Source organism: Parahoeflea olei (assembly GCF_001703635.1).
GTDB lineage: Bacteria > Pseudomonadota > Alphaproteobacteria > Rhizobiales > Rhizobiaceae > Hoeflea > Hoeflea olei.
In genome coordinates this window covers 1-115,343 of the sequence record NZ_LQZT01000023.1, presented here as the reverse complement: position 1 = coordinate 115,343, position 115,343 = coordinate 1, and the positions used below count along the sequence as shown (strand labels likewise).

The 115,343-nt window shown below is 65.5% G+C and carries 93 protein-coding genes, 1 tRNA gene and 1 riboswitch (1 of these 95 running past the window's edge); of the genes, 46 read left to right on the top strand and 48 right to left on the bottom strand.

The window, feature by feature from the left end; all coding sequences use genetic code 11:
- On the bottom strand, positions 1-1,275 hold the 5' portion of the coding sequence (locus tag AWJ14_RS13425; protein WP_066180605.1) for an ABC transporter substrate-binding protein. Its footprint begins 285 nt before the window's first position; 1,275 of the gene's 1,560 nt are visible here — the first part of the coding sequence; the start codon lies at positions 1,273-1,275; its stop codon lies off the left edge, out of view.
- Positions 1,276-1,422: 147 nt separating this feature from the next.
- Between AWJ14_RS13425 and AWJ14_RS13420 the strand changes: the two genes are divergently transcribed.
- Complete coding sequence (locus AWJ14_RS13420; protein ID WP_066180041.1) at positions 1,423-2,670, top strand: Zn-dependent hydrolase; 1,248 nt, start codon at positions 1,423-1,425, stop codon at positions 2,668-2,670.
- A 10-nt stretch (positions 2,671-2,680) separates the two neighbouring features.
- Here the strand turns inward: AWJ14_RS13420 and AWJ14_RS13415 are convergent, their stop codons facing one another.
- The 9 genes from AWJ14_RS13415 to AWJ14_RS13375 all read right to left on the bottom strand — a co-directional run bounded on the left by AWJ14_RS13415 (position 2,681) and on the right by AWJ14_RS13375 (position 14,021).
- Positions 2,681-3,844: an osmoprotectant NAGGN system M42 family peptidase gene (locus AWJ14_RS13415; protein ID WP_066180039.1), complete on the bottom strand. Its 1,164-nt coding sequence runs from the start codon at positions 3,842-3,844 to the stop codon at positions 2,681-2,683.
- On the bottom strand, positions 3,844-5,676 hold the full coding sequence (gene ngg, locus AWJ14_RS13410; RefSeq protein WP_083220254.1) for an N-acetylglutaminylglutamine synthetase: 1,833 nt from the start codon (positions 5,674-5,676) through the stop codon (positions 3,844-3,846). The genes AWJ14_RS13415 and ngg overlap by 1 nt, the downstream gene beginning before the upstream one ends.
- Positions 5,677-5,683: 7 nt before the next feature.
- Positions 5,684-7,459, bottom strand: a complete 1,776-nt coding sequence (locus AWJ14_RS13405) for an N-acetylglutaminylglutamine amidotransferase (protein ID WP_066180037.1) — start codon at positions 7,457-7,459, stop codon at positions 5,684-5,686.
- Positions 7,460-7,756: 297 nt separating this feature from the next.
- Positions 7,757-8,104 (bottom strand): RidA family protein, encoded by a 348-nt coding sequence (locus AWJ14_RS13400; RefSeq protein WP_066180035.1) that lies wholly within the window; start codon positions 8,102-8,104, stop codon positions 7,757-7,759.
- Positions 8,097-9,227, bottom strand: coding sequence for an NAD(P)/FAD-dependent oxidoreductase (locus AWJ14_RS13395; RefSeq protein ID WP_066180032.1), 1,131 nt, complete (start codon positions 9,225-9,227; stop codon positions 8,097-8,099). Before AWJ14_RS13395 ends, AWJ14_RS13400 begins: the two co-directional genes overlap by 8 nt.
- A gap of 136 nt (positions 9,228-9,363) precedes the next feature.
- Positions 9,364-9,849: a GNAT family N-acetyltransferase gene (locus AWJ14_RS13390; RefSeq protein ID WP_066180029.1), complete on the bottom strand. Its 486-nt coding sequence runs from the start codon at positions 9,847-9,849 to the stop codon at positions 9,364-9,366.
- A gap of 44 nt (positions 9,850-9,893) precedes the next feature.
- Positions 9,894-11,798 (bottom strand): polysaccharide biosynthesis protein, encoded by a 1,905-nt coding sequence (locus AWJ14_RS13385; protein WP_066180026.1) that lies wholly within the window; start codon positions 11,796-11,798, stop codon positions 9,894-9,896.
- A gap of 543 nt (positions 11,799-12,341) precedes the next feature.
- Positions 12,342-13,181 (bottom strand): fumarylacetoacetate hydrolase family protein, encoded by an 840-nt coding sequence (locus AWJ14_RS13380; protein WP_066180023.1) that lies wholly within the window; start codon positions 13,179-13,181, stop codon positions 12,342-12,344.
- 105 nt (positions 13,182-13,286) lie between these two features.
- The gene (locus AWJ14_RS13375; protein WP_066180020.1) at positions 13,287-14,021 is read right to left on the bottom strand and encodes an SDR family oxidoreductase; all 735 of its coding nucleotides are present in this window, start codon (positions 14,019-14,021) and stop codon (positions 13,287-13,289) included.
- Between the two features lie 419 nt (positions 14,022-14,440).
- On the opposite strand from AWJ14_RS13375, the gene AWJ14_RS13370 reads away from it, so the two are divergent.
- The 3 genes from AWJ14_RS13370 to AWJ14_RS13360 are packed head-to-tail and all read left to right on the top strand — an operon-like array spanning position 14,441 to position 15,656.
- Positions 14,441-14,983 (top strand): invasion associated locus B family protein, encoded by a 543-nt coding sequence (locus AWJ14_RS13370; RefSeq protein WP_066180015.1) that lies wholly within the window; start codon positions 14,441-14,443, stop codon positions 14,981-14,983.
- A gap of 5 nt (positions 14,984-14,988) precedes the next feature.
- Positions 14,989-15,366 carry a hypothetical protein gene (locus tag AWJ14_RS13365; RefSeq protein ID WP_066180010.1) on the top strand — a complete coding sequence of 126 codons (378 nt, stop codon included), beginning with the start codon at positions 14,989-14,991 and terminating at the stop codon, positions 15,364-15,366.
- 2 nt (positions 15,367-15,368) lie between these two features.
- Complete coding sequence (locus tag AWJ14_RS13360; protein WP_066180007.1) at positions 15,369-15,656, top strand: DUF6916 family protein; 288 nt, start codon at positions 15,369-15,371, stop codon at positions 15,654-15,656.
- 31 nt (positions 15,657-15,687) lie between these two features.
- Here AWJ14_RS13360 and AWJ14_RS13355 read toward each other — a convergent pair whose 3' ends face one another.
- From AWJ14_RS13355 to AWJ14_RS13330, 6 genes are all read right to left on the bottom strand, one after another.
- Positions 15,688-16,230, bottom strand: coding sequence for a GNAT family N-acetyltransferase (locus tag AWJ14_RS13355; protein WP_066180004.1), 543 nt, complete (start codon positions 16,228-16,230; stop codon positions 15,688-15,690).
- A 4-nt stretch (positions 16,231-16,234) separates the two neighbouring features.
- A complete protein-coding gene (locus AWJ14_RS13350) occupies positions 16,235-17,512 on the bottom strand; it encodes a DUF8189 domain-containing protein (RefSeq protein WP_139112648.1) in 1,278 nt (425 codons plus the stop codon).
- 111 nt (positions 17,513-17,623) lie between these two features.
- Positions 17,624-18,148: a phage tail protein gene (locus tag AWJ14_RS13345; RefSeq protein WP_066179998.1), complete on the bottom strand. Its 525-nt coding sequence runs from the start codon at positions 18,146-18,148 to the stop codon at positions 17,624-17,626.
- Positions 18,149-18,173: 25 nt separating this feature from the next.
- Positions 18,174-18,698 (bottom strand): phage tail protein, encoded by a 525-nt coding sequence (locus AWJ14_RS13340; protein WP_066179995.1) that lies wholly within the window; start codon positions 18,696-18,698, stop codon positions 18,174-18,176.
- An 18-nt stretch (positions 18,699-18,716) separates the two neighbouring features.
- Positions 18,717-19,235, bottom strand: a complete 519-nt coding sequence (locus AWJ14_RS13335) for a phage tail protein (RefSeq protein ID WP_066179993.1) — start codon at positions 19,233-19,235, stop codon at positions 18,717-18,719.
- Between the two features lie 417 nt (positions 19,236-19,652).
- Entirely contained in the window at positions 19,653-31,430 is an 11,778-nt protein-coding gene (locus AWJ14_RS13330) for an inverse autotransporter beta domain-containing protein (RefSeq protein ID WP_139112647.1), read from the bottom strand.
- Positions 31,431-32,098: 668 nt separating this feature from the next.
- On the opposite strand from AWJ14_RS13330, the gene AWJ14_RS13325 reads away from it, so the two are divergent.
- From AWJ14_RS13325 to AWJ14_RS13300, 6 genes are all read left to right on the top strand, one after another.
- Complete coding sequence (locus AWJ14_RS13325) at positions 32,099-32,881, top strand: MipA/OmpV family protein (protein WP_066179986.1); 783 nt, start codon at positions 32,099-32,101, stop codon at positions 32,879-32,881.
- Between the two features lie 200 nt (positions 32,882-33,081).
- Positions 33,082-33,924, top strand: a complete 843-nt coding sequence (locus AWJ14_RS13320) for a phytanoyl-CoA dioxygenase family protein (RefSeq protein ID WP_066179984.1) — start codon at positions 33,082-33,084, stop codon at positions 33,922-33,924.
- Positions 33,921-35,069, top strand: coding sequence for a class I SAM-dependent methyltransferase (locus tag AWJ14_RS13315; protein ID WP_066179981.1), 1,149 nt, complete (start codon positions 33,921-33,923; stop codon positions 35,067-35,069). The genes AWJ14_RS13320 and AWJ14_RS13315 overlap by 4 nt, the downstream gene beginning before the upstream one ends.
- A gap of 22 nt (positions 35,070-35,091) precedes the next feature.
- Entirely contained in the window at positions 35,092-35,817 is a 726-nt protein-coding gene (locus AWJ14_RS13310; protein ID WP_066179977.1) for a class I SAM-dependent methyltransferase, read from the top strand.
- A complete protein-coding gene (locus AWJ14_RS13305) occupies positions 35,810-36,805 on the top strand; it encodes an ATP-grasp domain-containing protein (protein WP_066179974.1) in 996 nt (331 codons plus the stop codon). Before AWJ14_RS13310 ends, AWJ14_RS13305 begins: the two co-directional genes overlap by 8 nt.
- Positions 36,777-37,475 carry a metallophosphoesterase family protein gene (locus AWJ14_RS13300; RefSeq protein ID WP_210183541.1) on the top strand — a complete coding sequence of 233 codons (699 nt, stop codon included), beginning with the start codon at positions 36,777-36,779 and terminating at the stop codon, positions 37,473-37,475. Before AWJ14_RS13305 ends, AWJ14_RS13300 begins: the two co-directional genes overlap by 29 nt.
- A 54-nt stretch (positions 37,476-37,529) precedes the next feature.
- Here AWJ14_RS13300 and AWJ14_RS13295 read toward each other — a convergent pair whose 3' ends face one another.
- The gene (locus tag AWJ14_RS13295; RefSeq protein ID WP_066179969.1) at positions 37,530-37,778 is read right to left on the bottom strand and encodes a hypothetical protein; all 249 of its coding nucleotides are present in this window, start codon (positions 37,776-37,778) and stop codon (positions 37,530-37,532) included.
- A gap of 160 nt (positions 37,779-37,938) precedes the next feature.
- Complete coding sequence (locus tag AWJ14_RS13290) at positions 37,939-38,382, bottom strand: Lrp/AsnC family transcriptional regulator (protein ID WP_171904880.1); 444 nt, start codon at positions 38,380-38,382, stop codon at positions 37,939-37,941.
- Positions 38,383-38,618: 236 nt separating this feature from the next.
- Between AWJ14_RS13290 and rocF the strand changes: the two genes are divergently transcribed.
- The 6 genes from rocF (at position 38,619) to AWJ14_RS13260 (ending at position 44,861) form a co-directional block, all read left to right on the top strand.
- Positions 38,619-39,542 (top strand): arginase, encoded by a 924-nt coding sequence (gene rocF, locus AWJ14_RS13285; protein WP_066179966.1) that lies wholly within the window; start codon positions 38,619-38,621, stop codon positions 39,540-39,542.
- 39 nt (positions 39,543-39,581) lie between these two features.
- Positions 39,582-40,634 (top strand): ornithine cyclodeaminase, encoded by a 1,053-nt coding sequence (locus AWJ14_RS13280; protein ID WP_066179963.1) that lies wholly within the window; start codon positions 39,582-39,584, stop codon positions 40,632-40,634.
- A 59-nt stretch (positions 40,635-40,693) separates the two neighbouring features.
- Complete coding sequence (locus tag AWJ14_RS13275; protein ID WP_083220252.1) at positions 40,694-41,173, top strand: YaiI/YqxD family protein; 480 nt, start codon at positions 40,694-40,696, stop codon at positions 41,171-41,173.
- 121 nt (positions 41,174-41,294) lie between these two features.
- Positions 41,295-42,230, top strand: coding sequence for a LysR family transcriptional regulator (locus tag AWJ14_RS13270; protein ID WP_066179960.1), 936 nt, complete (start codon positions 41,295-41,297; stop codon positions 42,228-42,230).
- Between the two features lie 81 nt (positions 42,231-42,311).
- Complete coding sequence (gene alc / locus AWJ14_RS13265) at positions 42,312-43,322, top strand: allantoicase (protein ID WP_066179952.1); 1,011 nt, start codon at positions 42,312-42,314, stop codon at positions 43,320-43,322.
- A 180-nt stretch (positions 43,323-43,502) separates the two neighbouring features.
- Complete coding sequence (locus tag AWJ14_RS13260; protein ID WP_066179948.1) at positions 43,503-44,861, top strand: uracil-xanthine permease family protein; 1,359 nt, start codon at positions 43,503-43,505, stop codon at positions 44,859-44,861.
- Positions 44,862-45,005: 144 nt separating this feature from the next.
- Here the strand turns inward: AWJ14_RS13260 and AWJ14_RS22235 are convergent, their stop codons facing one another.
- Complete coding sequence (locus AWJ14_RS22235; RefSeq protein ID WP_139112646.1) at positions 45,006-45,911, bottom strand: BRCT domain-containing protein; 906 nt, start codon at positions 45,909-45,911, stop codon at positions 45,006-45,008.
- A gap of 126 nt (positions 45,912-46,037) precedes the next feature.
- Complete coding sequence (gene rpe, locus AWJ14_RS13250; protein ID WP_066179941.1) at positions 46,038-46,742, bottom strand: ribulose-phosphate 3-epimerase; 705 nt, start codon at positions 46,740-46,742, stop codon at positions 46,038-46,040.
- A gap of 164 nt (positions 46,743-46,906) precedes the next feature.
- Between rpe and AWJ14_RS13245 the strand changes: the two genes are divergently transcribed.
- Complete coding sequence (locus AWJ14_RS13245) at positions 46,907-47,302, top strand: VOC family protein (RefSeq protein ID WP_066179938.1); 396 nt, start codon at positions 46,907-46,909, stop codon at positions 47,300-47,302.
- Here the strand turns inward: AWJ14_RS13245 and AWJ14_RS13240 are convergent, their stop codons facing one another.
- Entirely contained in the window at positions 47,303-48,517 is a 1,215-nt protein-coding gene (locus AWJ14_RS13240) for a mandelate racemase/muconate lactonizing enzyme family protein (protein WP_066180591.1), read from the bottom strand. It abuts the gene before it with no gap.
- Between the two features lie 155 nt (positions 48,518-48,672).
- Between AWJ14_RS13240 and AWJ14_RS13235 the strand changes: the two genes are divergently transcribed.
- From AWJ14_RS13235 to AWJ14_RS13190, 10 genes are all read left to right on the top strand, one after another.
- On the top strand, positions 48,673-49,875 hold the full coding sequence (locus tag AWJ14_RS13235) for a glycosyltransferase family A protein (protein ID WP_066179935.1): 1,203 nt from the start codon (positions 48,673-48,675) through the stop codon (positions 49,873-49,875).
- On the top strand, positions 49,872-51,044 hold the full coding sequence (locus AWJ14_RS13230; RefSeq protein WP_066179932.1) for a glycosyltransferase family A protein: 1,173 nt from the start codon (positions 49,872-49,874) through the stop codon (positions 51,042-51,044). Before AWJ14_RS13235 ends, AWJ14_RS13230 begins: the two co-directional genes overlap by 4 nt.
- Positions 51,045-51,086: 42 nt before the next feature.
- On the top strand, positions 51,087-51,896 hold the full coding sequence (locus AWJ14_RS13225) for a WbqC family protein (protein ID WP_245304272.1): 810 nt from the start codon (positions 51,087-51,089) through the stop codon (positions 51,894-51,896).
- On the top strand, positions 51,883-52,662 hold the full coding sequence (locus tag AWJ14_RS13220) for a cephalosporin hydroxylase family protein (RefSeq protein WP_066179928.1): 780 nt from the start codon (positions 51,883-51,885) through the stop codon (positions 52,660-52,662). Before AWJ14_RS13225 ends, AWJ14_RS13220 begins: the two co-directional genes overlap by 14 nt.
- Positions 52,663-52,905: 243 nt before the next feature.
- Positions 52,906-53,832: an ABC transporter permease subunit gene (locus AWJ14_RS13215; RefSeq protein WP_066179925.1), complete on the top strand. Its 927-nt coding sequence runs from the start codon at positions 52,906-52,908 to the stop codon at positions 53,830-53,832.
- The gene (gene livM / locus AWJ14_RS13210) at positions 53,832-55,190 is read left to right on the top strand and encodes a high-affinity branched-chain amino acid ABC transporter permease LivM (protein WP_066179922.1); all 1,359 of its coding nucleotides are present in this window, start codon (positions 53,832-53,834) and stop codon (positions 55,188-55,190) included. Before AWJ14_RS13215 ends, livM begins: the two co-directional genes overlap by 1 nt.
- A gap of 11 nt (positions 55,191-55,201) precedes the next feature.
- Positions 55,202-56,176, top strand: a complete 975-nt coding sequence (locus AWJ14_RS13205) for an ABC transporter ATP-binding protein (protein ID WP_066179920.1) — start codon at positions 55,202-55,204, stop codon at positions 56,174-56,176.
- A complete protein-coding gene (locus tag AWJ14_RS13200) occupies positions 56,173-56,904 on the top strand; it encodes an ABC transporter ATP-binding protein (protein WP_066179917.1) in 732 nt (243 codons plus the stop codon). Before AWJ14_RS13205 ends, AWJ14_RS13200 begins: the two co-directional genes overlap by 4 nt.
- A 109-nt stretch (positions 56,905-57,013) precedes the next feature.
- Positions 57,014-57,364 carry a DUF6867 family protein gene (locus tag AWJ14_RS13195; RefSeq protein WP_066180585.1) on the top strand — a complete coding sequence of 117 codons (351 nt, stop codon included), beginning with the start codon at positions 57,014-57,016 and terminating at the stop codon, positions 57,362-57,364.
- A 166-nt stretch (positions 57,365-57,530) separates the two neighbouring features.
- Positions 57,531-58,634: a branched-chain amino acid ABC transporter substrate-binding protein gene (locus tag AWJ14_RS13190; RefSeq protein ID WP_066179914.1), complete on the top strand. Its 1,104-nt coding sequence runs from the start codon at positions 57,531-57,533 to the stop codon at positions 58,632-58,634.
- Positions 58,635-58,809: 175 nt separating this feature from the next.
- On the opposite strand, the gene AWJ14_RS13185 is transcribed toward AWJ14_RS13190, so the two are convergent.
- From AWJ14_RS13185 to AWJ14_RS13170, 4 genes are all read right to left on the bottom strand, one after another.
- Positions 58,810-59,445 (bottom strand): nucleoside/nucleotide kinase family protein, encoded by a 636-nt coding sequence (locus tag AWJ14_RS13185; protein WP_066179912.1) that lies wholly within the window; start codon positions 59,443-59,445, stop codon positions 58,810-58,812.
- 8 nt (positions 59,446-59,453) lie between these two features.
- On the bottom strand, positions 59,454-60,254 hold the full coding sequence (locus AWJ14_RS13180) for an ATP-binding cassette domain-containing protein (RefSeq protein ID WP_083220250.1): 801 nt from the start codon (positions 60,252-60,254) through the stop codon (positions 59,454-59,456).
- Positions 60,230-61,291 carry an ABC transporter permease gene (locus AWJ14_RS13175; protein ID WP_066179907.1) on the bottom strand — a complete coding sequence of 354 codons (1,062 nt, stop codon included), beginning with the start codon at positions 61,289-61,291 and terminating at the stop codon, positions 60,230-60,232. Before AWJ14_RS13175 ends, AWJ14_RS13180 begins: the two co-directional genes overlap by 25 nt.
- 117 nt (positions 61,292-61,408) lie before the next feature.
- Positions 61,409-62,446, bottom strand: a complete 1,038-nt coding sequence (locus AWJ14_RS13170; protein WP_066179904.1) for a sugar ABC transporter substrate-binding protein — start codon at positions 62,444-62,446, stop codon at positions 61,409-61,411.
- Between the two features lie 232 nt (positions 62,447-62,678).
- Between AWJ14_RS13170 and AWJ14_RS13165 the strand changes: the two genes are divergently transcribed.
- Complete coding sequence (locus tag AWJ14_RS13165) at positions 62,679-63,878, top strand: ROK family transcriptional regulator (protein ID WP_066179901.1); 1,200 nt, start codon at positions 62,679-62,681, stop codon at positions 63,876-63,878.
- Positions 63,879-63,990: 112 nt separating this feature from the next.
- On the opposite strand, the gene AWJ14_RS13160 is transcribed toward AWJ14_RS13165, so the two are convergent.
- Entirely contained in the window at positions 63,991-64,560 is a 570-nt protein-coding gene (locus tag AWJ14_RS13160) for a P-loop NTPase family protein (RefSeq protein ID WP_066179898.1), read from the bottom strand.
- Between the two features lie 312 nt (positions 64,561-64,872).
- Between AWJ14_RS13160 and AWJ14_RS13155 the strand changes: the two genes are divergently transcribed.
- The 5 genes from AWJ14_RS13155 to AWJ14_RS13135 all read left to right on the top strand — a co-directional run bounded on the left by AWJ14_RS13155 (position 64,873) and on the right by AWJ14_RS13135 (position 69,602).
- Positions 64,873-65,763, top strand: coding sequence for a metal ABC transporter substrate-binding protein (locus tag AWJ14_RS13155; protein WP_066179895.1), 891 nt, complete (start codon positions 64,873-64,875; stop codon positions 65,761-65,763).
- On the top strand, positions 65,760-66,683 hold the full coding sequence (locus AWJ14_RS13150) for a manganese/iron ABC transporter ATP-binding protein (protein WP_066179893.1): 924 nt from the start codon (positions 65,760-65,762) through the stop codon (positions 66,681-66,683). Before AWJ14_RS13155 ends, AWJ14_RS13150 begins: the two co-directional genes overlap by 4 nt.
- The gene (locus AWJ14_RS13145) at positions 66,680-67,558 is read left to right on the top strand and encodes a metal ABC transporter permease (RefSeq protein ID WP_066179890.1); all 879 of its coding nucleotides are present in this window, start codon (positions 66,680-66,682) and stop codon (positions 67,556-67,558) included. Before AWJ14_RS13150 ends, AWJ14_RS13145 begins: the two co-directional genes overlap by 4 nt.
- Positions 67,558-68,409 carry a metal ABC transporter permease gene (locus AWJ14_RS13140; protein ID WP_066179887.1) on the top strand — a complete coding sequence of 284 codons (852 nt, stop codon included), beginning with the start codon at positions 67,558-67,560 and terminating at the stop codon, positions 68,407-68,409. The genes AWJ14_RS13145 and AWJ14_RS13140 overlap by 1 nt, the downstream gene beginning before the upstream one ends.
- A 197-nt stretch (positions 68,410-68,606) precedes the next feature.
- A complete protein-coding gene (locus AWJ14_RS13135; RefSeq protein ID WP_083220249.1) occupies positions 68,607-69,602 on the top strand; it encodes a GGDEF domain-containing protein in 996 nt (331 codons plus the stop codon).
- A 92-nt stretch (positions 69,603-69,694) separates the two neighbouring features.
- Here AWJ14_RS13135 and AWJ14_RS13130 read toward each other — a convergent pair whose 3' ends face one another.
- Complete coding sequence (locus AWJ14_RS13130) at positions 69,695-70,597, bottom strand: DMT family transporter (RefSeq protein ID WP_066179880.1); 903 nt, start codon at positions 70,595-70,597, stop codon at positions 69,695-69,697.
- A 159-nt stretch (positions 70,598-70,756) separates the two neighbouring features.
- Between AWJ14_RS13130 and AWJ14_RS13125 the strand changes: the two genes are divergently transcribed.
- A complete protein-coding gene (locus tag AWJ14_RS13125) occupies positions 70,757-72,154 on the top strand; it encodes an aminotransferase-like domain-containing protein (RefSeq protein WP_139112645.1) in 1,398 nt (465 codons plus the stop codon).
- A gap of 190 nt (positions 72,155-72,344) precedes the next feature.
- Entirely contained in the window at positions 72,345-72,755 is a 411-nt protein-coding gene (locus tag AWJ14_RS13120; protein WP_066179869.1) for a DUF983 domain-containing protein, read from the top strand.
- A gap of 47 nt (positions 72,756-72,802) precedes the next feature.
- Here the strand turns inward: AWJ14_RS13120 and AWJ14_RS13115 are convergent, their stop codons facing one another.
- The 3 genes from AWJ14_RS13115 to AWJ14_RS13105 form a co-directional block, all read right to left on the bottom strand.
- Positions 72,803-73,492, bottom strand: coding sequence for an RES family NAD+ phosphorylase (locus AWJ14_RS13115; RefSeq protein ID WP_066179866.1), 690 nt, complete (start codon positions 73,490-73,492; stop codon positions 72,803-72,805).
- Entirely contained in the window at positions 73,489-73,878 is a 390-nt protein-coding gene (locus AWJ14_RS13110; protein WP_066179861.1) for an antitoxin Xre-like helix-turn-helix domain-containing protein, read from the bottom strand. Before AWJ14_RS13110 ends, AWJ14_RS13115 begins: the two co-directional genes overlap by 4 nt.
- A 285-nt stretch (positions 73,879-74,163) precedes the next feature.
- On the bottom strand, positions 74,164-74,529 hold the full coding sequence (locus AWJ14_RS13105; protein ID WP_139112644.1) for a hypothetical protein: 366 nt from the start codon (positions 74,527-74,529) through the stop codon (positions 74,164-74,166).
- A 311-nt stretch (positions 74,530-74,840) separates the two neighbouring features.
- Positions 74,841-74,928, top strand: a riboswitch (glycine riboswitch).
- 147 nt (positions 74,929-75,075) lie between these two features.
- On the opposite strand from AWJ14_RS13105, the gene gcvT reads away from it, so the two are divergent.
- The 6 genes from gcvT to AWJ14_RS13075 all read left to right on the top strand — a co-directional run bounded on the left by gcvT (position 75,076) and on the right by AWJ14_RS13075 (position 85,066).
- Positions 75,076-76,215: a glycine cleavage system aminomethyltransferase GcvT gene (gene gcvT, locus AWJ14_RS13100; protein ID WP_066179854.1), complete on the top strand. Its 1,140-nt coding sequence runs from the start codon at positions 75,076-75,078 to the stop codon at positions 76,213-76,215.
- A 37-nt stretch (positions 76,216-76,252) separates the two neighbouring features.
- Entirely contained in the window at positions 76,253-76,615 is a 363-nt protein-coding gene (gene gcvH / locus AWJ14_RS13095) for a glycine cleavage system protein GcvH (RefSeq protein ID WP_066179852.1), read from the top strand.
- Positions 76,616-76,623: 8 nt separating this feature from the next.
- Positions 76,624-79,476, top strand: a complete 2,853-nt coding sequence (gene gcvP, locus AWJ14_RS13090; protein ID WP_066179848.1) for an aminomethyl-transferring glycine dehydrogenase — start codon at positions 76,624-76,626, stop codon at positions 79,474-79,476.
- Positions 79,477-79,927: 451 nt separating this feature from the next.
- Entirely contained in the window at positions 79,928-80,551 is a 624-nt protein-coding gene (locus AWJ14_RS13085) for a TetR/AcrR family transcriptional regulator (RefSeq protein WP_066179845.1), read from the top strand.
- Between the two features lie 11 nt (positions 80,552-80,562).
- The gene (locus AWJ14_RS13080; protein WP_066179840.1) at positions 80,563-81,768 is read left to right on the top strand and encodes an efflux RND transporter periplasmic adaptor subunit; all 1,206 of its coding nucleotides are present in this window, start codon (positions 80,563-80,565) and stop codon (positions 81,766-81,768) included.
- Between the two features lie 10 nt (positions 81,769-81,778).
- On the top strand, positions 81,779-85,066 hold the full coding sequence (locus AWJ14_RS13075; protein ID WP_066179837.1) for an efflux RND transporter permease subunit: 3,288 nt from the start codon (positions 81,779-81,781) through the stop codon (positions 85,064-85,066).
- Between the two features lie 13 nt (positions 85,067-85,079).
- On the opposite strand, the gene AWJ14_RS13070 is transcribed toward AWJ14_RS13075, so the two are convergent.
- The 5 genes from AWJ14_RS13070 to AWJ14_RS13050 form a co-directional block, all read right to left on the bottom strand.
- Positions 85,080-85,766, bottom strand: a complete 687-nt coding sequence (locus tag AWJ14_RS13070) for an ABC transporter ATP-binding protein (protein ID WP_066179834.1) — start codon at positions 85,764-85,766, stop codon at positions 85,080-85,082.
- On the bottom strand, positions 85,763-86,515 hold the full coding sequence (locus tag AWJ14_RS13065) for an ABC transporter ATP-binding protein (RefSeq protein ID WP_066179831.1): 753 nt from the start codon (positions 86,513-86,515) through the stop codon (positions 85,763-85,765). Before AWJ14_RS13065 ends, AWJ14_RS13070 begins: the two co-directional genes overlap by 4 nt.
- Positions 86,508-87,497, bottom strand: a complete 990-nt coding sequence (locus AWJ14_RS13060; RefSeq protein WP_066179822.1) for a branched-chain amino acid ABC transporter permease — start codon at positions 87,495-87,497, stop codon at positions 86,508-86,510. Before AWJ14_RS13060 ends, AWJ14_RS13065 begins: the two co-directional genes overlap by 8 nt.
- Positions 87,490-88,410: a branched-chain amino acid ABC transporter permease gene (locus tag AWJ14_RS13055; protein WP_066179818.1), complete on the bottom strand. Its 921-nt coding sequence runs from the start codon at positions 88,408-88,410 to the stop codon at positions 87,490-87,492. The genes AWJ14_RS13060 and AWJ14_RS13055 overlap by 8 nt, the downstream gene beginning before the upstream one ends.
- Positions 88,411-88,489: 79 nt before the next feature.
- Positions 88,490-89,632 (bottom strand): ABC transporter substrate-binding protein, encoded by a 1,143-nt coding sequence (locus AWJ14_RS13050; RefSeq protein WP_066179815.1) that lies wholly within the window; start codon positions 89,630-89,632, stop codon positions 88,490-88,492.
- Positions 89,633-89,870: 238 nt separating this feature from the next.
- On the opposite strand from AWJ14_RS13050, the gene AWJ14_RS13045 reads away from it, so the two are divergent.
- Positions 89,871-90,107 (top strand): Lrp/AsnC ligand binding domain-containing protein, encoded by a 237-nt coding sequence (locus AWJ14_RS13045; RefSeq protein ID WP_066179811.1) that lies wholly within the window; start codon positions 89,871-89,873, stop codon positions 90,105-90,107.
- A 118-nt stretch (positions 90,108-90,225) separates the two neighbouring features.
- On the opposite strand, the gene AWJ14_RS13040 is transcribed toward AWJ14_RS13045, so the two are convergent.
- The 3 genes from AWJ14_RS13040 to AWJ14_RS13030 all read right to left on the bottom strand — a co-directional run bounded on the left by AWJ14_RS13040 (position 90,226) and on the right by AWJ14_RS13030 (position 91,602).
- Positions 90,226-90,678, bottom strand: a complete 453-nt coding sequence (locus tag AWJ14_RS13040) for a hypothetical protein (RefSeq protein WP_083220248.1) — start codon at positions 90,676-90,678, stop codon at positions 90,226-90,228.
- A gap of 182 nt (positions 90,679-90,860) precedes the next feature.
- Positions 90,861-90,937, bottom strand: a tRNA-His gene (locus AWJ14_RS13035).
- A 206-nt stretch (positions 90,938-91,143) separates the two neighbouring features.
- Positions 91,144-91,602, bottom strand: a complete 459-nt coding sequence (locus AWJ14_RS13030; protein ID WP_066179801.1) for a phasin family protein — start codon at positions 91,600-91,602, stop codon at positions 91,144-91,146.
- Positions 91,603-91,875: 273 nt separating this feature from the next.
- Between AWJ14_RS13030 and AWJ14_RS22230 the strand changes: the two genes are divergently transcribed.
- Entirely contained in the window at positions 91,876-96,255 is a 4,380-nt protein-coding gene (locus tag AWJ14_RS22230) for a PAS domain-containing sensor histidine kinase (protein WP_066179799.1), read from the top strand.
- Between the two features lie 400 nt (positions 96,256-96,655).
- Here AWJ14_RS22230 and AWJ14_RS13020 read toward each other — a convergent pair whose 3' ends face one another.
- The 3 genes from AWJ14_RS13020 to AWJ14_RS13010 form a co-directional block, all read right to left on the bottom strand.
- Positions 96,656-99,103, bottom strand: a complete 2,448-nt coding sequence (locus tag AWJ14_RS13020; RefSeq protein WP_245304270.1) for a S8 family peptidase — start codon at positions 99,101-99,103, stop codon at positions 96,656-96,658.
- Positions 99,009-100,094 (bottom strand): AAA family ATPase, encoded by a 1,086-nt coding sequence (locus AWJ14_RS13015; protein ID WP_066179793.1) that lies wholly within the window; start codon positions 100,092-100,094, stop codon positions 99,009-99,011. Before AWJ14_RS13015 ends, AWJ14_RS13020 begins: the two co-directional genes overlap by 95 nt.
- A 296-nt stretch (positions 100,095-100,390) precedes the next feature.
- Positions 100,391-102,343, bottom strand: a complete 1,953-nt coding sequence (locus AWJ14_RS13010) for an acetoacetate--CoA ligase (RefSeq protein ID WP_066179790.1) — start codon at positions 102,341-102,343, stop codon at positions 100,391-100,393.
- Positions 102,344-102,515: 172 nt separating this feature from the next.
- On the opposite strand from AWJ14_RS13010, the gene AWJ14_RS13005 reads away from it, so the two are divergent.
- A complete protein-coding gene (locus AWJ14_RS13005) occupies positions 102,516-104,396 on the top strand; it encodes an AsmA family protein (RefSeq protein ID WP_066179785.1) in 1,881 nt (626 codons plus the stop codon).
- Between the two features lie 90 nt (positions 104,397-104,486).
- Here AWJ14_RS13005 and AWJ14_RS13000 read toward each other — a convergent pair whose 3' ends face one another.
- From AWJ14_RS13000 to AWJ14_RS12980, 5 genes are all read right to left on the bottom strand, one after another.
- Positions 104,487-105,305, bottom strand: coding sequence for an ABC transporter permease (locus tag AWJ14_RS13000; protein ID WP_066179782.1), 819 nt, complete (start codon positions 105,303-105,305; stop codon positions 104,487-104,489).
- Positions 105,302-106,210 carry an ABC transporter permease subunit gene (locus AWJ14_RS12995; RefSeq protein ID WP_066179779.1) on the bottom strand — a complete coding sequence of 303 codons (909 nt, stop codon included), beginning with the start codon at positions 106,208-106,210 and terminating at the stop codon, positions 105,302-105,304. Before AWJ14_RS12995 ends, AWJ14_RS13000 begins: the two co-directional genes overlap by 4 nt.
- Positions 106,211-106,327: 117 nt before the next feature.
- On the bottom strand, positions 106,328-107,467 hold the full coding sequence (locus AWJ14_RS12990) for an ABC transporter ATP-binding protein (RefSeq protein ID WP_066179776.1): 1,140 nt from the start codon (positions 107,465-107,467) through the stop codon (positions 106,328-106,330).
- Positions 107,468-107,533: 66 nt separating this feature from the next.
- On the bottom strand, positions 107,534-108,631 hold the full coding sequence (locus AWJ14_RS12985; protein WP_066179773.1) for a polyamine ABC transporter substrate-binding protein: 1,098 nt from the start codon (positions 108,629-108,631) through the stop codon (positions 107,534-107,536).
- Positions 108,632-108,846: 215 nt separating this feature from the next.
- The gene (locus tag AWJ14_RS12980; RefSeq protein WP_066179767.1) at positions 108,847-110,283 is read right to left on the bottom strand and encodes a helix-turn-helix domain-containing protein; all 1,437 of its coding nucleotides are present in this window, start codon (positions 110,281-110,283) and stop codon (positions 108,847-108,849) included.
- Positions 110,284-110,530: 247 nt separating this feature from the next.
- On the opposite strand from AWJ14_RS12980, the gene aceA reads away from it, so the two are divergent.
- Both aceA and AWJ14_RS12970 read left to right on the top strand, forming a co-directional pair.
- Complete coding sequence (gene aceA, locus AWJ14_RS12975; RefSeq protein WP_066179765.1) at positions 110,531-111,820, top strand: isocitrate lyase; 1,290 nt, start codon at positions 110,531-110,533, stop codon at positions 111,818-111,820.
- 94 nt (positions 111,821-111,914) lie between these two features.
- Positions 111,915-112,151, top strand: coding sequence for an SMc00767 family acetate metabolism repressor (locus tag AWJ14_RS12970; RefSeq protein WP_066179762.1), 237 nt, complete (start codon positions 111,915-111,917; stop codon positions 112,149-112,151).
- Between the two features lie 77 nt (positions 112,152-112,228).
- Here the strand turns inward: AWJ14_RS12970 and AWJ14_RS12965 are convergent, their stop codons facing one another.
- Together AWJ14_RS12965 and AWJ14_RS12960 are read right to left on the bottom strand one after the other, a co-directional pair.
- On the bottom strand, positions 112,229-113,434 hold the full coding sequence (locus AWJ14_RS12965) for a multidrug effflux MFS transporter (protein WP_066179759.1): 1,206 nt from the start codon (positions 113,432-113,434) through the stop codon (positions 112,229-112,231).
- Between the two features lie 441 nt (positions 113,435-113,875).
- Positions 113,876-114,268, bottom strand: a complete 393-nt coding sequence (locus tag AWJ14_RS12960; RefSeq protein WP_066179753.1) for a GFA family protein — start codon at positions 114,266-114,268, stop codon at positions 113,876-113,878.
- Positions 114,269-115,343: the final 1,075 nt, after the last annotated feature.

Genomic DNA, 115,343 nt, shown 5'->3' with positions numbered 1-115,343 from the left:
CGGCAGCGTGTCAGGGTCATTGGTCATCCAGGCCATTTCGGCCATGTCGGCCTTGCCTTCGAGCCCCGGATTGACCTTGCCCAAGAAGGTGTTCCACTCGTAGGTCTCGATCTTGACCTTCATGCCCACGGCTTCGAGATCGGCCTGGATGGCCGTGCCCATGGCGATCGGATCGAGCATGCCCGAGCCGCCTTCGGTCACGTAGAAGGTGATTTCCTCGCCGTTGTAGCCGGCCTCCTTCAACAGTTCGCGGGCCTTGTCGGGATCGTAGGGATAGGGCTCGAGCGCCTCGTCATAGGCCCAGGCGAAGGCCGGCGGTGTCGGGCCCGCGGCCACTTCCGCGGTGCCCTGCAGGATGTTGTCGACCAGCGCCGTCTTGTTGACGGCGTAGTTCGCCGCCTGGCGGATTTCCCTGGTGGCGAAGGGGCCTTGCTTGGTGTTGAGGATCAGGAACCAGACATGCGGGCCCGCCTGTTCGGAGACCTTGAAGGCCGCGTCGGTGCGGAACTGCTCGAGGCTGTCCGGCGGCACCTCGACCATGATGTCGAGCCCGCCCGAAAGCATCTCGGCAATGCGGGTGTTGGCGTCGGTGATCGGCCGGTAGATCACGGCCTCGAGCTCCGGCACGCCGTCCCAGTAGCCCTCGTTGCGGGTGACCACGACCTTGGCATTGGCCTCCCATTCGGCGAATTTGTAGGCGCCGGTGCCCGAGGGATTGCGGCCGAAATCCTTGCCGTGCTGCTTCACGCTCTCGGGCGAGACGATCAGGCCGGTGGGATAGGCGAGATTGGACAGGAACGGCGCATAGGGTTCCTTGAGCTTGAACTCGACGGTCAGATCGTCGACCGCGGTGACGCTGTCGACCGCCGAGAAGAAGAACGCCAGCGGGAACGGCCCGGTGTCGTGGAACGGGTGGGCCTCGTCCAGCATCCGGTCGAAATTGAACTTGATCGCCTCGGCGTTGAGCGGCGAGCCGTCATGGAAGCTCACGCCCTCGCGCAGCTTGAAGGTATAGACGGTACCGTCGTCGGACACGGTCCAGCTTTCGGCGAGCGCGGGTTCGACTTCGAGGGTTCCGTCCTTGTAGCGCACCAGCCCGTCATAGACGTTCATGAGGATGCGGAAGTCGTTGACCGCGGTGACCGCATGCGGATCGAGCGATTTCGGCTCGGCAATCTGGCCGATGACAAGCACATTGGGGGGCGTCTGGGCGAAGGAAGGGGTCGCGAATGCAAGCGAAAGAACCGTCGCCGCCGCAGCCAGAAATCTCTTCATGGCGATCTCCATCGTTGCTGATGGGCGGAGATTAATTCGGAAAATTCCCTCCAATGCAAGCATTTATTATGATAAATTACCCCTCAGATCGTGCCGGCTGACCCGCCGCCCCGCCCGCTTCTCATCCACGGAGACACGTCCGGTCCCATGCGCTCCACCGCTCCCGTCATCGACCTGCCCCGGCTGCAGCGCCTGCTCGAGGGCGTGAATGCCTTCGGATTTAACGCCGTCACCGGCGGCTACAACCGCACCGGCTACTCGCCCGAGGACATGGCGGTGCGCGACTGGTTTGCCGCGCAGATGCGCGAGGACGGGCTCGCGGTCAGCCGCGACGGGGTCAACAACCTGTTCGGGCGCTATGGCCCCGCCGAGGGCGCCTGCGTGATGGCGGGCTCGCATCTCGACACCGTGCCCGAGGGCGGCGCATTCGACGGATCGCTCGGCGTCTGCGTGGCGCTCGAATGCGTGCGCGCCCTGCGCGATGCCGGGATCGAACCCAGGACCGCGATCGTGGTGGTAGCGACGGCGGAGGAGGAAGGCCGGTTCGGCGGCATGCTCGGCTCGCAGACGATTGCGGGCGTGGTCGATCCCGGCTGGCTCGACCGGGCATCGGACAGCGACGGCGTTCAGCTCACCGATGCCATGGCGGCGCAGGGCCTCGACGCCCAGGACGCCCTCGCCTCGGCCTGGCCGAAGGGATCGATCAGGGCGTTTCTCGAACTTCATATCGAGCAGGGGCCGGTGCTGGAGCGGCAGGCGATCCCGATCGGCATCGTCGAGGGAATTTCCGGCGTGTGCAATCTGCAGGTGCGCTACGAAGGCACGGCCAACCATTCGGGCACGACGCCGATGGAGATGCGCGCCGACGCCTTTGCGGGGCTCGCGGCCTTCGCCGCAGGCATCCCGGAGATTCTTGGCGCAAGCGGTGTCCCGGGAACGAGCCGCATCACCATCGGCAAGGTCGAGATCCACCCGAATTTCCCGCACACGATTCCGGGCGTCGCGGAGTTCCTGATCAATATCCGCGACACGTCGGAAGCCGTCATGCGGGCGCTGCGCGCCGCCTGCCTCGAACGGATCGAGGCCACGGCACAGGCCCACGGGCTCGCCCACACGGTCGCGGAAAAAAGCTGGCTGTCGCCGGTGACGCTCGATCCGGACCTGCGCGAGACCATGCGCGCGGAGGCCGACCGTCTCGGCTACAAGGCGCTTGTGATGCCCTCGGGCGCCGGCCACGACGCGCAGACCATGCAGTCGCTGTGTCCCTCGGGGATGATCTTCATCCCGAGCCGCGCTGGCATCAGCCATGCGCCGGAGGAATGGAGCGACTGGGCGGATATCGAAAAGGGCGCGCAGCTGATGCTCAACACGCTCACCCGGCTATCGACCGGTTGACCGCAGCCCCCTAGCTCTCAAGCTCCTCGTCGGCGATCACCGGCGACAGCTCCTGCTCGGCCTTGCCGGCCGGCTGGCGCGTGAAGCCCTTGACGCCCGAGGTCTCCTTGAAATCGCGCTTTATCTCGACCGGGCTCACCGCATAGGCGGTGATCAGTTCGGCGAGCGAGCGCAGGGCGTGGGTGTGGATGCGCTCATAGCCATGCGAGGCATCGACGCCGAAGGTGATCAGCGCCGTGCGCACGTCGGCACCCGCCTCGATGGCGCTGGCCGAATCTGACCGGTAGTAGCGGAACACGTCCTTCTGGTAGCGGATCTCGTTGTCCTTGCACAGTTTCACGAGCTTGCGGGTCAGATGGTAGTCGAACGGGCCGGTCTGGTCGGCCATGGCGATGGTGACGCCAAATTCGTCGGAGTTCTGCCCCGGCGCGGTGGTGCCGTTGTCGACCGCGATCATCGAGGCGATATCGTGGCTGATCACGGAGGAGGCGCCGACGCCCACTTCCTCGGCGATGGTGAACAGGAAATGGATGTCGACCGGGGTCTCCGCCCCCTCGTCCTGCAGCGCCTTCAGCGCGGCCAGCATCACCGCCACGCCCGCCTTGTCGTCGAGATGGCGCGAGACGATGAAACCGTTGTCGAGGAATTCGGGCTGCGGGTCGATGGCGACGATGTCGCCGATCTCGATGCCGAGCTTGACGGTGTCGTTGCGGTTGCGCGACAGCGCATCGATGCGCAGCTCCACATGCTGCCAGCCCACGGGGGCGCTGTCGACCTCGTCGTTGAAGGTGTGACCGGAAGCCTTCAGCGGCAGGATGGTGCCGCGATAGGTGCCGTTGTCGGTGAACACGGTGGTGCGGGCGCCCTCGGCGAAGCGGGCCGACCAGTGGCCGATCGGCACCAGTTCGAGCCGGCCATTGTCCTTCAACTGCTTGACCTGCGCACCGAGCGTGTCGAGATGGGAGACGATCGCCCGCGCGCCGTCGTCGCGCTTGCCCCGCCTGATCGCGCGCATTGCGCCGCGACGGGTCATCTCCACCGTCAGGCCCAGGCGTTCGAGTTCGTGGGTCACATAGCGCACCACGGTGTCGGTGTAGCCGGTCGGGCTCGGGGTTTTGAGCAGCTTCTCGAGAACGTGAAGCATGTATTCGTGATCAATTGCCAAGCGTGACACTAGCAGTCTCCGTCCAGTTCCTTTTGCATCGTCCGGCGCGCGGCCGCAGGCATTGATAACGGAAACAGCAGGTCAATGAAACGTTCGGCGGTGGGCTGCGGCTCGTGATTGGCCAAGCCGGGCCGTTCATTGGCCTCGATGAAGGCATAATCCGGCCGGCTCGGCGATTTCACCATCAGGTCGATGCCGGTCACCGGAATGTCGATGGCGCGGGCGGCGGCAATCGCCGCATCGACCAGCGTCTTGTCGACGATGTCGGTGACATCGTGAATGGTGCCGCCGGTGTGCAGGTTCGCGGTCTTGCGCACGGCGATGCCCTTTTCCGCTGGCAGCACGTCATCGAGTTCGTAACCTGCTTCGCGCACGGTGCGCTCGGTCTCGGCGTCGATCGGAATGCGCGATTCGCCGCCCGTGGCCGCGGACCGGCGCCGGCTCTGCGCCGCGATCAGTTGCCGCACGGTGCGCTCGCCGTCGCCCACCACCGAGGGTGGACGGCGGATGGCGGCGGCGACCACGCGGTAATTGATCACCACCAGGCGCAGGTCCTCGCCCTCGATATATTCCTCGAGTAGCACCGTTTCCGACACGGTCTTGGCCGACGCGATCGCCGCCTTGACGTCGTCCGGATCGGAGACGCCGACCGAAATGCCGCGGCCCTGCTCGCCGCGCGCGGGCTTGACGACGATGCGGCCGCAGCGTTCGACGAAGGCGGCAATCTCTTCAGCACTTGAACCCCCGTCGAGCTGGGCGGGCACGCGCACGCCGGCGGCCGAGACCATGCGCCGGGTGATCGACTTGTCGTCGCAGATCGACAGCGCCACGGCGGAGGTCAATTCGGACAGGCTCTCGCGGCACAAGACCGTGCGGCCGCCCTGGGTCAGGCGGAAATATCCGGCCTCGGCATCGACCGGCTCGACGCGAATGCCCCGGCGGCGCGCTTCCTTGACGATGATCGCCGCATAGGGGTTGAAAGCCGCGTCTGTCTCCGGGCCGGTGTAGAGCAGTTCGTTGATCGGGTTCTTGCGCTTGACGGAGAAGAACGAGACGCGCTGGAAGCCAAGCTTTTCATAGAGCGCGATGGCCTGCTCGTTGTGGTGCAGCACCGAGAGATCGAGGAAGGCCGCCCGGCGCGGCGTGAAATATTCGGCAAGCCTCCGGACCAGCGCCTCGCCGATGCCGGGATGGCGCGCCACCGGATCGACGGCCAGGCACCACAGCGACGAGCCCTTCTCCGGATCGTTGAAGGCGCGCATGTGGTCGACCCCGGTCACCGTGCCGAGGATTTCCCCGGTCTGCTCGTCCTCGGCCACGAAATAGATGATCGAGCGCGCATCGCGCCGGGACCAGAAGAATTCCGGCGGCACCGGCACCATCGACCGCGCCGCATAAATGCGGTTGATCGCGTCGGCATCCGACTGCGATGTGAGGCGCCTTATGAAGAAGCCCTTGGGCGACTTGCGCGAGGGCCGGTAGCGCGACAGGTCAAGCCGGTAGGTGTGCGAGGGATCGAGAAACAGCTCCTGCGGCGCATTGGCGAGAAGCACATGCGGGTCGCGCACATAAACGGCAATGTCGCGCCGGTCGGGCTGTTCGCCGCTCAGCGCCGCAATCATCGAGTCGGGATTGTCGAAGGTCTGGGCGAAGACCAGCCGGCCCCAGCCGCAGTCGAGCGCGAATTCCGGCTTCATCCGCTCAGCGGTATCGCCATGCGGAGCGATCGGCGGCTTCAACCCCTGCTCGCGCATGCGCTTCAAGCGGTGCTGATAGGCGTCGCGCCCCTGACGGTCGCGCCCCCCGCCCCTGACAGCCGCGTCCTTGCCCTTTTCCGCCATGGCGCGCTTACACTCCGTGTGTCTGAAGCCACATTTCCAGAAGTGCCACCTGCCACAGTTCCGAACCGCGCAGCGGCGTGATGTGGCTGGCCGGATCGGCAAACAGCGTGTCGAGATAATCCTGGCGGAACAGGCCCCGTTCGCGCGCGGCCTGAGATCCGAGGGCATCCTTGACCATGTCGAGATAGTCGCCCTGGATATATTTGAGCTGCGGCACCGGGAAATAGCCCTTCTTGCGATCGATCACCTCGTGGGGCACGACCAGGCGGGCGGCGTCCTTGAGAACGCCCTTGCCGTTGTCGTTCAGTTTGAATTCCGGCGGGATGGTCGCGGCCAGCTCCACCAGCTCGTGGTCGAGGAACGGCACCCGCGCCTCGAGCCCCCAGGCCATGGTCATGTTGTCGACGCGCTTGACCGGGTCGTCGACCAGCATGACTTCGGAATCGAGCCGCAGCGCCCGGTCGACCGGCGTGGCCGCGCCCTCGCGCATCAGGTGCCCGCGCACCAGTTCAAGGCTCGCATCGCTGTCGGCGATCCAGCTGTCGCCCAGCTGCCGCTTCAGCGTCTCGTGGCTGCGGTCGAAGAACACCCTGGCGTAGTCGCCGACAACGTCGTTGGAATTGGCGAGCGGCGGATACCAGTGATAGCCGCCGAACACCTCGTCGGCGCCCTGGCCCGACTGCACCACCTTGATGTGCTTGGAGACTTCGCGGCTCAAAAGGAAGAAGCCGATATTGTCGTAGGAGACCATCGGCTCGGACATCGCGCCGATGGTGTCGGGCAGATGGCTGATGAGATCGGCCGACGGCACGAAGATCTTGTGGTGGTCGGTCTCGAAGGTCTTGGCGATCAGGTCGGAATAGACGAATTCGTCGCCCTTCTCACCATTGGCTTCCTCAAAACCGATCGAGAAGGTCATCAGGTCTTTCTGCCCCTCTTCGGCCAGAAGACCGACGATCAGGCTTGAATCGACCCCTCCGGACAACAGCACGCCGACCGGAACGTCGGCGACCATGCGGCGGCGCACGGCAAGCCTGAGCGCGTCATGCACCTTGTCGCGCCAGTCGTTGCGCGTGAGGCCCGCATCCTCGCTGCGCCTCAGATAGGAGGGCTGCCAGTAGAGCCGGTCGCTGGTCGTCCCGTCCGCCTTGATCCGCCGTGTCGTGGCCGGCGGCAGCTTGCGCACGCCCTTGAGGATGGTGCGCGGCGGCGGCACCACGGCATGAAAGCTCATGTAGTTGTGCAGCGCCTCGCGATCAATGGAGGTGTCGATGTCGCCAGCCTTGAGCAGCGCCGGCAGGAACGAGGCGAAGCGGATGCGGTTCGTATCCTGGGCGAGATAGAGCGGCTTGATGCCGAAGCGGTCGCGCGCCAGCACCACGTCGCCGCTGTCGCGCTCGTGGATGGCGAAGGCGAACATGCCGTGGAAACGTTCGACGCAGGCCTCGCCCCATTTGTGATAGGCCTTCAGCACCACTTCGGTGTCGCCGTGCGAGAAGAAGCTGTAGCCCTCGGCGATCAGCTCCGTGCGCAGTTCCGGATAATTGTAGATGCAGCCGTTGAAGACCACCGTGAGCCCGAGCGCGGGATCGGTCATCGGCTGGGCGGCCTTCTCCGACAGGTCGATGATCTTCAAACGCCTGTGGCCGAAGGCCACGCGCCCGCGGGCGACGACGCCGCTTCCGTCCGGCCCCCGCGGGGCCATGGCGTCCGTCATTCGCGCAACGGCGGCCGTATCGGCAAATGTTCCGTCGACACGGATTTCCCCGGCAATTCCACACATCTCGTTCTGTCGTCCCCGATTATTTGTTTGGCGCAGATACAGCGAAAAGCACGCCCGGCTTGCGCGGACAGAGGCTGCACCATCACCTGCAGCACTCCGATCGATAGGGACTACCTAGGGGCGCAGGCGTGGAAAATCAAATTTTTGGGGCAAAAACGGGGGGATGTGCCGCGCAAGCAGGGCCTGAGCGGCGCGCCGGTCCGGCGCGCGAGACCCCGACGGGGCGCGGAGCAGGACGTGCCTCCGGCCGCGCCACCAGACGGCGCGGCCGGAGAAAAACCGTGTTCCGGCTGCGGCTCAGACGGCCGCGATGCAGATGATTTCGACCTTGTAATCGGGGGTGGCGAGCTTGGCTTCGCCGGTGGCGCGGGCGGGTGTGTGGCCCTGGGGCACCCAGCCGTCCCACACCGCGTTCATCTCGGCAAAATCGTCCATCGAGGCGAGCCAGATGGTGGCCTGCAGGATCTTGGTCTTGTCCGAGCCGACCGAGGCCAGCAGCCGGTCGATATTGGCGAGAACGTCCTTCGTCTGGTCGGTGACGCTGGCGCCGGGGGCGCCGACCTGGCCGGCGAGATAGACGAGGCCGCCATGGACCACGGCCTGGCTCATGCGCGGTCCGGTTTCGATGCGTTTGATGTCACTCATGTCTGCTATCCTCTCGGTTATGCAATGCCGCCCGCTTAGGGCTCAGCGCTTCTAGTACGACCGGGGGCAGCGGCGAAAGCCGTCCCAGGCACAAATCCGCGGCCAGTTGCGACAGCGCCGGCGCGGTCTGCATGCCGTAGCCGCCCTGCCCCGCAAGCCAGAAGAAGCCGTTGTCCTCGGCCGCGAAGCCGACCACCGGGCTCCTGTCGGGCGCGAAAGTGCGCATGCCCGCCCAGGAGTGCTCGACCCGCGTGACCGGCGCCGTCACCGCCTGTTCGTAGCGGTAGAGCCCCTCGGCGATCACCATCTCGTCGGCCCAGACGTCATGCGGGTCGATCGGATCCTCGTCGGCGGGCGAAATCATCAGCTTGCCGGCCTCGGGCTTGGCGTACCACTGGTCGCCGGCATTGGCGAACAGCGGCCAGCGGCTGATATCGTGGCCCTCGGGCGCGGGGATCAGCGCCGCCGAGCGCCTGAGCGGCTGCAGGCCCAGCGGACGGACACCGGCCAGGCGCGCGACCGTGTCGGCCCAGCCGCCGGCGGCGTTGACGAGCACCGGGGCGGCGAAACTGCCCGCCGGCGTGGCGACCGTCCAGATCCCGTCACGGCGGGAGATCGATTGCGCCGGGGCTCCCGTGACGATGCGGCCGCCATGGCCGCGCAGCCTGCGGGCAAAGCCCTGCAGCATGCGATCGACATCGATGTCCTGGGCATCCCATTCGATCGCCGCGGCGACGATCATCTCCTGCCGCAGGATCGGCACCAGCTCGCATGCATGGGCGGCGGTGATCCTTTCGAGCCCGACGCTGCCGTCGAGATAATCCTCGAAACGATCGACATCGTCTTCGGTGGCAAGCAGCAATTCGCCGCGCGGCGACAACAGGCTCGTGTCGGAAACACCTTCGGGTGCGGCCAGGAACGGTTCGGAGGCCGCATTGAGCGCGCGCAACGTGGCATTGCCGTAATTGCGCAGGAAGATCGCCGCAGAGCGGCCGGAGGAATGATGCCCGATCATCGGCTCGGCCTCGAGCACGGTGACGGACGCCTCGGGCGCGAGCCGCGCCGCGGCGCTGATCCCGGCGATGCCGCCGCCAATCACCAGGATATCCGAAACTTCACCCATCGCCGCGCACCTCTCTCCCCAAACGCACAGGCCGTCGCCCGGACCGGCCGACAGTCGCCTGCCTTCCTGCACGATGGCGCAGCCAAGGTCCAGCCCCGAGCCGGCCATGCCCTCCCGGGTGGTACGCCGGGAGGTGTCAGGCCTCGGCGGCGAGCGCGTCGAAGGGAGCGTCGGCGAGCATCATGTACTGGGTGTTCGTCTCCGCGACGAAGCCGAGGCGGGCGTAGAAGGCGCGCGCGCCGGGATTGTCGTGATAGACGTTCAGGCGCATGAACCGGGCGTCCCAGCTTTCGGCACCGGCCGCACGCGCCGCCGCGAGCAGCCGCGGGCCCAGCCGCCGGCCGCGCATATCGCCCGACACCCACAGGTCGGACACATAAAGCCCGACCGCCCCCCGGACGGTCGAGAAGAACGGCGAAAAGGCCGCCACGCCGACGACGCTGCCGTCAGCCGTTTCGGCGAGGACGGCGTGAAACACCGGCGCGGGTCCGAAGCAGAAGCGGACGATGTCAGCCTCGCTGGCGCTGTGGTCGTCGCCCATGTCGGCCGACAGCTGGGCTAGCGCACGGTCCAGTGCGCCCGCATCCCCCGGCCGCGCCTTCCTGATGATGATGTCGTTCATGTCCGGGATCCGTCCTGTTGCCGGTTTGATGACCACGGCCCACCCTATTCGGGATGGGCGCCCATGCCGGCGACGCGCTGCAGCAGTTCGACCAGCGCCGCCCGATCCTCGCGCGCGACGATCTGGCCGAGTTCCCTGTACATCTCGTCGATATCGAGCCCCCCGGGCGCGGATTCGGCGGCGACCGAGATTTTCTTGTGCGAAGTCGGCGAGGCCGCCTCGACCGAGAAATACAGCTCCTCATGCATCTTTTCGCCCTGGCGCAGCCCGATTTCCTTGATCGCGATGTCCCCGTTCGGATTGCTTTCGTCGCACAGCGTCAGGTTCGACAGCTGGATCATCTTGACCGCCAGGTCCCGGATGCGCACCGGCTGCCCCATGTCGAGCAGGAAGATCCGCCCGGGATCGTCTCCCGCCTCGTGGTTGCGGCGGGCGAGGCTGCCGGCCTGGATCACCAGCTGGGCGGCTTCGTCGATCGACATGAAATAACGCGTGGTGTCGGCATCGGTGAGCGTGATCGGGCCGCCATTGCGGATCTGCTCCTTGAACAGCGGGATCACCGAGCCGCTGGAGCCGATGACATTGCCGAACCTCACCGCACAGAAGACCTTGCCGTTGTTGCTCCGTTTCGACTTCTCCGCGAAATCCTGCACGATCAGTTCGGCCAGGCGCTTGGACGCGCCCATGATGCTCGACGGCCGCACCGCCTTGTCGGTGGAGATCAGCACGAACACGCCCACGCCACTGTCCAATGCCGCCTGCGCCGTGGCAAGGGTTCCAAAGGCATTGTTGATGACGCCGGCAAAGGGGTTGGCCTCCACCAGCGGCACATGCTTGTAGGCGGCGGCGTGAAAGACGGTGTCGACCCGGTTCTCCACCATGATACGGCGCATCAGCGCGGTATCGGTGACGGATCCCAGCACCGCGCTCTTCCTGATGCCGGGCTGCTTGCTCAGTTCGCGGTCGATCTCGTAGAGCGCGAATTCGCTCGAATCCATCATGATCAGCCTGGAGACGCCGACGGTGCTGAGCTGGCGGCACAGCTCGGAGCCGATCGTTCCCCCGGCGCCGGTGACGAGCACGGTCTTGCCGCGTGTGTTCGCTTCCATCAGCAGCGGTTCCGGCGGCACCGCGTCGCGCCCCAGAAGGTCGCCGATCTCGACGTCGCGGATCAGGTCCACCGTGTGCTTGCCGTCGGCGATATCGACGAAGGCCGGCAGGATCCGGACGCGCAGGCCGAGGCCGCTGAGCTTTTCGACGACCTCGGCGCGGCGTGCCGTATTGGCGTTTCGCATCGTCACGATCGCTTCGCCGATCTGGTGCCGCTCGATCAGCTGCTCGATATCGTTGCTGCTCGCAATCTTGATGCCGCCGATCGTGGTGCCCCAGAGCGTCGGATCGTCATCGACCTGGAAGATACTGACGCGATAGCTGCTTTGCTCAAGCGTCGCGGCGATCTGGCGGCCGGCGTCGCCGGCGCCGTAGACAAGGATGTTGCGTTGCGGCGACCGCTCGCGGGTAAACTCCAGAATGAGCCAGCGGGAGACGAACCGGAATCCCGCCACCAGCAGCAGCGAAAACAGCCAGAACATCACCATCACGCTCTTGGGAACCGTGGTGGAGCCCTCAAGCCTGATACTCAAGGCCACGACCGTCCACAGAAGCGCCGTCAGGCCGACGGCCTTGAACATGTTCCACAGGGCATGCTCGCCGACATAGCGGGTGATCGAGGTATAGAGGCCGAAGGCGTGCATGGTCGGGATGCCGACGGCCGGCGCGGCCAGAATCAGCAAGACCTGCGTGCTGTCGGGGACATAGATCTGGTTGAAGCGGAGCGCGTAGCCGAACCAAACGGCGCAGGTGAACAACACTGCATCGCAGGACACGAGAATCGCTTGCTTGGTGCGCCGGTCTCTCGCTGCGAGCCAGTGGATCAAGCTACCGATCATGTATTGGCCACTTCCAACGTTCGTGCCCGAGTCGGGAACAAGTTCCTGAGCGAACCGCTCAATGACACACCGAACAAAGCTTGGCAACTCACTGGAGTGATGCGCCAATGGGCGATTCAGGCCGAATTAAATCGATTTACCGCCTGTTAACCATGAGAGAACCGGCTCGCGGCGGCCCCGAAACAGGAGGCTGACCGGCCACCCGCGCGGCCATCAAGGCCCCGTGTACCGTGTTGTTTTCAAAGAAAAATCAAGATCCGAAACCGAAATGGCGGCAATTCTGCATGGGCGCAACTGCGCCCATGCATAACAAACGCCTTCCATGTCTTGGAAATACTATGAAGATGCTCGCGACTGCATGAGATTTCAGCATATATGTGCAGAAACGGGACATCACCCGACGCCCCCGTCGGTGCGGACCGCCGCCCTATGGGCGCGGAAGGACGGCGCCGTGGTGTCGCCTCTCGCGCGCTCCTGAATCGGGCTGGGCGCGACGAAGAAGCGCCGGCCCGCGGGTCCCCGAGACCCGCGGGCCGGAAGCTCTCAGGCCTTGCCGACGGCCTGGCGCTGCTGGCCGAGGCCCTCGATGCCGAGTTCGATGGTCTCGCCACCCTTCAGGTAGGTCTGCGGCTTCTGGCCCATGCCGACGCCGGGAGGCGTGCCCGTCGAGATCACGTCGCCGGGCTGCAGGCTCATGAACTGGCTCACATAGCTCACCAGATGCTGCACGCCGAAGACCATGGTCTTGGTCGAGCCGTCCTGGTAGCGGTGACCGTCGACCTCGAGCCACATCTTGAGATTCTGCGGGTCGGCGACTTCGTCGCGCGTGACCAGCCAGGGGCCGATCGGGCCGAAGGTGTCGCAGCCCTTGCCCTTGTCCCAGGTGCCGCCGCGTTCGGTCTGGAATTCGCGCTCGGAGACGTCGTTGACCACGCAGTAGCCCGCCACATGGTCGAGCGCGTCGGCCTCGTCGATATAGACGCCACCCTTGCCGATGACGACGCCGAGTTCGACTTCCCAGTCGGTCTTGACCGACTTGCGCGGGATCAGCACCGGGTCATTAGGGCCGCAGATGGCGCTGACGGCCTTCATGAAGATCACCGGCTCCTTCGGGACTTCCGCGCCGGTTTCGGCGGCGTGGTCGGAATAGTTGAGCCCGATGCAGATGAACTTGCCGACCTGGCCGACGCAGGGGCCAATCCGGCCCTCGTCCAGTTCGGGCAGGCTTTCCGGGTCCACGGCGGCGATCCGGGCCAGGCCTTCCGGCGTCAGTACCTCGCCGGCGATATCGCCGACCACCGAGGACAGATCGCGGGCCTTGCCGGCGGCATCGAGAATGGCGGGCTTTTCCTGCCCGGGGGCGCCAATGCGAAGCAGTTTCATGGAGTGTCTTCCTTCATGTCCTATGCGGCCGCGCAAGCGGCTCTCGTAATGAATTGGGGCCGGCAGGCCGAACGAAGGCCGGCCTGCCGGAAGCGGGAGCGCCCGTCAGATCGACCAGCCGCCATCAATGGCGTAGGCTTGACCGGTGGTAAAGGTCGCGTTGGCCAGATGCACAGCAAGATCGGCGATTTCTTCCGGCAGGCCGATGCGGCCCATCGGCTGGCGCGCGATGAAGGCGGCGCGGGCGGTTTCATAATCGCCCATGGCGCGCATCCGGTCCTGCAGCGAAGGGCTTTCGACCGTGCCGGGGCAGATGGCGTTGCAGCGGATGCCCTTACTGATGTAGTCCGCCGCCACGGCCTTGGTCAGGCCGATCACGGCGGCCTTGGTGGTGGCATAGGCAAAGCGGTTGGGCACGCCCTTGATCGAGCTTGCGACCGAAGCCATGTTGATGATGGCGCCGCCGCCGCGCTCCAGCATCGACGGCAACACGGCGCGGATGGTGCGGATCATCGAGCGCACATTGAGATCGACCGCAAAGTCGAATTCCTCGTCCTTCATCTCCAGGATCGATCCCGCATGCACGAAGCCGGCGCCGTTGAACAGCACATCGACCGGACCGACCGCATCAATGGTCGCGACGACCGCGGCGTCATCGAGCACGTCGAGACGGCGCACCTCGATGCCGGCCTCGCCCGAAAGCTCCGACAGCGTCTTGTCATTGATATCGGTGGCAATCACCCGCGCGCCCTGCGCTGCAAAGGCAAGCGCGGTGGCGCGGCCGATGCCCTGCCCCGCCGCGGTGACGAGCACGGTCTTGTCTTTTATCCAATCAGCCATATCCAACTCCCATAGATCCGTTCTGGCAATATCGAGCGGCACTCTAGAGGGCCTTTGCCGCAAGCGCCATCTCCCTCTTCCCGCCTGGCGCGGAGATTGACCTCCCTCACGCCAAAAGCCAAGACCTGCCGTGACCGGCGGGAGAGGACGGCCCGGCGGGAGCGCTGCAGCGGGTTCACGAAAAGCCTTGGCATGCGGGCGCCGAACGCGCTGGCGCAGCGGAACTGCGGGTCTCCGGAAAGCTTTCCGGCAACCGCGCGCAGACATTTTCGGCGCAACACCACCCGGCGCGAAAATAAGGCCTGTATTTGTACTGGAACTCACCGCTATAAGCAGCATTGGCCTTGTCAGGGACCAGGCCGGGTGCAATAAAAACAATGCACCCATCGATTGCATTGCATTGAAAGTGGAGTTTCACCTTGAACCTTGAGATCTTGTTTTCCGCGGGCCGGGCCGCCTTGATTGCCGCGGCGCTAGCGGCCTCCACGCCGGTCGTGCTCGCCCAGACCACCGACCGGCCTTCGGCCGCCGCCGCGGAAGCGGCCAAGAGCAACTGGGCGGTCAACTGCAACGCCGGCGAAACCGCCGACGCGCCGCTGGTCTGCCAGATGATGCAGAATGTGGTGGTGCAGGAATCCAACCAGCGGCTTCTGACCGTGATCATCCGACCGCAGCCGGAATCGCCCAACCACACGCTGACGCTGGCACTGCCGCACGGCGTCGATTTCGCCAAGGGCGTCGACATCAAGGTCGATGACAAGGAAGCGGTCAACATTCCCGTGCAGACCAGCAGCCCGCAGGGCGCCTTCTCCAACCTGCCGATCAGCGATGCGTTCCTGGCCCAGCTCAAGGCCGGCAAGTCGGTCACCTTCACGTTCCACGCGGTGTCCGGGCAGACCTTTGCCGTGCCGATCAGCCTGACCGGATTTTCGGCGGCCTACGAGAAGCTGACCGCAAACTGACGCGCATGGGCGGCGAGATCAAAGGCAGCTTCCGCAACCGCAGCTTTTTCGAGCAAAGCATTGGGCTCGACGGCTCGTCGTTCCGTGATTGCGTCTTCACCAGTTGCTCGATCAGCTATTGCGGCGGCGAGATCCCGTCGCTTTCGGGGTGCCGGTTTGACGGCTGCACCTGGCAGTTTGGCGGCCCGGCCGCCAACACCATCGCCTTCCTGTCGGGCATGCACAGGGGCGGCTTCGACCGGCTGATCGAGGCCACCTTCGAGGAAATCCGGCGCGGCGCGACGCTGAGCCAGCCCGCGCCGCCACCGGATGACAGGACCGAGGGGCTGAACCGCCTGCTCAAACCCTTGCGCATCTTCCGCATCCCCAAACCGGAGTCGTGACCATGAGCGCCGATCTGACCGTCGAGCATTTCGAACCCCTGCAGGACCGTGGCTTCACCGTGATCTCGGCGGATCCGGCGCAGGAGCTGCGTCTCGTCGAGGTGGAGCGCAAGGGCCATGGCGAGCGTCCCGGGGGCGCCTTTTCCTTGCTGTGGCAGTCGTCGTCCGGCGCGGTGCTGCCGCAGGGGATCTACACGATGCGCAACGAGGCGCTGGGCGAATTCGGGGTGTTCATCGTGCCGGTGGGCGCCAGCGAGGCCGGCGTGCGCTATGAGGCGATCTTCGCCTGAGCCGGCGCATGCCGCACCGCCATGCCCAGCCTCATTGGGCGGGCGGCCGCCACTTCAACAGGTCATAGACCCCCTTGTCCTCGGCGATCTCGAAGCCGAGGCGCCGATAGAGCCGCAGTGCCGGATTTGTCTTTTCGACATGGATGCCCACGGCCCGCGCGCAGGCGGCGGCTTCATCAAGAAGATCGCCGAGCAGCGCCGAGCCGAAGCCGCGGTTGCGCATGGCCGGCATCAGGGAAATGTCGATGATGCGGTGCTCGGCCGGCCAGCGTTCGAGATAGAGCCGGCCTGCGGCTTCGCCTTCGAGCTCGATGATCAGCCACAGCGCATCGGGATAATGCTTCATGTAATGGCTGTGCTGGACACGAAACTGCATGTCGACGAACGCCGCCTTCTGCTCGGAACTCCAGGGCAGTGGCGCAAGTTCCCACTCCCGGGTGGAAGCATAGAGCTCGTGCAGGAAGCCCATGTCCTCCGGTGTCATCGGCCGCAGCCTGAGCCCCAGCGCGGCGGCCCGGGGACACTCGGGAATAGCGTCGCCAGGCACGGCGTCCTGGCTGGCTTGGATCTGCATGGTGCTAGCCCTTGTCCAGAGGGGTCAGGTCGCGCACGATGCCATAGGTGAAGATGCCGGTGTCGGCGAGCGTGGTCCATGCCGCCGACCAATGGCTGGAATTGGGGGCAACCTGCGAAACAAACTGCACGCCGTCGGTCGCGCTTTCACCCTGGAAATAGCTCAACGCACCGTCGGCGTTATAGTCCATCGCCGCCAGCCCGAAGCCAGGCGCAACGCCGACCTGCTGCCAGCCGCTCCAGACCTGCCGTCTGGCATCGGACTGGCAATTGGCATGGAGCCCGAGATTCTCGTCGAGCGCCATCAGGACGATGTTGCCGGCGCCATCGAAGGCCGAGACGACATTGACCACCGCCGCGCCGATCAGGCTCACCTGGTGCCAGTCGGACCAGGTGCTCGCCCCCGGCTCCGTCTGCCGGGTCTGCACCACCTGGGCCCGGGCGCCGACCATGAAGATGTTGAGACAGCCTGCCGGATCGAGCACCGCCGTGGGCACTGCGCCGGCAGTGCCGCTGGCAGCGGTGTCGATCCGGGTCCACCCGGTCCAGTCCGCAGCGGCGAGCGCCGGGTCGCGCATCTGCGCATTGACGTAAACGGCGGTCGCCTGCGGGTCGTTGCCGGTGGCCACGAGGGCGATGCGGCCGGTGACGTCATTGGCGACCGTGAGCCGGGCGATGCCCTCCCCCGGCAGCCGGATCCAGTCGCTCCAAGGGGTCTGTGGCGGTTCCGTCACCATGCCTTGCACGGTGATCGGCGTGGTCGACCCGGGGGGAACGACTTCCTCGGTCCGCTCGACCAGCCGCGACGGGTTTTGGTAAATCCACCAGACGCCGCCGGCCGCGCCATCGACGCCGAAGATCTCGACCCGGCCGTCGGCATCGCGCTGCATGGCGAGCTGAACGAAACCCGCCACGCCGGAGGGCAACCCGAGATCGACCGGCGCGTTCCAGCGCTCCTCCCCGCCCGGCGCCTGCGGTGCCTCGTCGATGTAATGCACCGCCGCCGGCTCCGCCCTGGTCAGCGCCGCCATGGCGACGCGGCCATCCGTGGTCGAGCCGGTGCCGAGCACCAGATAGGACGTGTCGGCATTGACCGGCGCATAGACCTTGTTCCACGGCCCGTTGGGCACGGCCTGCGCGGTCCACAGGATGTGGTGGCCCTGGTTGGCGTCGATACCGACCAGCATGAGGCGCGACAGTTCCGCGAACGGCGCGATTGCAGGCTGTTGCCCGGGCACGGTGGCCGTGTCGCCGGGCGCTTCGGTCGTGGCTGCCTCGCTCATCGCCATGCTCCTTGTGGAAAGGGTTGCGGTTCCTGCATCGCCGCGGTTCGGCTGTCTGCCAGCGCGCGCGCGCCGGTGCGAACCGGCGCTGGGCATGGCCGCGCGGCCCGGTCAGCCCCGCGACGGATACAGCCCCTGCAGCGCGATGATGTAAGTGATCGCCAGGTAGGGCTGCATGTTGTTGTGGGCCTGATCGCCGCCCTTTTGGCCCAGCGTCAGGCCCGACATCTGCACCTGCCCGGAAACGGGGTTCGACTGGTAGAAATCGGGACTGGAGGTATTGAATGCCGCGGTGGGGCCGGGCGGCACGTTGCCGCCGCGCGACGAGGTCGCGAACACGGCATGGGAATGGATTGGCATCTCCTCTTCAACCAGGCTCACGGTTTCGGTGCCGGTTCTCTCTCCAAGCTGCCGCGTCGTGAGGCCGGGACCGCGGCCCGGATGCATCGGCGCCCGCCCCTGCATGTCGGGCAAGCCCATCGTCGTGCGGCCATCGCCGCCATAGACCGTGCCGATCAGGGAAAACAGCGCCGTGTTCTGGGAAATCGGCAACAATTGGCCATTGCACACGGCCCAATTGCGCGGCGCGAAATTGCCGGCAAAAATCCGGATCTCGGCAATGAAGGGTTCTGACATGGCTGCCTCCTGATTGACCGCGCGACTAGGTTTGGCTGGGATAGATGCCGAACAGGGAGCAGATGAAATTCACACACAGCGTCGGCATCAGGTTGCTGTGGGACTGGCTTCCGCCGGTACTGCCGACCATCGTCGGCGCGAAGGCGTTGGCGCCACTGGGGGCGCTGGCTGCGAGGTAGTTCACGTTGTCGCCTTTGGCGATCACGTTTCCGGCCGGGCTTGCGTCCGACGCCTCCTGGGTGTCGCCGTTGAAACTGTGGTCGTGCGACGGAAGCTGGTTCGACGTCAGGGTGATCCGTTCCGAGCCTCCCCGGGAGCCGATCCGGCGGATGCTGAGCCCCGGGCCGGTCCCCTGGTGGATCGGGACCCGGCCGCGCAGGTCCGGCAATCCGAACGTCACCCGCCCGTCGCCGCCATAGATGGTGCCGAAAAGGGCATACAGGGCGTCGTACTCGGATATGGCCAGCAATTGCCCGTCGCAGAATGCCCAGCCACGCGGCGCGAAATTGCCCGCAAACATGCGAATTTCACCGATATATGGATCAGCCATGACCTCTCCCTCCCGAATTCAGCCCCGCGACGGGAACACACCCTGCAATGCAATGACGAAGCCCAGCGTGATGAAAGGCTGCATGTTGTCGTGTGGCTGGCTGCCGCCGGAATTGCCCACGGTCGCCGGGTTCAGCGACGTCATGTCATTGGGTTGCGGCGCCGAGCTGTAGCCGGCGGCAATGCCCTGCACGGTGGCGGCCGGCACATGAGCCGACGGAATGCGCGTATCGGCGGTGGTGTTGGAGACGACGACCATGTGATTGTGGGACGGCATTTCGCTGGTCGTCAGCGTCACGATTTCATCGCCAGCCTTTTGCCCCAGCGCGAAATCGGAACCGGTGTGGATCGGCGTCCGGCCCCTCAGATCCGGCAGCCCGAAAGTCGCCCGTCCGTCGCCGCCATAATTGGTTCCCAGAAGCGAGTAGAGCGATGGGTTCTGATTGATCGGTAGAATCTGGCCATCGCAATAGGCCCAGCCGCGCGGCGGAAAATTGAAGCCGATGATCTTGACCTCAGCGAGAAACGGTTCCGCCATGATGCATCCCCTCCGGCACAGCATCCCAAGCGACCGCATCCGCAGATGCGCCGCTCTCCAATAATATTGAAGCAAATGACCGAAATTGAATTTTCGGTCCTATCATTCGTGAATCAATACTAATTTAAAATTGCATCAACAGTCAATGCAATCTCTTCCACGAATCGTTAATATTTTACCCATCAACAATTACTCCGATCGCAGTTTTAAATCATTCCATTCTTCAAGGTGAGATAAACAGTCGATCTATGCTGGGAAAATACATGAGCATGCGAGCCGCGCGCAGCCCCGCGCCGTCAGTTTTCGCATGCTGCCCGGCCTGCACTTTCGCGCCGCCCGGCACCGGTATTCGCTGCCCCGCTTCTCCAGCTTCTCCAGCGCGAGCGGGCCTCCACGAGACCCCGCCCATGGACGGCATCAGGGCAATGTACAGACCGAACCGCCCGTGATCGGACCGGAGTCGAGCAGTCCGGTCGTCAGCGTTCCGGTGTTGCGGCCCTGGAGATAGCTGTTGACGTCGCCGCCGCCGTAGCCCGGCAAATGCAACTGTCCGGTTGTGGCCACCGCAAAATCGATCACCGCAGGCGCAACGAAGGTGTTCGCCTGAGCGCCGGTGCCGCCGATATTGGCGCAGACCGTGGACGTGTCATTGATCTGGAGGAAGATGTAATCGAAGGTGCTGCCGTCGGCACCGGCGAACGTGTTGCCCTGCACCGTCAGGTCGACCTGCGCTGCACCGAAGGTGTACAGCGACAACCCGCCTTCGCCGACGTCGTTGAAGGTGTTGCCGGTGAACGCGAACCGTGCGGTTCCAACGGAGCTGACGTTCAAGGTGATCGCTTCGGGGCGACCCGCTGCGGTGATGATGTTGTTCGAGATCGTGCCGAAAACGATATCGGCGCTGTCGGGGCCGCTGTCGAGGAACTGGATCACCACGTTGTTGGCGTCTCCCGACTGGATCGTGTTGCCGGTGATCTCGAACGTGGTGGTGACGGCAGTCGTCCTGAGAAAATCGATGACACGGCCATCATTGGCCCGCGTCAGCAGCGAGTTCCTGATCGTGGCGGATCCATCGATATTCAGGCCATAGACGACCCGCCGGGTGCCCGCTGCGGCCGTGTTGGTGATGTGCAGCCCGTCGATGGTGCTGCCGGCCGCGAGCGTCACGGTCTGCGCTGCGCTCGAGGTCAACAGCGGCGCCCCCGAGCCCGGATTCGGGTTCGAGATGGTGCCGCCGCCGCCAATTCCGGTCAGCAGGACATTGGCGGGCGGCCCGCCGCTCACCCCGATGCTGTCTTGGCCATTGAAACTGAGCAGCGACTGGCCGGGATCGAGTACGAGCGAGCTTGCCCCCAGATTGATCGTGTCCTGGCCCCCGCCCGCCGTGTCGAGAAGCACGATATAGGTGATGCCGGCCGCCGCGGCCGCATTGGTGATCGAACCGGCGCTGGCCGCCGACGAGCCGTCGCCGACCCCGGAGGCCGACACCCAATAAATGCTGCCGCTCGCGCCGGAAGACAGGTTGGAAGTGCCGCTGCCGGCAAAGCCGACATCGGTAAAATCATAGGTGCCGTTCGCGGACAGGCCGGTCACGACGATGGCGGTGGTGGTGTTGCTGATCGCCGAGGCCGTCGGCGCCGATCCGTCGCCGTAGCGGAAGGTGGCACCCGCGCCAATATTGGCGTTGGTCAGATCCACGCCGATGGCAAGATTGTTGATCGTCGAGGGGTTGGTGATCGTCATGTTCGAGGCATTGGTGGCCCCGGTCAGATCGATACCGCGGGTGCCCGTGGTCAGCGCCGCACTGGAAATGTCGAGCGTGCTGAAGGTCACCGTGCCCGACGCCGTGCGCAGATCGACGCCGCGGCCGTTGGTGGCGAGATTGGTGATATCGACATCGCCGAAGGTGACGCCGCCGGTCGATCCAATTTCGATTCCGGTGGCGGCGGTGGCGAGATTGGTGATCGCGGCGCTCGTCACATTGACCGTTCCGGTTGTGCCGCTGAACACCATGGCGCGCCCATTGACGCCGGCGATGGTGGTGGCGCCGAAACTGACATTCGACGACGAACCGCCGGACACCTCGATGCCGTCACCGCTCGCACCCGCAATCGAGACCGTGCCGCCGCTGAAGGCGCCGCCATCGACATTGTTGAGCAGGATCGCATCGCCGGTTGCAGAGCCGGACACGGCGAGCGTGGCGAATGTCATGCCGCTGCCACCGATCACGATGTTGTTCAGATTGAGCACGGCACCGGTCGCGGTGTTGACCGTGTTTCCCGCGCCGGCCACATTGAGCGTGCCGCCACTGCTTGCCAGGATGCCGGTGCCCGACGTGGTGTCGATGTCGAGGCCGCCGCCGGTGAAACTAATCGTGGCGCCGGCGTTGCCGCTCAGCGTGAGGGCTGCGCTCCCGCCGGTACTGATCTGCTTGGTCGCGCCCGAAAATGTGATCGTGCCGCCGGTATTGCTCTGCAGCGCGATGCCGCCGCCGGCCGCGGAATCGTCGGTGAGGGTGCCCGACAGCGTGACCGAGCCGCCCGCGACCCCCTGGATCAGGGCCGCGCGCCCGGTTGCGCCGGTCGAATTGATCGCGGTCGCGATGTTGACGGTGGCGTTGCCGGCGCTGATGCCCACCGCGCCGATTTGGATGCCATTGCCTGCGCCGGTATTGGTGATCGTGCCGCCACCGACCGTGAGCGACCCGGCGAGGCGCTGGAAGGCGAGGCCCGCATTGCCCGCAAGCCCGGTCGCGGTAACGCTGTCGAGGTTGATACCGGCCTGGACGCTGTCGAGGCGCAGGGTCGTGCCGAACGTGGTGGTGATGGTCTCGGTGGCCGCGTTGCTGACATTGACGGTGAGGCTGGTGCCGGCCTGGCCGTCGGCATCGAAGCCGGTGCCGCCCGCGGTGGCGATGACGAGTCCGTTGCTGAAGTTGACGACCATCGTGTCGCCGGCACCGAGATCGAGATCGACGCCGCCGCCGGCGGTGCCCGTATTGGTGATCGTGGTCGCGCCGAAGCTGAAATTACCGGTCGAATTGGTGATCACCAGGCCCGCATCGGTGGAGCCGGAAATGGTGAGATTGGTGATCGACAGCGCGTTGGTGCCCGCGCCGGCCGAGGCGTCGCCGCCATCCACGAACACGCCGGAGGCCGACGACCCGGTCGAACTCACCGTGCCGAAGGCGAGGTTCATCGCCAGCGGATCCAGGAACAGCGCCGTGCCGTTGGTGGTGTCGACCGTTCCCGAACCGCCGCCGGTCAGTTCGAAATTGGTCGCACCGCCGCCAGTCGGGGTCTTGGTGTTGACGTAAAGGCCGGTGCCCGAGGTGTTGAAGATGTCGAGCGTGGCGATGTCGACATCGCCGATGGCGTTGTTGAAACTCAGGCCATTGCCGGAAACGCGGGCGGCGCCCGACTGGCCGATCTGCAGCGTCCCGAAGGAGACCTGATCGGCGGACGGCGCACTGGTGCCGATGCCGTTGGCGACATTGGCGTCGAAGGTCACATTGTCGAGCAGCACGCCGCCCGAGACCCCGTTGCCGATCACGGTGACGCCGCCAAAGCCGGTGACCACGGTCGAGTTGGCGCTCGAACTGATGCTGTCGCCATTGATGGCGATGGTCGCGCCGGCGGTGGCGCTTTCCGCCGTGGTGGTGCCCGAAAGCCCGAGCCTGAGGAGATTGGCGGTCGAGGCCGTCTGCGTGGTGATCGCGGCTCCGGTGGAGCGCAGCACATTGGTGCCGCTCAGGTTGACGGTCAGTGTGCCAGCGCCGGTCGCACTGATGTTGATGGCATTGCCCGCGACATCGCCGGTGTCGCCATTGCCGCCGGTCCCCATGGTGATGTCGGCAAGGGTGACGGTGCGCGACAGCCCGTCGCTGTTCTCGATCAGGATGCCGGAGCCGGAAATGTCGTCGCCGGCGCCGGTGGCCGAGGCGCCGAAGGTGACGCCCGAGATGCTGGCCGTGGCATTGGTGATGCGGATGCCATGCTCGCCGGTGTTGTCGATCGTGTTGACGCCGTTGAGCGTGAAAGAGCCGATGGCATCGTTGTCGAACACCCAGATGCCGTAGCCGCCGGCGCCGCTGGCGGCGGCATTGATGTCGATTCCGGTGAAGGTGATGGTGGCGTCGGATGCACTCACGGAGATCGCCTCCACGCCGGTCGAGGCGAAGGTGGAGGCGTTGGTGGTGTTGCCGACCGAGATCGTGCCGGTGGAATCCCCGCCGATGCCGAAAGCCAGGTTCGCATTGCCGATATGCACGCCGCCGGAGCCGGCGCCCACGCCGATATTGACGATGCCGGCGGTGCCGAGGAGCTGAATGCCGATATTGGCGTCGCGGATGTCGATGCCCCCCGCGCCGGTGCCCAGATTGATGGTCGCCGTGTGCCCGCCCTGGCTTCGGATGCCGTGGACACCGGAGCCCCCCGTTGCCGGCAGGTCGATATCGACAGCGGCGATGGTCAGCGCGCCGGTGGTGCCGATATTGGCAAGGTCGATGGCATGGCCGCCGCTGGCGCCACCGGAATTGACGACGGTGGCACTGGTGATGGTGACGCCGCCGCCGCCGGTGAGATCGGTCAGCAAGATGCCGGAATTGCCGTCGCCGGCGCCGGTGGAGCTTACGCTGTCGAAGGTGAAGCCTCCGGCGCCGATGGCGACCGTGTCGAGAGAAAGGCCGATGCCGGCCGCGTTCGCAAGCGTGTTGGTGCCCGTCGCCGTGCCGGTGAGCGAGCCGCCGGCGCTGCCATCGAGCCGCAACCCGCTCAGAAGCGTCAGTCCATCGAACTCGAAGGTGGAAGCGCCCGCCGTGGTGGAAATATCGATGGCGTCACCACCGCTGCCGCCCGAGATCGTGCTCGAGCGGATGATGACGCTTTGCGCCGTCGCGTAACTTGCGCTGACGGCATCGCCGGAGCCGCCATTGGCGAGGATCAGGTTCTGCAGTCCGGCGCGGCCGGACAGCGCGATGGTGGTGTTGGCGCCGGTGGTGGTGATGGTGGGCCGGGTTGCGCTCGCCACGCCCGAGCCGGTGATCGTGGAACTGCCGCCGACATTGGTGAGCAGGAAGCTTGCCGGCGCTCCGCCGGTGAGCCCCGAGACCAGCGTCGTCGCATCGACCTGTTCGCCGCTGGCAAGCGCGATCAGCGCCTGGTTGTCATCGAGCGTCAGCGTGTTGATCGCCCCCTGGCCGGCAACACTCAGGTCGATGGTCGAGCCTGCGGTGCCGGAATTGTCCACGGCCACCAGCACATTGACATTGGCCGCAGCCGCCTGCGCGGCATTGCCCGGGTCGGCGAAAGTGCCGGCGCCGGTGGTGCCGCGTTCGTCGAACACGAAATAGGTCGCGCCGCCCGACAGGTTGGCGATGCCGCTGGCATTGAAGTTGATGTCGCGGAAATTGTAGCTGCCAAGGGTCGGCAGCGTGCCGTTGATCGCCTGGGTGGCGTGCATGTTGGAGGCGACGAGGTCGCCGGCGGCGCCGTTGCCGTCCCCGAGCACGAAGGCCAGGTTGGTGGCGGCAGAGACCTCGACGCCCACGGAAAGCATGTTGGCTGCCGACCCGAGCGTCACATTGGGGCCACCATTGATGTTGGTGTCGCCAAGCTGGACGGTTCCGGTGCCGGTGGTTCCCCTCAGGTCGACGCCGACGGTGCCGGTCGAACTCGTGGTGCTGACGTCGAAATCGCCGGCCGTGACATTGGCGTTGATCACCGCGAATGAGAGATCGACGGCGGTGGAATTGTCGGTGGTCAAATCGACGGTGAGGCTTGAGAAACTGATGGCGCCGCCGATCGTGCCTTCGATATCGACGCCTGCGCTGACGGCCTCGACCGACGGTCCGAAAATCGACACAGGTTGGATCGGGGTATGGTGCGCGTTGATCGTGGTTTGCCCGAAAGACACGGCGCCGGCGGTGCCCCTGATGACAATGGCATCTTCCACCGTGCTGGCGATGGTGGTGGCGCCCGATACCGTGAAACTGCCGGTATTGCCGTCAAGCACGATTGCGTTGGTCGGTCCACCATTGGACAAGATGACGGTGCCGGTGGCAGTCGGGATACTGGCCGCATCCACAAAGCTGATCGAACCGAATTCAATCGTGGCGGCGGAATCGGTCACCAGCAATGCCCTGCTCGTGGTTCTTGAATAAGTGCCGCCCCCTAAATCGGTCAGCAATTCCGGCGCCGTGATCGTGGTCGCACCGGTGACCCGGAACGCCCCGTTGAAATTGGAAATCGCAAGCCCGCTCGTGACAACGTTCGACCGGAGCGTAAGGCTCGACAGGGTGATATCGCCATAGCTCTGCCCTGCTGCGGAGCCTATTGAGACGTTGCCGGCATCGATGGTCCCATTCGCGACATTGACAACCAGCGAAGGTTGGTTGCCCCCAACCGTCAAGGCCGTCTGATAGGTAAAGGCGGAGATATCGGCGATGTTGATCGTGCCGGAACTCTCTCCCCGCACGTAGAGGCCGCCGCGGACCTTTTGTGCCGCCGTTCCGGCCGAAAAGGTGCCGAAATTCACGGCCTGAAGGCCTGCAGTCGAAAGATCGCTGTCCAGCGTCACATGCTCGAGCGTGAGGCCGTTGCCGAAAGCCATCGGGTCAAAGGTGTCGGTGCTGCCAAGAAGGGTGACGTCGGAGAGGTCGGTCACGGTGATCAAACCGCTCGTCCCATCCATGTAGATACCGGAGTCCTCGGTCTGGAAGGTCGAGTTGGAGATCGCGACGGTGGCGGAGTCGTCGCCGGCCGTTCTCACGTAAATCCCGAATTCATTGGCGCCGATGTTCGAGGCGGTGGCGTCATGGGTGACCGTGATGCCGCTGATATCCAGGGTCAATGCGCGCGTTGCCGCGAGATCGTTCTGAGCAACGTCGATCGTGATGACGGATACGGTGACAGCCGTATTGAAGGTGCCGCCCCTGAGCGTGAACGATCCGTCGAGATTGTCGAGGTTGACGGAAATCTTGTCGGTGTTGTCGACATTGATCATGTCGAAGCTGACATCGGTCGTCAAACCGTTCAGGACCACCGCCACACCGTCGCCGACGGTTATGCTTTCGGCTCCGGCCGTCGCCGCGACGGTGACCGAGCCTCCCCCGGTGGCGCTGAAGCCGGTGCCGGTGGTGGTGTCGATGTCGAGCCCGCCGGTGAACGACACGCTGCCGGTGTTGGCGGTCAGGGCCACCGCGCCCGAAGTGCCCGTGTTGAGCGTGACCATGCCGCTGAAATCCGCGGTTCCGCCATGCTGGTTCACGCGGATCCCGGCGCCCGCGCCGTCGGTTTCCGAAATCGTGCCGGCGAAGGCGAACCCGGAAGCGTTCTGGTCAAGGTTGACGGCAAAGGCCGTGGTGTTCGTGATCGAACTCGCGGCATCCGCGGACACGCTTCCGGAGACGCCCGACTGGTTGTCGATGCCGGTGGCGGTGCCGGAGATGTCCACGTTGTTGAGCGTGATCACGGTCTGGGCGTTGAGGACCGAAACGCCGGTGCCGGCGCCGGCAATGCCGGAGATGGCAATGTTGGTCAGGTTGAGCGCGGCTGTGGCGCCATCGATCAGAACACCCGTGGCGCCGGTCGAAATGCTGAAATTGGCAATCGTGTGATTGCCGCCCGCAGCCGTCGCGATCACCGAGGTGGCGCCGCCGGCGTCGTTGCGCACCGTCACGTCGTCCGACGTCACGGTGCCCGGAATGTTGAACGCACCCTCGATATTGGCCGGCTTGGTGACGCCGAGCGAGATCGCGTTGCCGCCATTGAAGCTGATCACGCTCTGGCCGGCGTCGAGCGTGAAGCCGTCGAGCCCGCCGCCCTGCAGGTCGATGATGCCGGTTCCATCGCCCACGAACACGAAGGTCTGGTCGGTGTCGGCCAGCGCCTCGGCGGCGGCGACGGTGATGGTGGTCAGGTCCTGGCTGAGATTGTTGGTGCCGGCGGTGATCAGGCCGCCCGCGGTCGACACGAAGACCGGAACGGCCGTGGTCGGGAAATTGGCGACATCGCCCGCGCCGAAGGTCACGTCGTTGAAATCGAAACTCGATCCGGCAAGTGTGCCGCTGCCGGCATCGACCGTGTAGGAGCCGGCCAGGCCGTTGACATCGATGGACGAACCGCGGTCGCTGGTGCCTTCGCCGTCGCCGAAGGTGAACTGCACGGCAGAAGCCGCATCGATCACGACGCCGCGGTGCAGCCCGGTGATCGAGCTTGACGGACCCGTGGCCGGCGCGGCCTGACTGCCCAGGTTGACGGCCTGGTTGCCCAGAACGCCGGTCAGGTCGACGCCGATCGACGAGATGGAGGTGGAGGGGCCGCTGATGGCGACCGAGGTGAAGTTCACGGCAGCGCCGAGCGTGGCGCCACTGAAATCGAGCCCCGTCTGGTTTGCGGCCGCACCCACACTCGAAATGGTGGTGACGCCAAAGCTGATCGCACCGGAACCGAGGCCGGAAAAGTCCACGCCCGCACTGCCAGCGCCTGCGCCAAGGGTGACCCCGGTGGCACCGAACTCGATCGCCGCGGTGTTGGCGGCAAGCTCGATGGCGTTGCCTGCGGCTCCGGAAACAGTCGTCGTGCCGGATACCGCGAAGGTGCCGCCGCTGACCCCGGCAAGCGTGATGCCGGAGCCGGCGCTGTTGGTCGAGGTCAGGCTGTCGAAGTGCATGCCGCCAGCGCCGATCGTCACGCTGCTCAGGTTCACGGCCCGGCCCGCTGACGCGATGATGCTTTCGTCGCCCGCCGAGGCCATGACCGTCACCGTGGCGCCGCCGGTCGCGGTGAAGCCCGTGCCGCTGGTGGTGTCGATGTCGAGGCCGCCGGTGAAGGTGACCGTGGAATTGACGATGTCGATGGCGTTGCCGGTGGTTGTCGAAACCGTTGTCCGGTTGAAGGTCGACCCCGCGCCGGTGAGCCCGTCGAGATCGATGCCCTGCCCGTCGACATTGCGCACGGTCAGCCCGGTCGCGGAAATGGTGGTGGCGCCGGTGGCCGACAAGCCCGCACCGCTTGCCGCGTTCTCGACGATGAAGTCCTGGAGATTGACGGTGCCCGAGGCCACTAGCGTGTCGCCCGCCCCGCCGCTGCGGGTGAGCACCGCCGCGCCGTTTCCGGTCGGATCGACGATCACCGTGCCGGACTGGATGCCGGTGAAATTGGCCGGAATCACCAGCCCGCCCGACGAGAAGGTGCGGCCATTGCCGAAGGAGGCCAGGGTCTGGCCGTCGACCAGGGTGAAGCCGTCGACGTCGTCGATCGCCGCGCCGTCATTGATCAGCACGAAGGTGATGCCGCTGGTCGCGATCGCATCGGCGGTGACGACGTTGGCGCGGTTGTTGACGTCCGAACCCGACCCGTCGCCGGTCGCGGTGGCCGCGACGAAGACCAGGCCGTTGCCGCCCCCGGAGGCAAAATCGAGCGTGCCGGTGAAATTGACGTCGCTGAAATCATAGGCGCCCAGCGTGACCGTCGAGCCGCCGGCAATCGCCGTTGTGGCGGAGATCGAACTGAGCTTGTCGACGGCGGACTCGCCGTCACCGAAGATGAAAGTGGTGTTGGTGGCCGCCGAGAAGCGCACGCCCACATCCACGCCCGCGATCGTGGCGCTGGCGCCCGCGCTGCTCACGTCGCCCAGGCGGATCGTGCCGGGGCCGGTCGCACCCGAAAGATCGACGCCGGTGGTGCCGACGGTCGAGGTCGAAGTAAGGTCGAAATCGGTGGCGCTTATGGCGGCATTCAGTGTCGCGCCGGAAAAATCGATGCCGGTCGAATTGGCGGCCGCGAGCGCGATGTCGAGATCGGCGAAGCTGACCGCCCCGGAGATCGCCCCGGAAAAATCGATGGCGGCGGCGGCCTGGGTCATGGTCAGCATGGTGGCGCCGGCGAAGCTCACGCTCGCGGCGTTGCCTGTCAGCTGGATGGCATTGCCCGCCGAGCCGGACACCGTGGTCGCTCCCGACACGCGGAAGGCGCCACCGCTCACGCCGTCGAGGCTGATGCCGGCGGCCGCGCTGCCGCTCGAGGTGATGGCGTCGAAGCTGATCCCGCCCGTGTCGATGGTCACGCCGTTCAAATCGAGCGCCTGGCCGGCGCTCGAAACGATGCTTTCATCGCCCGCCGTGGCCGCCACCGAGACGATGCCGCCGCCGGTGGCGGTGAAGCCCGTGCCGGTGGTGGTGTCGATATCGAGCCCGCCGTTGAAGGCGATGCGCGCGCCGGCATTCGCGGTCAGCACGACGGCGTTCGCGCTCGCCGTGCTGGCCGTGACCAGGCCGGTGAAGCTCACGCTGCCGCCGGTGGCGTTGGTGACCGAGATCGCGGTCGCCGCCCCGCTCTGGGTGATCGTGCCGGCATGGGCCAGGGTGGCCGAACCGCCATTCACGCGCACCGCCCTGCCCGCGCCCGACTGCGTGATCGAGGACCGGGCGTCGAAACCGGCGCTGAGCGTGCTGCCGTCGATGCTGAGGCTGTCGCCGCCGGCACTCGTCACATCGACATCGGCAAACAGGGCGCTGCCGCCGAGATTGGTGAGGGTGATGCCGTTGGCCGCGCCACTCGAAATCTGCGTGTCGGAGACGATGATGCCGGCCGATGAATTGGCGAAGCTCAGGCCGCCGTTCTGCATCCGCACATCGGAAATGCGGATGTTGCCGGTCATCCCGTCGCCGACGATACCCGAGGCCGAACCGGTCGCCACGCCGGCGATGCGGCTGTCGGCGAAATGGCCGATATCGATGCTGGTGATCAGCGGCCGGCCCCCGAGGCTGGTCAGCACCAGCCGGCTGGTGGGGGCATCGGACAGGATGATTGTGGCCGTGCCGGTGTCGCCGCCGCCGATCACCTGCTGGCGGTTGGCGTTGAGAGCGAACACCGCGGCGATCGGGCCGGCGGAGCTGACCGGCAGGAACGCGTCGCCCGCCCCGGCCAGCCCCTGCGCGGTGACGAAATCGCAGGCATTGGAAACGCTGGAGCAGTCCGCAGCACCCTGCGCGGTGTTGGCGACGTGGAACACCTGCAGGCTTTCACCGGTCGCGGCATCGAGCACCGGCTGGCCGGCATTGGGATTTCGCTCGACCACCGCCGGCGTGACGATGTCGTCGTCGCGGTACACGCGCCGGGTCATCAGCCGGTCGAGCCCGGTCAGCTCGCGCGTGGCGGTCTCCGTCTCGTCCGGGCCGCCGATCGGCATCCGTAGGCGCACGATGCCGCTCGCCTCGGTGCCGCGCACATTGTCGGTGCGGATTTCCCCGCCGATGCTCAGCTTGCCGCCCTTGAGCCCGAACGGATCCTCGATTTCCACCTCGGCCCGGAATCGCGGCCCCTCGACCAGCGTGCTCCCGCGCTCGAAGCGGAAATAGCCGGCATTGAGCCGCACCGCGGCTTCCGAGAAATCGATCTTGACGCCGGCTTCGACGTCGAAGCCGGGAAGCGCACGCTCGACCAGCGAATTGCCGGAATAGACGACGTTCGTGCCGTTGAGCACGACCTGCGAGCCGACGCTGCCCACGACATACTGGCTCGAGTCCGGCAGATAGGCGTTGGCGCGGAACTCGAGGTGCTCCGTCATCAGCTCAACGCCGAGCGTTCCCTGATAGAACGTGTTGTCATAGGCCGAACGGCGCGCGTCTACGAAGCCGTAAATGCCGAAGATCGCGTCGGTGCCGAAAAACCCGCCGGGCACGATCTGGCGGTAGCCAAGCCCGAAATTGCCCTCGCGCACATCGTCCGTCCAGGCGGAGGCGCGCAGATCGGCGAACAGAAGCGAATCGGCGTCCTGCGCCAGCGGCGCGAACAGGTTGACCTGGCCGAGCGACCGGCGGCTGCCCGGCGCCATGGTGAACTCGATGAAAGGCTGCCATTTCCTGTCGCCGGCCAGGCCGTCGATGCCGGGAATGAAGCGGTGCGGTTTCGCAGCAGGCCGGCTCGCGCCATAGGACTGATCGAGCAGAACGCCCAGGTTGTGGTTGATATCCTGCTGACCGACCACATAGGTCGCGTCAGATGTTTCAAGCGGCGCCGCCGGGGCGGGCTTCGACAGCTTCGCCGCTCCCGGCCTGGCTGGCGCCGGGCCTTCGTTGCGAAGGTTCTTCCAAAGGTCCTTCGCATCGGCAGCGGACATGAGGCCCGCGGAAACCGTGGCCACCGCTGCCGTCAGGCACGACGAATTGGAAAGGCTTTTCCTGAAATGAAACACCAGTTGTCTCCGGGAGACGCGCACTCTTGGTCAGGGTATTCATTAACAAGTCACTGCGGAAAATCATGGACCATATCTCAGGGCTCTTCGCAACCCCAAGGGCACGGATTTCTCGTCAAAGGGTCTTTAAAGTTGTGTCCCGCCGGCAACAGTCGGCAAATAATCGCCTGAATGAAGCTGAGAACTCTTCTTCCCGCCAGCGTTCGGAGCGGAATGGAATCAAGCAGAACTCGCCGGATTGACAGACCCATCATGTAATCATTCCTTCCGGCGAAATTATCCGACACCTGCGTCCGCGACATATTCGGCAATGACATCAAGATGATGAGATGACCCCGGCATTTTTCCTCGCACATCCCGTTCCTTTCCGGGATCTGCAAGCAAAACCAGTAAAATCACATGGATGCCCCTCCTCCGGCCGCGCCCCACGGTTCTGCCCGTGTCCCTCCCGTCCCCCCGCTCCGGACACGGCGCGATTTCCCCCGTGAGAGCGGCGAAAGGGTTCAGGCGCCGGGCAAATGTTAATCGACGATTTGCATGAAACGGCGCCCGAAAAGGGAGGCAGGCAAGAAAACCCGTCCGGTTTTTATCCGTGCCCAGCCTTGTTAACCTTGAGCGGCTATGCTGGTTTGCACACAGTACCAAGACAATTGCATCAGGATCACGTCATGACACTTTACCTGAAAGCCGCCGGCGTCCTCGTTTTCGCATCCGTGGCCGCGGCCGGCACGTCAGGCGCCATGGCCCAGGATACGGGCACAGCACAATCGGGAATCGTCTTCGACCTCGGGGCTGCCGGCAAGGTGACCCCGCGCTATGCGGGCTCGAGCGAGCTGATCCTGTCGCCGGTGCCGCTGATCCGGGTCAAGCGCCTGACCCTGCCCAACGGCCTCACCTTCGGCGGCGGCAGCGACGAGGGCCTGTCCTTCGGCCCCGCCTTCAACGTCGTCGGCGAACGCTCGGCCAAGCATGCGCCGGAACTCGCCGGCCTCAACACGATCGATGCGGCGGTCGAACTCGGCGTGGCGGCGCGCTATCAGGTGGGCCAGTTCCGGCTGATGGGCGAAGTGCGGCGCGGTTTCGGCGGCCACGAGGGCTTCCGCGGCGAAATCGGCGCCGATCTGATCGTCACCCCGCACGAGCAGTGGACCTTCCACGGCGGGCCGCGGCTGGCCTTCGCCGACAGCACCTATACCAACACCTATTTCGGCGTGAGCCCGGCGGAAGCCTCAGCGCGCTTTCCCGCCACCCGGGCCAGCGGCGGGCTGATCGGCGCAGGGCTCGAGGCCGGGATGCGCTACCAGATCAACGACGCCTGGGCGCTCGAAGGCAGCGCCGGCTGGACACGGCTGACCGGCGACGCGGCCCGCTCGCCGATCACCGCGCAGGGTTCGAAGGACCAGTTCACGTTTTCGCTGGGCGTGCTGCGCCGGTTCCAGATCGATTTCTGAGGACGATCCGGGCCCCGCGCCCGGTGGTTTGCCCGGTACCGGGCCGGGTCTCCCGTTCGGGGGCGAAGATACCTATACTGGGCCTCGATTGATTCGGGTCGCCGCCCGGCCGCCGCTTGGCTTGCCGGGTCCAGGAACCCGGCGCCGGACCGCATGACACGGATCCGCATAGTCCCTTGTGAACTCTTGGACCTTGTCCCATGATCCGTGCAGAAGACCGCGCTTTTTTCGATGCCGAAGGCTATCTCCTGATCAAGGGCTTCTTTGATCTCGAAGAAGACATCGTGCCGATCCAGCGCGATGCCTACGAGATCATCGGGCTGGTGGCTCAGCGCCACGGCATCGCGCTCGACCGGATCCCCTTCGACCCGGCGAGCTTCGACCGCGACTACCACAGGCTGCTCGAGACCGACCGCCGGCATGCGAGCGAAATCTACGATCTCGTCAAGCAGATCCCGTCCTTCCTGCGGCTGATTTCGCACCGGAAGTCGGAATCGCTGTTCAAGGCGCTGCGCGACACCGACCATGCCGGCATCGGCGCCGCCTCCTACGGCATCCGCATCGACAATCCCAACGAGGACAAGTTCCGCTCGCACTGGCACCAGGAGTTCCTGTTCCAGCCGCAGAGCATGGACGGCATCGTGTTCTGGACCCCGCTCGTGCCCGTGCGCCAGGACATGGGGCCGGTGATCATCCTGCCGCGATCGCACAGGGACGGGCTCTGCGTCTACAGCCGGGGCACGACCTATGCCGGCAAGCAGGGCGCCTACCAGATCGGCATCCACGACGAGGACGCCGTCGTGTCGAAATACGAGCAGATCGCGCCGCTGACCGAGCCGGGCGACCTGGTGCTGATGGATTTCCTGACCATCCACGGCTCCGGCGAGAACCGCTCGACGCGGGCACGCTGGTCCGTGCAGGGGCGGTTCTTCAACTACCGGGATCCGGTCGGCATGAAGATCGGCTGGAAAGCCGCCATCACCGCCGGCACCGACGTGGAAGCGGTGTTTCCCGACAATTTCGTGCGCGAGCCGCAGCCATGAGCGCCTGCAATGTCTGCGGGGCCGCTCTCGCCGCGCCCGTCTACCGGGGCGGCGAAGGCTCTTCGATCACCACCATGAACGTGGTGATCGAGGGGCAGACGGAAATCTTCCACTGCCGCGCCTGCGATCACGTGCAGACCGCGGAACTGCCCGATCTCGAGCGCTATTACGCCGAGATCTACTCGATCAACGAGGGCGGCGAGGACGACGACCAGCTCTACGAGATCCGCGACGGCCGGGAAATCTACCGCTCGGAGCACCAGGCGGCCGTCGCGCTCGAAAAGCTCGGGCTTTCCGGCAGCCCCAAGGTGCTCGACTACGGCTCGGCCAAGGGCGCCACGCTGCGCCGCATCGTCACCGCGCGGCCGGATGTCGTCCCCTATCTGTTCGACGTCACCGACAAGTATCGCAGCTTCTGGGGCGATTTCCCGGTGCCCGCGCAGACCGCCACCCACCGGCCCGACCCGGCCTGGGCCGGAAGCCTCGACGTGGTGATGTCGTTTTATGCGCTCGAGCACATCCCCGCGCTGCAGGAGACGCTGGCCGCCATCAGCGCGCTGCTGCGCCCGGGTGGAACCTTCTATTTCCTGGTGCCGAACATGCACGCCAACCCGGCGGATTTCATCGTCGCCGACCACGTCAACCATTTCAGCCGGCGCTCGCTCACGACCATGCTCGAACGCGCGGGGTTCAGCGGGATCGAGATCGACGAGAGCGCGCATGCCGCAGCCTTTGTCGTCACCTGCAAGGCCGCCCGGCCGCAGGCCCATACGGCCGCCCAAATCCCCGGATCGGAGGCGGAAGTCAAACAGCTAGCGGCGTTCTGGTCGCGGGCAGGCGCGCGCATCGGCGAGCAGGAGGCGAGCCTAGCGGAGGACGCGCGGATCGCCATCTACGGCGCCGGCGTCTACGGCCATTTCATCCTGTCGTCGCTCACGCGGCCAGACCGTGTCGCCTGCTTTCTCGACCGCAACCGGTTTCTCAGGGGCACCCGGTCGAACGGCCTCGAAGTGCGCGCGCCCGAGGACGCGCCCGCCGATCTCGACGCCGTCTTCGTGGGCCTCAATCCGCTGCAGGCACGCGCCATCATGGACACGGTCGAGCCGCTGAAGGCGCGCAAGACCCGCCTCTTCTTTCTTGACTGAACCCCGACCCGGAGGACTGCCCATGGAAGACCTGGACGCCGTATCCGGCAAATATCTCGCCGACAAAACCGTCGAGATCGAGAACGACCTGATGATGAACTGGTACCCGAAGCGGATCGAGGCCCGCATCGGCCATGTCGGTTCGCTGCTGGAGCTCGGCCTTGGGCACGGCTACACGGTGCCCTATTTCGCGGCGATGACCGACCATCACGAGGTGGTCGAGGGCTCGCCGCGCGTGATCGCGCATTTCAAGGCGAACAATCCCTGGTATCGCGGCCGGCTGGCCGAAGGCTATTTCGAGACCTACACGCCGGAGCGGCGCTTCGACGTGATCGTGATGGGCTTCGTGCTCGAGCATGTCGACGATCCGCGCCTGATCCTTTCGCGTTACCGGGATTTCCTCGCGCCGGGCGGCAAGCTCTATGTCGCGGTCCCCAATGCCAAGTCGCTCAACCGGCGCTACGGGCTGGAAATGGGCATGATCGACGACATCTACGATCTCAATGCCACCGACCACGAGCTCGGCCACAAGCGCAACTACTGCCGCGACACGCTGCGCGCCGATATCGAGGCCACGGGCTACCGCTCGACGCTCGAGGAAGGGATCTACCTCAAGCCGCTGCCGCTTGCCGTGCTCAAGACGCTTGACGACATGGAGGCAAACCTGCAGGCGATGCTGAAGGTCGGCGTCGATTTCCCGGATCTGTGCGTGGCGCTCTTGTTCGAACTCGAGGTCGCCGATGCGTGACCCTTCGGGCCGCTACACGGTTGCCGTCACCGGGGTCGGGGCGCTGATCGGCCAGGGCATCGCCCGCTCGCTCGCCCCCGGCGGCCGCGCCCGCATCATCGGTATCGACCGGCGCATCACGCCGTTTGCGCGCACCTTCTGCGACGGCGTGGCCGAAAAGCCCCAGGCTGGAGAAGACACAGAGGCCTATCTCGATTTCTGGCGCGATCTGGTGAAGCGCGAGGGCATCGACCTGATCCTGCCGGGCATCAGCATCGACATGCTGTTCTTCGACCGCAACCGCGCCGTCTTCGCCGATCTCGGTGTGGCGGTGGCGCTCAACCGGTCGGAGCTGATCGCGCTCTGCGCCGACAAGCTCGATTTCTACACGGCTTACGAAGCTGCGGGCTTCCCGGTCATTCCCACTGCCCGGCCGCAAAGCTGGGAGGAAGCCATTGCGGTCCTCGGACCCGGGCCGCTTCTCATGAAGCCGCGGCGCGGCGAAGCCTCGGCCGGCATCGTCCGGCTCGAAACCGCGCGGGATTTCGACTACTGGACCGACCGAAACGGCGAGGACTGGCTGATCCAGGCGATCGTCGGCCCCGACTCCGCGGAATACACCGTCGGCGCCTATGGCTTGGGCGACGGCGACTATCTGGGTCCTATCATCATGCGCCGGACACTGGCGCGCGCGGGCCATACCGGCGCGGCGGAGGTCGTGGACCATCCCGCGATTTCCGAACTCACCGACCGGATCATGCGTCATTTCCGGCCGAAGGGGCCGACCAACCTGCAGTTCCGGATGGATGGCGAGACGCCCTATCTGCTTGAGATCAATCCGCGCTTTTCGAGCAGCTGTTCGCTGCGCGCGGCCTTCGGCTTCTTCGAGGCCGAGATGTGCATCGACGACCTGCTCGAAGGCCGGCGCCCGGCCGAGCCGAAGATCCGCTACGGCACCGCGCTGCGCTACAACGAGGACCATGTCTGCCATGCTGGCGATCCTGTCTGACATTCATGCCAATCTCGCCGCGCTCGAAGCCGTGCTCGCGGATGCGCGGGCGCGCGGCTGCGAGCGGTTCATCTGCCTGGGCGACGTGGTCGGCTACCATGCCGAGCCCGAGGAGTGCTGCCGGCTGCTTATGGCGGCGGATATTCCCTGCATTCTCGGCAACCACGACAGCTACATCACCACCGGACGGAACTGCGAGCGCTCGAAAGTGGTGGCCTCGGTCATCGACGACCATCGCACACGGCTGTCGCCCGAGAGCGTCGCCTGGCTTTCATGCGCCCGGCCGTTCATTCGCGATGGCGACGTGCTGCTGGTGCATGGCGGGCCGGACGACCCGCTCGACCAGTATGTGCGGGAGATAGACGCGCAGATCTTCCCCGACGGCGTGAACGTGCTGTTCGTGGGCCACACCCATGTGCAGTGCGCCCATCGCTTCGGCGAAAAACTGTTCTGCAATCCGGGCTCGGTGGGGCAGCCGCGCGACGGCGATCCGCGCGCGGCCTATGCGATCTGGCACAAGGGCGACGTCACGCTGCACCGCGTCGCCTACGACATCGAGCGGACGATCGCGGTGATGGCCGAGCGGGGCTACGAGCCGTTCCTGGCGCGCGGATTGCCGCTCGGGGCGCAGATCAACGGCCGCATCGACACGATTACCGTGCGCGACTGACACCGTCTCTGCCGAGATTTCCGCTGCCCGAGGGCGCAGCGGACTTGGCACGCCTCAAAGCGTCGCGCCGCCACCGTCCTCGATCGAACGTTTCTCGGAGCCGAGCCGGTCGAGTGCCTCGTCGAGATGCTTGAGTTCGTCGCCGATCCGGTTGTCGTCGACCATGGCGCTTTCGCTGGCGGCGCGCATCTCGGCGCGGGCGTTCTCGCGCATCGATTCGAGCTTGTCGATCTTTTGGGATTTCGAAAGCGCCGGATCGTCAACGATGCCGGCGATATCGCGGGTGATGTCCTGGGTGTCCATGGCCTTCGTCCTCTTCGCGTTTGCGGGCGGTCGGTGCAGTCTGCGCGCCTTGCGCAGGCCCTCTCCCGTCCGCTGGAATGTCTCCCCCTCAACGCCCCACCCCGGACAAGGGTTCCACCCTTTGGACGGCATCGAACCGCCGCACGGACCGGACGAGCGGTCAGGGTCGCTTGAGCGGCCGCCGCGTCGACAACAGCAGGTTGGTCTCGCTTGAGGTGATGCCCTCGATGCGGCGGATGCGCACCAGCGTGTCGTCAAGCTCCTGCAGCGTCTCGGCGGCCACCTCGACGATCAGGTCCCAGCGGCCGTTGGTCGAATGCACCGCCTGCACCGCCGGCATGCCCTGCAGCTGCGCCATGATGCGCTCGGTGCCCCGGCCCTCGATGCCGATCAGCGTGAGGCCGCGCACCGGCGCCGCCGTCACGTCGGCGCGCGTGAGCACGGTGAAGCCGGCGATCTCGCCGCTCGCGATCAGCCGTTCGATGCGGCCGCGCACGGTCGCGCGGGCGAGCTTCAGCTTGGCGGCGAGATCGGAAATGGAGGCCCGGCCGTCGCGCCTGAGTTCGGCGATGAGCCGGCTGTCGACGTCATCCAGATTTGACATGGATTGCTTTCGATCTGGGAAGCAAGGTTTTCGATTTGATCATATTTGAGCCGGATCGGATTTCAAAGCGCCAAATCGGGACGGAGAATTCACCCGCCACGGGTTTTCGGCCGCGAACCCTTTGCCAAATTGGCAAACCGGGCTGACGCAGGGGCCGTTTCGGCGCGCAAACCGGCAATATTCCCCCTTCAAACCGCCAGTCCGCTCTGCGACGGATGAGCCAAAGAGGGGAAACCATGAACCAGCATTGCATCCTTGTCGGCGCGCCCGTCGACAGCGGCCAGTCCAATCCCGGCTGCCTGATGGGGCCGGCGTCCTACCGGGTGGCGGGCCTCGCTGCCACGCTCGAAGAGCTCGGCTGCCGGGTCAGCGACCGGGGCGACGTGACACCCCGGCCCGCCGCTCCGCTCGGCTGCGACAACCCCGCGGTGCATTCGCTCGGCGAAACGGTGGCCTGGCAGAATGCGCTTGCCGAGGCCGCCCGCGCGGCGATGGCCGAGGGGTTTCCGGTGTTTCTGGGCGGCGACCACAGCCTGTCGCTCGGAACGGTCGCGGGCGTGGCGGCCCACGCTGCCGCACAGAACCGGCCGCTGTTCCTGCTCTGGCTCGACGCCCACAGCGATTTCCACACGCTCGCAAGCACGCGCTCGGGCAACCTGCACGGCACGCCGGTCGCCTATGTCGCAGGGCTCGGCGGCTTCGAGGCGTTCCCGCCCTTCGATTGCCCGGTGCCGGCGGAGCGGATCTGCCTGTTCGGCATCCGCTCGGTCGATCCGGACGAACGCGCGGCGATGGGCGAGCACGGCCTCGTTCCGGTCGATATGCGCGAACTCGATGAGCGCGGCTTCGTCGCGCCGCTCAAGGCCTTTCTCGACCGCGTGCGCGCCGAAAACGGGCTGCTGCACGTGTCCTTCGACGTCGATTTTCTCGACCCCTCGATCGCGCCGGCGGTCGGCACCACCGTGCCGGGCGGCGCCACCTTCCGCGAAGCCCATCTGGTGATGGAAATGCTGCACGAATCCGGCCTCGTCAGTTCGCTCGACCTGGTGGAGCTCAACCCGTTTCTCGACGAACGCGGCCGCACCGCGCGGCTGGTGGTCGATCTCACCGCGAGCCTGATGGGCCGCAAGGTGTTCGACCGCGTGACCCGCAGCCTCTGACCCGGACTTCCCCTTGATGTTTTTCAGCAGGAGACTTTCATGACACCCCCCTCACCCCTCGCCTTCGTTCCCTATATCAGCGTCGAGAACATGATGCGGCTGGTCCATTCCGTGGGCATCGAGACCATGCTGCGCGAGCTCGCCGACGCGATCGAGCGTGACTTCGTGCGCTGGAACCTGTTCGACAAGACGCCCCGGTTCGGGATCGATTCCGAAAACGGCGTGATCGAGCTGATGCCGACCTCGGACGGCGAGCTCTACGGCTTCAAATATGTCAACGGCCACCCCACCAACACCCGCCAGGGCCTGCAGACGGTCACCGCCTTCGGCCTGCTCGCCAAGGTCGCCTCGGGCTATCCGGTGCTGCTGTCGGAAATGACCATGCTGACGGCGCTGCGCACCGCCGCCACCTCGGCCATGGCCGCGCGACACCTCGCGCCGAAAGACGCCAAGGTGATGGCGCTGATCGGCAACGGCGCGCAGTCGGAGTTCCAGGCGCTGGCGTTCAAGGCGGTCTGCGGCATCGAGGAGGTGCGGCTTTACGACATCGATGCGGCGGCAACCGCCAAATGCGCACGCAACCTTGCGGCCTCCGGGCTCAGGGGCACCGCCTGCCGCTCCTCGCAGGAGGCGATGGAGGGCGCCAAGATCGTCACCACCTGCACCGCCGACAAGCAGTATGCCACGATCCTGACCGACAACATGGTCGGCGACGGCATCCACATCAACGCGATTGGCGGCGACTGCCCGGGCAAGACCGAGCTGCACCGCGACATCCTGCTCCGCTCCGAGATCTTCGTCGAATATCCGCCGCAGACGCGGATCGAGGGCGAGATCCAGCAGCTGCCCTCCGACCATCCGGTCACCGAGCTGTGGCAGGTGATCTCGGGTGAGGCCAAGGGCCGCACTTCGGCCGCGCAGATCACGCTGTTCGACGGCGTCGGCTTTGCCATCGAGGATTTCGCCGCACTCAAATACGTGCACGAGAAGGCGCTCGCCACCGGGCTCTACGACCAGCTCGACATGATCGCCGATCCCGACGACCCGCGCGACCTGTTCGGCATGCTCACGCGGGCGCGCGAAGCGGCTTAATCCGGCCCGGGCGGAGCACCGGGCTTGGCGAAGCGGCCGACAGCAGGTAGAGAGCCGGCATGGAGCCTTCCGACGACACCCCGCCCATTCGCCTTCTGGTCGATGCCGACGCCTGCCCGGTGCGGGAAGAATGCGTGAAGGTGGCGCTGCGCCATGGCGTGCGCGTGACCTTCGTCTCCAACAGCTTCTTCCGCATCGAGGCCGATCCGCTGGTCGAACGCGAGATCGTGCCGGGCAATTTCGACGCCGCCGACGACCGCATCGTCGAGCATGTGACGGCGCGCGCGGTGGTGGTGACCGCCGACATCCTGCTGGCCGAGCGCTGCATCAAGGCGGGCGCCGCGGCGGTGATGAGCCATACCGGCAAGCCGTTCACGCCCGATTCGATCGGCATGGCGGTGGCGACGCGGGCGATCATGGCCGATCTTCGCGCCGGCGGCGCCCAGATCGGCGGGCCGGCGCCGTTCTCCCGCCAGGACCGCTCGCGGTTTCTCTCGGCGCTGGACCTGGCGCTGGTGCGGCTCAAGCGGCACGGTTGAGCCGGGCCGGGGCGCGATTATCGCGCACGGCCAGTCAATCGGAGCCGCTTTCCGTTTTATCTGGACAATCCGCCCCGGCCGCGTTCAAGTGCCTCCCATCGGCTAACCGGGGGAACGGACCATGGCCTATGTGGACATGCTCAAGACATTCGTGCGCGTCTACGAGCTCGGCAGCATGTCGGCGGCCGCGCGCGACCTGCGCGTCTCGGCGGCGGTGTCCTCGAGCCGGATCTCGGATCTGGAAAAGAGCCTCGGCGTCCGGCTGTTCAACCGCACCACCCGCAGCCTGCGCGCCACCGCCCATGGCGAATTGTTCTACAAGGGGGCGATCAAGATCCTCGACACCATCCGCGAGGTCGAGGGCGGGATCGCCGAAATTACCGCCCAGCCCAAGGGCACGCTGTTCATCTCCGCGCCGCTGGCGCTCGGCAAGAAGCTGGTGGCGCCGCTGATCCCGGCCTTCAAGGCCGAGTATCCCGACATCAATGTCCGCTTGCGGCTGTCGGACCGGAAGGTCGACATCGCCCAGGAAGGGCTCGACGCCGCCTTCGTGCTCGGCCCGCTCGCCGATTCCGACATGCGGGTGCGCGCGATCCACGCCTTCGAGCGCGTGCTGGTGGCCTCGCCCGGCTATGTCGCGGCGCACGGCCTGCCCGAGACCGGCGAGGCGATCATCGCGGACGGGCACAAATGCCTGCTGCTGCGCTATCCCGGCGCCACCGAGTTCTACTGGAACCTCACGGTCGACGGCGAGATCCGCGGCTTCCATCCCGAGGGTTCGCTCGAAAGCGACGACGGCGACGTGCTGACCGCCTGGGCGCTGGCCGGCTGCGGCATCGTCAACAAGACCCGCTATGATGTCGCCGCCCATCTCGACGCGGGGACGCTCGTCGAGGTGGCGCCCGCGACGCCGCCCACGCCGCAGCCCTTCTCCTGCCTCTATCCACACAAACGGCTGCAGGACCCGAAGGTCAAGCTGTTCGTCGATCACGTAATCAAGGGCGTGCGCGCGGAGATAGATCGGGTGGCGGCTTCGACATCTTCAGGAAAAATTTGAAACCGCGACCGATTTTCTTGGGATACAATGGGGTGTGTCCCGGCTCCTCCCGTCCGGGTCCTTGATAGCAGGAGTTTTATCATGAGTGAGCATGCGTCGGCGTCCCTTCCCCTCTTTGCCCGCACATCCGTCAACCTCGCCTCCGCCGGTCTCGGCGCCAAGGGCGTGTTCGTCACCGACGAGTTCTTCGCGCCGCTCGAGCGCATGCTGGCAGACGAGCCGGCGGTGTTCATCGCCGACAAGTATGACGACCACGGCAAGTGGATGGACGGCTGGGAAAGCCGGCGCAAACGGGTGATGGGCCATGACTACGCCGTGATCCGGCTCGCCACCGCAGGCCGCATCGACGGCTTCGACGTCGACACCTCGCATTTCACCGGCAACTTCCCACCCGCGGCCCGGATCGAGGCCTGCAACGTGGCGGGCGACCCGGACGACACCACCGCCTGGACCGAAGTTCTCCCGACCTCGCCGCTGGGGCCGAACGCGCATCACTATTTCGCGTCCCTCTCCGGCGAGATCTTCACCCATGTGCGGCTTCACATCTTTCCCGATGGCGGCGTCGCGCGCCTCAAGGTCTATGGCCAGCCCTTCCTCGACCGCTCGAAGGTCGGCGATGGCGACATCGAGCTTTCGGCCTCGCTCAATGGCGGCCGCATCATCGGCTTCTCCGACGCCCATTACGGCGCCTATCACCGGCTGCTCGCACCCGGCCGCGGCGTCAACATGGGCGATGGCTGGGAAACCAGCCGCCGCCGCGTTCCCGGCAATGAATGGATCGTGATCGCGCTCGGCGCGCGCGGCGTGATCAACCAGGCGATCGTCGATACTGCCTATTACAAGGGCAACTTCCCCGAAAGCTGCTCGATTCAGGCCGCCGACATGAGCGAATTCGGCGCCGAGGCGGACGATGCCATCATCACCGCCGCAATGTTCTGGCCGGAGCTCGTGCCGCAGCAGAAGCTTCAGGCCGACCATGTCCACGACCTGTCGGCGGCCTTGGCCGACCTCGGCCCGGTCACGCATGTGCGGCTCAACATCTATCCCGATGGCGGCGTCAGCCGGCTGAAGCTGAGCGGCCGCCTCGCCTGACGCCCGGAGGGCACCATGGCACGGCTCTTGCTTCGGCAATGAAGCCGGCCATGCCATCGGACGGGGCGCCGCCGAGGCGCCCCGTGAACGGGCCGAGGCCCGCCGGTCTTTGAGCAGGGTCGCCGCATTGGGGGGCGACGGCCCCGCGCATGGCAGCGCCCCTTTGGGAAAGGACCGGAAATGGCAGACCTCTCGCTCGGAACCGCGGATCAGCTCAGGGACCCCGACTATACGCCGCCGCTCGCCAAGGCGGTGCCGCTCGGGATCCAGCACGTGCTGGCGATGTTCGTCTCCAACGTCACCCCGGCGATCATCGTCGCCGGCGCCGCCGGCATCGGCTTCGGCTCGGACCAGGGCGCGCTCGGCTTTCCCGACATGACCTACATGATCCAGATGTCGCTCCTGTTCGCGGGCATCGCCACGCTGTTCCAGACCATCGGCTTCGGCCCGGTCGGCGCACGGCTGCCGATCGTCCAGGGCACCAGCTTCGCCTTCGTGCCGATCATGATCCCGGCGGTGGCCGGGCTCGGCTCGGCCGGGCTTGCGGGCCTGATGACCGGCGTGATGATCGGCGGGCTGTTCCACTTCTGCTTGGGCTTCATCGTCGGCCGCATCCGCCATGTGCTGCCGCCGCTGGTCACCGGCCTGATCGTGCTCATGATCGGGCTCGCGCTGGTCAAGGTCGGCGTCCAGTATGCCGCGGGCGGCGTGCCGCTGATGGGCAAGCCGGAATTCGGCAGCCTCGCCATGTGGCTGCCGGCGCTGGTGGTGATCGCGGTCACGCTGGCCGTCAAGTTCTTCGCGCGCGGCTTTGCCGCCGTCGCCGCCGTGCTGATCGGCATCCTCGCGGGCTATGCCGTGGCGCTGATGATGGGCCAGGTCAATTTCACGAGCTTGGGCCGCGCGGGCTATTTCGCCCTGCCGATCCCGTTCAAATGGGGCTTCGAGTTCAACATCGCCATCATCGTCGGCATGTGCTTCATGGCGATCGTCTCGGCGATCGAGACCGTGGGCGACACCTCCGGCATCACCAAGGGCGGCGCGGGCCGCGAGGCGACCGACAAGGAGATCGAGGGCGCGACCTTTGCCGACGGGCTCGGCACGGCGGTCGCCGGCGTGTTCGGCGGCCTGCCCAACACCTCGTTTTCGCAGAATGTCGGGCTGATTGCCATGACCGGCGTGATGAGCCGGCACGTGGTCACCATCGGCGCGCTGTTCCTGATCGTCTGCGGCTTCGTGCCGAAGATCGGGGCGCTGATCAACACCGTGCCGATCAACGTGCTCGGCGGCGGCGTCATCGTCATGTTCGGCATGGTCTGCGCCGCGGGCGTCAACATGCTCTCGGACGTCAACTGGAACCGGCGCAACATGGTGATCTTCGCCACCGCCCTGTCGATCAGCCTCGGGCTGCAACTGGTGCCCGAAGCGCTGCAGCATCTCGGCAAGACCGCGCAGATCCTTTTGACCAGCGGCCTGCTGCCCGCCGCCACCATCGCGATTGCGCTCAACCTGGCGCTGCCGGAGGATCTGGACGACTGAGGGCGGACGCTTTGCAAAGCAGCTACTCCAAAAGCGGCCCCCTCCTGTCGTTTCATCCGAGGGCGATCTGCACCTGAACCTGTAATTCAGCTTCAGCAGGATCTGGAATTTGAGTATCCGTAGAACCGTTGGGAGCTCTCGGAGCTAGATCCCAAAGGCCTGTGCCAGCAGGGATTCGCTGACCAAATCAGGCCCTTTGCCTTCCTCGCGAAGCTCCAACGCACGCATTATTTTCAGCCCTTCATGGCTATGCCGCCAGTCCCTGGATGCTTCAGTGGAAAAGACCAGATAGTTCGTTTTCCGACAGACGGTTTTTTTGTGGCGTCCACCACGGTCAGCGATCAATCCCTCGACAACCTTTCGGGGACCCAAGGTGAAACGCCCTGTTAGTACAAACATCCTGTCTTCGAAAATGAGAGAACTCACGTCTTCCAAAGCGCCTTCCATAACACCCACGTTGCCAAAGGTAGCAATACCGGTGTCAGTGGCACTATCACCCACTAAATGACTGATCCACTTGCAAATATCATCAGACTCTTCAGCCGTTATCAATCCATCAGAAATTGACATCTCGGCCGCATACTTGAGCCTTTTAATTTTTCCGCTGCCCTGAATCTCAGGGGTATTATTTATTTTTGAAAGAAGAACACGAACTTCCCTTTCTGTTATAACATTATCGCACGCAATTCCGGCACAGAATCCATATATCTCATTAATTTTGCTCTTCTCATCCAATATCGACACATCTCTGGATCGAATATCTATTATATTCTCAATAATTTCATATATCTCTTTGGGTTTATTGGCCCAAATTCGAAGATCGTCGATAAGCTCCAAGGCATCTGGATCATTTAGAAGCAATAGGAAGTTCTTTGCTTCTGCAAGCAGGGGTAAATGTTCCGAAACCTCAAATTTCCCACTCGCCAGGATCCCTCTCAAGAAGCCAAGCCAATAGACGAGAGCCTTTTGCTCGTTTGAGTGTGCGTGTATTCGACGAAGTTCACAGCCTTCGTGTTCCAGTTCATTAGCGCCATAGCGTTTGGAGTTCATCGGCCTTACCTCCTTGCATCTCTACGCGCACACAACCTAGCATTTAGAGAAGCATCTTGGCGAGGGGATTGCTGGTGCCGTTGCGAACAGCACTGGGCGACAGGTCGCTATATAATAAATGCCTGATTAAGCTTCGCCGCGCTGACCGGCCTCGCCTGCCTCGCGTATGGCGGCAATGTTTTTCGCCCAGTCGGCTTCACCGGCCCCCTTGAACACGGCCGAACCCGCGACCAGCACGTCGGCGCCGGCGGCGGTGACCAGGGGCGCGGTCGCGGGCGTGACGCCGCCGTCGATCTCGATATGGATCGGCCGGTCGCCGATCATCTTTTTCACTTTGGCGACCTTGTCGACCACCGACGGGATGAAGGCCTGGCCGCCGAAGCCGGGATTGACGGTCATCAAGAGGATCAGGTCGAGCCGGTCGAGCACATAGTCGAGCACGGTTTCGGGCGTCGAGGGATTGAGCGAGACGCCGGCCTTCTTGCCGAGCGCGCGGATCGCCTGCAGCGAGCGGTCGAGATGCTTGGTCGCTTCCGCATGCACGGTGATGATGTCGCAGCCGGCCTCGGCGAAGGCCTCGAGATAGGGATCGCAGGGCTCGATCATCAGATGGCAGTCGAACACCGCCTCCGTGCGCGGGCGCACGGATTTGATGATGCCGGGGCCGAAGGTGATGTTGGGCACGAAATGGCCGTCCATCACGTCGAGATGGATCCAGTCGGCGCCGGCGCGCACCACGCCCTCGATGTCATCGCCCAGGCGCGAAAAGTCAGCCGACAGGACGGACGGGGCGATCAGCAGGGGACGGGTCACGGCGGTTTCCTCGATCATAAGCGCGCGGCGCGGGGTGCTGGCGCCCGTTTGCCTGAAATGACGCGCCGAGGTCAAGCGGCGCGGCTGCCGCACCTGTGCAAAGCGCTGGACGAAGCCCCGGCATGGCTTGCCAGACCCCGGCGACGGAAGGCAGTGCTGCAGCCAATGACAGGAGCCCGCGCATGACCAGACCGCCGATCAGCCAGTCCATCGTGTTCACCTATACCGACGATCTCGAGCGCGGCTCGCGCTTCCTGCGCGAGGTGATGGAGCTCGAATTCATGGTCGACCAGGGCGCCTGCCACATCTACCGGCTCACGCCCCTGAGCTATATTGGCATCTGCAACCTGCCCGACCGGCCGCGCGGCACGGCGGGCGTGACGCTCACCATCGTGTCGCCCGATGTCGATGGCTGGCGCGCCTTTCTCGAGGCCAAGGGCGTGGAGTATGTAAGCGGACCCAAGCACAGCGCCCGCTTCGGCGTCTATTCGTCGCTGTTTCTCTCGCCCGACGGCTACCGCGTCGAAATCCAGAGTTTCGACGATCCGGACTGGGACAAGCAGATCGTCCCTGTCTGATCAGAAGCGGATCGGCTCGCGCGTCATTTCCAGATGCAGCTTGTCGCCGCTCCAAGGGTTGGCCGCGCACACCGCCTCGTCGAGTTCGACGCCGAGGCCGGGCTCGTCGGACGGGATCACGTAGCCGTCCTCCCAGCGGATCTTCTCCTTGAGCACCTCGGCGTAAAACCCGTCCCAGGTCTTGATCGATTCCAGCACCAGAAAGTTGGGCAAGGTCGCGGCGAGCTGGATATTGGCGGCGGCCACCAGCGGCCCGCAATAGCAGTGCGGGGCGATCTGGATGCCGAAGGCCTCGGCCATGCCGGCGATCTTCTTGGTTTCCAGCAGCCCGCCGGAGCGGCCGAGATTGGGCTGCAGGATCGCCGCGGCGCGGGCCTCGATCAGCCGCGCGAACTCGACCTTGGAGACCAGCCGCTCGCCGGCGGCAACGGGGATCGAGGTCGCACGCGCGACTTCGGCCATGGCGCCGACCTGGTCCGGCGGCACCGGCTCCTCGAACCACAGCGGATCGGCGGCCTCGATCGCGCGCGCCATGCGGATCGCGCCCGCGGCGGTGAACTGGCCATGCGTGCCGAACAGGATGTCGGCCTTTGTGCCCACGGCCTCGCGCACGGCATGGACCATGCGCGCCGACAGGTCGATGTCGGTCAGGAGCGGCTGGTGGCCGCCCTGCACGCGGTAGGGACCGGCGGGATCGAACTTGACGGCGGTGAACCCCTGCCGGACCGCCTCGATCGCCGCCTCGGCGGCGAGATCCGGGTCGTTGTAGACATTGGTCTTGCTGTCGGTCGCAAGCGGATCGGCGCTGCCGGTGGCGGGATAGAGATAGGTGTAGGACCTCAGCCCCTCGTGCACGCGCCCGCCGATCAGCTTGTGCACCGGCTTGCCCGCCTCCTTGCCGATGATGTCCCAGCAGGCCATCTCCAGCGCGGAAGTGCAGGCCATCATGGTCATGTCCGGCCGCTGCGAGAAGCCCGAGGAATAGCACAGCCGGAAGAAGGTCTCGATGTCGTGCGGATCGCGGCCCACGAGGTAACGCGCGGCGACATCCTCGATCAGCTTCGCGGTCAGGTGCGGATCGAAGGCCGCGTCATAGGCCTCGCCATAGCCGATTACCCCGCCATCGGTCGTGAGCTTGACGAACAGGAAATAGCGGCCGCCGGTCTGCGGCGGAGGATTGGCCACCACGAAGGTCGTGACATCGCTGATTTTCACGTATTTCTCCGCCACGAGAGTGCAATCGGACCCAATCGAGCAGGAATCCGCGGCGAAATCCAGCCCCGCGCGTCGGAAAAGCCCGCTCTTGGCAAGCATGGGGCAAGCTTGGCCTGACAGGTTAGGCGGTCAAAGAGCTCACACGAAGAGACCAGATGACCTACCTCTCCATCTGCCTGCCGACCCGTAACAGGCAGAGCTATTGCATCGAGACGATCCGTGCGCTGGCCGCATCCGATCGGGACGATTTCGAGGTCATCGTCGGCGACAATTCCGACGACGGGTCGGTGCTCGCCGATTTCTTCGCCAACGATTTTCATGATCCCCGCTTCCGGCTGATCGGCCCCGCCGACCGGGTGCTGCCGATGGTGGGCAACTGGGAGCGGCTGGCCGGCGAGGTGCGCGGCCGCTGGATCTCGGTGATCGGCGATGACGATTACATCGATCCGAAACTGGTGCTGATGCTCAAATCCTACGAGCGGCTCTATCCGGAAGTCGAGGCGGTGGGCTGGTCGCGGATGCATTTCAACTGGCCCGACAACCGCCCGGAGCCGGCGCTGTCGGTGGTGCCGGTGACGCATGAGACCCATGTCGCCATCAAGTCGCTGCTGCAGGACCGGCTGTATCGCTGGACCGAACGCAGCCGGCGCCCGTCGGCCGGTTTCGGCGCCTATCACGGCGCCGTCCGCAAGTCGCTGATGGAGCGGATCAAGCGGAAGTTCGGCGGCCGCTACTTCGAGCACCCGAACGTGGACTTCGAAAGCTCCTGCAAGGTGATCCACGAAGCGCGCATGCTGGTGTTCTGCCAGCGCCCGCTTTCCGTGCTCGGCGCAGGCGCCGCCTCCAACTCGGCCGGCGCGCGCAAGCGCCAGTCCACCGTCAAGCATGCCAAGGTCTTCCTCAAGGAATCCGAGGGCACCGTCGACATGAACGATCCGGTGTTTCCCTTCCCGCTCACCGGCGTGGGCGTCTCCAACTGCGCCGTGACCGCCTCCACCACCTCCTGGTTCTGCCGCACCTATGGCGTCGATCTCACGGGCTTTCCCGAGAACTTCGCCCATGCCGCGATGGATGAATGCGCCGCGACGACCGAAGAGGCGGAATACGAGCTCAGGAAGGGCTATTTCGAGCGCGGTTTCGAGGCCTGGGAGGGCGGCCGCTGGCGCGACTGCTTCAAGCCCGCGCCGTTCCAGGGCAGCCGCTCCGTCAACGAGTTTTCGGGCGTGCTCAAGGATTATCTCTACATCCGCGAAGAGGCGGTGCCGTCCGAAACGCCGTTCGAGTTCTACCGCTTCGGCGAACATACCATCCTGCCCATCGACGTCGTGGCCAGCGGCGCACGGACCTTTGCCCGATGACCCGGCTCACGATCTGCATTCCCACCCGCAACCGCCAGACCTATGCGATGGACGCGGTGCGCCACATGCTGGCCTCGCCGCGTGACGATTTCGAGATCCTGCTCGGCGACAATTCCGACGATCCCGCGCCGCTCGCGACCTTCGTGGCGGAGATCGGCGATGCCCGGCTGCGGCTGCTTGCGCCCGAGCAGCGGACGCTCTCGCTCAGGTCCAACTGGGAGAGGATGCCGCCGCATGCGCGCGGGGAATGGATCAGCTTCATCGGCGACGACGACTATCTCGACCCGGACCTGTGCGAGGCGCTGCGCGTGACCAGCCTCAAGGTGCCCCATGTCGACGCCTTCACCTGGGGCCGCTCCTACTTCATCTGGCCCGATGCCCGGGGCGGGCGCGAGATCACCAAGATCCCCACCGGAAGCCATCTGGTGCACATGGACAAGAAGGACCTGATGCGCCGCATGTTCTTCTGGGAGGGCGCCAAGGACAGGCCGGCCTGCTCGTTCGGGGTCTATCACGGCGCGCTCAAGCGGGACCTGATGGAGCGGATCCGGGATGCCTTTTCCGATCGCTACTTCGAACATGCGAATGTCGACTACGACAACATCTGCAAGACCGTGATGATGGCCGACGCCTGCATCTACTGGGAACGGCCGCTGTCGGTGTTCGGCGCCTGCAAGGCCTCCAACACCGCCGGCCTGCGCGACGAGCAGCTCGGCCTCGAACGGCTCAAGACCTTCCGCGCCGAGAACGACGCCGAACTCGAGGCGCAGGATTTCCCGTTCCCGATCGAACTCGGCATCACCGCCTCGGTCGCCCACACCATCGAATGGTTCAAGCAGCGCTACGGCATCGAACTCACCGGCTGGGAAGAGGGCTTCATCAAGGCCTGCGCCGGAAATTGCGAGACCGAGACCGACCGCGCCGTCTTCGAGCGCAAGAAGGCGGCCTATGCCGCGGCGATCCAGGCCTGGCGCGGCGAAGCAGCGCTGAAACTGTTCAATCCGGTCTACCGCTACCGGGCCGACGTGCCGAAATTCCTGGGCCATGCCGAAGGCAACCTGTCGCTCGACATGGCGATCGGCGACGCCCAGACCGCGGCCGAATATTACAAGATCATCAATGGCATGCTGTTCCCGGTCAGGCTTCTCGAAGGCCGGCTGGCGGAATAGACCGGGCTTTCGGCCGGCGCGCAGGGGGACGACCGACATGGGATGGACGAGCATCGTTCCGGCAGGACCGGCGCCCGCGGCATCGGCCGGCCCGGCTTTCCCCGCCGGCGACGGGTCGTCGTGACCATGTGCCGGGTGGTCGTCAGCCAGTCGATGTATTTCCCGTGGGTGGGGATGCTCGAGCAGATCCGGCTCGCCGATGTGGTGATCCATTTCGATGACGTGCAGTTCATCCGCAACAGCTTCTTCAACCGCAGCCAGGTGAAGATCCCCGGCGGCACCGCCTGGATGACGGTGCCGCTCAGCGGCTACCATCGCGGCCAGACGATCGACCAGGTCAGGATCCAGCCGGTCGAAGACTGGGGCAAGCGGCATAGCGGGCTGCTGGGGGAGAGCGTCCGTGCCACCCCCTTCGCCGACGATGCGCTCGGGATGCTGGAGGCGGTGCTTGCCGGCGCCCATGACAGCCTGAGCGGCCTTGCCCGCGCCAGCATGATGGCGCTGAGCCGCTATTTCGGACTCGACGCGGACACGCGCTTTCTCGATTCGCGCGATTTCGGCGTCGGCGGCTCGGCCAGCGAGCGCCTGCTGGCGCTGGTCAAGGCGGTGGGCGGCACCGACTACATCACCGGTCACGGCGCCCGCAACTATCTCGATCACGGCCTGTTCGAGGCCAACGGGGTGACGGTGTCCTACATGGACTACCGGCGCCTGCCCTACCCGCAGCCGCACGGCGCTTTCACACCGCATGTCACCGGCCTCGACCTGGTCGCCAATTGCGGCCGCGCCGGCCGCGCCAACATCGTGTCGGAGACGCGAAACTGGAAGGAGTTCCTGAATGGACCCGCATGAACAATTCCGCGCTGAAGTGGAGCACAATATCGACGGCCTGGTGGCCGATGCCGACCTGCAGGCGCTGTCGCGGATCTGGATCCGCGAGGCCACGCCCTACAAATGGACCTACAACTTCACCTGGCTCGGACGGCCGGCGATCCAGGTGCCGAACGACACCTGGGCGCTGCAGGAACTGGTCTGGAAGATCCGGCCCGACCTGATCATCGAAACCGGCATCGCCCATGGCGGCTCGCTGATCTATTCGGCCTCGCTTCTCGCGCTTCTGGACCTGTGCGACGCCACCGAACGCGGCGAACTGCTCGATCCGAAGAAGCCCGCGCGCAAGGTGCTTGGCATCGACATCGACATCCGCGCCCACAACCGCCAGGCCATCGAGGCGCATCCGTTGTCCGCACGCATCGAGATGATCGAGGGCTCGAGCATCGCCGAAGAGACCATCGAGAAGGTCCGCGCCGTCGCTGCAGGGGCCAACCGGGTCCTGGTCTGCCTCGATTCCAACCACGCCCACGACCATGTGCTCGCCGAGCTCGAGGCCTATGCGCCGCTGGTCTCGCCGGGCAGCTACTGCATCGTGTTCGACACCGTGGTCGAGGACATGCCGGCGGTGTTTTCCGAGCACCGTCCCTGGGGGCCGGGCGACAGCCCGAAGACCGCGGTCCACGCCTTTCTCAAGTCCCATCCGGAGTTCGAGATCGACAGCCGGATCGACAAGAAGCTGCTCATTACCGTAGCGGAAGACGGGTTTCTGAAACGCACAGGTTAACGGCGGTTGCCGACGAGAATTGGTTACATGCAAAGCGTGAAAAATCCGGTGAGCCCGCCACATCGGCCGCCAAACCGTAGAAATCGCTAGCAATTTCAATTTCAATCGATTGAAAAACTAAAAGGTTGCACGACGCGGATTTTTCTTGTTTTCGCCCCCGAAAAACACGCTATAGAAACGGCAGGGGAAAGAGGGCGCGTTTCAAGCGCCCCCCAAAAAAATAAGAAGAGGGATAGCGGCCTCATGGAGTATTTTCTTCAACAGCTTATCAACGGGCTTACGCTTGGCTCAATCTACGGATTGATCGCCATCGGCTACACGATGGTCTACGGCATCATCGGCATGATCAACTTCGCCCATGGCGATATCTTCATGGTCGGCTCGTTCATTGCGTTGGCAACATTTTTGGCGCTCGTCGCCATCGGCATCACGGCGCTGCCGCTGATCCTGTTCATCACGCTGCTGGTGTCGATGCTGTTCACCTCCGCCTGGGGATGGACGGTCGAGCGGCTGGCCTACAGGCCCTTGCGCGGATCGTTCCGGCTGGCGCCGCTGATCACCGCCATCGGCATGTCGATCGTGCTGCAGAACTTCGTGCAGATCACCCAAGGCGCGCGCGTCAAGCCGCTGCCGCCGCAGATCCAGGGCGGCATCACCCTGGTCGAGGGCGTGACCGACAACGGCACCATCGCCGTGCAGCTGTCCTACATGCAGATCATCATCATCGCCACGACGCTCGCGCTGATGATCGGCTTTTCTCTGCTGATCTCCAAGACCTCGCTCGGCCGCTCGCAGCGCGCCTGCGAGCAGGACCAGAAGATGGCGGCCCTGCTCGGCGTCAATGTCGACCGCACGATTTCGCTGACCTTCGTGATGGGCGCGGCACTGGCCGCGGTCGCCGGCTTCATGTTCCTTCTGCTTTACGGCGTGATCGATTTCTACATCGGCTTCCTGGCCGGCGTGAAAGCCTTTACCGCAGCCGTGCTGGGCGGGATCGGCTCGCTCCCGGGCGCCATGCTCGGCGGGTTGCTGATCGGCCTCATCGAAGTGTTCTGGTCGGGCTATTTCTCGGTCGAATACAAGGACGTCGCCGCGTTTTCGATCCTCGTGATCGTGCTGATCTTCATGCCTTCCGGCCTGCTCGGCAAACCTGAGGTCGAGAAAGTCTGATGGCAAGCACGACATCCCAACCCAATATCATTGCGGACTCGATCAAGGACGCGCTGATCGCGGCCTTCCTCGCCGCCGTCCTCGGCTTCTTCTTCTTTGCGCTCAGGACCGACATCGGCCCCGGCGGGCTCGACCTGACCTACCGGTGGGGCCTCTGGTTCACCGCCGCGGCGATCGTGTTCGCGGTGCGGCTCCTGCTCAATCTCTTCATCTTCAAGGCTGCCAACCCGATCACGCGCGGCATCAAGCTGTCGGCCCCGGAGGGCGTGACAAGCGTGGTGGGCCGGGGCCTCGGGCCGGTGCTGCTGGCGCTGGCGGCGTGCCTGCCGTTCCTGTTGATGTGGCTGTTTCCGAACCGCGACCGCCAGTATATCGACCTCGCCATCCTGATCATGACCTATGTCATGCTCGGCTGGGGGCTCAACGTCGTGGTCGGCCTCGCAGGCCTCCTCGATCTCGGCTATGTCGCGTTCTACGCCGTGGGCGCCTATTCCTTCGCGCTGCTGGCGCAGCATCTCAATATCGGCTTCTGGACGGCGCTGCCGCTCGCCGGCGTGCTCGCCGCCTGCTGGGGCATCATTCTGGGCTACCCGGTGCTCAGGCTCCGGGGCGACTATCTCGCCATCGTCACGCTCGCCTTCGGCGAGATCATCCGCGTGGTGCTTCTCAACTGGTATGATTTCACCGGCGGCCCGGACGGCATTTCCGGCATTCCGAAGCCGAGCTTCTTCGGCCTCGAATTCAACCGGTCCGGCGGCTTCGCCGAATTCTTCGGCATCGACTACGATTCGATCCACCGCTTCGTCTATCTCTACTACATCATCTTCGCGCTGGCGCTGATCACCAATTTCGTGACGTTGAGGCTCAGGAAGCTGCCGATCGGGCGGGCCTGGGAAGCACTGCGCGAGGACGAGATCGCCTGCCGCTCGCTCGGCATCAACACCACCAACACCAAGCTAACGGCCTTCTCGATCGGCGCCATGTTCGCCGGTTTCGCGGGCTCGTTCTTCGCCACCCGGCAGGGCTTCATCTCGCCCGAGAGCTTTACCTTCCTCGAATCCGCGATCATCCTGGCGATCGTGGTTCTGGGCGGGCTCGGTTCGCAGGTGGGCGTCGTCATCGCCTCGGTGGTGATGATCGGCGGCATCGAAGTGCTGCGCAACCTGAACTGGCTCAAGGACATCTTCGGTCCCGACTTCGAACCCACCCAGTACCGCATGCTGATCTTCGGCCTCGCCATGGTGATGATCATGGTCTGGAAGCCGCGCGGCATCATTTCCAGTCGAAATCCGTCGGCGGTCTACAAGGAAAAGAAGAAGATCAGCTCGGACATGGTCGCCCAGGGTGAGGGCCACTGATGGAAACCGCAATGAAAACCAATCGCGCGCGCAACTGGGACCGCAATGTGGTGCTGTCGGTTGAGCATCTGACCATGCGTTTCGGCGGCCTGGTCGCCGTCAACGACCTGAGCTTCAATGTCGGCCGCGGCGACATCACCGCCCTGATCGGCCCCAACGGCGCCGGCAAGACCACGGTGTTCAACTGCGTCACCGGCTTCTACAAGCCGACCGAGGGCCGCATCGCCATGCGCCACGGCGCGGGCGTGAGCCAGGACCAGATCGAGGCGCTGACCCGCACCGGCCGCCAGTACGACGATGACGGCGACCACCGGGTGTTCCTGCTCGAGCGCATGCCCGACTTCGAGATCTCCAAGCGCGCCAAGGTCGCCCGCACCTTCCAGAACATCCGCCTGTTCGGCGGCATGACGGCGCTCGAAAACCTGCTGGTGGCCCAGCACAACCCGCTGATGATCGCCTCGTCGATGACCGTCGGCGGCATTTTGAACCTGCCGGGCTACCGCAAGGCGCGCGGCGAGGCGATCGATTTTGCCGCCTACTGGCTCGAGAAGACCGGCCTGATCGACCGTGCCGACGATCCGGCCGCCGACCTTCCCTATGGCGCGCAGCGCCGGCTCGAGATCGCCCGCGCGATGTGCATCCGGCCGCATCTGTTGTGCCTCGACGAACCGGCGGCCGGCCTCAACCCGCGCGAATCCACGGAGCTCAACGAGCTGTTGCAATATATCCGCAAGGACCACGACACCTCGATCCTGTTGATCGAACACGACATGGGCGTGGTCATGGAAATCTCGGATCACGTGATCGTGCTCGACTACGGCCAGAAGATCGCCGACGACACCGCCGACGAGGTCAAGAACGACCCGAAGGTGATCTCGGCCTATCTCGGCGTCGACGAGGACGAGGTCGCGGCCATCGAGGAAAGCATCGACATGCCGGTCCACCATGCCAAACACTCCCAGCGCGACGAGGGAGGCCAGCCATGAACACGGACGGCAACATTCTCACCATCCGCGGGGTGGAAACCTATTATGGCAAGATCGTCGCCCTGCGCGGCGTCGATGTCGACGTCAAGAAGGGCGAGATCGTCACGCTGATCGGCGCCAACGGCGCCGGCAAATCCACCCTGATGATGACGATCTGCGGCAATCCGCGGGCGCGCGCGGGTCAGATCGTGTTCGACGGCCAGGACATCACTCAGGCCCCGACCCACGAGATCATCCGCATGGGCGTCGCCCAATCGCCGGAAGGCCGGCGCATCTTCGGGCGGATGACGGTTCTCGAAAACCTGCAGATGGGCGCGCAGCTCGTCTCCGACGACCATTTCGAGGAAGACTTGAGGCGGGTCTACGAGCTGTTCCCGCGGCTCAAGGAACGCGCCGGCCAGCGCGGCGGCACGCTGTCGGGCGGCGAGCAGCAGATGCTGGCGATCGCCCGCGCGCTGATGAGCCGGCCCAAGCTGTTGCTGCTCGACGAGCCGTCGCTGGGGCTTGCGCCGCTGATCGTCAAGCAGATCTTCGAGATCATCCAGGAGCTCAACGCCAACCAGGGGCTCACCGTGTTCCTGGTCGAGCAGAATGCGTTCCACGCGCTCAAGCTCGCGCACCGCGGCTATGTGATGGTCAACGGCAACATCACCATGTCGGGCACCGGGGCAGAGCTTCTCAAGCGCGACGAGGTTCGCGCCGCCTATCTCGAGGGCGGCGCTCACTGATGCGACCGCCCCGGCGGACCGGCCGGGGACCGATGGCATCGACCGGAATGAAGAGACGGCAGACCGCAACGGTCCGATGACCGCCGGCGCCGCGACAGGGAGCCAGGACATGGACCAGAACCTTTTGTGGGAAGTCTCGATCGCCGAATTCGTGTTCGTGACGATGGTGCTCGGCGGCAGCACCGCATGGATGACCGGCCGCGCGGTGGCGCAGACCTGGAGAACCCCGCTGCAGCTTGCGGGCTACATGGTGCTGTTGAGCTTCGCCGTGCGCTTCATCCATTTCGCGCTGTTTTCGGGCACGCTGCTGTCGCTGCACTATTACCTGGTCGATTTCGTGGTGATCCTGATCTTCGCCTTCCTCGGCATGCGCTTTACCCGCGCCGGCCAGATCACCCGCCAGTATAGTTTCGCCTTCGTCCGCTCCGGTCCTTTCAGCTGGAAGCAGAAGGGCCGGTAAGGCGGCACAAGCGGATCAATTCACCGTCTAAAAAGGTCTGTATTTCTTTCGGAAGATCGGCTTAGATGGTTGCATAAGGGGCATACCGCCCCCCACACCGGCGCCGACCAAGACAGCGCCTGCGGAGCCGGTGAAAGGAAACGAACAGGCGTCACTGGGAGTTAACATGAAGAAGATCCTACTGGCCGGAGCCGCCCTTGGCTTCGCAATGTCTTCGGCACAAGCCGAAATCGTTATTGCGACCGCTGGTCCGATGACCGGCCAATACGCATCCTTCGGGGAACAGATGAAGACCGGCGCGGAACAGGCCGTGGCCGACATTAACGCCGCAGGCGGCGTCAATGGCGAAATGCTCAAGCTCGAAATCGGCGACGACGCCTGCGATCCGAAGCAGGCCGTGGCGGTCGCCAACCAGTTCGCCGGCTCCGGCGTGGTGTTCGTGGCAGGCCACTTCTGCTCGGGCTCCTCGATCCCCGCTTCGGCGGTCTATGCCGACGAAGGCATCATCCAGATCTCGCCGGCCTCGACCAACCCGGCCTTCACCGACGAGCGCCCGAACGGCGCCGACGGCGGCAGCTACCGCGTCTGCGGCCGCGACGACCAGCAGGGCGAAACCGCAGCCGCCTATCTGCTCAAGAACTTCGCCGACAAGAAGATCGCTTTCGTTCACGACAAGACCGCTTACGGCAAGGGCCTCGCCGACGCCACCATGGCCTCGTTCGAAGCCGGCGGCGGCAAGCCTGCGATGTACGAAGCCTACACCGCCGGTGAAAAGGACTACTCGGCGCTGGTTTCGAAGATGAAGCAGGAAGGCATCGACGTTCTCTATGTCGGCGGCTACCACACCGAAGCCGGCCTGATGGCCCGCCAGATGAAGGAACAGGGCATGAGCACCGTGCTCGTCTCCGGTGACGCGCTGGTCACCGACGAGTACTGGGCCATCACCGGCGATGCCGGCGAAGGCACGCTGATGACCTTCTCGCCGGATCCGACCAAGATCCCGGCCGCTGCCGAAGTGGTCAAGGCCCTGCAGGATGCCGGCAAGACCACCGAAGGCTATGTGATGTACACCTATGCGGCCATCCAGGCCTATGTGCAGGCCGTCACCGCCGCCGGTTCGACCGACTACGACGCCGTGCGCGAAGCGCTCAACTCGGGCGACTTCAAGACCGTGCTCGGCGACCTGACCTTCGACGAAAAGGGCGACGTCTCGCTGCCCGGTTACGTGTTCTACAAGTGGCACGACGGCAAATACGCCGAAGTCGAATAATCCCGGCTCAGCCCGAGGACAGGGCCCCGGCGCGCAAGCGCCGGGGCCCTTTCATTTGCGCCTGACGGACCCGCCCGCGCGATCCCGGACCAAGGCGAAAAGCTCGGGCGGATCGGACGCCATATGACAAAGAGACAGACGGCCAGTTGCGCGTCCGGGGCGGACGCCTGGCATCTCAATCGCTTGCGAGGGTGAGATCGGCGCCGCGCGAGGACGCGAGCACGCATTCGGCATTGGGGATGTCGTTCGAGAGCGCCCGCGCAAGCGCGCGGTCCGGATCGAGGCCATGCTCGCGCCAGCGGCCCACCAGCCGTTCGCGCAGCGTCTCGATCGGCGCCGTGAGCATCACGGTCAGGTCGAACAGGTCCGCCATCTGCGCCCAGGGCTCGCCCGCAAGCAGCAGGTAGTTGCCTTCGGCGATCAGGAACCGGTGGCCCGGTTCGATCATGCGGCCGCCGGCGCGGGCGAGATCGAGCCTGCGGTCGAACACCGGCACCGCGATTTCGCGGTCGGGCTCGATCACCAGCCGCCACAGCAGGGCGGCATAGCCGTCCGCATCGAAGGTGTGCGGCGCGCCCTTGCGGGCGAGCGTCCCCCGCGCTTCGAGCACCGCATTGTCGAGATGGAAGCCGTCCATCGGCACCACCGCGGCGCCGTGGCCGCGCGCGACGAATTCGGCGACCAGCGCGTCCGACAGCGTCGATTTGCCGACACCGGGCGGGCCGGCAAGCGCGATCATGAAGCGGCGGCTGTCGCCAGCCCTCGCGATCGCCAGGTCGGCGACGCGGGCGGCATTGTCATGTCCCTGCATGGCTGTGCTCAGGCAGCCAGCGGTTCCGGCGGCGGTTCCTTGGCTCCGGTCATGAAGGCGACGGCATCGGACATGGTGTAATCCTTCGGATTGATGACGCACAGGCGCCTGCCGAGCCTGTGGACATGGATCCGGTCGGCAACCTCGAACACGTGCGGCATGTTGTGGGAGATCAGGATAATCGGAATACCGCGCGAACGCACGTCCTGAATGAGCTCAAGCACCCTGCGGCTTTCCTTCACACCGAGCGCCGCCGTCGGCTCGTCGAGGATGATCACCTTGGAGCCGAAGGCCGCGGCGCGGGCCACGGCCACGCCCTGGCGCTGGCCACCCGAGAGCGTTTCGACCGCCTGGTTGATGTTCTGGATGGTCATCAGCCCGAGTTCGTTGAGCTTCTCGCGGGCGAAGCTCTCCATCGCCTTGTGGTCAAGCTGGCGAAGCACCGAGCCCAGGAAGCCCGGCTTGCGCAGCTCGCGCCCCATGAACATGTTGTCGGTGATCGACAGCGCCGGCGACATCGCAAGCGTCTGATAGACCGTCTCGATGCCGGCATGGCGACCGTCGAGCGGGGAATGGAACCGGACTTCCCTGCCCTCGAGCCAGATCTTGCCGCTGTCAGGCGTCACCGCCCCGGAGATCGCCTTGATCAGGGTGGATTTGCCGGCGCCGTTGTCGCCGATCACGGCCAGGATCTCGCCGGGATAGAGATCGAAATCGCAACTGTCGAGCGCGACCACGCGCCCGTAGCGCTTGACCAGATCGCGTGCCTTGAGAATGGGTTGCATCAGACGGACACCTTTCTGATCCATTGGTCGACGGTGACGGCGGCGATGATGAGCACGCCGATGAGCAGGTAGGTCCATTGCGCGTCGGCGCCCAGGAGCCGCAAGCCGAGCGAGAACACGCCGACGATCAGCGCGCCGAACAGCATGCCCATGATCGAGCCGCGCCCGCCGAACAGCGAGATGCCGCCGATCACCACGGCGGTGATCGATTCGATGTTGCCGAGCTGGCCGGAGGTGGGCGAGACCGAGCCGATGCGGCCGATCAGCGCCCAGCCGGCGAAGGCGCAGATCAGGCCCGAGAGCATGTAGACCGAAATCAGCGTGCGCTTGACCTGCACGCCCGACAGTTCCGCCGCTTCCGGGTCGTCGCCCACGGCATAGACATGCCGGCCCCAGGCGGTCTGGCGGAGCACATAGGCGAGGAAAAGAACCAGCAGGACCATGAAGATCGCGCCATAGGTGAAGATCGCTCCGCCGATGGCGATCTTGTTGCCGAAGAACTGCAACAGCGGCGCCTGTTCGGCGATTTCCTGCGCGCGGATGGTCTCGTTGGCGGAATAGAGGAAGTTGGTGGCGAGCACGATCTGCCACATGCCGAGCGTGACGATGAAGGGCGGCAGCCGCATCACCGCCACCAGAAACCCGTTGATGAAGCCGCAAAACGTGCCGCAGGCGATGCCCGCGGCCACGGCGAGTTCGGTCGGCAGGCCGTAGCGGAACGAGAACAGGCCCATGACCACCGACGACAGCACCATGATCGCGCCGACCGAGAGGTCGATGCCGGCGGTCAGGATCACCAGCGACTGCGCGGCCCCGAGGATGCCCACGATCTGCACCTGCTGCAGGATCAGCGTCAGCGCGAAGGGCGAGAAGAACTTCTCTCCCAGAAGCAGCCCGAACACCAGGATCGACGCGGCCAGCACGATCGCCGGCACCATCCAGGGCGTCTGGTGCAGGGCATGCTGGATGCGCTTGACCGCGCCCTGGTCATGGGCCGCAAAGACGGCGACCGAGGACGGGCTGGATGCGGCAGCCTTTTCGTAGTCTTGCGTCTCGGACATGGTTCCTCCCAATTCCGAACGACACGGACGCCTGGCCGTGCTCCCCGCACGTCCCCGGTCCGGCGATGAGGCGGCGCAGGCGCCGCCCCACGAGTGTTGATCCGAAAGGACCGGGGATCAACCCCAGCAGCGATCCATGCCTTCGGCGACCGAGATCGACTCGACGCCTTCGGCCGGCTTGTCGGTGACGAGCGCCACGCCGGTGTCGAAGAAGTTCTTGCCTTCGGTCGGTGCCGGCTTTGTGCCGTCCTTGGCCCAGGCGGCGATCGCCTCGATGCCCTTCGACGCCATCAGCAGCGGGTATTGCTGCGAGGTGGCGCCGATCACGCCATCCTTGACATTGGCCACGCCGGGGCAGCCGCCATCGACGGAGACGATCAGCACGTCGCCCTCGCGGCCGATCGCCTTCAAGGCCTCATAGGCCCCGGCGGCAGCGGGCTCGTTGATGGTGTAGACGACATTGATCATCGGATCCTTGGCGAGCAGGTTCTCCATCGCCTTGCGGCCGCCTTCCTCGTTGCCGGCGGTGACGTCGTTGCCGACGATGCGCGGATCGTCCTCGTCGCCCCACTTGCCCGGATCCTTCACGTCGATGCCGAAGCCGGTGAGGAAGCCCTGGTCGCGCAGCACGCCGACGGTGGGCTGGCTGACCGCGAGGTCGAGCATGGCGATCTTGGCGTTGGCGGCCTCGTCGCCGAGCGTGGCGGCGGCCCATTTGCCGATCAGTTCACCGGCCAGGAAATTGTCGGTGGCGAAGGTGGCGTCGGCCGCATCGATCGGGTTGAGCGGGGTGTCGAGCGCGATCACCAGCATTCCGGCGTCACGGGCCTGCTTGACCGCGGAGACGATCGACGAGGTGTCCGATGCAGTGATCAGGATCCCCTTGGCGCCGTCGGCGATGCAGGTTTCGATGGCGGCGACCTGGGTCTCGTGGTCGCCGTCGATCTTGCCCGCATAGGTCTTGAGGTCGACGCCGAGTTCGGCAGCCTTGGCTTCGGCGCCTTCCTTCATCTTGACGAAGAAGGGATTGGTGTCGGTCTTGGTGATCAGGCAGGCGCCGACGCCGTCACCGGCAGCGAAGGCAGGGGCCGCCGACAGGGCGCCGAAAGCGGCAGCGGCCAACAGCGCGGTCTTGAAAGTGGTCTTGGTGGTCATGTGATCCTCCCGGGATATGACGTTGCACGTCTCGACGATACGGACAGGGAGGTCTCCTCGTCCTCCCTTTCCCGCAACATTGCTAAAACAACATGAACGAACGGGACTGTCAATTAATAAATCATTCTTATTTAGCTATTGATCCCGGGAGATTTTTGCTAGAGTGTTTTCCGATTCCGGTCGGGAGCGAGACGGGACGACACAGGGAGGAGCGGGCCAGGTGCCGAAGAGAATGAAACCGGGAGATCCCCCCAAACCATCGCTCAGGGGCTCGAACCAGAGCGGCCTGCGCGCCCACAACCAGCGGCTCGTGCTCAGCCTGGTCTATGCGCACGGCAACCTCGCCAAGAGCGACATCGCCCGGCTGACCGGGCTGTCGGCCCAGACCGGTTCGGTGATCATGCGCGAACTGGAAGCCGAGGAGCTGATCGTCAAGGGCGAACCGGTGCGCGGCAAGGTCGGCCAACCCTCGGTACCGCTGTCGATCAATCCCAACGGCGCCTTCTTCATCGGCCTCAAGGTCGGCCGCCGCAGCGCCGAGCTGATCCTGATCGATTTCCTCGGAACCCCGCTCGCCACGCTGCGCAAGAGCTATCCCTGGCCGACACCGCAATTGATCATCGAGTTCGTGCGCGCCGGGCTGCCGAAACTGCTCGAGACCCTGCCGCCAGCCTTGCGCCTGCGCGTGGGCGGGCTCGGCATCGCCACACCGTTCGAATTGTGGAACTGGTCCGAGCAGGCGGGCGCGCCGCGCGCGGAAATGGACCTGTGGCGCGGCTGCGACCTGCGGGCGGAACTCGCCGCGATCTGCGCGCTGCCGGTCTACCTGCAGAACGACGCCACCGCGGCCTGCGCGGCGGAACTGGTGTTCGGCAAGCATCCCCGCCTCAGCGACTTCCTCTATCTGTATGTCGGCACCTTTGTCGGCGGCGGCGTGGTGCTCAACGGCAGCGTCTATGCCGGCCGCACCGGCAATGCCGGCGCCGTCGGCCCCCTGCCGGTCACGGGGCCCGGAGGCAAGACCGGCCAGTTGCTCGACTGGGCCTCGACCATGCTGCTCGAACGCATGCTCCGGGATGCGGGCCGTGACCCCTCGCCGCTCTGGAACAACCCGGACCGCTGGGAGGGCTTCGACGACCTGATCGCGCGCTGGATCCCCATCGTCGCCTCCGGCCTGGCCCAGGCCGTGGTCAGCGCCGCCGCCATCATCGACTTCGAGCACGTCATCATCGATGGCGGGATGCCGCAAGCGGTGCGCGACAGCATCGTCGCCGCGACCCGGGCCGAAGTGGCCCGCTACGACCTGCGTGGGCTCGAGGTGCCGACCCTGTTGCCGGGCACCGTGGGTCCGGTCGCGCGCGCGCTCGGCGCGGCCAGCCTGCCCTTGTTCGACAAATACCTGCTCGACCGCAACGCCAGGTTCGGCGGCTGAACGCCGTTTTGTGTTCCGCGAGCGGGAGCCGGCGGTGCGGCCCGGATCGTCCGATCGCGATCAGCCTGATCTCGGCGCAGCCCGATGACCTCCGGATCGGACCCGGAGACGATCAATTGCGCCGAGCCGCCCCCTTAAGCAGCGCATCCATCTGGCGATGGGAGCGAAGCACGGCCACAGGCACATTTGGCCCGTGCTGGTCGATCTGCTTGACGAAAAGCGGGGCGTAGCGCTTCTCGAAGTTCCAGATGTAGGAGAGAAAACCCCGGTCCGGCCAAGGCTCGGGGCAGCCCTCCGCCATTCCCGGTCGAACGGTCCCGTGATAGCGCCAGACCCGCTTGTACAGGCCGAAAATCGCGCGCCATCGCGGCACGCGAACCCACAGGACCAGCTCGGTTCGCGACAGCCTGAGATCCAAAAGCGATGTGCCGCTGCCGTCCATGACCCAGTGGTCCCGCCCGGCCAAGCGGGCAACGATGGCCCGCTGCTCGCTTCGCTCACGCTCGACCCAGCCCGGATGCCAGCGCACGTCCCTGTCGAGCGACTGGAACTCGAGGCCGCGGCAGGCCGCGATCCTTTCGGAAAGCGTGGTCTTGCCGCCGCCCGAACAGCCGATAACCAAAATGCGCCTGGCCTCAGCGAGGATCACCGCAGCCTCTTCCAATGACACATATCTTGGCATCGAAGCCCCCTTCTGGCCGCCCGGCCCGGCATTGCGGCCAAGATCGCCCGCGCCGTCTCCAGGCGGGCATACCGAACCGTGCAGCCATCGGCAATGCATGCCACGCCGGGCCCGACACGCAACGACGGCAGACCGCGCCCCCTGGCTGTTGCCCGCAACGTCTGGCCCTCGCCCGGACGTTGACTGACGCGCCGGGTCACCCCGCCGCGCCGCGACTGCGAGGCGGCCAGTTGCAAATGATTTGCAAAAGCATTGACAGGTTTCAAAATGCGCCTAGAGTGCCAGTTGCAACTCATTCGCAGGAAGCCGCATATGCGCTCTCGCACATTTCTGGGACTGCTCCTCGCGCTGAGCCTTGGCGCGGCCCAGCCGGCTCTGGCCGAGATCAAGGTCCTGACGTCGTTCACCGTGTTCGCCGACATGGCGCGCAACGTCGCCGGCGAGCATGCGGAAGTCGTCTCGATCACCCGCGAGGGGGCCGAGATCCACATGTTCCGGCCGACCCCGGGCGACATCCGCCGCGGGCTCGGCGCCGACGTGGTGCTGTGGAACGGGCTCGGGCTCGAAACCTGGTTCGAACGCTATCTCGAAAATCTCGGCGACGTCAAAGCCCATGTGCTCTCCGACGGGGTCGAGCCGATCCTGATTTCCGAAGGCGCCTATGAGGGCCGGGCCAATCCGCATGCCTGGATGTCGCCGGCCAATGCGGAGATCTATATCGACAACATCGTCGCCGCGCTGTCAGAGGCCGATCCGGCCAATGCCGAGGCCTATGCCGCAAACGGCGACGCCTACAAGACGAAGATCGCCGAGACCTTCGCGCCGATCCGCGCGGCCATCGAGGCGCTGCCGGAGAACCGCCGCTGGCTCGTGACCAGCGAGGCGGCATTTTCCTATCTGGCGCGCGACTTCGGCCTCAGGGAAGCCGCGATCTGGGCGATCAATGCCGACAGCCAGGGCTCGCCGCAGCAGGTGCGGCACGTGATCGACCTGGTCCGCGAACACGACATCCCGGTGATCTTTTCCGAAAGCACGGTCTCGCCCAAGCCCGCCGAACAGGTGGCGCGGGAAACCGGCATTCTCTATGGCGGCGTTCTCTATGTGGATTCGCTGTCGGCGGAGGGCGGACCGGTGCCGACCTATCTCGACCTGCTCCGGGTCACCTCCGAAACCATCGTCACCGGGCTCACGGCAAAACCATGACCCTTTCGCCCGCCCCCACCGAAACCACGGATACAGCGGCGGGCCTCGATGTCCGCGATGTCTCGGTGGTCTACCGCAACGGCAACCGCGCGCTCGACGGCGCCACATTCTCGGTCCCGCCGGGATCGATCACCGCGCTGGTCGGCATCAATGGATCGGGCAAGTCGACCCTGTTCAAGGCGCTGATGGGCTTTGTGCCGCTTGCGGGCGGCACCATCGGCATCATGGGCCTGCCGGTCTCCGAAGCGCTCCGGCGCAATCTCGTGGCCTATGTGCCGCAGAGCGAGGAGATCGACTGGTCGTTTCCGGTGCTGGTCGAGGACGTGGTGATGATGGGCCGCTACGGCCACATGAATTTCCTGCGCATGACCCGGGCGAAGGACCGCGCCGCGGTCGACTCAGCACTCGAACGGGTCGGCATGGCGGCCTATCGCAAGCGCCAGATCGGCGAACTCTCGGGCGGGCAGAAGAAGCGCGTGTTCCTGGCCCGCGCGCTCGCCCAGGAAGGCCAGGTGATCCTGCTCGACGAGCCGTTCACCGGCGTGGACGTGACCACGGAAAAGCAGATCATCGAGCTCCTGAAGGCGCTGCGCGCCGAAGGAAGGGTGATGCTGGTGTCGACCCACAATCTCGGCAGCGTGCCGGAATTCTGCGACCGCGCGGTGCTGATCAACCGCTCGATCCTCGCGGAAGGGCCGACCGAGCAGACGTTCACCCACTCCAACCTGCAGAAGGCCTTCGGCGGCGTGCTGCGGCATTTCGTGCTCGGCGGGCAGGACCTGCATGACGACGATGACGAGCGGCAGGTGACCGTGCTGACCGACGACGAACGCCCCTTCGTGATCTATGGCGAGGCGCGCGGCGACACAGGCAAAGCGGGCGCGCCCGGGACCGGCGGCGCCGAAGGGGACAAGCGCTGATGGCGGCGCTCCTCGAACCCTTCAGCTACGGCTACATGATCAATGCCATGTGGGTGTCGGCGCTGACCGGCGCGATCTGCGCCTTCCTGTCGTGCTATCTCATGCTCAAGGGCTGGTCGCTGATCGGCGACGCGCTCTCGCATTCGATCGTGCCGGGCGTCGCCGGCGCCTATATGCTGGGCCTGCCCTTCGCCGCCGGCGCCTTTCTCGCGGGCGGGCTTGCGGCCGCGGCGATGCTCGCGATCCGGGCGCGCACCCGGCTTCGCGAGGACGCGATCATCGGCATGATCTTCGTCTCGTTCTTCGCGCTCGGCCTGTTCATGGTCTCGGTGTCGCCGACGCCGATCAACGTGCAGACCATCGTGCTCGGCAATGTGCTGGCGATCACGCCGGCCGATACGCTGCAACTCGTCATCATCGGCGTGATCACGCTCGCCGTGCTCTCGGTGATCTGGAAGGACCTGGTGCTCGTCTTCTTCGACGAAAGCCATGCGCGCGCCATCGGCGTGCGGGCGGGCCTGCTCAAGGGCATCTTCTTCACCCTGCTCGCCGCCTCCACGGTGGCGGCGATGCAGACGGTGGGCGCATTCCTCGTGATCGCGCTGGTGGTCACCCCCGGCGCCACCGCCTATCTCTTGACCGACCGGTTTCCGCGGCTGATCGTGATTGCCGTCGCCATCGGCTCGGTCACCTGCTTCGTCGGCGTGTATCTGAGCTATTTCCTCGACGGCGCCACCGGCGGCGTGGTGATCGTGATGCAGACCGGGCTGTTTCTCGCAGCCTTCCTGTTCGCGCCCAAGCACGGGCTTCTCGCCCAGCGCGCCCGGGTGCGCGCGTCCAGTCACGAGGCAAGTCACGAGACGGGAGCGATCTGATGGACGGCACGCTGGTCGATTTCTTCCTCGATCCGTTTCGCTTCGCCTATATGCAGAAGGCGTTCCTGATCACCTTCCTGATCGCGCTGCCGATGGCGGCGATGAGTTCGCTGATGGTGCTCAAGGGCTGGTCGCTCCTCGGCGACGCCATGAGCCATGCGGTGCTGCCGGGCATCGTGCTCGCTTACATCGCCGGCCTGCCGCTGGTGGCCGGCGCCTTCGTCGCGGGCCTGTTCTGCGCGGTCGCCACCGGCTGGCTCAACGCCAACAGCCGCGTGAAGGAAGACACGGTGATGGGTATCGTCTTTTCCGGCATGTTCGGGCTCGGAATCGTTCTGCATGTGAGCGTGCGCTCGAGCCTGCATCTCGACCACATCCTGTTCGGCGACATGCTGGGCGTCACCTGGGCCGATATCGGCGCCACCGCGCTGATCTCGCTCGGCTGCGGCGGGTTCCTTCTGGTCAAGTGGCGCGATCTCGTGGCCCAGGCCTTCGACGGGCTGCATGCCCGCGCGATCGGGCTGAGAACCGGCCTTCTGCATTACGGGCTCCTGACGGCGATCGCGCTGATGATCGTCGCAAGCCTCAAGGCCGTCGGCATCATCCTGTCGATCGCGCTCTTGGTGGCGCCGGGCGCGATCGCCTTTCTCGTCACCCGCACATTTGCCGGCATGATCGCCGTCGCCGTTGGCGCGGTGGTGTTTTCGGCGCTCATCGGCATCTTCGCGAGCTTTCACATCGACAGCGAACCGGCACCGACGATGGTTCTGGTCATGACCGGGCTGTTCATCGTGGCGCTCGCGGTGAGCCAGCTCAGGGATTTGCGGATGCGCAGGCTCGCGCGCGGATAGGGCCAGCGGCGCGGAGCCTCCCCGCGATAATCCCGCGGCCACTTCCGACCGCCTATTTCCTGCCGGCCGCGGTTAGAATATTGTTTATGTGTATTTCTTAGTTTGATTTTAACGTTTCCCCGTCCCAGGCGGCCCGCATAGTGGTTCATTCGGAAAATTCAGAGACCATCGATCCCGCTGAAACGGTGATAACGAGGATGCGGGAGCAGGGGATTTCCTCGCTGCCCCGCAATTACGAGCTTGTCTATCGGTTCCTCAACACCTCGAACCCGGCGCTGATCCGGGAATTCGCCGCGCTCGGGCCACGTCCGACCCAGCCGCAGCTCGATGAGGTGGGCCTGAAGTTCCTGCCGCATCTGCATCAGGAGAGAGCCGTCGACAACACGCTGGAAAGCGTGTTCGAGGAGATGCGGAAAATGATCCGCCTGTTCAGGCAGGATCGGTCGATGCTGGAAAAATATTCCGACCTGCTTGGTCAAACCTCCGCCCGCATGTCCAGGAAAGGCGAGATCAGCCTGGATTTCCTCGACGATCTGAACAGGGTTCTGTCATCGGCCACGGCCGACACGATGGAAAAGAGCAAGGCCATCATCGGGCAGATGGTCGAGCGCGCCAGCGAACTCGATCGCCTCAAGTCCGAACTTGAGGAGTACAAGCGCCTCTCCAGCACCGATCCGGTGACCAGGCTGTCCAATCGCCGCGCCTTCGACACACGGCTGGCCGCCATCTACGACAGCCCTGAAACGGCGGCGAGACAGGCACTGCTGATCGCGGATATCGATCATTTCAAGACGTTCAACGACACCTGGGGCCACCAGGTCGGCGACCGGGTGCTGAGCACCACCGCGGCGATCATCACCAGGACCCTCGGCAGCGAAACCTTCGTCGCCCGCATCGGCGGTGAGGAATTCGCGATCGTGCTGGAGACCGCCAGCGTCGAACAGGCCCAGACCACCGCCGAGCGGCTGCGGGTGACGATCGGTTCGACACCGTTCAGGGATCACAATGACGGGGTCGATCACGGTCGCCTGACGATCAGCCTGGGCCTGTGCATGGCGGCCGACGCGTCCAGCCCGGCACATCTCTACAAGAGAGCCGATGCGATGCTGTACGAAGCCAAGAAATCCGGCCGCAACCAGGTCCGGACCTATGCTCCGAAAATGAAGCGGATGCTGGGACTGCTCAAGCGCTGAGATCGAGGCCCGGGCGCGATCGCGGCAAGCCGTGAGCTTGCGGGCTGCTGTCTTCCCCCCGAGGCCCCGCGCCACGCTGATTTCCGCCGCGTTCAATCGGATTTCAGCAGCGTCGCCGATTTGCCCCGGCGCAGGATGAACACGCCCGAAACGCAGATCAGGGCGGACCCCACCAGCATCGACGGGGTCAGCGCTTCGCCGAACAGCACCACCCCGAGCAGGATTCCGAACAACAGCCGCGTGTAGCGGAACGGCGTGACCGCCGACACCTCGCCCGTGCGCATCGCCTTCATCAGGCTGGCATAGGCCAACACGCCGGTCAGCACCGCCAGAAGCAGATAGATCCAGAGGTCGGTGCCCGGCGGCACGAAGGGCACTCCCTGCCAAAGCGCATAGATCACGCCGGCGGCGAGCATCGCCAGAAACCCGTAGAACCCCAGAAGCGACGTGCCGAGCGAGACCGGCGCCGCACGGCTGGCGAGATCGCGCCCGGCAAAGCCGAGCATGCCGACGATCGCCAGCATCGACAGCGCCGAAAAGCTGTCCGTGCCGGGCTGGACGATGACGACGACGCCCACCAGTCCGAGACAGATCGCGCTCCAGCGCTTCCAGCCGACCTTTTCGCCGAATCCCAGGGCCGCGCCGGCGACGACCACCAGCGGGGTAGCCTGCAGGATCACCGTCGCCGCCGACAGCGGGATGGCGGCAATCGCGAGAACATAGAACAGCCGGCCGGTGATCTCCGCCAGCGCGCGCAACCCCATGGCCGGCGAGGCCACCGCGCGCACGAACAGCGCCTGACCCTGCAACCGCGCCACCAGGGCAAACACCAGGGCGCCGCCGAGGCCGAACATGATCAGGATCTGGCCCACCGGCAGGTTCAGCGCCGCGACCTTGACCAGGGCATCCTCCAGCGCGAAGAGGCCCATGGCGAGGATCATCCAGCCACTTCCCTTAAGATTGGCGCTGCGGTCGGTGGCAATCGTGCCTGTCATGGATGTTCCGGTCGATGCTGGCGGTCCGGATCGCGATGATGGCGTCATCGGACCGCAACCGGATGGAAGCCCGGCGCCAGGCCCGGCAGGGGCATGAAGACTTGCATTTCGGCACGCCACCATACAATATCCCTATAATTTCAAATTGAGGGCATCGCAATGGACAAAACCATCTCCGGGGTGAGCTGGTGCCCGGCCGTGCGCAAGGCGGACGGGCCGCTCTATCTCGCCATTGCCGATGCCCTGCATGCCGACATCCTTTCCGGCAAACTCAGAGCCGGCGTGCGGCTTCCGCCGCAGCGGGCGCTCGCCGAGGCGCTTGCGATCGACTTCACCACCGTGACCCGCGCCTATGCCGAAGCGCGCAAGCGCGGGCTGGTCGAAGGCAGGGTCGGGCAAGGCACCTATGTGCGCGCCCCGGATCTTGAGCCCCGCAGACAGGTCGCCAGCGGACTGGTCGACATGAGCATGAACCTGCCGCCATGCATCGAAGATGCGGATCTGGCCGCGCGCATGTGGGAGGGGATCCGGCGTCTCGAAAGCTCGGACGGCATCGATCTGCTGATGCGCTATCAGGAGGCCGGCGGGGCGGGGCGGGACCGGGAGGCGGGCGCGCAGTGGCTGTCCTCCCGCCTCAAGGGCATCACCCCGGACCGCGTGCTCGTCTGTCCCGGCGCGCAGGGCACCCTGCTTGCGCTCCTGGGCCTTCTGGCGACGCCCGGCGAGACGGTCTGCGCCGAGGCGCTGACCTATCCCGGCCTGCGCGCGGTCGCGGCGCATCTCAGGATCAATCTCGCCGCAGTCGCCATGGACGGGGACGGGATCCTCCCGGACTCCTTCGAGCAGGTTTGCCGCGAGTCGCGGCCAAAAGCGCTCTACTGCACCCCCACCCTGCACAACCCGACCACCGCAACCCTCTCGCTGGAGCGGCGGCACGCACTCATCGCGATTGCCCGTCGCCACCAGGTGGCGATCATCGAGGATGACGCCTATGGCGCGCTTCCGGTGCGCCCGCTGCCGCCGCTCGCAAGCCTTGCGCCGGATCTCGTCTATCACATCGCCGGCCTCGCCAAGTGCCTGGCGCCGGCGCTGCGGATCGCCTATCTGGTCGCGCCCGACGGGCCGGCGATGCCCGGGCTCAACAGCGCGATCCGGGCCACCGCCTCAATGGCCTCACCGCTGACGGCGGCGATCGCGTCGCGCTGGATCCTGGATGGCACCGCGGAAGCCGTGGTGGCCGCGATCCGGCGGGAGACGGCCGCGCGCCAGTCCATTGCGCGCCGCATCCTGCCGGCGAGCCAGATCAGGACCGATCCCGAAGCCTTTCACGTCTGGCTCTCGCTCGGTCCGGGCTGGACCAGGGCGGAATTCTGCGCCCGCTTGCGGTCGGAGGGCATCGGCGTGGTTGCCAGCGACGCCTTCGCGCTCGGTCCGGCGCCCGAAGCGGTCAGGCTCGGCCTCGGCGCCCCGGCAAGCCGCGACAGGCTCGCCGAGAGCCTTCAGATCGTGGCCGATCGTCTCGCCCAGTCACCCGCGTCCTTCTCGATGGTGGTGTGAGGGCAGCCAGGGCAGCGGCGCGCCTCCATACATCTTGTTGACAAAAGCTGCATATAATATACATACAATAGCCAATTGATCGCGCACCGCGGCATCCGGCCAGGGGCTGCGCGCACCGCATCGCCGGTCCGGACCCGCGCCCGACGCGGCTCCGCAGACTGTCCCGGCAGACCATGTGAAAGGACGCCCGATGCCCAGCGAATACGAATGGCCACCGCTCGAGCCGGTCCAGACCGGCATCCGCGGACGTTGCCCCCGCTGCGGGCAGGGACACCTGTTCCAGGGGTTCCTCACGTTGCGACCGAAATGCGAAGTCTGCGGGCTCGATTATTCCTTCGCGGACCCGGCGGATGGTCCGGCCTTCTTCATCATGCTGTTTGCCTGCATTCCGAGCACGATCTTCGCGCTCTGGCTGCAGATCAACTACGAACCGGCCTGGTGGGTGCATTTCCTGACCACCGTGCCGCTGATGCTGCTCACCTGCATTCCGCCATTGCGTCCGGTGAAGGGATGGCTGGTTGCCAGCCAGTATTTCCACAAGGCGCAGGAAGGCCGGATCGACTACGACTGGAAAGAGCCGCGCGCGCCAGACGCCGGCTGACCGAGAGGACGGACCACCCGGCGCGGCTCGCCCCGCTCGGGCCGTGTTCAGACGCCCTGGATAGCAAAGTCGGGCGCGCCGCGCCAGACCAGTTTCCAGCTCGCGCCCGGCCTCACGTTCTGGATGATCCCGGGATCGAAGGCGACGAAGCAGCGGCCCTCCCTGTGGCGCACCGACGGATAGATCAGGCCGCGATGGCCTTGCGCGCGCAACCCTTCGGCCAGCGCCTGCCCCGCCGGGTAGCCGATGTCGGGATCGGGATCGAGGGCCGGATGCGGCACGTCCTCAAGCTCGGGAAAGTCACCGATGAAATCGGCGAGCAGTTCGACATAGCGGGCCGTGCCCTCGTAGCGGCCGATGAAGCCCAGCTCGCGAGTGCGGTGAAACCCCACTTCCTGAAGGCTCGTGAGCATGTCCCAGGCGCAGTACCAGGCTCCCCGCGCGCCGCCGTTGAAGCGGTTGCCCGACGGTCGCGTGTAGGTGAAGGCGGCATTGATATGGCTTTGGCCGTAGAGCTTGAGGTCGAGCGCCCGGCGGGCAAAGGCCAGTTCGCGCCGGTCGAGCGCCGGACTGCCGTCGCGCTCGGCGATTATCCGCGCGCTGGTCTCGCCCTCGATCTTGGCCAGCATCGCCGCCTCCGCGTCGGAATCGGCAAGCCCGCGCAGGACCGGCGGCTTGTGGCGGGTTTCCGGGATCAGGCGCACCAGCGCACGGTCATTGACCGGCGTGATCTTCACAAACCGCCCCTGAGCGCATCGAGATAGCTGCGCACGCGCAGGATCTTCGGCAGGCCGCCCTCGACCATCGCATCGACCGGCCGGGCGCCGTCGAATTCGGGGCCGCGGTTGGCAAGCCGCACCCATTGCCGCGAGATCGGCTCGTCGAAATAGAGTTCAAGCGCCTTGTAGATCCCGATCAACCCGCTCAGCCGCAGCATCTGGTCGCGCGTGAGATCGCCTGCAAAATCCGGCTTGCGGGCGCGCTTCCAGGTTGATTCCGACATGTCCGCGAGCGCAGCCGCTTCCCTGAGGGTGAGTTTCCAGGCATCCGCAATCCGCGCGAAGGCCTTCAAGGCAACGGCCTGCCGCTCCGGCGCGGCGCGGTCGAGAACGAGGCTTTCCATGGCGCACTCCTTTGACCCAGAATAAGATATGGCCATATGAGCTCGAAATCAAGACCACATGACCTTCCCGGGTCACTTGCCGAAGGCTTCACGCGTATCCCAGGCCGCAAACCGCCGATTCCCTTGCCCCGATCCCGATCGAGGCGTATATTGAGTGCAGCAACGGACAGCGGGGCTTCCTCAACAGGTCGCCGTTGCATGTGCGCCCATGAGGCCGGTACACCACGGTAAGGCACACCCGCTTGAATTCGGAAGGCTCTCGTTTCCTCGAGAGCCTTTTCCGTTTCAGGGCAACCTCCTTCTCTCGAAATGACACTTCCTGAGCAGATAGTGCGTGTCGAAACGACGCTTGATCTGGCCGAAATTTATATGGCGCCTGTAACTGCTCGTCACTGTCAGTTCGACATCCGCATGCTCCCCGTCTGCAGGGTAGAGGTAGAAGTAGACCGTCTGATAGAGACCATCCGGCATCCCCTGCATGCTGCCGGGCGCCGCGTCCAGGATCGCGTGGTGCATCGCCCGATTGCGGTCCGATGATTCACAGCAAAAGTATTTCTGCTCGATCATGCGTGTCGCAATCTCCTTCAATCCGATGGAGAAAGCGTAACGATCTTCACAAAAGACACGAGGCCGTCCGTTCTCGTCTTTCATGTTTCCGGTTTCTCCGGCCCGGCAAGCCTTTGAGATCGTATGCAGCCCCAGACGTACCGACACCCGAAGATCGGCCCCGTCCCTGCCTTTTCGGGCAAGCACCACAACGAAACGCGCAAGATGTGACAGGTCCCGCAACACGCCAGCGATTGCAATGGCCTGGCTAATCTCACACCTGCCACATTCGGAGCTGAACCCTGCCAACCATACAATCAGAAATCTGCGGACCTGCAAGCACCGCCATCAGCACGCCCGTCCACGGCATCCCACATACGCCCCCCTTGCCATCGCAGCCCGATTCGGCATAGTTAGCCCACCCGTTGGGAGAAGCCGGTTCACACCGGTGCCGAAGGAGCAACCGCCCCGGAAACTCTCAGGCAAAAGGACCAGCGGGACAAGACGGACTCTGGAGAATGGCGCTCGCTTGCGTCTGCCGACGGGATAACAATCTCAGGCAAAAGGACAGAGGGGGCCATTTGCGGCGTTGGACGCTTGACGATTGGCCCGTGCGCGGTTGACCCCGGCACCCGAATTGGAGACTGCAGCGTGGACACCACAGCTGACCTTCTGAAAACACCGCTTCATTCCCTGCATCTCGAACTTGGCGCGCGCATGGCCGGCTTCGCCGGCTACGACATGCCGATCCAGTATCCCATGGGGGTGATGAAGGAGCATCTTCACACCCGCACCGAGGCCGGCCTGTTCGACGTCTCGCATATGGGGCAGATCCTGATCCGCGCGAAAAGCGGCGATGTGCGCGATGCGGCACTGGCGCTCGAGAGGCTGACGCCCGTGGACGTGGCGGGCTTGAAGCCCGGCCGCCAGCGCTACGGCATGTTCACCAATGACAAGGGCGGGCTTGAGGACGATTTCATGGTCGCCAACCGCGGCGACCATCTCTATCTCGTCGTCAACGCCGCCTGCAAGCACGCCGATCTCGCGCGCCTGAAGGCAGCGCTGTCTGACAGCTGCGAGATCGAGCCCCAGTTCGATCGCGGGCTGCTGGCGCTGCAGGGTCCCGAAGCCGAAAGCGTGCTCGCGGCCTATGCCGCGGAAGCCGAGGACATGCTGTTCATGGACGTGGCCGAATTCGACATCGCCGGCGTCCAGGCCGTGGTCTCGCGCTCGGGCTATACCGGCGAGGACGGTTACGAGATCTCGCTGCCGGCGGACGAGACCGAACGGGTCGCCCGGCTGCTGCTCTCCGACGACCGGCTGGCACCGATCGGGCTCGGCGCGCGCGATTCTCTCAGGCTCGAAGCCGGGCTCTGCCTCTATGGCCACGACATCGACGCCACCACCTCGCCGGTCGAGGCCAATCTCAAATGGGCGATCCAGAAGGTCAGGCGCACGGGCGGCGAGCGCGCCGGCGGCTTTCCGGGCGCGGACCGCATTCTCCCTGAATTCGAAACCGGCACCGCGCGCCTCCGCGTCGGCCTGCAGCCGACCGGCAAGGCCCCGGTGCGGGCAGGCGCAGCGCTTTATGAACACGAAACCGGCGGCGAGGTGATCGGCACGGTCACCTCCGGCGGCTTCGGCCCCAGCGCCGGCGCGCCGGTCGCCATGGGCTATGTGCCCGCGCGGCTGTCATCGACCGGCACCACCCTTTACGCCGATGTGCGCGGCAAGCGGCTGGAAATGGCCGTCACCGCCCTGCCCTTCGTCGCCTCCACCTACAAACGATAAGCCTGCCCCCACCCTTCAGCATAGACAGGACAAGACCATGCTCAAATTCACCGAAGACCACGAATGGCTCAGGATCGAGGGCGATGTCGCCACCGTCGGCATAACAGTTTATGCCGCAGAGCAACTGGGCGATCTGGTGTTCGTCGAATTGCCCGAGATCGGCGCGACGCTCGAAAAGGGCGGCGAAGCCGCAACCGTGGAATCGGTGAAAGCCGCTTCGGACGTCTACTCCCCGCTTGACGGCGAAGTGGTCGAGGTCAACCAGGCGATCGTCGACGATCCGTCGCTGGTCAATTCCGATCCCGCCGGCGCAGGCTGGTTCTTCAAGCTCAAGCTTGCCGACAGCAGCGCTGCCGACGCGCTGATGGACGAAGCCGCCTACACCGCGATGATCGGCTGATACCTGCCATGACCATCACCCTCAGCGACTACGATCCCTACGATTTCGCCAATCGCCGCCATATCGGCCCCTCGCCGTCCGAGATCGCCGACATGCTCGCAACCGTCGGCGCGTCCTCGCTCGACGCACTCATCGACGAGACGGTGCCGGCCTCGATCCGGCAGAAGGCGTCGCTCGCCTTCGGCGATCCGATGAGCGAGCGCGAGGTGCTCGACCACCTGCGCGCGACGGCGAAGAAGAACACCGTGATGGTGTCGCTGATCGGTCAGGGCTACCACGGCACCATCATGCCGCCGGTGATCCAGCGCACGATCCTCGAAAATCCGGCCTGGTACACGGCCTACACGCCCTATCAGCCGGAAATCAGCCAGGGCCGGCTGGAAGCGCTTCTGAACTTCCAGACCATGGTCGCGGATCTGACCGGGCTCGACATCGCCAATGCCTCGCTGCTCGACGAGGCGACCGCCGCCGCAGAAGCCATGACCATGGCCGAGCGGGCCTCGAAGTCGAAGGCCAAGGCCTTCTTCGTCGATCATCACTGCCACCCGCAGACCATCGACGTGATCCGCACCCGCGCCGAGCCGCTCGGGCTCGAAGTGGTAATCGGCGACCCCTTCACCGAACTCGAGGCCGACCAGGTGTTCGGGGCGATCTTCCAGTATCCCGGCACCTACGGCCATGTGCACGATTTCACCGACGTGATCACGCGGCTGCACGCCGGGCAGGCGATCGCCGTGGTGGCCGCCGATCCGCTGTCGCTGGCGCTTCTGAAGTCGCCCGGCGAAATGGGCGCGGACATCGCCGTGGGCTCGATGCAGCGCTTCGGCGTGCCGATGGGCTATGGCGGCCCGCACGCGGCCTATATGGCGGTGCGCGACGCCTACAAGCGCTCGATGCCCGGCCGTCTGGTCGGCGTAACCGTCGATGCGCGCGGCAACCAGGCCTACCGGCTGGCGCTGCAGACCCGCGAGCAGCATATCCGCCGCGAGAAGGCCACCTCCAACATCTGCACCGCTCAGGTGCTGCTGGCGGTGATTGCCTCGATGTATGCGGTGTTCCACGGCCCGGTCGGGTTGCGCGCCATCGCCGGCCGCGTGCACCAGCGGGCGGCCACCATGGCGGCCGGCCTGAAACAGCTCGACTTCATCATCGATCCGGCGATCTTCTTCGACACTGTCACCGTCTTCGCCGAAGGCCGCCAGGCCGAAATCCTCGAAGCCGCGCGGCGCGAGGGCCTGAACCTGCGCAAGGTCGGCGACGACCGCATCGGCATCGCCCTCGACGAGGTCACGCGCAAGGACACGGTGGAAGCGGTGTGGCGCGCCTTTGGCGGCTCGCTCAACTATGCCGATCTGCTCTCCGAGCCGATCATCCCCGATCCGATGGGGCGGCAGACGGCCTATCTCGAACACCCGATCTTCCACATGAACCGGGCCGAAAGCGAGATGACGCGCTATATCCGCCGGCTCTCGGACAAGGATCTGGCGCTCGACCGCACCATGATCCCGCTCGGCTCCTGCACGATGAAGCTCAACGCCACGGCGGAGATGCTGTCGATCACCTGGCCGGAATTCGCCGACATCCACCCCTTCGCCCCCGCCGACCAGGCGCTCGGCTACAGAGAGATGATCGACGATCTGTCGGACAAGCTCTGCCGCATCACCGGCTATGACGCCATCTCGATGCAGCCCAATTCCGGGGCGCAGGGGGAATATGCCGGCCTGATGACGATCCGCGCCTATCACCGCGCCAATGGCGAGAGCCACCGCGATGTCTGCCTGATCCCGACCTCGGCGCATGGCACCAACCCGGCCTCCGCACAGATGGCCGGCATGCGCGTGGTCACCGTGCAGACCCGCGACAATGGCGACATCGATCTCGACGATTTTCGCGCCAAGGCCGAGCAGCATTCCGCCAATCTGGCGGCCTGCATGATCACCTATCCCTCGACCCATGGCGTGTTCGAGGAGACGGCGACGGAAGTCTGCGCGATCACCCACAAGCATGGTGGACAGGTCTATCTCGACGGCGCCAATCTGAACGCGCTGGTCGGGCTCGCACGGCCGGGCGACATCGGCTCCGACGTGAGCCATCTCAACCTGCACAAGACCTTCTGCATCCCCCATGGCGGCGGCGGCCCGGGCATGGGTCCGATCGGGGTGAAGTCGCATCTGGCGGAGCACCTGCCGGGCCACTGGGCGACCGACGGCAAGCCGGGCGCGGTGTCGGCCGCTCCGTTCGGATCCGCCTCGATCCTGCCGATCTCCTGGGCCTACTGCCTGATGATGGGCGGCGCGGGCCTCACCCAGGCCACCAAGATCGCGATCCTCAACGCCAACTACATCGCCGCCCGGCTGAAGGGCGCCTATGACGTGCTCTATGCCTCGGCCTCGGGACGCGTTGCGCATGAGTGCATCCTCGACACGCGGCCGCTGGTGCAGAGCGCAGGCGTGACCGTCGACGATGTCGCCAAGCGGCTGATCGACTGCGGCTTCCATGCCCCGACCATGAGCTGGCCGGTGGCCGGCACGCTGATGATCGAGCCCACGGAATCGGAAGTGAAGGCGGAACTCGACCGGTTCTGCGCCGCCATGCTCGCGATCCGCGCCGAGGCGCAGGCGATCGAGGACGGCGAGATGGACCGGGAGAACAACCCGCTCAAGCACGCGCCGCACACGATCGAGGATCTGGTCGGCCCCTGGGACCGGCCCTACGACCGCGAAGCGGCCTGCTTCCCGGCGGGCGCGATCCGCAACGCCAAATATTTCGCCCCGGTCAACCGGGTCGACAATGTCTATGGCGACCGCAACCTGGTCTGCTCCTGCCCGCCGCTGACCGACTACGCGGACGCCGCCGAATAGGCGGCACGACACTCCGCCGCCGCGCTCGAAGCCCGGGATATCGGGACAGCGGCGCGGCGGCGACAGTCAAGCCCCACGGGCAACCCCTGCCCCGGTGCCACGGGAGCCAGGCAATGCTGGCCATTGGCTGCGGCTCCTGCGCATCTTGGCCCGCCATCCCCTTGAGAGATATCACCGGATGCGGCGCGGCCGTTCAGCCGCCCCGGCTGGACAGAGCCCCGACATTCGCGCGATCCGGCGGCTCTGCCGGGCCGGCAGCGGCCGGCCTGGCCGGGGTGGGGATGCCTCCCGATCTCGTCCGATCCGGAAATCTTCCGCAGGACCTGCTTGATGAATGAATATTCATTCACTATATTCCACGCCGATGCATGACCGGGAGGACGGCTCCAAGCGCCTCGTCCCCTGTCCCTGTGCAGGCTGACTTTTTCTCATCAGCTTCAGGACATGTCCGATGGACGCCGCCTCAGTCGACATCACCAGCCCGCGTGTGACGGAAATCCTCGACAAGGTGAAATCCGTCTTTGCACTCAATGGCTTCGACGGCGCATCCATGCAGGATCTGGCGCAAGCCGCGCAGATGAGCGTGGGCAATTTCTACCGCTATTTCCCGTCCAAGGACGCCATCATCACCGCGCTCGTCAGGCGCGACACGATGGAGATCGAAGCGCTTTTCGATGCGATCAGGGCCGCGCCCGATCCCGGCGCGATGTTCATGCATCTGCTCAGGCAACGCATCGAAGTGCTGCCGCTCGAGGAAGCGGCGCTATGGAGCGAAGTCCACGCCACCGCCTTCCGCGGCCCGGACATCGCCGCACTGATGCGGGCGATGGAAGAAACCGTGCGCGCCAACATCATCGATGCGCTGGTGCGCATTCACGGCGACGACAGCGCGGAAGCCTGCGAGATCTTCGCCACGCGCGCGAATTTCATCATGATGCTGCTGCACGGTTTCACGCAGCACCGATATTGCCTGGGCGAAGGCATCAGTCCGCAAAACGCCGCCGATGTGGGCAAACTGGTGCTCGCGACCCTGCGGGACACCATTTTCGCCCCACCCGTTCCAATCCCAGCCTGACCGGAGCCAAGATGCGCACCCTGCCCGCCCTTGCCCTCATTCTTCCGCTGATGCTGGCGCCGCTCGTGCCGGCCTTGTCCGCGAATGCTGCGGAAACCGACGCGGCGGCTGAGCGCACACCGCAGCCGCCGTCGATCATCGCCGTGCGCGCGGTCGTCGAACCGATCACGGACCGGGTACTTTCGAGCGGCATGATCACCGCCCGGGAAGAGGTTCTGGTCGCGCCGCAGATCGAGGGGCTGGCGATCGAAAGCCTGAACGCCGATGTCGGCGACCGGGTCGAGGCGGGCCAGGTGCTCGCGACGCTCTCGAAGGACCAGCTGATCCTGCAGAAGAGCCAGTACAACGCCAACCGGGCGAAGGCGCTTGCCGCCATCGCCCAGCTCGAGGCGCAACTGGCCGAGGTGCGCTCGACGACCGAAGAGACCGTCAAGACCGCCACCCGCGCCCGCCAGCTTGCCGAGAAGGGCACCTACTCGACGGTGCAGGCCGAACAGGCCGAGGCGCAGGCCGTGGCCGCGAAGGCGCGCATCCGCTCGGTCGAGGAATCGATCAAGGTGGCCGAGGCCGACGTCAAGCTGATCGATGCGCAGATCGAGGATGTCGATCTGAGGCTCGCGCGCACCGAGGTCAAGGCGCCGGTGGCAGGCATTGTCAGCGCCCGCGGCGCGCGCGTGGGCGCCATCGCCGGCGCCGCAAGCCCGCTGTTCACGCTGATCCGCGACGGGCTGCTCGAACTGCGCGCCGACGTCGCCGAGGCCGACATGCAGCGCATCGCCGAAGGCCAGGGCGTGCGTATCAGCCTGATCGGCGCCTCCGGGACGGTGCAAGGCACCGTGCGGCTGATCGACCCGACGCTCAACATGACGACCCGGCTCGGCCTCGCCCGCATCGAGGTCGAAGGCGACGCCCACCTGCGCGCCGGCATGTTCGCCGACGCCGAGATCATCGTCGCCCAGCGCGACGCGGTGACGGTGCCGGTAACCTCGATCAACATGGGCGCGGACGGTGCCGATGTGCTCAAGATCGAGAACGGCGTGGCGCGGCTCACGGCGGTTACGACCGGCATCCGCGACGGCGGCCGGGTGGAGATCACCGAGGGGCTTGCCGAGGGCGACCTGATCGTCGCCAAGGCCGGCGCCTTCGTGCGTGACGGAGACCGGGTGACGCCGGTGGAGGAAACCGGCAGCGGCGGCGTCGCCGCGGTGACCGAGTGAGGCGCGTGCCATGAATTTTTCCGCCTGGGCCATCCGCAACCCGATCGCGCCGCTGCTGGCGTTCGCGCTCCTGACCATCGTCGGGCTGCAATCCTTCTTCAACCTGCCGATCACCCGGTTTCCGAATATCGACGTGCCGCTGGTGGCGATCACCGAGGTGCAGTCGGGCGCGGCGCCTTCGGAAATGGAAGCGCAGGTGACCAAGGAGATCGAGGACGCTGTTGCCGGTATCACCGGCATCGACGACATCGCCTCCACCGTCTCCGACGGCATCTCCACCACCAATGTGATCTTCCGCATGGAGGTGCCGACCGAACGCGCCGTCCAGGACGTGAAAGACGCCATCGACCGGGTGCGCGGCGACCTGCCGGGCTCCGTGGAAGAGCCGATCGTCACCCGGATCGACGTCGAGGGCCAGGCGATCATGACCTACGCGGTGCATGCGCCCGGCATGACGCTCGAAGAATCCTCCTGGTTCGTCGACGACACCGTCAAGCGGGCGCTGCAGGGCCAGCGCGGCGTGGGCAAGGTCGAGCGCTATGGCGGCGCCGACCGCGAGATCCGCATCGAACTCGATCCGGCGCGGCTCAATTCCTACGGCATCACCGCGGCCGACGTGAACCGGCAGCTGCGCGCCACCAACGCCAATCTCGGCGGCGGCCGCGGCGAGATCGGCAACCGCGAGCAGACCATCCGCACGCTCGGCGACGCCGAGGACACCGCAGCGCTCGCCAACACCACGATCGCGCTGTCGAACGGCCGCTTCGTGAAGCTCGGCGATCTCGGCACGGTGCGCGACACGTTCCAGGAACTGCGCTCGTTCGGCCGCTACAATGGCGACCAGGTGGTGGCGTTTTCGGTGTTCCGCGCCAAGGGCGCAAGCGAGATCTCCGTGGCCGAGGTGGTGACCGAGACGCTCGACAAGATCCGCGCCGATCACCCGGATGTCGAGCTCGTGCCCGTCGACGACACGGTGTTCTACACCTATGGCAACTACGAATCCGCGCTGCACACGCTCGCCGAAGGCTCGCTGCTGGCAGTGCTCGTGGTGCTGTTGTTCCTCAGGAACTGGCGCGCCACGCTGATCGCGGCGATCGCCCTGCCGCTGTCGGCGATCCCGACCTTCTTCGTCATGGACATGCTCGGCTTCTCGCTCAACCTGGTGAGCCTGCTCGCGATCACGCTCGCGACCGGGATCCTGGTCGACGACGCGATCGTCGAGGTCGAAAACATCTCGCGGCACATCCGCATGGGCAAGACGCCCTACCGGGCGGCGGTGGAGGCGGCCGACGAGATCGGGCTCGCGGTGATCGCCACCACCTTCACCATCATCGCCGTGTTCGTGCCGGTGTCGCTGATGCCGGGCATTCCGGGCCAGTATTTCAAGCAGTTCGGCATGACGGTGGCGGTCGCGGTGATGTTCTCGCTGCTGGTCGCGCGCCTGATCACGCCGATGATGGCCGCCTACCTGATGCGCGACAGCGATGCGCACGAGGAAGAGGCCGGCGGCGGACGGGTGATGCGCGCCTATACCTGGTTCGTAAGCCGCACCCTGCGCTGGCGCTACACCACGCTTTTCGCGGCGATCTGCTCGCTGGTGGTGGCAGTCTATTTCATGACGCAGGTGCCGGGCTCGTTCCTGCCGCCCGAGGACGTGTCGCGGGTGAGCGTGAGCGTCGAGCTTCCGCCCGGGGCGACGCTTGCCGACACCGACGCCACCACCCAGGCGATGCGCGACATCATCAGGGATGTCGACGGCGTGGAAAGCGTGTTCATCCTGGGCGGCACCTCGCCGCGCGGGGAACTCGACATCCGCCGCGCCTCGGTCTCGATCATGCTCAAGAAGATCGAGCATTCGATGCTCAAGAAGGTGGTCAACGGGCTTGCCAGCGCCGTGCCCGGCGATTTCATGCCGAAAATGAAGATCAACGGCCGCGTGCGCCCGCAGGCCGAGATCGAAATGGAGATCTTCGACAAGCTCGCGGCCATTCCCGACATCCGCGCCTACAAGCTCAACGACCGCGGCGACCGCGACCTGAGCTACAACGTGATCTCGACCGACAACGACGCCATCGACCGGGCGGTCGCCATCCTTGAGCCCAAGCTCAAGGCCGAAAAGGTGCTTTCGAGCGTCAGCGTGTCGGGCTCGCTGCCCCGTCCCGAGGTGCAGATCCGGCCCCGGCTCGAAGAGGCCGCGCGGCTCGGCGTCACCACCGCGCAGATCGCCGAGACCGTGCGGGTCGCCACCATCGGCGACGTCGACGCGGCACTCGCCAAGATCTCGCTCGACAACCGGCAGATCCCGATCCGGGTGCAGCTCGATCCGGACTATCGCACCGACATCGACCGCATCGCCAATCTGCGCGTCTCAACCGCCACCGGCGCGTCGGTGCCGCTGAAGACCGTGGCCGACATCGTCATCACCCAGGGCCCCTCCACCATCAAGCGCTTCAACCGCGAACGCCAGGCCACCATCGGCGCGAGCCTGCCGATCGGCGTGGCGCTCAACACCGCCAAGGAGCGGTTCAACGAGGTGGTGAAGTCGACCGACCTGCCGGCCGGCGTGCAGGTGCTCGAATCCGGCGATGCCGAGGTCCAGAACGAGCTGATGACCAGCTTCGAAAACGCCATGCTGATGGGGCTTCTCCTGGTGCTGACGGTGCTGATCCTCCTGTTCAAGGACGTGATCCAGCCCTTCACCATCCTGTTCTCGCTGCCGCTCGCCATCGGCGGCGTCGCGGCAGGCCTGATCATCACCAACAATGCGCTGTCGATGCCGGTGCTGATCGGCATCCTGATGCTGATGGGGATCGTCACCAAGAACGCGATCCTGCTCGTCGATTTCGCGGTCGAGCTGATCCGCTCGGGCCGCGACCGGGTCGAGGCCATGATCGAGGCCGGGCAGAAGCGGGCGCGGCCGATCGTGATGACCTCGATCGCCATGTCCGCGGGCATGCTGCCGAGCGCGCTCGGCGTCGGCGAAGGCGGCGAATTCCGCTCGCCGATGGCGATCGCGGTGATCGGCGGCATCATCGTCTCGACGATATTGAGCCTCGTCGTGGTGCCCTCGTTCTTCCTGATCATGGACGACCTGTCACGGCTTCTGGGCCGGATCTTCGGCCGTCTGATCGGCCCGAAGGAAGAGGAAGGCGCGACGATGGAACCGCAGGCGATGACCGCGGCGCTCACCGAAACCGCGGGCGAAATCTCGGAGCTGCGGGCGCGCCTCGAAGAGCTCGAGCGCCAGGCCGGGCCGAAGCCGCCCAAGCTGGTGGTCTCCCAGCAAGCCGCGGAGTAGCGCCGGGCGCGTCTCAGACGCCGAGGAACTCGGTCTCGATCTCGCGGCTGAGATCCGCGGGCGTCCCGGTCCACACGCTCTGGCCGCGGGCGAGGATGACGCAGCGGTCGGCAACCGCGCGCAGTTCCGAAAACGCCTTGTCGATCACCAGGATCGACTGCCCGCCCTGCTTGAGCCTGGCGATCGCGGCCCAGATCTCCTGGCGCACCACCGGGGCCAGGCCCTCGGTCGCCTCATCGAGGATGAGCAGCCGCGGATTGGTCATCAGCGCGCGCGCGATCGCCAGCATCTGCTGTTCGCCGCCCGAGAGCGTCGCCGCCGTCTGCCCCATGCGCTCGCCGAGCCGCGGGAACAGCGCCGTGGCGGTCTCGACGCTCCAGGGACCGGGGCGCGCCGAGGCGAGCAGGTTTTCAGCCACCGTCAACCCCGCGAAACAGCGCCGCCCTTCCGGGGCAAGGCCGATGCCGAGCCGCGCCGCGCGGAACGAGGGCAGGCCGGCGATGTCGCGGCCGTCGAAGCGGATCGCCCCGCGCGTGGTGCGCAGCATGCGGGTGATGGCGCGCACGGTGGTGGTCTTGCCCATGCCGTTGCGGCCCATCAGTGCCACCAGTTCGCCCTGGCCCAAGGCGAGATCGACGCCGAACAGGGCCTGCGAGGCGCCGTAGAAGGCTTCGAGGCGGCTCACTTCGAGAAGGCTCATGCCTCGTCCTCCCCGAGATAGGCGGCGCGCACATCCGGATGATTGCGGATCTCGTCGGCCGTGCCACGGGCGATGATGCGGCCGGCGACCAGCACGGAGATCCGGTCGGCCAGTTGGAAAACGGCATCCATGTCGTGCTCGATCAGCAGGATCGGCGCCTCGCTTCGCAGCTTGTCGAGGAATCCCACGAGCCTGGCCGAACCTTCCTGGCCCAGGCCCGCCATCGGCTCGTCCATCAGGAAGATGCGCGGCCGCATGGCAAGCGCCATGGCGATTTCGAGAAGCCGCTTCTCGCCGTGGGAGAGTTCGCTCACGCGCACGCCGGCGCGATCGGCAAGGCCCACGCGTTCGAGTGCCTGCATGGCCTCGTCGACCAGTTCCGGGTCGCGCGCGACCTGCCCCAGGAAACCGAACACCGAACGGCGCCGCGCCTGGGCCGCGAACATGACATTGCCGCGGGCGGAGAATTCCGGGATCAGCGACGACACCTGGAAGGTTCGGGTGAGCCCGAGCCGCGCGCGGGCGATCTGGTCGAAGCCGGTGATCTCCTGGCCCGCGAACCGGATCGAGCCGGAATTGGCGGCGATTTCGCCGGCGACCAGCTTGATCAGGCTCGACTTGCCGGCGCCGTTGGGGCCGATCAGTGCATGGATTTCGCCGGGCCGGACATCGAGATTGACGCCGTCGGTCACCCTGAGCGCGCCGAAGGATTTGCTGAGATCCCTGATTTCGAGCACCGGCTCAGTCATGGCGCGCCCTCCCCGCCACCACGCCGATGAAGCCGCCGCGAGCGAACAGCACGACGGCAAGCAGCGCCGCGCCCAGGAAGAACTGCCAGTGCTCGGTAAAGCTGCCGAACACATGCTCGAACAGCACGAACAGGCAGGCGCCAACCACCGGGCCGAACAGCCGGGCGACGCCGCCCAGGATGATGAACACCATGATTTCGCCCGACAGGTGCCAGGACATCATCGACGGGCTCACGAAGCGATTGAGATCGACATAAAGCGCACCGGCAAGGCCGGTGACCATGCCCGAAATCACGAAAGCCGCGAGCCGGATCCGGTAGGGCGAAAGCCCGAGGGCGGCCACCCGGCCCTCGTTCTGGCGCACGGCCTGCAGGGCCGTGCCGAAGCGCGCGCCGGTCATCCGCCATTGCGCGACCAGCACGACCATCAGCACCGCGTAACAGAGCAGGAAGAAATCGAGCGGGCGCAGCGTGTTGATGCCGGGAAAGGCGTTGCGCACATAGATCGACAAGCCGTCCTCGCCGCCATAGGCGGGCCAGGAGATCGCGAAGAAATAGAGCATCTGCGCGAAGGCGAGCGTGATCATGATGAAATAGACGCCCGAGGTCCTGAGACTGAGCGCCCCGATCACCAGCGCGGCAAGCCCGCTCACCAGCACCGCCACCAGCCACAGGATGAGCATCTGGTTGGTGCCGTTGACAAGGAACGGCCAGGTCATCAGCGGCTCGTAGTTCTGGTGATGGCTTGCCAGGATCCCCACCGCATAGCCGCCGAGCCCGAAAAAGGCGGCATGGCCGAAGGAGACCAGGCCGCCGAGCCCGAGCGCGATGTTGAGGCCCACGCCGGCAAGCGCAAGGATCGCCGCGCGGGTGGCGAGCGTGACCATGAAGGGCTCGTCGGCGGCATGCGCCACCAGCGGCCCGGCGAGCAGCACGAGCGCCAGGACGATGTTGAGCCGGTGTTCGGTGACGAGATCACGCATTGGCGGGGAACAGTCCTTTCGGCTTGAACACCAGCACCGCCGCCATCAGCAGATAGATCAGCATCGAGGCGAGCGCCGAGCCGACGCCTGCGGCGTTGGAGGCATGCATCACGTTCGACAGGAGCATCGGAAGAAGCAGTCGGCCCATGGTGTCGACCACGCCGACGAGCAGCGCTGCGATCAGCGCGCCGCGGATCGAGCCGATGCCGCCGATGACGATGACGACGAAGGCGAGGATCAGCACCGGCTCGCCCATGCCGATCTGCACCGACTGGATGGCACCGACCAGCGCGCCGGCGAAGCCGGCAAGCGCCGCGCCGAGCGCAAAGACGACGGTGTAAAGAAAGCGGATGTCGACGCCGAGGGCCGCGATCATCTCGCGGTCGGATTCGCCGGCGCGGATCTGCATGCCGAGCCGGGTGCGACTGATCAAGAGGCCAAGGCCCGCTGCGACCGCCAGGCCTGCGATGATGATCGCCAGCCGGTAGGCCGGATAGGGCAGCCCGCCGGGCAGCGTCACGGGTCCGCTGAGAAAGGCCGGCGGATCGAGATAGAGCGGAAACGAGCCAAAAACGAAGCGCACGCCTTCGGAAAACATCAGCACCAGCGCGAAGGTCGCCAGCACCTGGTCGAGGTGATCGCGGTCGTAGAGCCTGCGGATCACCACGATTTCGACCAGCGCGCCAAGGGCTGCGGCAGCGGCGAGGCTGGCGATCAGGCCGAGCCAGAAGGAACCGGACCAGGCGGCCACGGCGGCGCAGACGAAGCCGCCCACCATGAACAGCGAGCCATGGGCCAGGTTGATCAGCCCCATGACACCGAAGATCAGCGTCAGCCCCGCCGCCATCAGGAACAGCATGACGCCGAGTTGCAGGCCGTTGAGCATCTGCTCGAGAAAAAGGGCGACAGTCATCGTCTACCGGGCTCGCGCCAGTCGCTGAAAACGGACCGGGCGGCGCGTGAAGCGGCCGCCCGGATCGGAGAAGGGAGGATCACATCTTGCAATCGGCGACGTAGGCGTCGGCGCGATCGGTAAGCGCGGTGTCGACCAGCTTGTTGGTGTAGATGTCGCCTTCCTTGATCACCTCGCGGACATAGATGTCCTGGATCGGGTGATGGTTGGGACCGAAGCTGAACTTGTCGCGGACCGACTTGAAGTCGGCGGCTTCGAGCGCCTTGCGGAAGGCATCGGCATCGGTGACGGAAGCAGACGCCATGGCCGAGAGCAACAGGTTGCCGGTGTCGTAGCCCTGCGCCGCGTAGATCGACGGCAGGCGGTTGTATTCGGCCTGGTAGGCGGCGACGAAGCCCTTGTTGGCCTCGTTGTCGAGATCCTTGGACCAGGTCGAGGTGTTCTTGACGCCGAGTGCCGCGTCGCCCACGGCCTGCAGGATGTTCTGGTCGAAGGAGAAGGCAGGCCCGATCAGCGGCACTTCGACGCCGGCGCCGGCATACTGCTTCATGAAGGAGATGCCCATGCCGCCCGGCAGGAAGAAGAACACGCCATCGGCGCCCGAGGCCCGGATTTCAGCGATCTCCGCGGCATAGTCGGTCTGGCCGAGCTGGGTGTAGATCTCGTTGGCGACCTCGCCCTTGTAGAAGCGCTTGAACCCGGACAGCGAATCCTTGCCCGCCGGGTAGTTCGGCGCCATGATGAAGACCTTCTTCATGCCCGCGGCATTGGCATATTCGCCAGCGGCTTCATGCAGGTTGTCGTTCTGGTAGGAGACCGAGAAATAGTTCGGGTTGCAGCCTGCGCCGGCGAGCTGCGAGGGCGCGGCATTGGTCGACAGGTAGAACTTGCCCTGGGCGACAGCCGACGGCACCACCGCCATGGCGAGGTTGGACCAGACGATGCCCGTGAGCACGTCGACCTTGTCGGACTGGATCAGCTTGTCGGCGAGCTGCACCGCCAGATCCGGCTTCTGCGCGTCGTCCTCGACGATCACTTCGACGTCCTTGTTGCCCGACTGCTTGATTGCCAGCAGGAAACCATCGCGGGAATCGATCCCGAGCGAGGCGCCGCCGCCCGACAGCGTGGTGATCATGCCGACCTTGACCGGCTCCGCGGATGCGGCCGCGACGCATGCGACAACAGAAACGGCCGTTGTCAGGCCCAGAATAAGCTTCTTCATGATGTTCCTCTCCACTTTGACTGCACACCCGTCTTGTATCGGGGTGTTTCCTGCAGCAGTATTCCCGAAAGGCCTTGTTTGCTGACCCTTGAAGGCAAGCTTACCAGCCGGCACGGAGAATTCCAGCGTTTTTTCAAGCTTAAAGTATTTGTCCGAGGATTGGCACTTGCGCCCGATGCGCCGGCGTGGTTCCAAGGGGATGCCAGCCAAGCTGTTTGGAAACGTAAGGAGACCGGCGATGCAGTGTTTTTTCGTGGAATTCCAGTGCAAGCTCGGACAGGCCTATGCGGTGGCCGACGAGATCGCCAACCGCGAGATCGCATCCGAGGTCTATTCGGTGAGCGGTGAGTATGACCTTCTGGCGAAGTTCTATATCGAGGACGACATCGATATCGGCCGCTTCATCGCCGAGAACGTGCACACAATCCCCGGCATCGAGCGCACCCACACGATGCTGACCTTCAAGGCCTTTTGACGCACGCCACCCGGCCCGGCCTCCGGCCGCTTTGCGCAGGATCTCCGCCTCCCGCCCGGCCGGACCTTCCCGGGGTGTCCGGGAGCGGTTCGGCCTGGAGCAGGCCTGGGACGAAAGCCTATTGGCCCGTCATTATCAGCTCAAGGTTTTCCCCGTCCGCCAGGGTCGCGGTCTCCATGAGATTGCCGCCCTGGTTCATGTCGCCGGCACGCCAGGAGACGGACGTGACGACATAATACTGCCCCGCCGCAAGGTTTTCGAAGCGAAACCGCCCTTCCCCGTTGGCGCGGGTCTTTCGGGTCATTTCGACATATCTCGGGTCGGTGGTGGCGGGATCCGGCACCAGATTGTTGAATTTTCCTCCGCGATAGAGCGCATTCATGCGCTCCGTAGCATAGGCCGTGCGCGGAATGAGAACGACGTCGGACCCGGCGGCATAGACGACGATCCCGTCATTGCGCCGGAGAAATGCCTGGCCGGAGATCGAGCCCGACCCCTGCCTGTTGATGAACTCCGCTTCTTGCGGATTGAAGCTGCTGGTAATCGTCGGCGCCGCAACACAGGCCGACAAGAACAGGCAACACCCTACCAAAGCACCACGAAAACGCACCATGCTTCGCCCCCAACGCTACAACCATGCCGCGTCAGGCAGTCAAGCACGGATGAACACGGTTGAAAAGCCGGCAAGGCCGACAGAATCGGGATGCCAAGCAAACCGAACCAGGTCCGCAGCGGAGCAGCAGTGAAAGGGAGTGGTACGATTGGGTGGGCTCGAACCACCGACCTCCGGATCCACAATCCGGCGCTCTAACCAACTGAGCTACAATCGCACGAGTCCGGGACCGGGATCATGTCCTGGCCGCCGTGTTGCCGCTCACATACGGGGATGGAGCCGATTTTGCAAGAGGGTTCAGGCCTCTCCCACGGTTTTTGAAGTCGCGGCCTGCCGGACAAGGCAAAAGGCCGGACGCGTGCGCCCGGCCTTGATCAAAACACAGCTTCGGCGATGGCCCGGATGTCGGGCGCTTCAGAGGCTTCAGGCGACCTTCAGGTCCTTCATGGTCTTTTCGGCCACGGTCTTGGCAGGCTTGGTCACGTCTTCGGCCACCTTGCGGCCGGCTTCCTGCATCATCTTGGCCTGGTCGACCATCATTTCGGCCTGCTTGCGGAAAAAGCTGGTCTGAAGCTCGATCATCTGCGCGACCGACTTGACGCCGAGCAGGGCTTCCATGTGGGCGAGCGAGTGCTCGACATTGCCGCGGGTGGCGTCGATCGCCTTGAGGCTGAGCTCGACGGTGCCGGCCTGGGCGCTTTCGAGCGTGGCCTCGATTGCCTTGGTGGCTTCCTCGGCAGCCGACTTGACCTTGGCATAGGTTTCCTTGGTCTGGTTGACCGACTTGTCGGCCATTTCGCGGTAGCCGTCGGCCATCTTGGTCATGTCGAAAGCCGGAAACTCGAAGATGTCTGCAGTGCTTGCGGTTTTCTTGGTCGCCATGTCACTTCTCCTTGAAGGATTACGGGACCGCTCATGGCCCCTTTTCTGGTTCATGAGGAGTATATAACATAATGAATGGTGCATTGCAATATTATTGTGCACCGCACCATGGAAACAAGACGGGGCGTTAACCGTTTATTGACAAATCCTCGCCGCAAGTCCGTGCCTTGCTGGACCGGTGCCGGCGCGAAAGCTATTAATCAAACCTTAACGGCCCCTTGGGCCCACGCAGGGCCGGGACCGGCCAAACAGACCGAAACTGGAATGCCGCCCATGCAGGCTCACCATTATCCGTTTATCGATCTGGCCGTGCACGCGTCCGTGCGGGAGCGTTTCGCGCGGGGCGATGCCGTGGCGGTGCTGAGCGAGAGCCTCGATGCCGTGCTCTGGGCCAACGGGGCGGCGGCGGACCTGCTGGGCTTCGACAATATCTACGACGCACTCGACGACGGCTTGGGCGGCCGCACCGCGACGCAGCGGCAGATCGAAAGCGCGCTCAGCGCCCTGCGGCGCACCGGACGGCCGCAGACCTTCATGATGCGGATGGCCTCGGGCTTTGCGCGGGCGATGACGCCGGCGACGCTTGAAGACATCACCCTGCCGGACGGCGCGCGGGCGCTGCTGATGACCAGCAGCCAGGCCGGCACGATCCTCGCGCCGGGGGCGCGGGCGCGCCGCATCATTTCCGGTTTCGAGGGAACCGGCACCCATGTGGCGGTGCTCGACCGCGACGGAATTGTGCTGGCCGCGACCAGCACCTTCGACCGCATCGGGCTTGCGCCCGGCGAGATCGCCCGGATGGTGGCCGACGTGGCAGGCGCCGGCGACCGCCTGGTCAAGCGCATGACGCAGGCGCGCATCGGCGCGATGCCGGCGGCGATCGGCCGGCTGGCCGACGATCCGGCGCTGCATCTGCTGTTCGCCGTCGAACCGCCGCAGGACGAGGCCGGGGACGCGGCGGAAGACCGCGGCGCCGATCCCGCGCCCGAGGCCGAAACCGAATTGACACTGGATCCGAACGGCCACGACAGCTCCGCAGCCGATGGCTTCGCCACCGCCGGCGCCCTCTCCTCCCCGGATCTCGGGGCTTCGAAGCAGGCCGCCGGCGACGACCGCGACGGCGCGGCCGCGCACAGCGCCCGGCCGGCCGAAACGGCGCCGGAGACACAGGCGCGGGAGACGCAGGCCCCAAAGCCGGTGCGCTTCGACATCAGCCGTATCCGTGCCGAACTCAATGCCCGGCTGGAGAAGGCCCAGGCCGAACAGGCCCGCGCCGAGCGCGACGTGCCGCCGCCCTTCGCCGAGGCCCGCAATCTCGTCGTCGGTCTCGCGGACAATGACGGCGAAGCCGACGATGCGCCCGAACCCCTCGACACCCAGGAGGCGACCGCCCGCGGGGAGGCCGCCCCCGAAGACGCGACTGCCGAAGACGGCGCGCGCATGGACACTACGGTCGGGGCAGCCGAAAACAGCCCGGACACCGGCGCCGAAGACGCGCGCCTGGCGGTCGAGGATGATGCCGCCCTGACCGCAACGCGTGCGCCGGCGGACGACGCATCCACCGAACAGGACGAACCCGGCGAGCCATCCATCCCAGCCGAGGAGCCAGATGCGAGTGCCGAGGCAACCCCGCAACCCGCTGGCGATACCGCCGCCCACGCCGAAACGGCCGCGGCGGAGGCGGAGCGGGAAGACGCGCCCCGGTCCGATGCAGCTCGATCCGGCGCTGGCATGCTCCACGCGGAAGGCGTGGACATGGCTGCGGCCCACGCGGCGGACACGTTCCGTTTCGACCCCGAGGCCCGGCCGGCGCGCTTTGTCTGGAAGATCAACCGCGAGGGCAAGTTCAGCGAAGTCTCGCCCGAATTTGCCGCGGCCGTCGGGCCGAATTCCGCCGACATCCTTGGGCGCAGCTTCCCGGATCTGGCGCGCGTGTTCAATCTCGACCCCGATCACGTGATCGCCGACCTTCTCAACCGCCGCGACACCTGGTCGGGCAAGACCGTGTACTGGCCGATCCAGGGCACCGCGCTGTCGACGCCGGTGGATCTCGCCGCCTTGCCGACCTATACCCGCGACCGCCAGTTCGACGGCTTCCGCGGCTTCGGCATCGTCCGGCTGGGCGAGACCCGGCCCGATCCCGAGGCGCTGGGCCTGGCGCTGGTGCCGGGCGCGCAGATCCGCTCGCGCGCGCAGCCCCCCTCCCCCGTGGAACCCGCGTCAAGCGCCGACGCGCCCGCGCCAGAGACCGACGAGACCGACTGGTCGGAATTCGACACCCCCCACGACGACGACGAGGCAGATCTCGAACTGCGCGAGGCCGAACAGGACCTCGACGATCTGGTCCGCCTGGACGGCGCCGGCGACGAAGATCCGGCCACGCCCGAAGACGGGGCCTCCTGGTCCGATGCGATCGATCCGGAAGATCCGTTCCGCGGCGAGCGGCCGGCGATCCGGCTGGTCGAAACCCCGATGCGGCGCGACAGCGACAAGGTCATCGACCTGGAAACGCGCCGGGCGCGCCCGCGCGACGGCCTGTCCCCGGGCGAACAGGCGGCCTTCCGCGAAATCGGCGCACGGCTGAGCGAAGCCGCGCAGCCGCAGCCGGACGCCTCCGACACGGCGGAGCCCGACCTGTCCGCCCCTGATGCGCCAGACGCATTTGGCGACGGCGACGCCCGGCCGGTGTTCGGCAAACGCCAGGCACCGGCAGCCGGCGACGAGCCCCGTGACATCGAGATCGATTTTTCCGGCCTGCCCGCCGAAGACGATATCAGCTCGGGCGACCTGCCCGGCGACGACACCGGCACGACCGACGGCGACGCCGGCCCCCAGGACGCGGAGCCCCACGGCGCCGGGGATACACGGGAGGCCGAGGCCGCCGGCATGGAGGAGTCTGCCACGGAGCCCGCGACCACGGATGCCCCCGCCGCCGACGCGCCGCAGGATGCCGCAGCCGAGGCCCCCAAGCCCCGGAGCGAATGGATCCGGCCGCAGGCGCCTGCGGCGGTGCCCTCGGCCTTTGCGCTGCCGGCACGGGTGCAGGCCAATCTCGACGCCTCACTGGTCGATGCCATTCCGGCCGCGCTGCTGGTGCATGCGGGCGAGCGCCTGATCCACGCCAATGCCGAATTCCTGGAGCTGACCGGCTATGCCTCGCTCGAGGCGCTGGCCGATGCCGGCGGGCTCGACCACCTGCTCGACCGCCCCGATGACGCGACCGCCGCCACCGATGGCGGGCTGCTGATCCGCCGCGGCGACGGCGGCGCAGGCATGGTCACCGCGCGGCTGCGCTCGGTCAACTGGGGCACCGGCCAGGCGCTGCTTCTGGCGCTGGCGCCGCTCCCCGAGGCTGCCCCCGAGACCGACCCAGCTGACGACGACGCCGCTTTCGCCGCCGCCGGCTCGCCCGACGAGGCGGCCCCGGCCCTGCCGGCAACCGACGAAACCGGCCCGGCCGACGCAACCCCGGCCGCCCTGCCCCTCACTGGCGACAGCCGTGCCGAGGGCGCAGACAATGCCGAGGCCGAAGCGCTCAGGATCGAGGCGCAGGAGCTGCGCTCGATCCTGGAGACCGCCACCGACGGCGTGGTGATCCTCGACCATGACGGCACCATCCGCTCGATGAACGGCTCGGCCTGCGCGCTGTTCAACTATGACGAGGGCGAGACCCGCGGCGAGCCCTTTGCCATGCTGTTTGCCCATGAGAGCCAGCGCGCGGTGATGGACTATGTCTCCGGCCTTGCCGAGCACGGCGTCTCGAGCGTGCTCAATGACGGGCGCGAAGTGATCGGCCGCGAGGCGTCCGGCGGCTTCCTGCCGCTGTTCATGACCATCGGCCGGCTGTCGGGCTCCAACGGCTATTGCGCGGTGCTGCGCGACATCACCCAGTGGAAGCGCACCGAGGACGAGCTGCGCACCGCCAAGCGCGCGGCCGAGACGGCGAACTCGCACAAGTCGGATTTCCTCGCCCGCGTGAGCCACGAGATCCGCACGCCGCTCAACGCCATCATCGGATTCTCCGAAATGATGGTGGAGGAGCGCTTCGGCCCGATCGGCAGCCCGCGCTATCTCGAATATGCCCATGACATCGGCAATTCGGGCAAGCATGTGCTCGACATCGTCAATGACCTGCTCGACATTTCCAAGATCGAATCCGGCCAGGAGCAGCTCGAATTCGTGGCGGTCTCGCTCAACGACCATCTGGCCGAGAGCGTGTCGCTGTTGCAGCCGATGGCCAACAGCCAGCGGGTGATCATCCGCACCAGCCTGTCGGCGAGCGTGCCCGACGTGGTGGCCGACCGCCGCTCGATCAAGCAGATCGCGCTCAACCTGCTCTCGAACGCGATCCGCTTCACGCCGTCGGGCGGGCAGATCGTGGTCTCGACCTCCTACGAGCCCTCGGGCGCCGTCGTCATCCGCATCCGCGACACCGGCATCGGCATGAACCGCAAGGAGCTCGAACAGGCGATGAAGCCGTTCGGCCAGGTGGGCCCCGGCCCGCGCCAGCGCGGCGACGGCACAGGCCTCGGCCTGCCGCTCACCAAGGCGATGGTGGAGGCCAACCGCGCCCAGTTCGACATCGTCTCGACCCCGAGCGAAGGCACGCTGGTCTCGATCTCGTTCCCGCCGCAGCGCGTGCTCGCCGACTGAGGCCGGCGCATGCCTGCCTGCTTATAAACGTGCCTGCCCGCGCATAAAAAAACGGGGAGCCCGCAAGGGTCCCCGTCCAAATCTGTCTGTGCTGTCCATCACCGGGAAAGCAGAGCTCTCCAAGGTTGACCCGAGTAAACCCCGCCAACCCTTACCGGGGTCTTGCCGGCTTCCGTAAGATTTTACTGATATGCGAAACCTTTGCCGCACGTGGTTAAAATCGGCGGTAGGGGTTTGTTAAGGGGTGGGAGGCTGGATGGGGACGAAACCGGGCTGGCTGCTATGGGCCGGATTTATCGGATAGCCGCCGTTCGGCAATCGAGCTTTCGGGCCGACAATGTAACCTGCGCCGCCGGGTCGTGCGGCGAGATGTTGGTGGTTTGCGCTCCATTCGAAGTCCTCAGACGACGTTCTCGACGACATTGAGCATATCAATGGCTGCCTGGACCTCGGCATAGAGTTCAGCATCACTCTCGCCGGCATCGATTTCCACGATCAGCGAAAAGCGGGCAATGAGATCCTGCGGATCGGGAACGGTCTTAGTCTTCCACCAGCCTGCAACAGGATGTACCGCGATCAGATTGCGGCGAGCCAGATCGGATGCCGGGCACGCTAGTTCATCAATGTGAAGCGATCCAACATCACGGCGGTTGCGGCCAAAGGTCCAATTGTCATCTTCCTCGATGGTCGGGCCATCCGACTGCTCGGCAGCTTTGCTGATTCGCGCCAAGAACGCGACCTGGTCCTCGTTGGGCCGGTTCAGCTTGAAGCGCAGATTGTGCGAGGCATATCGAAATTTGGAACCTCGCGCCGGCTCGGACGGGTTCGGGTCGATAAAAGTGCTGAGCGCAACGCGCAGCTTCACAGGGCTTTGAACGAGTTTCCTCAATTCCTCGACCGGCCACGGCAACTCGAACACCTTCATCTCATTGTGGACATGCTGCGCCGATGGCTTTTCTGCCTTTCGGTACGGCCTGATTGTATCCTGCACGATGAGGGTCAGGGCATTTGAAGCACTTCGGCGCGCTCGATCAAGATCGGGAACGCCATATCCATAGCGCTTGAACAACGGCGCATAATCCCCCTTAGCTGGGTTGGCCGGAAGGTGGCTCATCATCTGAGGAGTCCAGCGAGCAGAGGAAACGAACAGGGCGCGAATGGTCTCCGGCCAAAGGTCGGGGTAGTCCGACCAGATCTCGGTCACCGCCCGTGCCGCCAGCGCTGTGGCACCGCTCGTTTCGCCTGTGGTCGTGAAGGCGCGCTGCGGGTACTGATGATCGGTAGTGAGAAGCGACAGCGCTGGATGCTTCATCGGTGGAGGAGCACCGTCAACCAGCCAGTTACCGCCTTCAAAGACGACGTCGGGCTTCAGCGGCCAGTGCGATGACCAACTGGCCGTCCGCGAGGATGGGGCAAGGTCGCCAACTGGTGCAAGCGGTAAACCCACCTCTCCGGCTGGCAACATGTTCTTCTCCGTATAGGCGCCGATGCAGACTGCGTTCCAGGCGTGAGCAGGCGATTCAACCTCGTTATTGGGAAGATCGCAGACCGCCAAGTAGTCGTTATTGCCGAACTGGTTCTGGTCGGTGTTGCCGGCGGCCACCAAGATCAAGCGCTTGATCTTCGTGTCGCCAGACACACCAGAGGCCAACTGGTCGATCTCACTCGACCATGACGTAGGTGCTCCATCGTGGGGGGTATCGTCCTCTGTGGTCGTTGCCAACGTGAAGGTGCGCCGGCGGTTCCCGGTCGCCTCGGCGGCATTGATGCCTTTGCGCGTGACCGCACCAAGAAGGTGATGGGGATTGTGTCCGGCGTCCGGAATGATCTTGGCCGACTCCAGCCGGTGCCGAACCTGGATGGGATTCATCGTCTGCAATGCCGTGGTGAGGTCGCCGAAGAGAGCGAGGCCGGCGAGCTGAGTACCATGGCCAACCCCATCTTCTAGCCCCCATGCCGGCTCTGCCGCATGGCGATCCCCGACTGCCAGCGCAGGAGCGATCAGCGGATGCGCCCTGCTGACGCCGCGGTCGAGCAGGGTGATGTAATTGGGATCGCCGCCCCCGTCGAACGTCGCCCTGCTGACCACGTCATTCACCCATTCAGCCTGCTCCTCAATTTCGAGCGCGTCGAAATAGTCCGCCGTGACGGTAGGAGCCGCCAACGCACGAACGCCTGCCAACCGGCGCACCGCCACGGCCAGAGCATCGCAGGTAGCCGTGCCGATGACGACGATGTCTTCTGGAAATTCTAGGTGATCGGCGCTGATGGCAACGCCGTAGTCGGGAGCGCCGGCAATGAAACCGGCTGCCGCTTCCTTGTCGAGCCAGATTTCCCAGGGGTGCGAATCAGTGCCGTCGGGAAACTTTTGATTGGGGCTACGCCACAACGCTCGCAAACCCGCTTCGACAATCGCCCCGATGCTCTGGACAAGATCGGCGTTGTAGGGCCGACCTTCCGTTCCGTCCTTCTTGGTTCGGTCCTTCTCGCCGAAGTCGGTGACTTTATGCCGAAGCTTGTCGATGCCGTTTCCTGAGGCAAACACGGTCGCGCGTGCCGGTTGCTGATCACCTGCTGCCGGCTGCACCTTCAGGAGCGTCAGGCCACTGGCATCGAGGCCGGACGTCACCATCACCTCTCCCGGCCGCCCTTCGACGTCAAGGTAGAGGCCGGGCCGATTTTCGGCGGCTAGGTTCGGGAGATGATCGAGCGCTTGGAGAAGTGCCTGAGCATGGGCGGCACGGTTGGCGACATCACTTGGCCTTTTTGACGATCCGCGGCCTTTTGCCTTGAAGAGCTGGGCTTTTCCTAAGCCTTGCAGAATGAAGTGTTTGCGATCCCTCGGCATCCCCGCCCATTCCCCCTATTCCATGCAGTGAGCGGCGGCGATCCAAGGACGCAACGAGTGATGTTGTCTCGATGCTCTCCTGATTAGCCAATACTGCTCGTCTTGCGGCGTCCTCCGCCGCGGCGACAACATCGGCGGTCGACAATCCCTCTGCATGGTGCGCCACATTTGCCCAATCGACATTGTTGGCATCGAAACCGATCAACCGGCGGCGCAATGCCTTTTCAATCGCCGCACCCTTCGGCATTTCGTAGGGCAACACCAGATCGAAGCGACGCAGCACTGCCCGATCCAAGATCTCCGGAAGATTGGTAGTAGCGACGATGATCGACGGACCTGTATCCTCGTCGAGGAATTGCAGGAACGAATTGAGGATGCGGCGTGCCTCTCCAATATCATTTTCAGCGCCCCGCGCTGCAGCAAGCGCGTCGATCTCGTCGAACAGGTACACGCCTCGCGTCGTGCGAACCGCATCGAAAATCATGCGTAGCTTCTGAGCGGTCTCGCCCATGAATTTTGTGATCAGCCCATGCAGCAGCACGGTAAAAAGAGGAAACCTCAATTCACCAGCCAAGGCCGCCGCACTCAAGGTCTTCCCGGTCCCGGGCGGGCCGGCAAACAGGAGCCGCCGGCGCGGCCGCAACCCCTTTTCCTCCAGCCTCTCCCGCATGCGGGTTTCGGTGACAATGTGACTGAGCTCGTCCTCGAGATGGAACGGCAAAATGACATCACTGAGCCGTGTAGAGGGATAGCTCGCATCTAGGAAACCGGCGAGATCACCGCGTGGTGCCGCCAGCGGCGTCGGTTTTGCCGCGGCAGGCTTGGGCTGCGTCCGACTAGCCTCCGCCCATTGCCGCAGTTGCTCGGCAAGCCTTGTATGCCCTTTCTGGTCTTCAGCGGCAGCAAGCTGCATGGCAAGATCGAAGAAGCGCTCTTCGTCACCTTCGGCATGACTCTTGACGAGCCCGATAAGTTGTTGTGCCGATGCCATGTTACGACGCCTTCCAAAGCCCCCGAAGGTGATTTGCGCCAAATCACCAGGAAGTCATTCTATATCTCTGAAAAGTTAATGGAAGAGGGCGGCGCCTGTTCCTGTGATGTTCAACCACTTTCATGCGCGCCATACCATACTCCAGTCCCTGGCGGAAGCGACCTGCCCGCAGTTGGAGAAAGCGACCCGCTCCGATATCCGCCTTTAAAGGAATGACTAGTTTTGGGATCAGTCGTCGGCAAACCGATCGTCCATAATGGAGGCGCAAAGCAAACCTCCAGTGTCGCCTAACCGACCTACCCCCTCAACTCCTCCAGCCCCTCAAACAGCGCCAGCGCCTCGGGGTTCGCGAGCGCTTCCTTGTTCTTGACCGTGCGGCCGTGGACCACGTCGCGGACGGCGAGTTCGGTGATCTTGCCGGATTTGGTGCGGGGGATGTCGGTGACGGCGATGATCTTCGCCGGCACGTGGCGGGGGGAGGCGCCGGTGCGGATTTTGGTGCGGATGCGGGATTTGAGATCCTCGTCGAGGGTAACGCCGTCGGCCAGGCGCACGAACAGGACGACGCGGACATCGTCCTCCCAGTCCTGGCCGATGCAGATGGCCTCAACCACCTCGTCCATCTGTTCGACCTGGTTGTAGATTTCCGCGGTGCCGATGCGCACGCCGCCGGGGTTGAGGGTCGCGTCCGAGCGGCCGTGGATGACGATGCCGTGGTGGCCGGTCCATTCGGCGAAATCGCCATGGGTCCAGACATTGTCGAAGCGCTCGAAATAGGCGGCGTGGTATCTGGCGCCGTCCCTGTCGTTCCAGAAGCCGATCGGCATGGCCGGAAACGGTTTGGTGCAGACCAGTTCGCCCTTTTCGCCGGTGACGGACCTGCCGTCCTCGTCCCAGACATCGACCGCCATGCCGAGGCCGGGGCCCTGGATCTCGCCGGTGTAGACCGGCAATGCCGGATTGCCGAGCACGAAGCAGGAGACGATGTCGGTGCCGCCCGAGATCGAGGCGAGATGCACGTCGGGCTTGATGCCGGAATAGACGAAGCTGAACCCTTCGGGCGACAGCGGCGAGCCGGTCGACGTCACGAGCCGGAGCGACGAAAGGTCATGAGTCTTCACAGGTTCGAGGCCCGCCTTGCGCACCGCGTCGATGAACTTGGCCGACGTCCCGAACACGGTGAACCGCTCCTCGACGGCATAGTCGAACAGGACATTGCCGTCGGGGTGGAAGGGCGAGCCGTCATAGAGGCAGAGCGTGGCGCCGACGGCGAGGCCCGAGACCAGCCAGTTCCACATCATCCAGCCGCAGGTGGTGAAGTAGAACAGCCGCTCGCCCGGCTCCAGCCCGCAATGGAGCCGGTGTTCCTTCAGGTGCTGCAGCAGCGTGCCGCCGGCGGAATGGACGATGCATTTGGGGATGCCGGTGGTGCCCGACGAGAACAGGATATAGAGCGGGTGCGAGAACGGCAGCCGCTCGAAGGTGACGTCGCCCGCCGGGTGGCCGTCGAGAAAATCCTCGAGCGCCCAGGCGCCCGCCACGGCGGCCGCGACCGCATGGCCGTCGCCGGTGAGCGGCACGATCAGCGTGGCCTCGGGCTTCAAGGCGGCGGCGATCTCGACCAGCTTGGCGGTGATGTCCTGGCGCTTGCCATTGTACCAGTAGCCGTCGGCGGCGATGAACAGTTTCGGCTCGATCTGGCCGAAGCGGTCGAGCACGCCCTGCACGCCGAAATCGGGCGAGCAGGAGGACCAGATCGCCCCGATCGAGGCTGAGGCCAGCATGCAGGCGACGGTTTCGGGCATGTTCGGCATCATCGCGGCGATGCGGTCGCCCTTTTTCACACCACGGGCGCGGAAGGCCTGCTGCAGGCGCGAGACCAGCGCGTGAAGTTCGAGCCAGGTCATGGCGCGACGGGTCTGGTCCTCGGCGCGGAACAGGATCGCGGGCTCGGCGCCGCTGCGGCTCAGAAGGTTCTCGGCGAAATTGAGGTTTGCGTCGGGGAAGAAGCGGGCGCCGGGCATGGCGTCGCCATTGTCGAGAATACGCCCGCCCTTGTCGCCCTTGACCTGGCAGAAATCCCAGACCGCCGACCAGAAGCCCGCGCGGTCCTCGACCGACCAGGCGTGCAGCGCCTGCGGGTCTTCGAGCGCCCGCCCCGCGCGCGCGCCGGCAAACCGGGCAAACCGCATCCAGGGGCTGTGCGCCAGCTCATCAGGGTCCGGACGCCAAAGCGGGGTATCGGTCATGGTCTCATCCTCCCAGTCGATGCTTGATGTCTAGTAGCATCGGCCGGGCACGATGCAAACAGGCCCCGGCGCGGGGGCTGCGGATCGCGGTGGGAAGCCTCCCCTTCGCAATTGCATTCGCCGACCGCAGGCAGTAACCAGAGCGTCTGACAGCGTTTCGGGGGACACGGGTTTGGATTTCATAATCGCGCAATGGTCTCTGCGCCGCGCGGCGATCACCGGCACGCTGGTGATGCTCGCCCTGGTGCTGGCCGTTTTCGCGAGCCTGCCGCTGGCTGTGTCGAGCGACGTGGTGCGCGACCGGCTGGAGCGCGACATCGGCGCCTGGGCCGGCCATGCGGTGACGCTGGGCAACGCGCCCTCGATCGACTACTGGCCGACGCCGACCATCAAGCTCGACATGGTGGAGATCCGCCCCGCGACCTTCACCGAGGGCGATCCGATCCTGCGCGCCGACAGCATCGTTGCCAATTTCAACCTGTTTTCGGCGGTTCTGGGTGCACCGAGCTTTTCCCAGTTCAAGCTGATCCGCCCGACCTTCAATGTCGAACTCTACCCGGATTCGACCTCGAACTGGTCCTCCGCCTCGGGCGAGCTCGCGCAAGGGGTGGCGGCCGCGGTGGCGCAGGACCTGGCGGCACAATCGGGCACGGCCGCGCCTGCGACGGCCACAATCCCCGACTCCGCGGCGCTCGGCACGGTGACCATCGAGGACGGCACGCTGCGCTGGATCCGCGATCCGGGGGCTGCGGCGGAGAAGCTGACCGCCATCAACGGCACGCTCGCCTGGACCGCGCCGACCGCGGTGGCCCGCGCCAATCTGACGGCGATCTTCCGGGGCGAGCAGATCGCCGTCACCGGCTCCACCGCCGCGCCGCTGCTGCTGCTCGGCCAGCGCTCGGCGCCGGTCGAGTTCAAGATCAGCGCCGCGCCCCTCAATGTCGGTTTTGCGGGCTCGGCAAGCCTCGGGGCCAACCCGTTCGTATCGGGCGCGCTCAGCCTCAAGAGCGCCTCGGCCCGGCGCGCGCTGGAGTGGTCGGGCGCCGACATCAAGCCCGGCGAGGCGCTCGGCGCGCTGGAACTGTCGGCCAAGCTTACCGCCGAATCCGCCAAGGCCAAGCTCGACGACCTGATCGTGATGATCGACCGCAACCGCGGCATCGGCGTGCTCGACATCGCCCTGCGCGAGGACGAACCGCCGCTGGTGGCGGGCACGCTCGCCTTCAATTCGCTCGATGTGGTCTCGTTCCTGCAGGCGTTTACGCCGCTGCCGGCATCGGGCGCGGACATCGCCTCGACCATCGACACGCGGTTCCTGCGCGAGATCGGGCTCGATCTGAGGCTGTCGGCGCAGTCGGCGAGCCTGGGCGCGGTGGTGCTGTCCAACCTCGCGGCGGCGGCACGGGTCGAAGAGGGCCGCGCCAATTTCGACATCGGCGACGCCACCGCCTATGGCGGCAGCGTGATGGGCCGCATGGCGCTGTCGGAAAAGGGCGTGGAAGGCGGCGTCAAGGTGCAACTCTCCGCCCGCAGGATCGATTTCGGCAATCTCTACGACGCCATCGGCATGACCGGGCCGCTGCCGCGCGGCGTGGGCTCGCTCGACGTCGAGGTGACCTCGCCCTACCCGACCTGGGCCACCGCGCTGTCGGACCTGACCGGCAAGCTCGACCTCTCCATCGGCCGCGGCGTGGTGCCCGGCCTCGACCTCAAGAAATTCCGCGACCTCGCCAAGACCGAACGCTTCTTCGACCTGAGCCAGCTCGGCACCGGCGGCTCGTTCCCGTTCCAGAGCGCCCATTTCGAGGCGACGATCGCCGCCGGCGAGGCGGACCTGAAGACCGCCGAGCTGATCGGGCCCGACCAGATGGTGTCGCTGTCGGGCGTGGTTCCCTATTCGCGCTCGAGCCTTGCGATCGCCGGCGTGCTGGCGCAACGCCCGCCGCCGGGGGCGGACGACCAGCCCGCACAGAAGGAGCCGGCCACCAATGCCCTGCGGTTCTTCGTCGGCGGCTCCTGGCCGCGGCCGGTGATTTCGCCGGTCACGCCCTGACAGAGCCTTCAGCGCGCAAGGTTTCCGATCCCGTCCGCTCGCCGCAGCCGGACATTCGCGACGATACCTCCGGCAGAGACCGGCGGCGCCCTACTGCGCGAAGGCTGCCTGCTCGTCGCGCTGGCGCTGCACCTCGCGCGTCTTGGTCAGGATCGAGGCGATGATCACGCCGACCGAGACCACGCCGATCAGGATGGTGCAGACCGCGTTGATTTCCGGTGTCACCCCGAGCCGCACCTGCGAGTAGATCTTCATCGGCAGCGTGGTGGCCCCCGGGCCGGAGGTGAAGCTTGCGATCACGAGATCGTCGAGCGAGAGCGTGAAGGCGAGCATCCAGCCCGAGATCACCGCCGGCAGGATCACCGGCAGGGTGACCTTCATGAAGGCCTGGAACGGCGGGCAGCCGAGATCCTGCGCCGCCTCCTCGAGCGAGCGGTCGAAGGTGACGAGCCGCGACTGCACCACCACCGCGACGAAGCAGAGCGAGAAGGTGATGTGGGCGAGCGTCACGGTCCAGAAGCCGCGGGCGAAATTGATCGAGACGAACAGCAACAGCAGCGACAGGCCGGTGATGACTTCGGGCATCACCAGCGGCGCATAAACCATGCCGGTAAACAGCGTGCGGCCGTTGAAGCGGGTAAACCGCACCAGTGAGACCGCCGCCAGCGTGCCGAGCACGGTGGCCACGGTCGCCGAAATGAAGGCCACCCGCACCGTAACCCAGGCGGCGTCGAGCAGGCCCTGGTTGCGGAACAGCTCGCCATACCATTTGGTCGAAAACCCGGCCCAGACGGTGACCAGCCGGGATTCGTTGAAGGAATAGATCACCAGAAGCACGATCGGCAGATAGAGAAAGGCGAAGCCGAAGACCACCGAGGTGATGTTGAACCAGGACCAGCGCGCGTTCATTTGCCTGCCTCCGCGGCCTTGGCCTGGGCGTTCTGGAACCAGACGATCGGCACCACCAGCACGATCAGCAGGATGATGGCGATCGCCGAGGCCACCGTCCAGTCGCTGTTGTTGAAGAACTCGATCCACAAGGTCTTCCCGATCATCAGCGTGCCGGAGCCGCCGAGCAGGTCGGGGATCACGAATTCGCCGACGGCGGGGATGAAGACCAGCAGGCAGCCCGCGAGCACGCCCGGCACCGCGAGTCGCGCGGTCACCTTCCAGAAGGCGCCGATGCGGGTGCAGCCCAGATCGCGCGCGGCCTCGACCAGCGATTCATCCATCTTGTCGAGCGCCGAATAGATCGGCAGCACCATGAACGGCAGATAGGAATAGACGATGCCGATATAGACGGCGGTGTTGGTCGACAGGATTTCGAGCGGGGTGTCGATCACGCCGAGCCAGAGCAGGAACTGGTTGAGCAGCCCCTCCTGCTTGAGGATGCCGATCCAGGCATAGACGCGGATCAGGAACGAGGTCCAGAACGGCAGGATCACCAGCATCAACAGCGTGGGGCGGATTCGGTCGGGCGCACGCGCCATGCCATAGGCAAGCGGAAAGCCGATCGCCAGCGTGAACAGCGTCGAGATCAGCGCGATCTTGAGGCTCGAGAGATAGGAATTGATGTAGAGCGAATCGCCCACCAGGAAGGCGAAGTTCTCGAAATCCAGCGTCGAGAGCTTGTCCCAGATGCCGGACCAGCCGTCGCTCAGGCTGAACTGCGGCGTATAGGGCGGCGAGCCGTATTCGAGATCGGACAGCGCGATGCGCAGCACGATCATGAACGGCAGCAGGAAGAAGAACAGCAGCCACACATAAGGGATGAGGATGACCAGCCGGCTCCTGATCGCGGAAAGCAAGGTCATCGGCGCGCCCCCACGACAGGGGCCGCAGCGGGGGTTGTGCGCCCCGGGCCAAGCGCGGCAGCCAGGCTTCGGCGCGGGTGTTCAAGACAAGTCGGACTGGCGTTCATGACCGGCTCCCTAGCTTCTGAGCACGACACCGCTGTCGGGGTTGAAGGAGAGCCAGACCCGTTCCTCGTAGCCGATCGGGTCCTCGACCAGGCGGAACCGGTTGAGCGTCGCGGCCTGAACCACCGTGCCCGAGGCGAGCTTGACATTGATGATGGTCATGTCGCCGAGATAGGCGATGTCCCAGACCTCGCCTTCGAGCCGGTTGACGGCGCCTTCGGGCGGGGTGCGGCCGATCTCGATCTTTTCCGGGCGGATCGCAAACCAGGCGGTCTCGCCGGTGGCGGGCGCGCCGTCGCGCACCGCGCCGGTGATCCTGCCGTCGGGGCCGTCGAGCACGATCCGGCCCTCGCCCGCGGGCGTCACCTTGCCTTCGAGGATGTTCACCGAGCCGATGAAATCGGCGACATAGCGGGAATTGGGCGCTTCGTAGATCTCGGCCGGTGTGCCGGTCTGGACAATCACGCCCTTGTCCATCACCGCGATCCGGTCGGACATGGTCATGGCCTCTTCCTGGTCGTGGGTGACAATCATGAAGGTCAGGCCCAGCTCCTGCTGCAGGTCCATCAGTTCGAACTGGGTTTCCTCGCGCAGCTTCTTGTCGAGCGCGCCGAGCGGTTCGTCGAGGATCAGGAGCTTGGGGCGCTTGGCCACGGAGCGGGCGAGCGCCACGCGCTGGCGCTGGCCGCCCGAAAGCTGGTGCGGCTTGCGGCCCGCGAACTGCTCGAGCTTGACGAGTTTGAGCATCTGCGCCACGCGCTCGTCGCGCTCGGGTTTGGCCATGCCGTCCTGCTTCAGGCCGAAGGCGATGTTGTCGGCGACCGTCATGTGCGGAAACAGCGCGTAGGACTGGAACATCATGTTGACCGGACGCTTGTGCGGCGGCACGCCCTTGAGCGGTTGGCCGTCGAGGTATAGCTCGCCCTCGGTCGGCTCCTCGAAGCCCGCGAGCATCCTCAAAAGCGTGGTCTTGCCGCAGCCCGACGGCCCCAGCAGCGAGAAGAACTCGCGCTCATAGACATTGAGCGAGAGGTTCTCGACGGCGGTGAACGTGCCGAAGCGCTTGGTCACGTTCTGGAACGAGATATACGGTTTGGCCGCCGGGTCCTCCCACGGCGCGAATGATCGGCGAATGTTACCCAGTGACGGCATTGAGATCCCCCAGACCCAGATCCACGACGAAAAACCCCGGCGCCGAGGCGCCGGGGTTGAAGTCCCTTACTGGCCGGATTTGACCTCGGTCCAGGCGCGGTTCAGTTCCCGCTTCTCCCGCGCATTCTCCGGGGAGACGGTGTAGAGGCGGGAAATGGTGTCGTCATCGGGATAGATCGCCGGATCGCCGACCACATCCTCGTTGAGGAACTCCTTGGAGGCCTTGTTGCCGTTGGCGTAGTAAACATAGTTCGACGCCTTGGCCATCACCTCCGGCTTCATGATATAGTTGAGGAATTCATGGGCTTCCTCGACATGCGGCGCGTCCGACGGGATCGCCATGTTGTCGAACCACATCAGCGCGCCTTCCTTCGGAATGACATATTCGACCGTGACCCCGGCATTGGCCTCGGCGGCGCGGTCGCGGGCCTGCAGGATGTCGCCCGACCAGCCCATGGCCATGCAAATGTCGCCATTGGCAAGCGCGTTGATATATTCCGAGGAGTGGAACTTGCGGATGTCCGGACGGATCTTCAGCAGCAGTTCCTTGGCCTTTTCGATCGACTCGCCGTCCTTGGCGTCGGGATCGATGCCGAGATAGTTCTTGGCCGCCGGGAAGGTTTCGGTCGGCGCGTCGAGCATGAAGATGCCGCAGTCGGCGAGCTTGTCGGCGGTTTCCTTGTTGAACAGCAGGTCCCAGGTGTTGAGCTCGGCATCATCGCCGAGTGCTGCCTTCACCTTGTCCATGTTCAGGCCCAGCCCGGTGGTGCCCCACATGTAGTTGATGGCGTATTCGTTGCCCGGATCGTATTTCTCCATGCGCTCGGAAATCGCCGGGTCCATGTTGGCGAGGTTCGGCAGCTTGGACTTGTCGAGCTTCTGGAACACGCCGGCCTTGATCTGGTTGGCGAGGAAGGTGCCGGTCGGCACGACGATGTCGTAGCCGGTCGATCCGGCCAGAAGCTTGGTTTCGAGCACCTCGTTGGAATCGAACACGTCGTAGACGACCTTGATGCCGGTTTCCTTGGTGAAATCCTCGAGGATCGATTCATCGATATAGTCAGACCAGTTGTAGACGTTGACGACACGCTCCTGCGCTGCGGACAGCACGGTCGATGCGGCAAGCATCACGGCCACGGAGAATAGGCGGGTTTTCAGGGTCATTCCTGTTCCTCTCTTTATTCGGTTTTCTCGATCAAACCGGGCCGATGGTCTTGCGCCCGGCTCCCTGTCTGATGCGGCCCTGCGCAGATTCCGGACATGCCGGGCCTCGCGGACCTCCAACCCTATGAAGGAAATGCCGGACTCACAAGAGGCGATTGCAGCTTCGTCCGCTTTTATACCGCAGTGCAATCACACGCACCGCGAGCGGTGCCGCACTACTGGAAATCGAAGGCCGACAGGCCCGTGACCATCTCGTCGAGCCCGAGGGGACGGGTGATCGGCGGCTCGGCGCGGGCGAGACAGCCCGGACGTTCGCACAGCCGGCAGGCCGGTCCGACCGGAATGGTGACGGGATGCGGCGTCTTGCCGCCTGCCATCGGCAGTGCCGCGCCATAGACGATCTCGTCGCGGAAGCCGATGTCGCAGCCGAGCAGGATGGCGGTGCGGCGCGGCCGCTCCGAGAACGCGCCCTGCGGCCCCTCAAGCGTGCGCGAGACGGTCAGGAACTCGGCGCCGCCGGGCAGCTCGACCGCATCGACCAGGATCTGCGCGGGTTGCGAGAAGGCCGCGTGGATCGACAGTTTCGGGCAGTGCCCGCCGAAGCGCTGTTGCGGAAAGCCCTGGGCGCCGGCGCGGCGGAAGCGGTGGCCGGCGACATCGACCTCCAGCATGAAGAAGGGCACCCCCTCCATGTTGGGCCGGCACAGCGTGGTGATGCGGTTGGCCGCCTGTTCGAAGGACACGCCGAAGCGCGACTTGAGCACGTCGACATCGTAGCGCGCGCGCTGGGCGGCGGCATGAAACGCCGGATAGGGCATCATCAGCGCATGCGCGGCATAGCGGGCGAGTTCGAACCGGGCGATGCGCCGGGCCTCGTCGGTCGACAGCTTCAGCGCGCTTATGCCGGCGGCGATGGCGACATTCATGCGGATCAGCGCCGCCTCCATCGCCACTTCGCGCAACTGGTCGAAGGGCGACAGCCGTTCGGAGAGAAACAGCCGCTGCGAGTGGCGGTCGTAGCGGCGGCGCCAGTTGGGCATGGTGGCGACCGGCAGCGGGCGGACGACGACGCCGTGCTCGGCCTTGAGCCAGGCCTTGAGCGCAGCCATCAGGTCGTCGCCGGGCTTCAGAAGCGCGTTGAAGGCCTCGGCCTCCTCCTCGAGCGCCGGATGGTGGTTGGGCCGGCCTTCGAGAACCTCGCGGACCTCGTCCATCGGCAGCTTGGCGCCGGCCATGGCGGTGGAGTGACCCTCGCGCGCGAGCATGGCGGAGAGATCGGACAGGCGCTCGGCCTGCTCGCGATAGGCGCGGTGAAGCTTGAGGATGGCGGCGGACGCGTTGGGCGCGGCCTCGGCGATCTCGACAACCTCCTGGTCGCCCGGCAGTTCACCCGCGAGCAAGGGATCGGCGAAGACCTCCTTGAGGCTCGCCAGCGTGCCGCCGGCCTCGCCCTGCAATTCCTCGACATCGACCTTGTAGACCGCCGAAAGCTTCAGGATCAGCTGCACCGTCAGCGGCCGCTGGTTGCGCTCGATCAGGTTGAGATAGGACGGCGAGATGCCGAGCGCCTCGGCCATCGCGGTCTGGGTCAGGCCCTTGGCGTTGCGGATGCGGCGGATACGGGGCCCCGCGAAGATCTTCTGGTCGGCCATGGCGCGATCTTTACATGAATTTACAGAGTTTCGGCGCCGGCCAGTGATCCGGCTCTTTTACATTTGTGACAAATTTACAGTCGCAACCAGTCAAAGACAAGACAGCTTGACCCGAATTAAACACTGATTTTCGGGAATTTTCTCGGCAGTCGCGATGCCAGGCTGTAAATCCAGTCACATCAGCGGCGGACAAATGTTGCCTCCCGGCGGCGCGCCTGACCAAAATTGTTGTACACGGAGACAAGCCATGACTGACTTTTACAATCTCGTCCCCACCGCCCCCGAAGGACGCTATGACGGCGTCGAGCGGCCCTATTCGCCGGAAGACGTGCTCAAGCTTCGCGGCTCCGTCAACATCAAGTACAGCCTCGCCGAAATGGGCGCCAACCGGCTGTGGAAGCTCATTCACGAGGAAGATTTCGTCAATGCGCTGGGCGCCATGACCGGCAACCAGGCCATGCAGCAGGTGCGCGCGGGGCTGAAGGCGATCTACCTCTCCGGCTGGCAGGTCGCCGCCGACTCCAACACCGCCTCGTCGATGTATCCCGACCAGTCGCTGTATCCGGCCAATGCCGCGCCGGAGCTCGCCAGGCGCATCAACCGCACCCTGCAGCGCGCCGACCAGATCGAGACCGCGGAAGGCAACGGCCTGTCGGTCGACACCTGGTTCGCCCCGATCGTGGCCGACGCCGAAGCCGGCTTCGGCGGCCCGCTCAACGCCTTCGAGATCATGAAGGCCTTCATCGAGGCGGGCGCTGCCGGCGTCCACTACGAGGACCAACTGGCCTCGGAAAAGAAGTGCGGCCATCTCGGCGGCAAGGTTCTGATCCCGACCGCGGCGCATATCCGCAACCTCAATGCCGCGCGGCTTGCCGCCGACGTGATGGGCACGCCGACGCTGGTGATCGCCCGCACCGATGCCGAGGCCGCCAAGCTTCTGACCTCGGACATCGACGAGCGCGACCGGCCCTTCGTCGACTATGACGCCGGCCGCACTGTCGAGGGCTTCTACAACGTCAAGAACGGGCTCGAGCCCTGCATCGCCCGCGCGGTGGCCTATGCGCCGCATTGCGACCTGATCTGGTGCGAGACCTCGAAGCCCGACCTCGAACAGGCCCGCAAGTTCGCAGAAGGCGTGCACAAGCACCATCCGGGCAAGCTGCTCGCCTACAACTGCTCGCCCTCGTTCAACTGGAAGAAGAACCTGGACGATGCGACCATCGCCAAGTTCCAGCGCGAACTGGGCGCCATGGGCTACAAGTTCCAGTTCATCACGCTCGCCGGCTTCCACCAGCTGAACCACGGCATGTTCGAACTGGCGCGCGGCTACAAGGACCGGCAGATGGCCGCTTATTCCGAGCTGCAGGAAGCCGAGTTCGCCTCCGAGGTCAACGGCTACACCGCCACCAAGCACCAGCGCGAAGTGGGCACTGGCTATTTCGACGCCGTGTCGATGGCGATCACCGGCGGCAAGTCGTCGACGACCGCGATGAGCGAATCCACCGAGCACGCCCAGTTCAAGCCGGCGGCCGAATAACACACCCCTTCCCCGTCGTGCAGGGCGCAACACCGGCGCGGCGGGAACCAGGCACCACCGATCACAAACCCCGACAAAACAGAGGAGAAATGCCATGCCCCCCCAGACCCGTGTCAAGGAACGCGCCGAGGAACAGTCTTCGGCCATGGATGCAGACCAGCAGGCAGCGATCCGCATGCTTGCCAACGACCTGCACCGCCTCAACCACTCCGTGATGAAAGCCGTCGATGCCGGCGTCTCGGTGGAGCTGGTGCGCTCGGCGCGCCACCATGGCGGCGACGGCAACTGGGGCGACCTGCTGATCCCCGTGATCGTGACCCAGGGCAAGTAAGGCCGGTTCCGGCCCTGCCCGCCTCAGACGATCGCCCCGCCGCGCCGGCCAGCTCGGCGGGGCTCTTTCGTTTCCGGTCAGGCCATCAGTGCATCGCCGCGGCCGCGGCCGCGGGTGGCGCCGGAAAGGCCCAATGCGGCGAAGGCCAGCACCGCCGCAAGCGCGATCGCCGCGACCATCGGCAGCGGCGTGCCGTCGAAGAACGGGCCTGCGAGCATGGTCAGGATGCCGCCGCACAGCATCTGCAGCATGCCGCCCAAGGAGGAGGCGAGGCCGGCGATATCGCCATGATCGTCGAGCGCCAGCACCATCACGGTGGGAATGACCAGGCCCAGACAGGCATTGGCAGCGATCAGCAGCGCCACCAGCACCGCGAACTGGTCGATCCCCACCCAGACCAGCCCCGCAAGCAGCAGCGTGACGCCGAGGAAACCGGCGGTCGCGAGCCAGATCACGCGGGTGACGCCGAGGCGATCCCCGAGATTTGCGGCAAACTGCGAGGCCGTGAAGAAGCCCGCGGCATTGAGGGCGAACGCCAGGCTGAAGCCGGTGGAGCTCAGGCCGTAATAGCCGGTATAGACGAAGCTGGCGCTGGCGAGGAAGACGAAGAAGCTCGCCATGCCGAAGCCGCCGACGAAGGTGAGCCCCATGAACACGGGATCCGTGATGAGCGTGCGGACGCCGCGGCCGATCGCCGACAACCGCACCGCCACCCGGTGTTCGGGATCCAGCGTTTCGGGCTGGAGCGTGAGCGTGGCGGTGATGCTGAGGGCAGCGACGACCGCGAGCACGAGAAAGATCGCGCGCCAGCCCGAGAGCGCGATCACGCCCGAGCCCGCCAGCGGCGCGAGCATCGGCGAGACCGAGATGATCAGCATCACCAGCGCCATCAGCCGCGTGGCGCGCGGCCCGGTGTGCAGGTCGCGGATGATGGCGCGCGGGATCACCATGGCCGCGGCCCCGCCGAGCGCCTGGACGATGCGGCCCGCGACCAGCCAGTTGATGTCGGGCGCGAGCGCGCAGACGAGCGAGCCGGCGAGAAACAGCGCGAGCCCGGCCATCAGCGGCGGCCTGCGGCCGAACATGTCGGCGAGCGGACCGTAGACCATCTGCGCGAGGCCATAGGCGATGAAATAGGCGGTGATGGTGAGCTGCGCGCCGACCATGGTGCCGTTGAGGCTTTCGGCGATCCGCGGCAGCGCGGGCAGATACATGTCGATGGCAAGCGGGCCTGAGGCACAGAGCAGGCCGAGCACTATGGCGGAGCGGAGATAGGGCGACATCGGGGCAACCTTGCAAGAGCGGACATCCGGAGTGGAGCAACGCCCAAGGCCCTCCCTGGTTGCCGGGAGATGGCCGGACGCGCAGACCGCATGGTCCATTGGACTTTACGAAACGGGACTGCCGGAGACCGGCAGCAGTCATGGGGCGGAGCCCGCGGCGGGCGGACGCACCAGACGCGCGGGAGATGACACGGCGCGCGGCACTGGCCGGAAACGGAGCGGACCAGCCGCTGACGCCCTGCCGGACCGGTTCGCCGTCTCAGCCCCCGGTTCCCGCAAGGAACCGGCTAAGCGACAAGAGGCAACTGGATCATGGGATCTTCTCCCGTCAAGCACCGGGGTTGAAACAATGTCGGCGCATGGCTTACGCCCAAAAGCCGCGCCTGCCCAGAGCAGGCAGCATCCGCACGCGGTGTTTGCGCGCGGGCTGTTGCGCGAATGCTACGGCTCGGTGCGGGCGGAAGAGGTGCGGTTGCGCGCGTAACAGCGGGTGCCGGGAAAGGGCGGCAGCCACGGTTCGCGGCGGATGGTCCAGAGCTCGTAGCTGGGTGTGAAGCGCCCGGGCACGTCGAGCGCACCGAGATTGACCTCGACCTCGTCGCCGGAGCGGCCGAACACCGGCGAGCCGCAGGCCGGGCAGAAGAAGCGCCCGTCCGGGCCAAGCGCCTCGCCGGTGACGGTGACGGCGGCCTCGGGGAAGACCGCGGAGGCATGAAACGGCGCGCCGTGATGCTTGCGGCAGTCGAGGCAATGGCAGATGCCGACCCGCCAGGGCGCGCCGCGCGCCTCGATCCGCAGCGCCCCGCAACGGCAGCCGCCGGTGACGATCTCCATGGTCGCTCTCCCTTCCCGCCTTCCCCGCATCTTACGGCTGCAAGCCTACACCCCGTCGGCACCCGGGCGCAATCGCCGCGCGCACTGGCCGGGCGGGCAACGGCGGATCTCCGGCGGAAAAATACGTAAGTCATAACTTACATTTTGCGCAACGCAAACACCGTGCCGCGCGGGAAACCCGCCGGGATCGGGGAACAGCAATCCGGAGGGCTCGCGCGGGGCATCGCCTCGGAGATGAAGGGGCGGGCCATGCCGGGTGTGAACCGGCATGGCCCGAGGGGGTGGCGCGCACCCGCGCGAACCCGAAACACGCCGGACGGCATCCGTCCGTCCGACAGGCGGCGTCGGGTCCGGCTTCTCCGCTTGGGGGCTCGCGCCCGACGCGGTTTCCATGGGTTTCCCCAAGCCGCCGCCCCCGGACGGAGGGCTGCGACGCCAGACCTGTCAACGCGGTTTCCGGCACGAAGCGCCTCCCCCGGCATCGGCCGGCGCGACCGCGCCGGAACACGAGGGGCAGGCCTCCGCCACAGGCCCGGTCCGCTGTCAGGGCGCATCCGCGAACGGACGACATCCCCGAGGTCGGTCCGGTGGCCGGCTCGGCCTCTCCGCAGGACGCGAAAAAGCCCGCCGACGGAGCCACGACAGCCACCGCCTCCCCACATGCCGCACCGCACGTTCCGGCGGACATACAGGGCGCTTCCCCCCGCCTGGTCCGGCACGTTCGCGGATCCATCCGTGAGCGGGAGTGGGACGAGTATGACGCGGGTGCCGGAGGGTGGGGATGAAAAGCGGCAGACCGGGACGCAAGGCGTTGGAAAGACTGGCCCCGGCTGCGCCCGCCGTCCCCCGCATTTGGGCGCGCGTGTCATGCAACTGCTCGCCGATGGCCGCAGCCTGGCGGCTTCCGCGCGTGCAGCGCGCCCCTGATCCGCCGGCTTCCGTTTCTACACCGCCCCCTCATCCGCCGGCTGCGCCGGGACAGATGAGGGAGGCGCCCGGGCAGAGCTGCGGGCCCACACCGGTAGTGTGCGGAGAGTTCTGCAAAATGGCTGAGATTGGGCGGTCATGGCAGGCT

Coding starts and splice junctions, on each gene's coding strand:
- AWJ14_RS13420 (WP_066180041.1), top strand. CDS start 1,423: ATGCGCTCCACCGCTCCCGTCATCGACCTGCCCCGGCTGCAGCGCCTG.
- ngg (WP_083220254.1), bottom strand. CDS start 5,676: ATGGCGGAAAAGGGCAAGGACGCGGCTGTCAGGGGCGGGGGGCGCGAC.
- AWJ14_RS13405 (WP_066180037.1), bottom strand. CDS start 7,459: ATGTGTGGAATTGCCGGGGAAATCCGTGTCGACGGAACATTTGCCGAT.
- AWJ14_RS13400 (WP_066180035.1), bottom strand. CDS start 8,104: ATGAGTGACATCAAACGCATCGAAACCGGACCGCGCATGAGCCAGGCC.
- AWJ14_RS13395 (WP_066180032.1), bottom strand. CDS start 9,227: ATGGGTGAAGTTTCGGATATCCTGGTGATTGGCGGCGGCATCGCCGGG.
- AWJ14_RS13390 (WP_066180029.1), bottom strand. CDS start 9,849: ATGAACGACATCATCATCAGGAAGGCGCGGCCGGGGGATGCGGGCGCA.
- AWJ14_RS13385 (WP_066180026.1), bottom strand. CDS start 11,798: ATGATCGGTAGCTTGATCCACTGGCTCGCAGCGAGAGACCGGCGCACC.
- AWJ14_RS13380 (WP_066180023.1), bottom strand. CDS start 13,181: ATGAAACTGCTTCGCATTGGCGCCCCCGGGCAGGAAAAGCCCGCCATT.
- AWJ14_RS13375 (WP_066180020.1), bottom strand. CDS start 14,021: ATGGCTGATTGGATAAAAGACAAGACCGTGCTCGTCACCGCGGCGGGG.
- AWJ14_RS13365 (WP_066180010.1), top strand. CDS start 14,989: ATGGGCGGCGAGATCAAAGGCAGCTTCCGCAACCGCAGCTTTTTCGAG.
- AWJ14_RS13360 (WP_066180007.1), top strand. CDS start 15,369: ATGAGCGCCGATCTGACCGTCGAGCATTTCGAACCCCTGCAGGACCGT.
- AWJ14_RS13355 (WP_066180004.1), bottom strand. CDS start 16,230: ATGCAGATCCAAGCCAGCCAGGACGCCGTGCCTGGCGACGCTATTCCC.
- AWJ14_RS13350 (WP_139112648.1), bottom strand. CDS start 17,512: ATGAGCGAGGCAGCCACGACCGAAGCGCCCGGCGACACGGCCACCGTG.
- AWJ14_RS13345 (WP_066179998.1), bottom strand. CDS start 18,148: ATGTCAGAACCCTTCATTGCCGAGATCCGGATTTTTGCCGGCAATTTC.
- AWJ14_RS13340 (WP_066179995.1), bottom strand. CDS start 18,698: ATGGCTGATCCATATATCGGTGAAATTCGCATGTTTGCGGGCAATTTC.
- AWJ14_RS13335 (WP_066179993.1), bottom strand. CDS start 19,235: ATGGCGGAACCGTTTCTCGCTGAGGTCAAGATCATCGGCTTCAATTTT.
- AWJ14_RS13325 (WP_066179986.1), top strand. CDS start 32,099: ATGACACTTTACCTGAAAGCCGCCGGCGTCCTCGTTTTCGCATCCGTG.
- AWJ14_RS13320 (WP_066179984.1), top strand. CDS start 33,082: ATGATCCGTGCAGAAGACCGCGCTTTTTTCGATGCCGAAGGCTATCTC.
- AWJ14_RS13315 (WP_066179981.1), top strand. CDS start 33,921: ATGAGCGCCTGCAATGTCTGCGGGGCCGCTCTCGCCGCGCCCGTCTAC.
- AWJ14_RS13310 (WP_066179977.1), top strand. CDS start 35,092: ATGGAAGACCTGGACGCCGTATCCGGCAAATATCTCGCCGACAAAACC.
- AWJ14_RS13305 (WP_066179974.1), top strand. CDS start 35,810: ATGCGTGACCCTTCGGGCCGCTACACGGTTGCCGTCACCGGGGTCGGG.
- AWJ14_RS13300 (WP_210183541.1), top strand. CDS start 36,777: ATGTCTGCCATGCTGGCGATCCTGTCTGACATTCATGCCAATCTCGCC.
- AWJ14_RS13295 (WP_066179969.1), bottom strand. CDS start 37,778: ATGGACACCCAGGACATCACCCGCGATATCGCCGGCATCGTTGACGAT.
- AWJ14_RS13290 (WP_171904880.1), bottom strand. CDS start 38,382: ATGTCAAATCTGGATGACGTCGACAGCCGGCTCATCGCCGAACTCAGG.
- rocF (WP_066179966.1), top strand. CDS start 38,619: ATGAACCAGCATTGCATCCTTGTCGGCGCGCCCGTCGACAGCGGCCAG.
- AWJ14_RS13280 (WP_066179963.1), top strand. CDS start 39,582: ATGACACCCCCCTCACCCCTCGCCTTCGTTCCCTATATCAGCGTCGAG.
- AWJ14_RS13275 (WP_083220252.1), top strand. CDS start 40,694: ATGGAGCCTTCCGACGACACCCCGCCCATTCGCCTTCTGGTCGATGCC.
- AWJ14_RS13270 (WP_066179960.1), top strand. CDS start 41,295: ATGGCCTATGTGGACATGCTCAAGACATTCGTGCGCGTCTACGAGCTC.
- alc (WP_066179952.1), top strand. CDS start 42,312: ATGAGTGAGCATGCGTCGGCGTCCCTTCCCCTCTTTGCCCGCACATCC.
- AWJ14_RS13260 (WP_066179948.1), top strand. CDS start 43,503: ATGGCAGACCTCTCGCTCGGAACCGCGGATCAGCTCAGGGACCCCGAC.
- AWJ14_RS22235 (WP_139112646.1), bottom strand. CDS start 45,911: ATGAACTCCAAACGCTATGGCGCTAATGAACTGGAACACGAAGGCTGT.
- rpe (WP_066179941.1), bottom strand. CDS start 46,742: ATGATCGAGGAAACCGCCGTGACCCGTCCCCTGCTGATCGCCCCGTCC.
- AWJ14_RS13245 (WP_066179938.1), top strand. CDS start 46,907: ATGACCAGACCGCCGATCAGCCAGTCCATCGTGTTCACCTATACCGAC.
- AWJ14_RS13235 (WP_066179935.1), top strand. CDS start 48,673: ATGACCTACCTCTCCATCTGCCTGCCGACCCGTAACAGGCAGAGCTAT.
- AWJ14_RS13230 (WP_066179932.1), top strand. CDS start 49,872: ATGACCCGGCTCACGATCTGCATTCCCACCCGCAACCGCCAGACCTAT.
- AWJ14_RS13225 (WP_245304272.1), top strand. CDS start 51,087: ATGGACGAGCATCGTTCCGGCAGGACCGGCGCCCGCGGCATCGGCCGG.
- AWJ14_RS13220 (WP_066179928.1), top strand. CDS start 51,883: ATGGACCCGCATGAACAATTCCGCGCTGAAGTGGAGCACAATATCGAC.
- AWJ14_RS13215 (WP_066179925.1), top strand. CDS start 52,906: ATGGAGTATTTTCTTCAACAGCTTATCAACGGGCTTACGCTTGGCTCA.
- livM (WP_066179922.1), top strand. CDS start 53,832: ATGGCAAGCACGACATCCCAACCCAATATCATTGCGGACTCGATCAAG.
- AWJ14_RS13205 (WP_066179920.1), top strand. CDS start 55,202: ATGAAAACCAATCGCGCGCGCAACTGGGACCGCAATGTGGTGCTGTCG.
- AWJ14_RS13200 (WP_066179917.1), top strand. CDS start 56,173: ATGAACACGGACGGCAACATTCTCACCATCCGCGGGGTGGAAACCTAT.
- AWJ14_RS13195 (WP_066180585.1), top strand. CDS start 57,014: ATGGACCAGAACCTTTTGTGGGAAGTCTCGATCGCCGAATTCGTGTTC.
- AWJ14_RS13190 (WP_066179914.1), top strand. CDS start 57,531: ATGAAGAAGATCCTACTGGCCGGAGCCGCCCTTGGCTTCGCAATGTCT.
- AWJ14_RS13185 (WP_066179912.1), bottom strand. CDS start 59,445: ATGCAGGGACATGACAATGCCGCCCGCGTCGCCGACCTGGCGATCGCG.
- AWJ14_RS13180 (WP_083220250.1), bottom strand. CDS start 60,254: ATGGATCAGAAAGGTGTCCGTCTGATGCAACCCATTCTCAAGGCACGC.
- AWJ14_RS13175 (WP_066179907.1), bottom strand. CDS start 61,291: ATGTCCGAGACGCAAGACTACGAAAAGGCTGCCGCATCCAGCCCGTCC.
- AWJ14_RS13170 (WP_066179904.1), bottom strand. CDS start 62,446: ATGACCACCAAGACCACTTTCAAGACCGCGCTGTTGGCCGCTGCCGCT.
- AWJ14_RS13165 (WP_066179901.1), top strand. CDS start 62,679: ATGAAACCGGGAGATCCCCCCAAACCATCGCTCAGGGGCTCGAACCAG.
- AWJ14_RS13160 (WP_066179898.1), bottom strand. CDS start 64,560: ATGCCAAGATATGTGTCATTGGAAGAGGCTGCGGTGATCCTCGCTGAG.
- AWJ14_RS13155 (WP_066179895.1), top strand. CDS start 64,873: ATGCGCTCTCGCACATTTCTGGGACTGCTCCTCGCGCTGAGCCTTGGC.
- AWJ14_RS13150 (WP_066179893.1), top strand. CDS start 65,760: ATGACCCTTTCGCCCGCCCCCACCGAAACCACGGATACAGCGGCGGGC.
- AWJ14_RS13140 (WP_066179887.1), top strand. CDS start 67,558: ATGGACGGCACGCTGGTCGATTTCTTCCTCGATCCGTTTCGCTTCGCC.
- AWJ14_RS13135 (WP_083220249.1), top strand. CDS start 68,607: ATGCGGGAGCAGGGGATTTCCTCGCTGCCCCGCAATTACGAGCTTGTC.
- AWJ14_RS13130 (WP_066179880.1), bottom strand. CDS start 70,597: ATGACAGGCACGATTGCCACCGACCGCAGCGCCAATCTTAAGGGAAGT.
- AWJ14_RS13125 (WP_139112645.1), top strand. CDS start 70,757: ATGGACAAAACCATCTCCGGGGTGAGCTGGTGCCCGGCCGTGCGCAAG.
- AWJ14_RS13120 (WP_066179869.1), top strand. CDS start 72,345: ATGCCCAGCGAATACGAATGGCCACCGCTCGAGCCGGTCCAGACCGGC.
- AWJ14_RS13110 (WP_066179861.1), bottom strand. CDS start 73,878: ATGGAAAGCCTCGTTCTCGACCGCGCCGCGCCGGAGCGGCAGGCCGTT.
- AWJ14_RS13105 (WP_139112644.1), bottom strand. CDS start 74,529: ATGAAAGACGAGAACGGACGGCCTCGTGTCTTTTGTGAAGATCGTTAC.
- gcvH (WP_066179852.1), top strand. CDS start 76,253: ATGCTCAAATTCACCGAAGACCACGAATGGCTCAGGATCGAGGGCGAT.
- gcvP (WP_066179848.1), top strand. CDS start 76,624: ATGACCATCACCCTCAGCGACTACGATCCCTACGATTTCGCCAATCGC.
- AWJ14_RS13085 (WP_066179845.1), top strand. CDS start 79,928: ATGGACGCCGCCTCAGTCGACATCACCAGCCCGCGTGTGACGGAAATC.
- AWJ14_RS13080 (WP_066179840.1), top strand. CDS start 80,563: ATGCGCACCCTGCCCGCCCTTGCCCTCATTCTTCCGCTGATGCTGGCG.
- AWJ14_RS13075 (WP_066179837.1), top strand. CDS start 81,779: ATGAATTTTTCCGCCTGGGCCATCCGCAACCCGATCGCGCCGCTGCTG.
- AWJ14_RS13070 (WP_066179834.1), bottom strand. CDS start 85,766: ATGAGCCTTCTCGAAGTGAGCCGCCTCGAAGCCTTCTACGGCGCCTCG.
- AWJ14_RS13065 (WP_066179831.1), bottom strand. CDS start 86,515: ATGACTGAGCCGGTGCTCGAAATCAGGGATCTCAGCAAATCCTTCGGC.
- AWJ14_RS13060 (WP_066179822.1), bottom strand. CDS start 87,497: ATGCGTGATCTCGTCACCGAACACCGGCTCAACATCGTCCTGGCGCTC.
- AWJ14_RS13055 (WP_066179818.1), bottom strand. CDS start 88,410: ATGACTGTCGCCCTTTTTCTCGAGCAGATGCTCAACGGCCTGCAACTC.
- AWJ14_RS13050 (WP_066179815.1), bottom strand. CDS start 89,632: ATGAAGAAGCTTATTCTGGGCCTGACAACGGCCGTTTCTGTTGTCGCA.
- AWJ14_RS13045 (WP_066179811.1), top strand. CDS start 89,871: ATGCAGTGTTTTTTCGTGGAATTCCAGTGCAAGCTCGGACAGGCCTAT.
- AWJ14_RS13030 (WP_066179801.1), bottom strand. CDS start 91,602: ATGGCGACCAAGAAAACCGCAAGCACTGCAGACATCTTCGAGTTTCCG.
- AWJ14_RS22230 (WP_066179799.1), top strand. CDS start 91,876: ATGCAGGCTCACCATTATCCGTTTATCGATCTGGCCGTGCACGCGTCC.
- AWJ14_RS13020 (WP_245304270.1), bottom strand. CDS start 99,103: ATGCCGAGGGATCGCAAACACTTCATTCTGCAAGGCTTAGGAAAAGCC.
- AWJ14_RS13015 (WP_066179793.1), bottom strand. CDS start 100,094: ATGGCATCGGCACAACAACTTATCGGGCTCGTCAAGAGTCATGCCGAA.
- AWJ14_RS13010 (WP_066179790.1), bottom strand. CDS start 102,343: ATGACCGATACCCCGCTTTGGCGTCCGGACCCTGATGAGCTGGCGCAC.
- AWJ14_RS13000 (WP_066179782.1), bottom strand. CDS start 105,305: ATGAACGCGCGCTGGTCCTGGTTCAACATCACCTCGGTGGTCTTCGGC.
- AWJ14_RS12995 (WP_066179779.1), bottom strand. CDS start 106,210: ATGACCTTGCTTTCCGCGATCAGGAGCCGGCTGGTCATCCTCATCCCT.
- AWJ14_RS12990 (WP_066179776.1), bottom strand. CDS start 107,467: ATGCCGTCACTGGGTAACATTCGCCGATCATTCGCGCCGTGGGAGGAC.
- AWJ14_RS12985 (WP_066179773.1), bottom strand. CDS start 108,631: ATGACCCTGAAAACCCGCCTATTCTCCGTGGCCGTGATGCTTGCCGCA.
- AWJ14_RS12980 (WP_066179767.1), bottom strand. CDS start 110,283: ATGGCCGACCAGAAGATCTTCGCGGGGCCCCGTATCCGCCGCATCCGC.
- aceA (WP_066179765.1), top strand. CDS start 110,531: ATGACTGACTTTTACAATCTCGTCCCCACCGCCCCCGAAGGACGCTAT.
- AWJ14_RS12970 (WP_066179762.1), top strand. CDS start 111,915: ATGCCCCCCCAGACCCGTGTCAAGGAACGCGCCGAGGAACAGTCTTCG.
- AWJ14_RS12965 (WP_066179759.1), bottom strand. CDS start 113,434: ATGTCGCCCTATCTCCGCTCCGCCATAGTGCTCGGCCTGCTCTGTGCC.
- AWJ14_RS12960 (WP_066179753.1), bottom strand. CDS start 114,268: ATGGAGATCGTCACCGGCGGCTGCCGTTGCGGGGCGCTGCGGATCGAG.